This is a genomic window from Georgenia sp. Z1344, assembly GCF_057652375.1.
In genome coordinates, this window is the sequence record NZ_CM172728.1 from 57,672 (window position 1) to 172,748 (window position 115,077).

Consider the following 115,077-nt stretch of genomic DNA (forward strand, 5'->3'; position numbering starts at 1 on the left):
GGGCCAGCGGCTCGCGGGCTCTCCCGGTGTGTCCTGCGTGGTCATGAGGCGACGACCCTCCAGCCTCTCGTGTCGAGCTCGGTCTCCAGCTCAGCGGCGGCGGACGGCACCACCGACAGTCGGACGAGGCCCACGCTCTGGCCCGCCGAGTGCTCGATGGTGAGGTCCTCGATGCTCACGCCCGCGTCCCCCACCTCGGTGAACAGGCGCCCGAGCTGGCCGGGCGCGTCCGGGACGAGCACGGTGACCTCCGCGTAGCGGCGTGGCGCTCCCCCGTGCTTGCCCGGGATGCGGGCGGCGCCCTCGTTGCCGACCCGGATCGCGTCGGCGAGCGGGCGCACCGCCCCCGGGGCGAGCGGGTCGGCGACGCCCGCGTCGAGCGCGGCGACCACGTCGTCGAGCGTGTCACGGATCGCGCGCAGCTCGGGCGCGAGCGCGGCCGCGTTGCCGGTGAGGATGGCGCTCCACAGCCGAGGGTCGGCGGCGGCGATGCGCGTGGTGTCGCGCAGGCCCTGGCCCGCGAGGCCGAGCGCAGCCTCGTCGGCGTGGGTGAGCCGCCCGGCGACCAGCGAGGACAGGACCTGGGGCAGGTGGGAGACGACGGCGACGGCGCGGTCGTGCTCGTCCGCCGCCATGTCGACGACGAACGACCCGACGTCCTGGGCGAGCGTGCGCACCACCCGCACCGCGTCCGCCGAGGAGCGGCCGGTGGGGACGACGACCCACGGGCGACCGGCGAACAGGTCGGCGTCGGCGCCGGTCGCGCCCGAGCGCTCCCGGCCGGCCATCGGGTGCGAGCCGACGTAGCGCTCCGCGTCGGCGCCCGCCGAGGCGAGGATCTCCTGGGCGACGACGTCCTTGACGGACGCCACGTCCGTGACGACCGCGCCCGGGTGGTCGGCGAGCTCGCGCAGGGCGACCTCCGCCGCGACGTCGGGCGGGGTGGCGACGACGACGAGCGCTGGGGAACCCTGACCGGATACGTCACCGTCGCCCGTGGCGGACGCACGAACCGCCTCGTCGATGTCGCCCGCTCCGAGGTCGCGCGCGAGGGCCAGTGAGATCGGGGACGTGTCGGCGAGCCGGACGTCGACCCCGCGTGCCCGCAGGGCGAGGCCGAGGCTCGCGCCGAGCAGGCCGGTCCCGACGATCCGGACCGGTCCGGCGGTCGCCGAGGCGGGTCGGGGAAGGTCGGCGGTCACCGGGGAAGGCTAGCCCAGGCGGCGCGCCGTCCCGTGGTCACGCGCCGTCCCGAGGTCGGATGCCGTGCCCCACCGCGTCAGGAGGTGCCGTCGCCCCGGGCGGCCGCCCCCTCGGCGGCCACCGCCTCGCGCGCGAGCCGCTCCCCCAGCTCCGCCGCCGTCGCCAGGGCGGCGGCCCGCTCGGACTCGGCGCGCTCCTTGAGCGGTGCCATCGCCGGCACGAGGTCGGCGAGCGTGGCGTCCGCGCCGATGTAGGTGAGCTCCATGCCCATGGCTCCGCCGAGCACCGCGTCGAGGACCGGGCGGGCGTGGTCGGCGGGACCGGCGTCGTCGTCGTACGTCGCTCCGCGGGCGGAGACGACGATCGCGGGGCGGCCGGCGAGCGGCTGCGTGTCGAGCTCGAGGAACGGAGCCGTCATGCCGAGGACGTGCACGTGGTCGAGCCACGCCTTGAGGGTCGAGGGCAGGGTGTAGTTGTACAGCGGAGCGCCGACGAGCAGGACGTCGGCCCCGATCAGCTCGCCGACGAGCTCGAGCTGGAACTCCTCGACCCGGTGGCTGATCGTCGCCCCCGTCGGGCGCAGCGGCGGCGCGCAGTGCAGGTCGGCGTGCGGGAGGTGCGGAACCGAGTCGTTGTGCAGGTTGCGCCACGTGACGCTCGTCCCGGCGACGGACGACCAGGCGTCGGCGAACGCCCCGGTGATCGCGCGGGAGACGGAGCCGTCGGGGCGGGCGGAGGAGTCCAGTCGCAGGAGGTGAGCCATGCCACCGCAGGCTACCGGCGCGGCGGGCGGGTGTCCCTGTGTCACCGCCGAGGCGTGGCCCCGGACCGACGGACGCGGGCCACCACCGTGACGAGGGCGACCACCGCCGCGGCGGCGAGGGCGGCGGTCGCGGCCGGGACGGACTCGAGGTCACCGGTGAGCCGGGCGACGCCGACCCATGCCAGGCCCCAGCAGATCGCCACGCCCGGCGCGAGGCGTCCGCGGTCCCACAGGGCGAGGGCGCAGCCGACGAGGCCGACGAGGGCGAGCACACCGACCGACCACACGTCGGGGGTGCGCACGGACTCACGCAGGCCGGCCTCCGCGAGCACGGCCGCGACGTTCGCGACGGTGGCCACGACGATCCAGCCGAGGTAGAGGCCCATGGTGCCGTCCGTGACGATCGCGTCCACGGCTCCCGTGGGTGCCCGGCGCCCGAGGATCGCGGCGACGATCAGCAGGGTCCCGAGCAGGAGCGCCATGACGACGACGCTCACGGCGAGCCACCCGGCCTGGACGACGAGCAGCCACGCGGCGTTGAGCAGCATCGACCCGGCCACGAGGTAGCCGACGCGGCGGTGCCGCTCCGCGCTCGCCTGCCCGGGGAACCACTGCCACACGGCGTAGGCGACCAGCCCGAGGTAGATCACCGACCAGATCGAGAAGGCCGGGGAGGCGGGGGCCACGTGGGTGGCGTCCGCGGCGAACGCCCCACCGGCGGCCTCGGCCATCGGGTCGCCGCCGAGAGCGCCGGAGCCGACCATGGCGCCGAGGATCGCGAGCGGCGCGCTGACGGAGACGACGACCTGCCGGAGCCGGTCGGCCCTCGTCGGCGCCGGGGCCGTCCGGGCCGCGGGGTCAGGTGCCGGTGCGCTGTGCGACATGCGATGTCCTCTCGTGCCGGGTGGCCCCCCGTTCCCAGGCCGCCACGGGCCCGGGGACCTCGGTGAACGACGGGTGCGGGTCGGGACGGCTGACGTCGGCGAGCTGCCGACGCACGTCGGGGCTGCGGAGCTCGAGCTTGGCGAGCAGGTGGGCCCACTCGTGGGCGAGCTGCCCGCGCGTGACGGTCATGGTGCTCACGGTCGCTCGAGCGTCCGCCTGCGCGACGATCTTCGACCGGTCGAACCGATAGCCGCGGGCGTCCGCCTCGTCGGCGATCCCGTCGAGGTACCGGCCGAGGGACGCGAGCGGGTCGGCCTCGGCGCGGAAGCGGTCGACCTGGGGGTGGTTCGCGTAGCCGCCCGCGCCCCTGACCAGGACCGACTGGGCGAGCAGCGCCTCGCGCCACGCCGCGGTCAGTCCCTGGCGGTCGAGGTACTGAGGGTGGAGGGACCAGAGACGCACCTACGCACCCGCCCGTCCGCGGACGGCCGCGGTGGTGCCGGCACCCTCGCTCGCCGCCGCGTCGGAGTCTCGTTCCGCTCCGGCGCCGCCGTCCGCTCCCCCGGCGCGGCGCGGGTCCTCCTCGGCCGCCTCCGCGGCCGCGGTGATCCGCTCCGTCATCCCGCCGAAGATCACGGCGTGGAACGGGACGAGCACGAGCCAGTACAGGCGGCCGGAGAGTCCACGCGGGTGGTAGATCGCCCGCTGCCGGTAGACCGAGCCGGTCCCGTCGGGCTCGACGCCCAGCTCGAGCCACGCCCTGCCGGGCATCCTCATCTCCGCCCGGAGCCGGAGCAGGCGCTCCGGCTCGAGCGCCTCGACCCGCCAGAAGTCGAGCGCGTCGCCCACGTGCAGTCGCGCGGCGTCGCGCCGGCCGCGGCGCAGCCCCGCGCCGCCCGCGAGCTTGTCGATCGCGCCCCGCACGGCCCAGGCGAGCGGGAAGGAGTACCAGCCGTTCTCGCCACCGATCCCCTCGATGAAGGGCCACAGCGTCCGGGGTGAGGCGGTCGTCGTCCGCGTGCGGTCGTCGGTGAGCACGCGCTCGCCGGCCCAGTCCGGGTCCGACGGCAGCGGGTCGCTCGGCGCGCCGGCGGGGGTCGCGCCGCGCCAGCTCGTCGGCACGTCCCGGTCGGTGGTCCGGGCGAGAGCGAGCCGGACCGCCGTGCGGTACGGGAGCAGCCCCCCGTCCGGCGGGGGCACGACCGCGTCGATGTCCCGCTCCGTGACGACGCACGAGTGGCGCAGCGAGCCCACGACGGGCACCGCCAGGTCCCGCGGGATCGGCGTGACGAGGTTGATCCACTGCGAGGCCAGCCAGGGCGTGAGCACCGGCAGGGCGATGATCGTCCGCCGCGGCAGCCCGTGCTCGCGCGCGAACCCGTTGAGCATGTCGGCGTACGTCAGCGCGTCCGGTCCCCCGATGTCGAACGCGCGGTCGATGTCGCCCGGCACCGACGCGAGCTCGACCAGGTAGTGCAGCACGTCCCGGACGGCGATCGGCTGCACCGAGTTGCGCACCCACCTGGGCGCGGGCATGAGCGGCAGCACGTCGGCGAGGTGCCGCACCATCTCGAACGAGGCCGACCCGGACCCGATGATCGTCCCCGCCTGGAGGACGACGGACGGCACGGAGCTCGCCAGGAACACCTCCCCGACCGCCACGCGTGAGCGCAGGTGCGGCGAGAGGGGTTCGTCCCTGGGGTGCAGCCCGCCGAGATAGACGATGCGGCGTACCCCGGCGGCCTCGGCGGCCCGCGCGAACCTCCGTGCGGCGCGCAGCTCGTCCCCCTGGAAGTCGCCGCGGGCGGACATGCCGTGCACGAGGTAGTAGGCGACCTCCACGCCGTCCATCGCCTCGTCCGGGGGCGGCCCGTGCAGCAGGTCGCCCTGCCGGACGTCGATGTCCGCGGCCCACGGGACGTCGCGCAGCTTGTCCGGCGTGCGGACGAGGGCCCGGACGCGGTGGCCCGCCTCGAGCAGCTCGGGGACGAGGCGCCCGCCGACGTAGCCGGTGGCGCCGGTGACGAGGACCGTGCGCGGTCGGTCGGCCCTGCGCACGGTGCGGCGGGTGGTCGGGTCCATCGGTCATGCCCCTCTCGTGGCGGCGTGGATGAGGATCATCGTGACGGCGAAGCCGCACACGTAGTTGATGACGAGGAAGCGCCGCCAGCCCCGGTTCGTCCGCGGGGACCCGGAGTCGGGGACGCCGACGTACGGGAGCGCGGTGACGATGTAGGGCACCGCGACGAGCGCTCCCAGGGGGCCCGGCCACGGGACGGCGAGCATGAGCAGCCCGGCCGCGGTCCACAGGCCCACCGAGACCCGCACGGTCCAGCGGGCACCGAGCACGGTGGCGATCGACGACAGGCCCCCGGCGCGGTCGGGGACGACGTCCTGCACCGCCCCGAAGGCGTGGGCAGCTGCTCCCCAGAGGTAGAACGCGACGAGCACGAGGACCAGGGGCGGCGAGAACCCGTTCCCGGCCATGACCGCGCCGTAGACGGCGGGCCCGGTGAAGTGGGCGCTGGAGGTCGCCGAGTCGAGGAACGGGATCTCCTTGAACCGCAGCCCGGGCGCCGAGTAGGCGACGACGGCGAGGAGGACGAGACCGAGGACGAGCCACGACACCGGGTCCCCGAGGAGGACGAGGACGACGACGAACGGCACGACGGCGACGGCCACCGCGACCAGGACCGCGCGGTGCCGGGCAGGCACGAGCAGGGCGCCCTCGACTCCGCCCTTGCGCGGGTTGAGGAGGTCGGAGGCGTGGTCGAACACGTCGTTGATGCCGTACATCGCGAGGTTGTAGGGCACGAGGAAGAACAGGGACCCGACGACGAGGACGGCGTCGACCCGGCCGCCGCTCAGGAGGTAGGCGGCCGCGAACGGGTAGGCGGTGTTGATCCAGCTGACCGGACGGGACGTGACGAGGAGCGTCCGACCGAGCGAGCGGCGCCCACGCGTACCGTGCCCGGCACCGGTGGTCGACGGGGTCCCGGGGCGGGCCTGCGGCCGGCTCATCGGTCCTCCTCGGCGTCACGGCGAGCGTCGCGGCGTGGCGCGAGCAGCAGCCACACCCCCGGCAGCAGGACGAGGGCGCCGAGCGGGTAGGCGAGGTCCTCCACCGGGATGCGTCCCAGCCGCACGCCGGTCAGGCCGTCCCAGTCGTAGTCGAACAGCCCGGCGGCGACCATGAGGTTGTCGAACACGACCGTGAGGACCGCGAGGAGCGCCGCGGTGACGAGGGCCGGCAGCCACCACGCGCGGACGAGCGCCCGTGCCCGCCCCGAGCGCAGCAGGCCCGCGGCGAGGACGAGGGCCGAGAGCGGCAGGAAGATCGCGCAGAGGACGAGGTAGGTCACGACGGTCCCCCGTCCCCCGACCGCGGCGCGGGGCGTCGCGTCCGTCCGAGCGCGCGGCCCGCTGCCATGAGCAGGACCATCGTCAGGTAGCTGAGGAAGACGAGGAACACGATCTCCTCGATCGGCATGTGCGGGGCCAGGAGCAGACCCGTGGCGAACCGCGAGTCGAGGTGCCGGAACAGTCCGGTGGCGATGCCGGCGGCGTCCCAGGCCAGGAGGTAGGCGGTGCCGACGAGGACGACGACTGCGGCGCGACCCGGGGCGTGCCAGAGGAAGAGGCGGTGCCGCGCGTCGATCGTCGCCATGCCGGCCGTCGAGACCAGCAGCGCGGTCAGGTAGGCCCAGCTCATCGTGGACCTCCCGCGTGGACGTCCGGGCCCGGGGACGCCGTGACCGGCTCGCGGGCACCGGAACTGTCCCCGGCCCCAGGCATGACCGGCGCACCTCGGGCGGGCTCGGGCAGCGGGCCGGCCGTCCGGTCACCGCGCACGTGCTTGAGCACGAGCTCGGCGCTGATGAGGCACATGGGGACTCCGATCCCGGGCACCGACGTGGCGCCGGCGGTGACGAGGCCGGCGACGCGTCTCGAGGCGGTGCGTCCACGGAGGAACGCGCTCTGCCGGAGCGTGTGGGCAGGGCCCAGCGCACCTCCCCGGAAGGACGAGAAGTCCCGTTCGAAGTCGCGCGGCCCCACGGTGCGACGGACGACCACCCGCTCGGCGAGATCGGGGATGCCCGCCCACCGCGCGACCTGTTCGATGGCCGCGTCGGCGATCCGCTCGACGCGCTCGTCGCCGGAGCCGTCGATCCCGCCCGAACCGATGTCCGTCCGCGCCGGCACCGGGACGAGCACGAAGAGGTTCTCGTGCCCGTCCGGGGCGGCGGAGGGGTCGGTGGCGCTCGGCCGGCAGACGTAGAGGGACGGCGGCTCGGGCACCTGGGCGTCCGGGCCGAAGATCTGCTCGAACCCCGCGCGCCAGTCCTCGGCCAGCAGGAGGGTGTGGTGCTCGAGCCGCGGCAGGTCACCCGTGACACCGAGCATGACGAGCACGGCGCCCGGCCCCGGGTCGAGCCGCCGCCAGTGGCGCCGCGAGCGGTCCCGGCTGCCCGGCACGAGCAGCTCGGTCTCGGTGTGGTGCAGGTCCGCGGTGGAGACGACGAGGTCCGCGCCCTGGCGGTGCTCGCCGTCACCGGAGGCGTCCCGCCACCGCACGCCCGTCGCCCGGCCGTCGCGGGTCTCGATCCGCGTGACGTCCGCGCCCGTGATCAGGGTCGCCCCGTGCGCGCGGGCGAGCCGCTGGATCGAGTCGACGACGGCGGAGAACCCTCCGCGCGGATGGAACACCCCGTCGGCAAGGTCCATGTGGCTCATGAGGTGGTACATCGCCGGTGCCGTGAACGGCGACGCGCCGAGGAACACCGCCGGGTAGTCGAGGACGCGGTGCAGCCGGGAGTCGCTCACCGCGCGGCCCGCGTGGCGGTGCATCGAGGTGGTGAGCAGCCGCGCGAGGGTGGGCAGGCGTCGCAGGACCGGCCGGGACAGCAGCGTGCGCACGTCCCGGAACGGGTTGTAGAGGAACGCGTCGACGGCGGTGGCGTAGGTCTGCTCGGCCGACTCGAGGTACCGGGTGATGCGGGCGCCCGCGCCCGGCTCGACCCGCTCGAACGACGCGGCCGTCGCCTCCCGGTCCGAACGGACGACGAGCTCGTCGACGGGCTTCCCGGGCGGCGGCTCGAAGAGCACGCGGTAGGCCGGGTCGAGCCGGACGAGGTCGTACTGCTCCGCCGTCGTCGTGCCGAGCAGCCGGAAGAAGTGCTCGAACACCTCGGGCATGAGGTACCAGGACGGGCCGGTGTCGAACACGAACCCGGCGCTCTCCCACCGACCGGCCCGCCCGCCGAGCACGTCGTGCCGCTCGAGGAGGGTGACGTCGTGCCCCTCGTGGGCGAGTAGCGCGGCGGACGCGAGGCCGCTGATTCCCCCGCCCACCACCGCCACGCGCAGGGGGCGTGCGGGGCTCGCCGCCCGACCGGCGTCGGCCGCCGTCACGCCGTGCGCTCCGTGGCGCGCATCGCCCCGACGAGGATCCGCACCTTCGTCGGGCCCGGGACCCGGACCCGGCGCTCGACGACGAGCGCGGCCGGGGTCCGCTCGATCCGTCGGTTGAGCTCGGCGAACAGGCGCAGGGCGGCGGTCACGGCCGGCCGGGCGCCCGCGGGCAGCTCGGGCAGGGTGCTCCGCGCCGCCGACAGGTCGAGCCGGACGGCCGCGGTGATCTCGGCCTTGCGCTCGTCGTCGAGTCTGCCCCCGGGTAGGTCCGGGAAGTAGGTGCGGCCGAGCTCGCGCTGGTCCTCGGCCAGGTCCCGCAGGAAGTTGATCCGCTGGAACGCCGCGCCGAGCCGGCGTGCGCCGTGCTCGAGGCGGGCTCGGCGGTCCGGCGAGGTGTCCTCGCCGCCGAGGAAGATCCGCAGGCACATGAGCCCGATGACCTCCGCCGAGCCGTAGACGTACTCGTCGAGCATCTCCTGGGTGAAGGCGACGGGCGTGAGGTCGGCCCGCATGGAGGCGAAGAACGGCCCCGTGAGGTCCTGCCCGATGCCGAACCGGCCGGCGGTGGTGGCGAAGCTGTGCACGACCGGGTTGGCGCTGTAGCCCACGGCGCAGGCACGCCGGACGTCGTCCTCGAGCCGGTCGAGCACCTCGCCCCGGGCCGCGGCGTCGAGACCGGCGGCGTGGGCGGGTCCGTCGACGATCTCGTCGGCGACCCGCACGATCCCGTAGACGTTGGCGATGTGGGGACGCATCTCCCGGGCGAGCAGGAGGCTGGCCAGGCCGAACGAGGTCGAGTACTCGTGCAGCACGACCCGGGAGACCTTCGCCGAGGCGCGGTCGTACCGGTCGAGGGCGGCGGACGCGCTCATGCCGCACGCTCCGCGCACCGGGCGAGCACGTCGAGGAGCAGTCGTTCGAGGTCCGCGTCGAGCCCGGCCTCCTCGATGTGTCGGCGCACGGCGTCGCACTCGGCGCGCACCGTGCGTTCGACCTCGGCCAGCGCGCCGGAGTCCCGGATGACGGCGCGCAGCTCCTCGGCGCCGGCGTCGGTCAGGGTGGGCGACCCGAACAGGTGCGCGACCTGCGTCCACCCCGGCGAGGTCCGGGCGACCGAGACGAGCAGCGTCTGCTTGCCCTCGCGCAGGTCGCCATGGACCGACTTCCCGGTGAGCTCGGGGTCGCCGTACACACCCAGGACGTCGTCCCGCAGCTGGTAGACGACCCCCAGGCCCCGGCCGATCCGGTCGAGCGCGGCGGCGGTGTGGTGGTCGGTGCCGGCGAGGACCGCGGCGGCCACGAGCGGCGCCTGGAAGGAGTAGCGGGCGGTCTTCAGCTCGGTCGTGCGCAGCACGCGTCCGGCGTCGGACTCCTCGGAACCGAGGCCGAACCACGCGTCGGCGTGCTCGCCGGCCGCCGCGTCGACGATCGCCTCGTCGAGGAGCTCGACCAGCCTGCGCCGCGTGGTGGTGTCGACGTCGCAGGTGGCGACGAGGCGCTGGGCGGTGGCAAGCAGCAGGTCCCCTGCGATGATGCCGGAGGCGGCGCCGAAGGCGTCGGCGGCGCCCCGGGCGGTGCCGAGGCGTGCAGCTCGGGCAGCGGCGCGGCCGGAGACGTTCGGTTCGCCCCGGCGGACCGTGTCGTTGTCGATGACGTCGTCGTGGGCGAGGAGCGCGTTGTGCAGGAGCTCGAGCGCGCAGGCCACGTCGAGCGCGGCGTCGGCCTGCCGGTCCCCGCGGGACAGGCTGCGCCACACGGCCAGCAGGAGGCGGGAGCGCAGCCGCTTGCCGCCGAGCACGAGTCCGGCGAGGTGATCGACGAGGTCCCTGAACGCGTGGTGGTGCCGGGCGGCACGTGTGCGCAGCTCGTCGGTCACCTCCCGCAGACGTCCGTCGAGCTCGCTCTCGTCGGTGGCACGCGCGGAGAGCGTGGGGACACGCTGTGCGATCTGCGTCATCGGTCGATCCCGTCCGCATCAGGTCGGCCCCCGGTCGGCTCGTGCTGTCGGCCGTGGTCGGACTCGTCGGGTCGGCCCCCGGTCGGCTCGTCGTGCCCGGTACCGTCCGGCCCGTCCGCGGAGCGCTGTGCCAGGTCGGCGAGGAACCGCGTGACCACGCGTCGCTCGGCAGAGCTCAGGCGCGCGGCGGCCGCGAACCTGCCGGCGTGCTGGACGCCGACATGCCCCCGCGCGCTCTGCTGCGTGCTCGGGGTGACAGTGAGTGCGACACCCCGGCGGTCGCTGGGGTGCGCGGAACGGACGACGTGGCCGCCGGTCTGGAGCCGGTCGAGCATCTTCGTCACCGCCGCGCTGGTGAGCCCGAGGTACTCGGCCACCATCGCCGGGGTGACGACCGCGCCGATCCGGGCGCCGCCCATGACGAGTCGGAGCGCCTGCATGTCCCGCTCGGAGAGCTCCATGTAGTCGCTCGACGCCTTCGAAGCTCGCGCCTCCTCGGCCTTCCACGCCTGGAGCGCGCGCATGACGTCGGCGATCTCCGCCAGATCGTCGTCGCTCAGTCCGGCCCGATCGAGGAGCTCCCCGTCGGGATCCATCGACGCGTGGTCGTGGAAGGAGGTGACGATGCGCTGCACCGGGTCGGAGTACACACGAACATACTAACCAGGTTAGTTACTTACGCAAGACGCGACTTCCTGCTCGTGGCGCGTCGCGCACCGGCGGACCCCGCCGGGTCGACGGCTACATGCCCACCGACGCCATGAGCGCGCCGAGCTCGGGGCCGGCGATGACGCGGGTGCGCCCGGGGCGCAGGTCGCCGAGCACGATCGAGCCGATGCGCGTGCGCAGCAGGCGGGTGACCGGGTGGCCGACCTGCTCGAACATGCGGCGCACGATGTGGTTGCGGCCCTCGTGCAGGACGATCTCGACGAGGGTCGCGTCGGGCGCCGTGTCCTTGATCGTCACCTCGGACGGGCGGACGAACCCGTCCTCGAGCTCGAGGCCCTCGCGCAGCTGGGTGGAGACGGCCTTGGGGATCCGTCCCTCGACGGTCGCGAGGTAGGTCTTGGGCACCTCGTAGGACGGGTGCGTGAGCCGGTGGCCGAGCTCCCCGTCGTTCGTCAGCAGGAGCAGCCCCTCGGAGTCGGCGTCGAGCCGGCCCACGTGGAAGAGCCGCTCGGAACGGCCCTCGACGTACTGGGCGAGCGAGGGGCGGCCGTCCGGGTCGTCCATCGTCGAGACGACGCCGCGCGGCTTGTTGAGGGCGAGGGTGAGGGCGCTCTCGTCGAGCTGGACGCGGGATCCGTCGACGTGGATGACGGCGGTGGCCGGGTCGACGCGCGTGCCGAGCTCCCGCACGACCTGGCCGTCCACGCTCACCCGGCCGGCCACGATGAGCTCCTCGGAGGCGCGCCGCGAGGCGACGCCCGCCCCGGCGAGCACCTTCTGGAGTCGGACGCCCTCGGGCGTGTGCGGGTCGGTCATGACGCTCCCTCGGTCGGGTCGACGCCGTCGGCGCCGAGGTCGGGCAGGTAGGGCGCGAGCGGCGGCAGCTCGTCGAGCGAGCTCAGCCCCATCCGCTCGAGGAACGCGGTCGTGGTGCGGAACGTCATGGCGCCGCCCTCCTCGGCGGGGCCGGCCTCGGCCACGAGGCCGCGGGCGAGCAGGGTGCGGACGACGCCGTCGACGTTGACGCCGCGCACCGCCGCCACGCGGCCACGCGTGACCGGCTGGCGGTAGGCGATGACGGCGAGCGTCTCGAGGGAGGCCTGGGTGAGGCGCGCGGTCTGGCCGTCGACGACGAACCGCCCGACGACGTCGGCGACCGCGGGCGAGGAGTAGATCCGCCACCCGCCGCCGACCTCACGGAGCTCGAAGCCCCGGCGCCGCCCGCCGCGCTCGCCGCGGTACTCGGCCGCCAGCTCGCCGAGGGCCTCGGTGACGAGCTCGGTGGGCACCCCGAGCACACCGGCAAGGTCGAGCGCGGGCACCGGGTCGTCGACGATCATGAGGACGCCTTCGATCGCGGCGTGCAGCTCGTCCGTCCCGGGGCGCGCATGCACCTCGTCGAGGGTGTCCTGCGTGGGCTCGCCGCTCCCCGGCTCGTCGGTGGCGGGCACGCCGGGGCGGACCTCGTCGGGTTCCGCGGTCACGATGCGCTCCTCGGGTCGTCTCGTTCGTCGTCGTCGCCGTCCGGCGCCGTGTCGCCACCCCGGTCCACCGCGGGCTCCGGGGCCGGCCCCGGTTCCTCGTCCGCCGCGTCCGGTCCGGTCTCCGGCCCGCCCACCTCGGTGGGGTCCCCGACGACGACGTCGCCCTGCTCCGGGCCCGTCCATCGCACGGACAGCTCGGCCAGCGCCTCGGCCTGCTCGAACCCGACGGCACCCTGCCGGAACAGCTCGAGCAGGGCGAGGAAGCGGGAGACGACGTGGCCGGTCGTGGGCGCGTCGGCGACGAGCTGCCGGAAGGTGACGGTGCGCCCGCGCCGGAGCCGGTCGACGAGGATCGCGGCCTGGCCCGGGACCGGCACGAGCGGGTCGTGCAGGTGGTCGACCCCGACGCCGGGGGGCGCGGGCCGACCTGCCTCGGCCGCGGCGGCGAGCCGGACGAGGTCGTCCGGCCCCACCGACCAGACGAGCTCGGGCAGCAGGGCGGCGAGGTGCGGCTCGAGCGGGACGGACCGCGGCCAGGAACGGGCCCCGCGCTCCCACGCCTCGGCGAGGTCCTCCGAGACCGACTTGTAGGCGCGGTACTGCAGCAGCCGCGCGAACAGCAGGTCCCGGGCCTCGAGCAGCGCGAGGTCCTCGGCATCCTCGACCTCGCCGCGCGGCAGGAGCCGGGCCGCCTTGAGGTCGAGCAGCGTGGCCGCGACGACGACGAACTCGCTCGCCTCGTCGAGGTCCCAGACGTCGGCGGCCGCGAGGTAGGAGATGAACTCGTCGGTGACCGTCGCGAGCGCGACCTCGGTGACGTCGAGGCGGTGCTTGGCGATCAGTGAGAGCAGGAGGTCGAACGGGCCCGAGAAGTTGTCGAGGACGATCGAGAAGCCGCCCTCGGCCGCCAGCGCCGCCTCCTCGGCGCCGAGCGCGGGCACCTGCGCGGCCTCCTCAGGACTCGGCGCGGGTACCTGCGCCGCCTCCTCGGAGCTCAGCGCGGGCTCCGCGGGGTCGGCCCCCGTCGTCGGCGCCCCGTCCGCGGTGGGACGGGTGCCCGCTGCAGGGCCGGTCGGCGCGGTGTCAGGCCGCATCGCCGCGGGCGACGAGCTCGCGGGCGAGGCGCCGGTAGGCGTCCGCCCCCGGGTGCGTGGGTGCGTAGCTCGTGATCGGCTCCGCGGCCACGGAGGCGTCGGGGAACTTGACGGTGCGCGAGATGACGGTGCGGAACACGCGGTCGCCGAAGGCCTCCCGCACGCGGTCGAGGACCTCGCGCGAGTGGAGGGTGCGCAGGTCGACCATGGTGGCGAGGATGCCGTCGATGCGGAGCCGCGGGTTGAGCCGGTCGGTCACCTTCTCGATCGTCTCGACGAGCAGGGCCACGCCGCGCAGCGCGAAGAACTCCGCCTCGAGCGGGATGAGCACGCCGTGGGCGGCCGTCAGCGCGTTGACCGTGAGCAGGCCGAGGGAGGGCTGGCAGTCGATGATGATGACGTCGTAGTCGTCGAGCACCGGGGCGAGCACCCGGGCGAGGGCCTGCTCACGGGCCACCTCGCCGACGAGCTGCACCTCCGCCGCCGAGAGGTCGATGTTCGCGGGCAGGACGTCGAGGTTCGCCACGGGGCTCGTGAGGATGGCCGAGCGGACGTCGGGCCGACGCTCCATGATGAGCTGGTAGACGGTGCGGTCGAGCTCGTTGGCGTTGATGCCGAGCCCGGCGGACGCGGCGCCCTGCGGGTCGAAGTCGACGATGAGCACCTTGCGGCCGTACTCGGCCAGGGCGGCGCCGAGGTTGATCGTCGTCGTCGTCTTGCCGACCCCGCCCTTCTGGTTGCACATGGCGATGACCCGGGCCGGGCCGTGGCTCGGCAACGGGGCCGGTACCGGGTAGTCCTCGTCGCCCCAGGAGATCGGCGCGGCCGGTTCGGTCCCGGCGGCGTCGAGGGTCGGCTGCTCGCTGCTCATCGGCTCAAGGTTAGTCGAGGTCCCGGGCCCGCTGCGTCCCCGCCCTTCAGACGCCCGTCACCGACCGGTTGCGGACCGTCCGGTCACGAGCGGCGCGCCTCCCGGTAGCGACGGATGAGCTCGCTGGTGGAGGAGTCGTGCGCGTCGGCGGCGGGGCCCTCCTCGGCGGTGAGCTCCTCGCCGATCCGGGTGGCGAGCACCTTGCCGAGCTCCACGCCCCACTGGTCGAACGAGTTGATCCCCCACACCACGCCCTGGACGAACACCTCGTGCTCGTAGAGGGCCACGAGCTGGCCGAGGACCGACGGGGTGAGGCGCGGCGCGAGGATCGTCGTCGTCGGCCGGTTGCCGGGGAAAGTCTTGTGCGCAACGAGCTCCTCGGGCACGCCGTCGGCGCGCACCTCGTCGGCGGTCTTGCCGAACGCGAGGGCCTCGGACTGCGCGAACAGGTTCGCCGTCAGGAGGTCGTGGTGGAGCGCGACCTCCTCGTGCGCGGGCCGCACGAACCCGATCATGTCCGCGGGGACGAGCTCGGTGCCCTGGTGGATGAGCTGGTAGAAGGCGTGCTGGCCGTTGGTCCCGGGCTCGCCCCACACGATCGGCCCGGTCGCCACCTCCACCGGCTCCCCCTCGCGGGTCACGCGCTTGCCGTTGGACTCCATGTCGAGCTGCTGGAGGTAGGCCGCGAACCGGCCGAGGTCCTGCGCGTAGGGCAGCACGGCGGAGGTCGTGGCGCCGAGGAGGTTCCGGTTCCACACCTTGATCATCGCGAGCAGCGCGGGAACGTTCTCGGCGAACGGGGCGGTGCGGAAGTGCTCGTCGACCGTGTGGAACCCGTCGAGCATCTCGCGGTACGCCTCGGGGCCGATGGCGATCATGACGGAGAGCCCGACGGCGGACGTGAACGAGTACCGTCCGCCGACCCAGTCCCAGAAGCCGAACATGTTGTCCGTGTCGATGCCGAACTCGGCGACCCGCTCGGCGTTGGTCGACACCGCGACGAAGTGCTTGGCGACGGCGGCCTCGTCCCCGAGCACGTCGACGAGCCACGTCCGGGCCGACCGCGCGTTGGTCAGGGTCTCGATCGTGCCGAAGGTCTTCGACGCGACGACGACGAGGGTCTCCTCGGGGTCGATACCCGTGAGGGCGGCGGTCAGGTCGTCGCCGTCGACGTTGGAGACGTACCGGACGTCGATCCGAGGGTCCGCGTAGGCCGCGAGGGCGCGGTGGGCCATCGCCGGTCCGAGGTCCGAGCCGCCGATCCCGATGTTGATCACCGTCGTGATGGCCTTGCCCGTGTGCCCGGTCCATTCGCCCGAGCGCACCTTCTCGGCGAAGACGGCCATGCGGTCGAGCACCTCGTGGACGTCGGCCACGACATCCTGTCCGTCGACCACGAGCTCGGCGTCCCGCGGCAGGCGCAGCGCCGTGTGGAGCACGGCCCGGTCCTCGGCGGTGTTGATGTGCTCGCCGGCGTACATCGCGGCGGTGCGCCCCGCGAGGTCGACCTCCTCCGCGAGCGCGCCGAGCAGCTCGAGCGTGCGCGGGGTGACGCGATTCTTCGAGTAGTCCACGTAGAGGTCGCCGACCTCGGCCGTCAGGGTCCTGCCCCGTTCCGGCGCGTGGGCGAAGAGCTCGCGCAGGTGGGTCTGCCCGATCTCGCCGTGGTGCGCGGCGAGTGCCTGCCAGGCGGGCGTGTCCGGGACGTGCGCGGTCATGGTCTCCTCCGAGCGTCGACGACGATGCCCCCATCGTGGCCCACTTCACGGCCGACGTGCCAGCCGGTCCGCGGCGTGGGCGGACGCGGCCGCGGCAGCGCGGGCACGTGGGCGCCCACCCGTCCGGTCCACCCCACCGACGCGTGCGGCTCAGCCGCTGCGGGGTGCACGGGCGCGCGGGTGGCTCGTCGCGTAGACCTCCCGCAGGGCCTGGACGGTGACCTGCGTGTAGATCTGGGTGGTCGTCACGCTCGCGTGCCCGAGCAGCTCCTGCACCACGCGGACATCGGCGCCCCCGGCGAGCAGGTGCGTGGCGAACGAGTGCCGCAGCGTGTGCGGCGAGAGGTGGTCGACGGCCAGGCCCGCACGCTCCCCCGCGGCACGGAGCACGGCCCACGCGCTCTGGCGCGAGAGCGGGCGGCCGAGCGTGTTGAGGAACAGGTGCGCCGTCCCCCGGCCCTTCGAGGCGAGCGCGGGCCGGCCGCGGACGAGGTACGCGCCGACGGCGTCGGCCGCGGGGCCGCCGAGCGGCACGACCCGCTCCTTGCGGCCCTTGCCGAACAGGCGCACGGCGTGGTCGGCCAGGTCCACGTCGTCGACCGCGAGCCCGACCGCCTCCGAGATGCGGGCGCCCGTGCCGTAGAGGACCTCGACGAGCGCGGCGTCCCGCACGCCCAGGGGCTCCTCGGCGGCGCCGGCGGCGGCGATGATCGCCTCGACCTCGCTCACCCCGATGGCTTTCGGCAGGCGGCGGCCCTGGACGGGCGGCCGGACCCGGGCGGCGACGTCGTCGGCGACGAGACCCTCCGCGAGGGCGAACCGGTGCCAGCCCCGGGCGGCGGTGACCGCCCGGGCGGCGGAGGACGCGGCGAGCGGTCGCCCGCCGTCGGAGCCGTCCGCGAGCACCGCGGCGAAGGCCGCGACGTCGTCGACCGTGACGTCAGCGAGGCGGGCGCGCCCGAGGGCGCGCAGGTGGCCGGTGTAGCGGGTGAGGTCGCGCCGGTACGCGGCGACGGTGTGCGCGGACAGACCCCGCTCGACGGCGACGTGCGCGAGGTACTGCTCGAGCGCGTCGTCGAGCGCGTCGCGGGTCATGGGCGCGGAGCCGGGGACGGGGTCGGCGAGGCCGGCGGGAGCGCCGGGACCACGACCGGCCGGACCGGACCGGCGGCCCGGGACCGACCCGCGGTCGTCACGGGACGAACGGGTCGATCGCGACGGCGAGGAAGAGCACCGACAGGTAGGTGATCGAGCCGTGGAAGACGGTCATGGCCTGCTTCCGCCCCCGGCGCGGGTCGCCCGCCAGCCGGACGAGCTGCGCGCACTGGAGCAGGAACCAGCCGCCCGAGAGCACGGCGGCGACGGCGTAGAACCAGCCGGTCGACGCGACCGGGATCAGCGCGAGCGAGGTGGCCACGGTGAGTACCGCGTAGACAAGTCCGTGCGTGGCGACGGTCGGGGCGCCCTTGACGGCGCCGAGCATCGGCACCCCGGCGCGCTGGTAGTCCTTGGTGAACTTCATCGACAGCGGCCAGTAGTGCGGCGGCGTCCAGAAGAAGACGATGAGGAAGAGGACGAGCGCCGGCCAGTCGAGGGAGCCGGTGACGACCGACCAGCCGATGACGACCGGCATGCAGCCGGCCACCCCGCCCCACACGATGTTCTGGCTCGTACGGCGCTTGAGGATCATCGTGTAGAAGACGACGTAGAGCAGGATCGCCGCCAGCGTGAGCGCCGACGCGACGAGGTTGGCCAGCAGCGCGAACCACGCGACCGAGACCACGCCGAGGACGGACGCAAAGACCAGCGCGTCGCGCGGGCGGATCTCGCCGGTGACGAGCGGGCGCTCACGGGTCCTGTTCATCACCGCGTCGATGTCCCTGTCGAGGACCATGTTGAACGCGTTGGCGGAGCCCGCGGCGATCGCCCCGCCCACGAGCGCGACGATGACCTTCCACCACCCGGGCCAACCGTCGGCGGCGAGGACCATCGTGGGCAGCGTGGTGACGAGCAGCAGCTCGATGATCCGGGGCTTCGTCAGCGCGACGTAGGCGGCGAGCCGCGACCGGCGTCGGCCCGGGTGCAGCGGTCCGGGGTGCGACGCGGCGCCGTGGGCGCCCGCGGCTCCGGCCCGGCCGGCGGCGGTGCGGTCGGCGGCTCCGGTGGCCCGCGCGTCGTCGGGACGTGCGTCCGCTCCCTCGGGACGCTCGACCGCGCCGTCCGCCGCGGTCGCGGCCTCCGGGCTGCTCACCAGGTCGCGCTCGTGCACGCGCACCGCCTCTCTGCCTGTCCCGCTCCCCCCAGGAGCGCAGAGGATCGGCGCGTGGAGGACGGGTCCGGCCAGTCTACCGGTCGCACTCCCCCGGCCCCGGCGGCACCCGGGAGGCACGTGCCACTCCCCGGGCAGCGCACTAGGCTGGACGGAGATCCGCCGCGCCCATGTGCGCACCCCGACGAACTGGAGGACACGTGAACGACCACGCACCGGTGCTCGACGAGCTCGACCGCAAGGCGGTGGACACCGCCCGGCTGCTCGCCCTCGACGCCGTCCAGAAGACGGGCAACGGTCACCCCGGGACCGCGATGTCCCTCGCCCCGCTCGCCTACCTCCTCTACCAGAAGGTCATGCGGCACGACCCGAAGGACAGCCGCTGGATCGGCCGCGACCGGTTCGTGCTCTCCGCCGGTCACTCCTCGCTCACCCAGTACGTCCAGCTCTACCTCGGCGGGTGGGGCCTCGAGCTCGAGGACATCCAGTCGCTGCGCACGTGGGGCTCGAAGACCCCCGGGCACCCGGAGTACCACCACACCGACGGCGTCGAGGTGACCACGGGCCCGCTCGGTCAGGGCCTGGCGAACGCCGTGGGCATGGCGATGGCGAGCCGTCGTGAGCGCGGCCTGTTCGACCCGGACGCCGCCGCCGGCACCTCGCCGTTCGACCACCACGTCTACGTCATCGCCTCCGACGGCGACATGCAGGAGGGCGTGACCTCCGAGGCGAGCTCGCTCGCCGGCACGCAGAAGCTCGGCAACCTCGTCGTGTTCTGGGACGACAACGAGATCTCGATCGAGGACGACACGTCGATCGCGTTCTCCGAGGACACCGTCGCCCGCTACGAGGCCTACGGCTGGCACGTCCAGGTCGTCGACTTCACCAAGGGCGGCACGGGGTACGAGGAGGACGTCGACGCCCTGAACGCCGCGATCGAGGCGGCGAAGGCGGAGACCGAGCGCCCGTCGTTCATCGCGCTCAAGACCGTCATCGGCTGGCCGGCGCCGACCCTCCAGGGCACGGGCACCGCGCACGGCGCCGCGCTCGGCCAGGAGGAGGTCGCGGGCACCAAGAAGGTCCTCGGCTTCGACCCCGAGGAGCACTTCGCGGTGGCCGACGAGGTCATCGAGCGCACGCGCACGCAGGCCGCCGAGCGAGCGTCCGCGGCGCGCGCCACGTGGGAGAAGAGCTACGACGCGTGGCGGACCGCAGCCCCCGAGCGCGCCGCCCTGCTCGACCGCCTCGTGGCCAAGGAGCTCCCCGAGGGGTGGACCGACGCCCTGCCCGAGTTCGAGGCCGGCAAGGCCGTCTCGACCCGCAAGGCGTCGGGCCAGGTCCTCACCGCGCTCGCGCCCGTCCTGCCCGAGCTGTGGGGCGGCTCGGCCGACCTCGCGGGCTCGAACAACACGACGATGGAGGGCGAGCCGTCGTTCCTGCCCGCGGAGCGCGCGTCGAAGAAGTTCCCCGGCGACAAGTACGGCCGCACGCTGCACTTCGGCATCCGCGAGCACGCGATGGGGTCGATCCTCAACGGCATCTCCGCCTCGAGCGTCACCCGTCCCTACGGCGGCACGTTCCTCGTGTTCTCCGACTACATGCGTGCCGCGGTGCGCGTCGCCTCGATCATGGGCACGCCGTCGATCTACGTGTGGACGCACGACTCCGTCGGCGTCGGCGAGGACGGCCCGACCCACCAGCCGATCGAGCACCTGACGGCCCTGCGCGCGATCCCCGACCTGGACGTCGTCCGACCGGCCGACGCCGCCGAGACCGCCGCCGCGTGGCGGGGCATCCTCGAGCGGACCGACCGCCCGGTCGGCCTCGTCCTGTCCCGCCAGAACCTGCCCAACCCGGAGCGCGGCGGCGACACCGGCCTCACGTCCGCCGAGGGCGTGCTCCGCGGTGGCTACGTGCTCGCCGACAGCCCCACGGGCTCCGTCGACGTCCTGCTCGTCGCCACGGGCTCCGAGGTGCAGCTGGCCCTCGCCGCGCGCGAGACGCTGCAGGCCGAGGGCGTCGGGGCGCGCGTCGTGTCGATGCCGAGCGTCGAGTGGTTCGCCGACCAGGACGAGGCGTACCGCGAGGATGTGCTGCCCGCCGGCGTCCGCGCCCGCGTGAGCGTCGAGGCGGGCCTCGCCATGCCGTGGCGCGGCATCGTCGGCGACGCCGGCAGGTCCGTGTCGATCGAGGGCTACGGCGCCTCGGCGGCCGGCGACGTCGTCATGGAGAAGCTCGGTATAACGGCGGACGCCGTCGTGGCCGCCGCGAAGGAGTCGATCGAGGCCGCCTCGGCCTGACCACGCAGTGCACCCTGACGACGGGCCGTGGCCGGTACGCATCGGCCGCGGCCCGTCGTCGTCCCACCCACCGGAGGACGAGATGACCGACGCAACCACCCCCCTGGCCCAGCTCTCCGCCCACGGCGTGTCCGTGTGGCTCGACGACCTGTCCCGCGAGCGGCTGACGAACGGCTCGCTGGAGGCGCTCATCGACACCGACCACGTGGTCGGTGTGACGACGAACCCGACGATCTTCGCCGGTGCCCTGTCGAAGGGGTCCGCCTACGACGCCCAGGTGGCCGAGCTCGCCGCCGCGGACACCGACCTCGAGAAGGCCGTCACGACGATCACGACCGACGACGTGCGGGCCGCGTGCGACGTGATGGCCCCGGTGTTCGAGGCCTCCGCCGGCCAGGACGGTCGTGTGTCGATCGAGGTCGACCCGCGCCTGGCCCGCGACACCGCCGGCACGATCGCCCAGGCGCGCGAGCTGTGGCGGATCGTCGACCGCCCGAACGCCATGATCAAGATCCCCGCCACCGAGCAGGGTCTGCCGGCCATCGCCGACGCGATCGCCGACGGCATCAGCGTCAACGTCACGCTCATCTTCTCCCTCGACCGCTACCGCGCCGTCGCCGCCGCCTACCTCGACGGCCTCGAGTGCGCGCAGGAGAAGGGGATCGACCTGTCGACCATCCGCTCCGTCGCGTCGTTCTTCGTCTCGCGCGTGGACGGCGAGATCGACAAGCGGCTCGACGCCCTCGGCACCTCCGAGGCCACGGCGCTGCGGGGGCGCACCGCGATCGCCAACGCCCGGCTCGCCTACGCCGCGTTCGAGGAGATCTTCGACGCGCCCCGCTTCACGGAGCTCGCCGCCGCCGGGGCCCACCGTCAGCGTCCGCTGTGGGCCTCGACCGGCGTGAAGGACGAGGCGTACCGCGACACGATGTACGTCGAGGAGCTCGTCGCGGACGACACCGTCAACACGATGCCGGAGAAGACGCTCCGCGCGACAGCGGACCACGGGGAGGTCACCGGCGACACGGTCAGCGGCCGCGCCGAGGAGTCCCAGCGGGTCCTCGAGGAGCTCGCGGCGGTCGGGATCGACATCGACGAGGTCACCGACAAGCTCGAGCAGGAGGGCGTGCACAAGTTCGAGGTCTCCTGGGACGAGCTGCTGCAGACGGTGCGCTCGGCGCTGGACGCGGCGAAGGCGTGACCTCCACGGCGTGACCTCCACGGCGTGACGTCCGCGGGTGCGGGCCCGCTGGTCGGAGCGGCGCGCCCGTCCCGACGACGACGGCCCGGTGGCGGAGCTCAGGCTCCGGCCACCGGGCCGTCGTCGTTCGTCGTGCGGGAAGCTGTGGGAGGGCGGCGCGGGCGCAGCCGGCGACCGCCGGTCGGTCGGGTCAGGCCGTGCCGCGGCGGGCGCGCAGGGCGCTGAGCGCCTCGTCGAGGAGGGCCGCGCCGTCGTCGTCCGACCGGCGCTCCTTCACGTACGCGAGGTGGGTCTTGTAGGGCTCGTTGCGCGGGGCGTCCGGCGGGTTCTCCCGGTCCTGGCCGGCGGGCAGGCCGCAGCGGGGGCAGTCCCAGGTCTCGGGGGGCACGACCTCGGCGTCGACCGCGAAGCTCGGGCTCGCCTCGTGGCCCTGCGCGCACCAGTACGTGACCTTGACGCGGGGGGCGAGCTCGCCGCGCTCCATCTCCCCCATCGGGCCCGCTCCTACGCGCGAGCCCCGGATCGCGTTCCCCCCGGCCATGTCAGTCTCCGAACTTCATGATGAGGCCGAGCATGACCACGCACAGGCCCCACGCCACGGACACGCCCACGGTCAGCCGGTTGAGGTTGCGCTCGGCGACCCCGGAGGAGCCGACGGACGAGGTGAGCCCGCCGCCGAACATGTCCGACAGGCCGCCGCCGCGTCCCTTGTGCATGAGCACGAAGAGGACGAGCACGATGCTCAGCAGGACGAGCAGCACGCTCAGGACGACCTTGAGCCAGATCACGGACACAACTCCTCGGGAACGACGCGGGACGCCAGGAGGCGCCCCGACGATGATAAGCGATGCTGCGGGGGCCCGGACGCGGCCCGCGAGGCGGCGCGGCGCACGGGGCGTCCTCGCCCGGACGCTCCCGTCGGACCCCGGGCCCCGGACCCCGGAAGCCGGACGGCGGTCGGGCGAACGCCCGTACGTCCACGCACGACGACGGCGGGGGACGCGATCGATCCGACCGCCTCCCCCGCCGTGCGGGTCGTGCCTGGTGGCTCGGGTCAGCCGCCCACGTGCTGCTGGTAGCGCACGATCGCGGCGAACTCCTCGGCCTTGAGGCTGGCGCCCCCGACGAGCGCGCCGTCGACGTCCTCGCCCGCCATGATGGCGGCGATGTTCGCCGACTTCACCGAGCCGCCGTAGAGGACGCGGACCGAGTCCGCGAGCTCGGCGGTGTAGAGCTCGGCGAGGCGGGCGCGCACGGCGGCGCATACCTCCTGCGCGTCCTCGGGCGTGGCCACCTCGCCGGTGCCGATCGCCCAGACGGGCTCGTACGCCACGACGACCGTGGCGGCCTGGTCGGCGTCCAGCGCCTCGAACACGCCGGTGACCTGGGCGGTCACGTGCTCGACGTGCTGCCCGGCCTGGCGGACGTCGAGGCCCTCGCCGACGCAGATGATGGGAGTGATCCCCGCACCGAGCGCGGCGGCAGCCTTGCGGCCCACCAGCGCGTCGTCCTCGGCGTGGTACTCGCGACGCTCGGAGTGTCCGACGACGACGTGGGTGACGCCGAGCTTGGCGAGCATCGCCGCCGAGATCTCGCCGGTGTAGGCGCCCGAGGCGTGCTCGGAGACGTCCTGCGCGCCGTAGCGGATCTCCAGCTTGTCGCCGTCGACCAGGGTCTGCACGGACCGCAGGTCCGTGTACGGCGGGACGACGACGACCTCGACCTGCTCGTGGTCGTGCTTGGCGTCGGCCAGGGTCCACGCGAGCTTCTGCACGAGGTGCGTGGCCTCGTGGTGGTCGAGGTTCATCTTCCAGTTGCCCGCCATCAGCGGGGTGCGGGTGGTCACGCGTTGTCCTCCAGGACGCTGAGACCGGGGAGCACCTTGCCCTCGAGGAGCTCGAGGGAGGCACCGCCGCCGGTGGAGATGTGGGAGAAGGTCGACTCGTCGAAGCCGAGGAGCCGGACGGCGGCGGCGGAGTCGCCGCCGCCGACGATGGTGTAGCCGTCCGCGTCGGACAGCGCCTGGGCGACCGCCTTCGTGCCGGCGGCGAACGGGGCCATCTCGAAGACGCCCATGGGGCCGTTCCACACGACCGTGCGCGCGCCGGCGATCGCCTCCGCGTACGCCGCGGACGTCTCCGGGCCGATGTCGAGACCCATCTGGTCGGCGGGGATCGCATCGGCGGCGACCGTCGTGGCCGGTGCCTCGGCGTCGAACGCCGGCGCGACGACGACGTCGGAGGGCAGGAGGATCTGCACGCCGCGCTCGGCGGCCTGGTCGAGGTAGCCGCGGACCGTGTCGAGCTGGTCCTCCTCGAGGAGCGAGGTGCCGACCTCGTGGCCCTGGGCCCCCAGGAACGTGAACGCCATGCCGCCACCGACGAGCAGCGTGTCGGCCTTGCCGATGAGGTTGGCGATGACGCCGAGCTTGTCGGAGACCTTCGAGCCGCCGAGGGCCACCGCGTAGGGGCGCTCCGGGTCGGTGGTCGCGCGGGACAGCGCCTCGACCTCGGCGAGCACGAGCTCCCCGGCGGCCGCGGGCAGGACCTGGGCGATGTCGTAGACCGAGGCCTGCTTGCGGTGGACCACGCCGAAGCCGTCGGAGACGAACGCGTCGGCGAACCGCGCGAGGTCGGCGGCCATGGCCTGACGCTCGGCGTCGTCCTTCGAGCTCTCGCGCGGGTCGAAGCGGACGTTCTCGAGCAGGAGGACCTGGCCGTCGGCCAGGGCCTCGACGGCGGCGGCCGCGCCGTCGCCCACGACGTCGGGGGCGAGGGTGACCTCGCGCCCGAGCAGCTCACCGAGGCGGGCGGCGACCGGGGCCAGGCTGAACTCCGGCCGCACCTCACCCTTGGGGCGGCCGAGGTGCGCCATGACCACGACCTTCGCGCCGGCGTCGGCCAGACGCGTGAGGGTGGGCAGGGCGGCGCGGATGCGCCCGTCGTCGGTGATCGTGGTGCCGTCCAGCGGGACGTTGAAGTCCGAGCGGACGAGCACGCGGCGACCGGCGAGGTCACCGAGGGACTCGATGGTCTTCATGCGGTACTCCTTCTGCGTCGAGAGGGTCTCAGGGCCGGCCGGACAGGCCGCGACGCCCGCCCACGGCGCAGTGCGCTGTGTGCGGGCGTCGCGGTCGGCCGGTACGGGGCTGCGTCAGAGACGGTCGCCGATGTACTTCGCGAGGGTGACGAGCGAGGACGAGTAGCCGAACTCGTTGTCGTACCAGGAGACGACCTTGACCTGGTTGTCGATGACCTTGGTGAGGCCGGCGTCGAAGATCGACGTGTGGGAGTTGCCCACGATGTCCGAGGAGACGATCTCGTCCTCGGTGTACTGGAGGATGCCCTTGAGCTCCTCGCTCTCCGCGGCCTTCTTCATGGCGGCGTTGACGGACTCGACCGTGACGGGCTTGGTCGCCGTGAACGTGAGGTCCGTGGCGGAGCCGGTCGGGGTCGGCACGCGGAGCGCGTAGCCGTCGAGCTTGCCCTTGAGCTGCGGGAGCACGAGGGAGACGGCCTTCGCGGCACCGGTCGAGGTCGGGATGATCGACAGGGCGGCGGCGCGGGCGCGGCGCAGGTCCTTGTGCGGCCCGTCCTGGAGGTTCTGGTCCGCGGTGTACGCGTGGATGGTCGTCATGAGGCCGCGCTCGATGCCGAACTCGGCGTCGAGAACCTTGGCCATCGGCGCGAGGCAGTTCGTCGTGCACGAGGCGTTGGAGACGATGTGGTGGGCGGCCGGGTCGTAGTCGGTGTGGTTGACACCGACGACGAAGGTGGCGTCCTCGTTCTTGCCGGGCGCGGAGATGATGACCTTCTTGGCGCCGGCCTCGATGTGGGCCTTCGCCTTGGTCGCGTCGGTGAAGCGGCCGGTCGACTCGATGACGATGTCGGCGCCGAGCTCGCCCCAGGGGAGCTTGGTCGGGTCGGCCTCGGCGGAGGCGCGGAACGTCGTGTCGCCGACCGTGATCGAGTCGTCGTCGTAGGTGACCGTCTCGTCGAGGACGCCGAAGATCGAGTCGTACTTCAGCAGGTGGGCCAGGGTCTTGTTGTCGGTGAGGTCGTTGATGCCGACGATCTGGACGTCCGCGCCGGACCGCAGCAGGGCGCGCGTGAAGTTCCGTCCGATGCGGCCGAAGCCGTTGATGCCAACCTTGATGGTCACTGTGGTTCTCTCCTCCTCGGTGCACCGGTCCGGCGCACGCATGTCGGTCAGGCCGTCGGGAGGCGGGCACCTCGGCCCGTGGGCCGTCGCCGTCCTCCCTCACGAACGATCCTAGTGCGTCGCGGGGACCTGCACGGGGGACGATCGTCCGTCGTCCGCCGGCGGTGAACGTGCCTGCACGGATGGTCGCCGCCGGGCACCGGTGGTGGGAGGAGTGGCGGACGTCGACCACTCCCCCGACGGGGCCGGGCGGCGTCACCGGTGCGGTCGGGAGCGGGTGCGGACCGGTCAGTCGTCGTCGTCGTCGGGCGGGAGGACCGCCTGCGTGCTCGGCACGCCGAGCTCCTCCGCGCGGCGGTCGGCCATCGCGAGGAGGCGACGGATGCGGCCGGCCACGGCGTCCTTCGTCATCGGCGGGTCGGACATGGCGCCGAGCTCCTCGAGGGAGGCCTGCCGGTTCGCCATCCGCAGCCGGCCGGCCTCGAGGAGGTGGTCGGGCACGTCGTCCCCGAGGATCGCGAAGGCGCGCTCGACCCGGGCGCCGGCCGCGACCGCGGCACGGGCCGACCGGCGCAGGTTCGCGTCGTCGAAGTTCGCCAGGCGGTTCGCCGTGCCGCGCACCTCGCGCCGGGTGCGGCGCTCCTCCCACGTGAGGACGGCGTCGTGGGCACCCATGCGGGTGAGCAGCGCGGAGATGCCGTCGCCGTCACGGACGACGACCCGGTCGACGCCGCGGACCTCCCGGTTCTTCCCGGCCACGCCGAGCCTGCGGGCGCAACCCACGAGGGCGAGGGCGGCCTCGGGACCGGGGCAGGTGATCTCGAGCGACGAGGAGCGGCCCGGCTCCGTCAGCGAGCCGTGGACGAGGAACGCCCCGCGCCAGGCGGCGGTCGCCTCGGCGACGCCCGCGCCGACGACGGCGGTCGGCAGCCCGCGGACGGGCCGGCCGCGGTTGTCGAGGAGCCCGGTCTGGCGGGCGAGGGCCTCGCCGTCCTTGACGACCCGGACGATGTACCGGGTGGTGCGCCGCAGGCCGCCGGGTGAGACCACGAGGATGTCGCCGTGCAGGCCGAACAGCTCGTCGATCCCGGTGCGCAGGCGGCGGGCGACGATCGCGGTGTCGAGCTCGGCCTCGAGGACGATGCGTCCGCTGACGATGTGGAGCCCGCCGGCGAAGCGGAGGATCGTCGAGAGCTCGGCGCGCTTGGCCGAGGCCTTGGGGACGTCGACGCGGGCGAGCTCGTCCTTGACGGCCGCGGTGAGAGACATGACGCCCATCTTCACATCCCCGCCGCATCCGCGCGTCCGGTCGCGTCGACGTCTCCCTCGATGCGCTCCATCGCGTCGCGCAGGGCTGCGGCCAGCCGCAACGGGTCGTGGACGGCCACCTCGCCGGTCGCGCGCACCTGCCTGAGCAGCGTCCGCGCACCGATGGCGGCGGCGGCCCGCTCGAGCTCGTCGAGGTCGTCGACGGCGAGCGGGTCGGCGACGACGACGTCGAGCCGGAGGTCCGGTGCGTGGTCGTGGAGCGAGCGCAGGTGGTCGGAGACGGTCATGCCCTCGGACTCGGAGTCGTCGTTCGAGAGGTTGAGGATGAGCGCCCGGTGGGCGGTCGTCGTGCACAGGGCGTCGACGAGCTCGGGCACGAGCAGGTGGGGCACCACCGAGGTGTACCAGGACCCGGGACCGAGGATCACCCAGTCCGCCTCCCGCACCGCCGCGACGCCCTCCGGCCGAGCGGGCGGGTCGGCGGGCAGCAGCCGCACGGACCGCACCCGGCCGTCGACCTTGGCCACCCGGGACTGGCCGCGCACCACGCGCACCTCCCCCGTCCCCGGGACGACGACGTCGGCCTCGATGTCGAGCGGGACCGCGGACATGGGAACCACGCGGCCCCGCACGCCCAGCAGGCTCGCCACCCACTCGAGGCCCTGCACCTCGTCGCCGAGGATCCGCCACAGGGCGACGATGAGGATGTTGCCCACGCTGTGGTTGTCGAGCGGGCCCTCGGAGTGCAGGCGGTGCTGGAGGACGTCGCGCCAGGTCTGGCCCCACTCGCCGTCGTCGCACAGGGCCGAGAGCGCCATCCGCAGGTCGCCGGGGGGCAGCACGCCGAGCTCGCTCCGCAGGCGGCCCGAGGAGCCGCCGTCGTCGGCGACCGTGACGATCGCCGTGATCGCGGACGTGAGGTGCCGGACCGCGGACAGGGTGGCCGATAGCCCGTGACCGCCGCCGAGGGCGACGACCCTGGCCCCGCGGGCGCCGGTGCCGAGCGCGTCGGGCACGCCCGAGTAGCCGGGGTTGCCCGGCGACGGGACCGCCATCACTCGCGCCCCACGTCGCGGTGCAGGGTGCGGACGATCTGGCCGCGCTCGCGGAAGAGCTGCGCCATCCGCTCGGTGATGGCGACCGAGCGGTGCTTGCCGCCCGTGCAGCCGACGCCGATGGTGACGAACGGCTTGAGCTCGTCGAGGTACCGGTCGAGCACGGGCGCGATGGTGTCGACGTAGCTCTCGACGAACTGCCCGGCGTCGGGCTGCGAGAGGACGTACTCGGAGACCTTCTCGTCCTGGCCCGTGAGGTGGCGCAGCTCCGAGACCCAGTACGGGTTGGTGAGGAACCGGACGTCGACCACGTGGTCGGCGTCGAGGGGGAGCCCGTACTTGAACCCGAAGGACATGATCGACAGCCGCACCTGGCGGTCGACGCTCTGGCCCGCCTCCTCGCGCACCCGGCGCGCGAGGTCGTGCACGGACAGGTCCGTGGTCTCGATGATGACGTCGGCCCGGCTGCGCAGGTCCCGCAGCAGGGAGCGCTCCGCGGTGATCCCGTCGAGCAGCCGGCCGTCCCCCTGGAGCGGGTGCGGGCGCCGGACGGACTCGTACCGGCGCACGAGCTCGGCGTCGTCCGCGTCGAGGAACATGATCCGGTAGTCGGTGCCGCGCTCGCGCATCTCGGCGAGCACGGCGACGAGCTCGGAGAAGAACGCGCCCGAGCGCACGTCGACGACCGCGGCCAGCCGGCGCACCCCGGCGCCCGGCGTGAGCAGCCCGGCGAGCGCGCCGAGCAGCCGCGGCGGCAGGTTGTCGACGACGTACCACGACAGGTCCTCGAGGGCGGCCGCCGCGCGGGAGCGGCCGGCGCCCGACATGCCCGTGATGATGAGCAGCTCGGCGGGCTCCACCTCGGGGAGCTGCGAGGACTCGTCGAGCTCCGGGATGCCGTCGGGGACCGTCGGCGGGCGGGGGTCGGCACCGTCAGTCATGCGCACAGTGTGCCAGTGATCACGCACCGTCGGACCGCTCGCCCGTGCCTTCCGCGAGCTCCTCGGGCGGAACCGGCTCGTCCTTCGCGACCGGTGCGGTCGGTTCCGGGGCGAGGGCCTCGAGCACCGCCCGGGCGGTCGCCGGCCCGATCCCGCGGACCTCGGCGACCTCCTCGACTGTCGCCGCACGCAGGCGCTTGACCGAGCCGAACGCCTTGAGCAGCGCCTTCTGGCGGGTCGGGCCGAGCCCGGGGACGTCGTCGAGGACCGACCGGGTCTGCCGCTTCGACCGCCGGGATCGGTGGTGCGTGATGGCGAACCGGTGGGACTCGTCGCGCAGGTGCTGGAGCAGGTACAGGGCGGGCGAGGTCCGCGGCAGGATGACCGGGAATGGCTCGCCCGGCAGCCACACCTCCTCGAGGCGCTTTGCGAGCCCGACCACGGGGACGTCGTCGACGCCGAGATCGGTCATCGCCCGGTGCGCGGCGTTGACCTGGGGCTCGCCCCCGTCGACGACGACGAGCTGAGGCGGGTAGGCGAAGCGGCGCGCACGGCCGGTGGTGGGATCGACCGGACCGACGTCGAGAGGGATGCCGTCGTCGTCGAGCTCGACCGGGCCCGAGCCGCCGGCGGCCGCCTGCGCGACGGCGTCCACGGCGGTGCTCGCCGCCTCCCGCTGCTCCCGCTCGGCGAGGTAGCGGGCGAACCGGCGGCGCAGGACCTCGTCCATCGCGGCGGTGTCGTCCCGCGCGCCGCTGCCGTCCTCGCCGCGGACGACGAAGTGGCGGTAGTCGGCCTTCTTCGGCATCCCGTCCTCGAAGACGACCATCGAGCCGACCTGCTCGGTGCCCTGGGTGTGGGAGATGTCGTAGCACTCGATGCGCAGCGGGGTGGACCCGAGGTCGAGCGCCTCGGTCAGCTCGGCGAGCGCGAGAGAGCGGGTGGTGAGGTCGCCGGCCCGGCGGCTCTTGTGCAGCGTGAGCGCCTGCTCGGCGTTGGTCGTCACCGTGGCGAGCAGGGTGGCCTTGTCACCGCGCTGCGGGACCCGGACGCGCACGCGGGCGCCGCGCCGCTCGGCCAGCCAGTCGGAGATCTGGTCCGCGTCCGCCGGTTCGACCGGGACGAGCACCTCGGTGGGGACGGCGGTGGTGGGTGTGTGCTCGACGTCGTCGGGGCTCGTGGCTCCCCCGTCCGCGGGGCGCCGCCGCGCGGTGCCGACCGATGCCGGGTCGTGCGGTGCCCGCCCGCCCGGCGCGGCGGGCCCGTCCCCGTACACCTGACCGAGCAGCTGGGTGAGCAGCCCGGCGTCGTCGATGTCCTCGACCCGGTCGACGACCCAGCCGCGCTGGCCGCGGATGCGTCCGCCGCGCACGTGGAAGACCTGGACGGCGGCCTGCAGCTCGTCGCTCGCCAGGCCGAAGACGTCGGCGTCGGTCCCGTCCGGCAGCACCACCGCGTTCTGCTCGACCACCCGGCGCAGCGCGGCGACGTCGTCCCGCAGGCGGGCGGCGCGCTCGAAGTCGTGCTCGGCGGCGGCGTCCTTCATGTCCCGCTCGAGCTGGCGCAGGTAGGGGCCCGTGCGCCCGGCGAGGAACTCGCACATCTCCTCGGCGATCTCGCGGTGCTCGTCGGGGGTGACGCGGCCGACGCACGGGGCGGAGCACTTGTCGATGTAGCCGAGGAGGCACGGGCGGCCCGAGGACGCGGCCTGCCGGTAGACGCCCGGCGAGCACGTGCGCACGGGGAAGACGCGGAGCAGCTGGTCGAGGGTGTCCCGGATCGCCCAGGCGTGCGTGTAGGGACCGAAGTAGCGGGTGCCCTTCCGCTTCGTCCCGCGCAGCACCTGCGCCCGGGGGACCTCCTCCCCCATCGTCACCGCGAGGTAGGGGTAGGACTTGTCGTCGCGGTACTTGACGTTGAACCGCGGGTCGAACTCCTTGATCCACGCGTACTCGAGCGTGAGGGCCTCGACCTCGGTGCCCACCACCGTCCACTCGACCCGGGACGCCGTCGTCACCATCTGGCGGGTGCGCGGGTGGAGGACGGCGAGGTCCTGGAAGTAGTTCGTCAGGCGCTGACGGAGCGACTTCGCCTTGCCGACGTAGATGACGCGGTGGTCGTCGTCGAGGAAGCGGTAGACGCCCGGGTCGGTGGGGATGTCCCGCGTGGCCGGGCGGTAGACGGACGGGTCGGCCATGGGCCGAGCCTACGTCCGGCCGCCGACGTCCTCGGTCCGTGGTCGGCGTCCTCAGGCGCTGGGCGGTGTCGCCCGCACCTCGACCGGCTCGACCCGGACCGGGACGCCGAGCGAGCGCGCGAGGTGGTTGTGGTCCCGGGCGGCGGCGTGCAGGCGCGCGGCGGTCTCCTCGCCGACGTGCCCCGCGTAGGTGACCTTCGGCCGCAGGACGATCTCGGTGAACGGGCCGGAGCCGCCGCCCTCGATCCGCTGGGTCGCCGTGGCCTGGTCGACGTACCCGGTGACGACCACCCCGTCCTTGGCCGCCGTGCGCAGGAACCACAGCATCTGGGCCTGCGAGACGGCGCCGACGAACAGCTCCTCGGCCTTGTAGCGCGAGACGTCGGAGCGGACGCGCAGGTCGGAGCTCGCCAGCAGTGTCGGCTTGCCGTCGACCCGCACCTCGTGGTCGCGCGAGTAGGAGGTGTACCCGGCGGTGCCGTTCTCGTCGGCACCCGTCCAGTCCACGGTGACGTCGAAGGTCTGCAGTGCTCCCATGCGGGGAGCCTAGTCGGACGTGGCGCCGGTCATGAGGAGGCCCGACCGGCGACCGCGCCGCAGCGCACGATGTGGAAGAGTTCTCGAGGGGCTCGCGGTGGGGCCGACGACGAGGGAGACCTGAGGATGACGACGTTCGAGCAGTTCGACGCCGCGGCGCCGATCGCGCCCGGGACCATCGACCGGTGGCGCGACCGGGCGCCGGCCGGACTCGTCGAGGTGTGGGAGCGGCAAGGCAGCGGGCTCGTCGGCGACGGGTACCTGCGCGTGATCGACCCCGACCGCGCGGCGCAGATGCTCGACGGCGTGCTCGGTATGCCGCCGGCCGCCGTGCCGGTCCTGACGACCGCCCTCGCCGACCTCGTCCTCTACATCGCGCCCGTCTTCCACGTCGCGCGCTTCCGACGCGGCACGATCGACCAGCTCGCGTTCGCGACCGACCAGTTCTACGCGGACCTGACGAACGAGGAGTTCCTCGACGGCGTGCTCGAGCGGCAGCCCTACCCGGCCGCGGCCGAGCGCCTGGGCGTCCCCGGCATCGACGAGTGCCTGTTCTACGCGCCGCTGCTGACGATCGGCGGCTCCGAGGTCGAGGGCAACCTCCACCGCGGCGGACTGTGGGAGAACCTCTCGCTCACCGTGCAGATGTCGGGCCTCCCGCAGCCGCGCAACGCGCGGAACTGACCACAGCCGTCACCGGGCCGCGGCGTACTCCTCGAGGCGGCGGGCGAACCCGGCCCGGTGCACCTTCGCTCGCGCGTAGTCCAGCAGCGTCTGGTCCGACGACGTGGCGGGTTCGTCGAGGACGAGTCCGTCGAGGGCCAGGACCGCGTCGAGCACCGGCTCGAGCTCGACGTCCGATGCACTGCTCCGCACCAGCCGAGCGACCGGACGCCAGCCCGAGGAGTCGCGCAGATTGATGTCGGCGCCGGCGGCGACAAGCCTCGGGACGAGTGCGGCCACGGGCGTTCCGTCCACCGGCGGCCGGTCGAACAGCGCGTGCAGGACGTTTCGTCCTTCCGGCACGGTCGTCGCCGACGCGTCCGCACCGGCGTCCAAGAGCGCCGAGATCATCGCGCGTCCGGCCGAGCTCTTCGAGCTACTTGCAGCCGCCACGATCGCGGGCAGACCGGTCGCCGAGACCGTGTCGACCGGCTCGACCTTCAGGCGCTCGTAGAACTCCTCGACCATCCCGTACTTGGCGGTCAGTGCCAGATCTCGAACCACGTCCCCACCTCTCGACCGATCCGGCCGCTGACGGCCGGTTCCGGCGGTCAGCTCCGGTCTAACGACCAGTGACCGATGTGAACCCCGAGGTGACGAACGGCCGGAGGAGCACCTCGCGGTGCTCGGGGGCCAGGTCGTCACCACGGGCGATGGCGACCGCCGCGGTCTCGACACGGTCGTGCAGCTGGCGTCGCCGGCGCCCGGTGAGGTGCTCGTCCGTCAGCCCGACCTCGGAGATGGCGGCGAGGGCGGCGCTGCTCACAGCCCCACGAACAGCGGCGGGCAGGCCGCCGACGATCGCCTTGACCGCCGCGGGGCGCTCCTGGACGGTGGTGTCGCCGGCCATGAGCCCGACCCAGGTCTCGCTGGGCGTCGCCACGACCTCGTCGAGGAACGCCTGGACGTCGTCGTGGTGCTGTCCGTACTTCGGCGTCATGCCGCTCCTTCACCGTCGAGAGATTCACCGTGTGCGGCCGCCCGGCGGCAGACCGCGCTCACGGTACGTCGACCGTGTGGTTGACGGTGAAGTTCGGGTTGATGCGGACGTCGCCCAGCAGCTCGTCAGGGATCCCGCTCCGCTCGATGATGGCGTCCATCTGCGCACGAAGGTCGGACGCGAGGCCGTCCTGGCCGCCCCACTGGGAGCCGAACGAGGAGTTCACGCCCGCGTCGCCCATCCCGGTGAAGTTGTTCGGGTTGCCGCCGGCCACCTGGTCGGGTCCGTGGAGCACCGCCTGGTCGGACATCTCGTCCTCAGCCTGGGCGCGCGCCTGCTCGGGGCTCAGCCCCTGCTCCTCGAGTGCATCGGCACGCTGCTGAATCTGCTGGTCGCGGTACTGAGCCTGGTCGGCCTCTCCGGTCCGACCTCTCTCGCTGTACCCGGCCGTGTGCTCCTCCCAGTCGTTGGCGCTCTGCTGCGCGAGGCTCTGCTGCTGGAGCTCGGCCTGGCGATCGAACTCCGCGCCACTGTGGTCCGTGTTCGAGTGGGTGAACTCGATGTCGACCTGCTCGTTGAAGCGCAGCACGCCGTTGTCGTTGATGATCGATCCGTCGTCGATGAAAGGCTGCAGCTCGGGCGGCACGACATCGGGATCCTGCAGGCGGCCGCTGTCGGTCAGTCCGGACGGTGACTCGACATCCGGATCCACCGTCCCGACGTATCCGTCGTCGTTCGGCCTCGCGTCGTGGTGGGGGTGGCGCGGGTCCGCGGTGTCGTCGCCCCAGCGCTCGCTCGAGGGCGCGCGCGGTTCGTCGACGTCGGGTGCCGAACTGTCGGGAGTGTCCGGACGCGGCGCGCCGCCGGGGTTCTCGAGCACCCACGACTCGTTGTCCGGGTCCCACTTCATGTGGGTATTGCGTCGTCCGTCCGGACCGTCCGGCCGCAGCGGATCGCCGTTGCGGTGGTCGACCGGCTGTCCGTCCGAGTTGCGGGGCGCGTTGTCGAGCGCGTCCGCCACGTCCTGATCGGTGTAGCGACCGGGCGCCTCGCTCTGCGGCACGGTATTCCGCGGCGACGAGTCCGGGTCCCACTGGTTGTCCGGACCGTCCGTGTCGGTATCGGGACGACCGTTCGGGGTCTCGGCGTCGGGCGAGTCCGGGTCCGGGCTCGACCCGGGCGCGTCGGGGTCCGGGGCCTCGCTCTCCGGCCGCGGTGTCGGCGAGTCCCCCTCGGGGGAGTCGCCGTCCGGGCGCGGCGTCGGAGCGTCGGCATCCGGCGCCTCGGAATCGGGACGACCACCCGGGGTCTCGGGCGACTCCCCGTCCGGGCGCGGCGTCGGGGCATCGGCCGATGGCGTGTCCGGACGACCACCTGGAGTGTTGGACGAACCGGGAGTGTTCGAGGAACCCGGCGCGTTCGACGACGGCGAGCCCGGGGACGACGGAGCGTTGGGTGCCGCCGAGGCCGGCGGACGAGACGTACCGGGAGTGTTCGACGAGCTCGGGGTGTTCGACGAGCTCGGGGTGGTGGACGAACCGGGACTGCTGGGTGCTGCGGAGGAGCCCGGCGTCCCGGCACGGGGAGCCGCTGATCCACCGGAGCCGGAGCCAGATCCCGAGCTGCCCGACTGCCCGGAACCGCCGCCCGAGCTGCCAGAGGGGTTGTTGGAGACGACCGGCCCGTCCGCCTGCGGTGCCGGACGAGGCGTCGGGGCGGGCGCCGATGAGCCCGGTGCGTCCGGGGCCGCCGCTGTCGGGGTCGGTCGCGCGTCCGGCAGTGTCGGCGCGGTCGAGTCGACGCTGGGGGTGGCCGGCCTGGGCGGCGGAGTGCTCGAGCCCGTTCCGCCCGACGACGACGGAGCGGAGTCCGAGGATCCCGACGGCGCCTGGCTCGGGCCGGCTGTGTTCGCGGCGGGCGTGCTCTGGCCGGGTCCGTCGGCTCCAGGCGTGGCTGCCGCGGGCTCGGGCGACGTTCTCGGGGCCGGCTGGGACGGGGACGGCGAGCTGCTCGAGCCCGGTCCGTCCGCGTTCGATGCCGGGGCGTTCGGCGCGGCATCGGCGTCCGGCGCGCTGGTGGAGGGCGAGTTCGACCCCGGAGCGTTGGACCCGGGCGAGTTCGAGCCCGGCGAGTTCGCCCCCGGAGCGTTCGAGCCCGGAGCGTTGGACCCGGGCGAGTTCGAGCCCGGCGAGTTCGCCCCCGGAGCGTTCGAGCCCGGAGCGTTCGAGCCCGGGCTGTTCGGCCCCGGCGTGCTGTCCCCGGGCGAGTTCGACCCCGGCGAGTTCGAACCGGGCGTGTTCGAGCCCGGCGAGTTGGAGCCGGGGGCGTTCGAGCCCGGGCTGTTCGACCCCGGCGTGCTGTCCCCGGGCGAGTTCGACCCCGGCGAGTTCGAACCAGGGGTGTTCGAGCCGGGCGAGCTCGACCCCGGATTGTTCGACCCGGGCGAGTTGGAGCCAGGACCGTTCGACCCGGGCGAGCTGTCCCCGGGCGAGTTCGAGCCCGGGGTGTTCGACCCGGGCGAGCTGTCGCCGGGAGTGTTCGAGCCCGGCGTATTCGACCCCGGCGTATTCGACCCGGGCGAGTTCGACCCGGGCGAGTTCGCCCCCGGCATGTTGTTCGACGCCGGCACGGGGTCGGACGGCCCCCCGGGCGGACGCGGCATTCCCGGCGTCACCTCGGGCCAGCCGGGCCTGGCCGGGATGACCGCGCTCGGGTTGGTGAGGATGCGAGGAAGGCGGGCCATGATCTCGTCGAGCTTGTTGAGCAGGCCGCGCAGTGCGGTGACGGAGTCGATGACTCCGTCGATCTTGGCCGTCAGCCGCGCCGCGGCACTCGAGACCTTCGCGATGAGCCCCCGGATCGCCTCGGGGATGAGCGGCGGGACGAGTGCCTTGAGCCCCGCACTGACGATGGCGCCCACGATCTCGGCGATCGCGTCCCGCACGATGTCGTGCACGGCCTGGACGATCATCGCTGCGCCCTGGAGCGCCATCGCGGCGGAGCCCGCCCCCTCGGCGCACGAGCCGAGGGCGTCGATGTTGCGCTGCTGCACGCCCCGGTAGGTCGTGATGGCGCCCGCCGACATCCAGCCCATCTGGTTGTCGAGGTGCCCCTGGAGCGCGGTCTGCGACTCGGTGAGCTGGGTCTGGACGTTCGTCCAGGTGTTCGCGAACGCGGTCACCGCGTCGGCGTCGCCGGTGAGGTCGTCGAGCCAGCCCTTGAGAGGCTGGAAGTGCTCGAGCAACCAGCCGACACCCATCGAGATGATGGCGCCGAACGGGTCGACGAACGCGGTGAAGTCGAGGACGGCGGTGAGGCCGGAAACGGACGCGGCCACCCAGTCCTCGTTCTGCATGCCTGTGACCACGCCCTCGAGGCCCTCGAGCATGAAGGTGCCCTGGAGCGCGGTGGACGAGTCCTCGACGGGTGCGACGAGTGGGTTGGGTGCAGACACGTCAGACCTCCACGGTGGTGTCGACGCCCTCGAACTCGACCGACGCGTCGTCGTCCGTGGTGTCGAACGCGGTGGCCATGTCCCGCAGCGGGATCACGGTGCCGTCGATCTCGTCGGCGACCGACTGGATGGCCTGGGAGACCGACGTGGTCAGCGGGCTGATGATCGGCGGCAGGAACGGGGTGCACATGAGCCCGAAGGCGCCGTCGAAGAGGTTGACGCTCCCGGCCGCGTCGGCCGCCATCTGCACGCCCGAGTGGTCGGCGTCCACGCTCGAGGCGTGGCTCCGGATGTCGTCGCTGTTGATGTCGATGGTGTCGTTCATCGCAGCACTCCCCCGTCCCGGCGGCGGTTCGTGCCGTCGCCGTCGTCGCTGTCGTCGTCGTCGTCCTCGTCGAGCCGCGGGCGGTAGAGGGCGTCGAGCGACGCCGATGTCTCCGAGTCCACGCCGCCGACGTCCTCGGCCAGCTCGCGCACGAGCCGGGCGAGCTCGACCCGAGCCGCGTCGTTCGCCTCGAGGACGTCCTGCCGGATCTGCACGAGGGTCGCGTCGCTCACCTTGTCCGTCAGCGCGAGGTCCACCATCGCGCCGTGCACGTCGAGCGTGACCTCGGCACCGCCGTCCTTGCTCACGCCGACGGCCCGCAGGTCCTCGACCCGGCGGCCGAACTCCTCGTACGCCTCGGACTTCGCCTGGACCTGGCGGACCTGGTCCTCGATCCGCTGCTTCTGCTCGTCCCGCTGCCGGGCGACGTCGGGCGAGACGAAGGCGGATCCGTAGGGCAGCTGGCTCATCGGGTCTCCTCGGGCTGGAACGGGTAGGCGGGCGTCGGGCGCTGTGTCTCGGGGTCGAGGACCTGTCGGCCGTCCGGGCCGCGGCGGACGAGCAGCCGGGTGCCCACGGGCATCCCCCAGGCTCCCAGCACGTAGGGGTCGACCCCGGCGACCTCGTCGACCGGGACGGCGACGACGTGGCCGGTGTCCTCGCGGTAGCGGGGCACGTCCTCCTCGGACCAGAACCGCCAGCCGGAGTCGCCGTCCCACGCCGGCTCCTCGCGGATCATCCACTCGATCGGCGCCGCGCCCTCGACCACGTGGTGGGTGGCGAGGCAGGACTGGGTGATGCCGGAATCCACCGGAGGGCCGGCGACCTCTCCCGCCTCGGCCCGCAGCTCGTCCTGGCGCTCGGCGTGCGCCGCGCGGTACTCCTGCATGCGGCGCAGGAGGACCGGACGGGTGCCGAGGCGCCGCACGAGCTGGACCGGGTCGACACCGAAGGCGTTCGGCGTGGTGAGGTCGACCGAGTCACCGGCGAACCACAGGTCGTACAGGCCGCCGAGGCCGTCCTCGGGAAGGCGCAGGAGAGCGAGCAGGTGCGAGGGAGTCCGGCCGTCGTAGGTCCGCGCGTTCGGGTCGGCACCGGCCTCGAGGAGCCGACGCACCATGGCCGTGAGCGTCGCTGGGTCGGCCCAGAGGCGGGAGAGAGCAAGGTGCAGGGGGCCGAAGCCCTTGCCGTTCGACACCGGGCGGGCGCCCTGGTCCAGCAGGAAGCCCGCGATCCGGACGCGCGCGCCCTCGTCGGTGTGGCCGAGCGCCGCGAGCAGGAGCGGCTGCCCGAGGCGGGTGACGTCCTGCTCGCCGTCGTCGTAGTGCTCGAGGAGCTCGTCGATGGTGCCGCACTCGGCCGCCTCGAACAGCGCGAGGCGCCGCTCCGTCCGGGCGCGTGCCGTCGAGGCGTCCTCGCTCATGCTGTCCACCATCTCCTCGCTCGGCGTGCCCGGGTCCGCGACGACGGTAACGATCCGGTCACTGCGTCCCTCGACGGCGGGGTGGGGAGCACTCCCCACCCGGGTCGGTGGCACGTCGCTCTGCGCCCCTCGGTCCCGCATCCGGGTCGGCCGCCGGGGCCGGAGCTCGCCCGCCCGGTCAGGCCCGGGCGCGCTCCGTCAGGCCGGCACGCGGTCCGCGGCGCCGTCGAGCACCTCGGCGAGGAACTCTCCCGTGTACGAGCCGTCGACGCGGGCGACCTCCTCGGGGGTGCCCTCGGCGATGACGAGCCCGCCGCCCGAACCGCCCTCGGGGCCAAGGTCGATGATCCAGTCCGAGGACTTGATGACGTCGAGGTTGTGCTCGATGACGACGACGGAGTTGCCCTTGTCGACAAGGCCCTGCAGCACGAGCATGAGGCGTCGGATGTCCTCGAAGTGGAGTCCGGTGGTCGGCTCGTCGAGGACGTAGATCGTGCGACCGGTCGAGCGGCGCTGGAGCTCGGCGGCGAGCTTGACGCGCTGCGCCTCGCCGCCCGAGAGGGTGGTCGCCGACTGCCCGAGCCGGACGTACCCGAGCCCGACGTCGACGAGCGTCTGGAGGTACCGCGTGATGCGGGTGGACGCCGAGAAGAACTCGACCGCCTCCGCGATCGGCATGTCGAGGACCTCGGCGACGTTCTTGCCCTTGAACCGCACCTCGAGCGTCTCGCGGTTGTACCGCGCTCCCCCGCACGTCTCGCAGGGCACGTACACGTCGGGCAGGAAGTTCATCTCGATCCGGAGCGTGCCGTCGCCCTTGCAGTCCTCGCAGCGCCCGCCCTTGACGTTGAACGAGAACCTGCCCGGGCCGTAGCCGCGGACCTTCGACTCCGTGGTCTCCGCGAACAGCTTGCGGATGATGTCCCACAGGCCCGTGTACGTGGCGGGGTTCGACCGCGGCGTCCGCCCGATCGGCGACTGGTCGACGTGCACGACCTTGTCGAGGTGCTCGGTGCCGGTCACCCGCCGGTGCCGGCCGGGGATCTGCTTGGACCGGTTGAGGGCACGGGCGAGCGCGGTGTACAGGACCGAGTTGACGAGCGAGGACTTGCCCGAGCCGGACACTCCCGTGACGGAGACGAGGATGCCGAGCGGGACGGAGACCGTGACGTCGCGCAGGTTGTTCTCCGTCGCGCCGTGCACGGTGAGCATCCGCCCCTTGTCCACCGGTCGCCGTTCGGCGGGCACGAGGATCTCGCGGCGGCCGGCGATGTAGTCGCCCGTGATCGAGCGCTCGACGTCCGCGAGCCCGGCGTACGGCCCGGAGTAGACGACCTCGCCGCCCGTCTCACCCGCTCCCGGGCCGATGTCGACGACCCAGTCCGCGGTGCGCATCGTGTCCTCGTCGTGCTCGACGACGATGAGCGTGTTGCCGAGGTCCCGCAGCCGGGTCAGCGTGCCGATGAGCTTGCGGTTGTCCCTCTGGTGCAGGCCGATGCTCGGCTCGTCGAGCACGTAGAGCACCCCGACGAGGCCGGAGCCGATCTGGGTCGCGAGGCGGATGCGCTGGGCCTCGCCGCCGGACAGCGTGCCGGCGGGGCGCGAGAGCGTGAGGTACGTGAGCCCGACGTCGACGAGGAAGCCGAGCCGCGCGTGGATCTCCTTGAGGACCTGGGCCGCGATGGTCGCCTCCCGCCGGTCGAGCGGGAGGTCCGTGAGGAACTCCTTGGCGTCCGCGATCGACAGGTCGCACAGCTCGGCGATCGACTTCCCGCCGACGGTGACGGCGAGGACCTCGGGCCGCAGCCGCGCCCCGTCGCACGTGGGACACGGCACCTGCCGCATGTATCCCTCGTACTTCTCCTTCGACCACTCGGACTCGGTCTCCTCGTGGCGGCGCTTGACCTGGGCGAGCGCACCCTCGAACCCGGAGGTGTAGGTGCGCATGCGGCCGAAGCGGTTGCGGAACCGGACCGTCACCTCGTGGTCGTGACCGTGCAGGAGCGCGTCCCGCGCGTGCTCCGGCAGCGCGCGCCACGGCACGTCGAGGGAGAACGCGAGCTCCTCGGCGAGGGCCGCGATCTGGCGCGTGTAGTAGTCCCCCTGGCCCGACCAGGGCAGGATCGCGCCCTCGTTGAGGGACAGCTCGGGGTCCGGGACGATGAGCTCGGGGTCGACCTCGAGCCGCGTGCCGATGCCCGTGCAGTCGGGGCACGCGCCGTAGGGGGCGTTGAACGAGAAGGTGCGCGGCTCGACCTCCTCGAGCGTGAGCGGGTGGTCGTTCGGGCAGGAGCGCTTCTCCGAGAACCGCCGCTCGCGCTCGGGGTCCTTCGCGTCGAGGTCGACCATGTCGACGACGAGGAGGCCGTCCGCCAGCCGGAGGGCCGTCTCGACCGAGTCGGTCACCCGCTGCTGGACGCCGTCCCGCACGACGAGGCGGTCGACGACGACGTCGACGTCGTGCTTGCGACGCTTGTCCAGCGCGGGCACGTCGGTGAGCGCGACCACCTCCCCGTCCACGCGCACGCGGGCGTACCCCTGGGCCGTCAGCTCGCGGAACAGCTCGAGGTGCTCGCCCTTGCGGCCGCGCACCACCGGGGCGAGGACCTGGAAGCGCGACCCCTCGGGCATCGCCATCAGCTGGTCGACGATGTTCTGCGGGGTCTGCGAGCGGATGACCTCGCGACACACGGGGCAGTGCTGGGTGCCGGCGCGGGCGAACAGGAGCCGGAGGTAGTCGTACACCTCCGTGATCGTGCCGACCGTCGAGCGCGGGTTCCGGCTCGTCGACTTCTGGTCGATGGCGACCGCCGGGGACAGGCCCTCGATGAAGTCGACGTCCGGCTTGTCCATCTGCCCGAGGAAGAGCCGCGCGTACGACGAGAGCGACTCGACGTACCGCCGCTGCCCCTCGGCGAAGATCGTGTCGAACGCCAGGGAGGACTTGCCGGAGCCCGACATCCCGGTGAAGACGATAAGGGAGTCGCGCGGAAGATCGAGGTCGACGTTGCGCAGGTTGTGCTCGCGCGCGCCCTGGACGATGAGGCGATCAGTCACTCGGGCAACGATAGGTCACCCCACCGACATTCGCACAGCTGTTCGAGCGCCGGGTCGGTCACCTCGTGCACCCCGTGCGGGCCCGCCCGCACCCGCTCCCCGACCACCTCGCCAGGTCTCCGGACGCCCCGTCAGGCCTGGTCGTCGCGCCGGTTCCGCCGCCTCGGCACGCGCGGGAGCGCCAGCCGGGGCGCCTCCCCCGGCAGCTGCCAGCCACGCGACCGGGCGAGGAGGGCGAATCCGGCCGTGACGAGGATCGCCACGGCGAACGCGATCGCCTCCTGCTCGATCGTCGCGCCGACTACCATGACGATCGATCCGGTGACGGCGGGCACCGCGTAGAGGGTGTTGCCGCCGAAGACGGCGGGCACACGGCCGACGAGCACGTCGCGCACCATGCCCCCGCCGACCGCGGTGATGAGGCCGATGAGGACGGCGGGGATCGGGGCGAGGCCGAGGTGCACCGCCTTGAGAGTCCCGATGGCGGACCAGCAGCCGAGCGCGAGGGCGTCGGCCACGACGAGGACCCGGTTGCTCCACCGCCCGTCGAACGGCACGAGGTAGCCGATGAGCGCGCCGGCGAGCGCGGTGCCGAGGTAGGCCGGTTCGGCGAGGGCGACCGGCGGAACCTGCAGGAGGGTGTCCCGGATGAGGCCGCCGCCGAGGCCCGAGATGATGCCGAGGGTGACGAAGGCGACGAGGTCCATCCGCAGGGCGCGCGCCACGGCCGCGCCGAGCACCCCGTTGGCGAGGACGCCGAGGAGGTCGACCGCGTCGAAGAGGGCCTGGAAACGTCCCGCGTCGGCGGCGGCGCCCAGCACGCTCTCGGTCAGCACCACGACATCGTGCCAGCAGCTCGCGCCACGCCGGCACGAGGGCCCGTCACCTGCTCACGTGCCGCCGGCGCGGCACCCGTGGGGGTGCCGCGCCGGGGCAGCGAGCGTGGTGCGGACCCGACGACGAGGTCAGGACTCGTCGGAGTGGTGGCTGCCGTTCGCCAGCGGGTCCTCGGCCGTGCGGCCCTCGGCCTGCAGCTTCCGGCTCTTCGCCAGCGAGGCCACCACGGTGATGACGAGCGCGACGACGATGAAGCTGAGCGAGAACGCGATGCTCGGCTCCGGGATCGCCTCGAGCATCTCGTAGCCGTGGAAGGCGTGGATGAGCAGCTTGATGGCGATGAACCCGAGGATCGCGGCCAGGCCGTAGTGGAGGTAGACGAGGCGGTCGAGCAGCCCGTCGATGAGGAAGTAGAGCTGACGCAGTCCGAGCAGCGAGAAGGCGTTCGCCGCGAAGACGAGGTAGGCCTCCTGCGTGATGCCGAAGATCGCCGGGATCGAGTCGACGGCGAACATGACGTCCGCCGCGCCGAGGGCGATGATGCACAGGAGGAGCGGGGTGATGAAGGTCTTCCCGCCGTGGCGGGCGATCAGCTTGCCGCCCTCGAAGCCGTCGGTGACGGGGAGGATCCGGCGGGTGAAGCGGATGAACCAGTTCTCCTGGTACTCCTCGTCGTCGCCCGGCTTCTCGACGCCCTGACGGGCCTGGGAGATCGCGGTGTAGAGCAGGAACGCGCCGAAGATGAAGAAGATCCACACGAACCGCTCGACGAGCGCGGCACCGATGAGGATGAAGACCAGCCGCAGGACGAGCGCGATGATGATGCCGACGAGCAGGGCCTCCTGCTGGTACTTCCGCGGCACCCGGAACCCGGCGATGATGATGACGAACACGAAGAGGTTGTCGATCGACAACGACTTCTCGGTCACGTACCCGGCGAAGTACTCACCGGCGAAGCCGCTGCCCCAGAAGTACCAGACGACGAACCCGAAGGCGACGCCCATCGCGATGTAGGCGACCGACCACCAGGCGGCCTCCTTGAGGGTGGGTTCGTGCGGCGTGCGCACGTGCCCCACGATGTCGATGGTGATCATCGTGAGGATGACCGCGGCCAGTCCGATCCAGGCGATCGCGTGAACGTCCATGCATACCTCTCCGGTACGTCGAGTGAGCTGGTACCGGAGGTCTCTTCCGCCCACCGTGGTGGGCCGCGACGCCGAGCGGGAGGGGTCCCGCCGTGGTGACGACTGTCGCTGCGGGGGAATACTCCCCTCCGTCGGTGCGAGGCTACCCGACCTCCTCGGCACCCGTCCGGCCAGGCGGGAGAGAGATACCTCGCTCGACGACGAGGCCCCGGCGCCGGACCGTCGCGTGCGGCCGACCGCCGCCGTCGGCTCAGGCCTGGCCGGCCCTCATCTGACGGAGCTCCTTCTTCAGCTCGGCGATCTCGTCCCGCAGCCGGCCGGCCAGCTCGAACTGCAGCTCCTCGGCGGCCGCGTTCATCTGCCCGGTGAGCTCCGTGATGAGCTCGACGAGCTCCGACGCCGCCTTCGCGCCCGCGCCCTCCCCCGCACCGCCGGCCGCACCGCGCCCGGCCTGCCGGGACGCCTTCCCGCCGCCCTCCTGGCGGTAGCCGCCCTCGAGCAGCTCGGCGGTGTCGATCTGCTCGCGGGCGAGCATGTCCGTGACGTCGGCGATCCGCTTGCGCAGCGGGGTCGGGTCGATCCCGTGCTCCGCGTTGTAGGCGAGCTGCTTCTCGCGGCGGCGCTCGGTCTCCTCGATCGCGAACTGCATCGACTCCGTCACGGCGTCGGCGTACATGTGCACCTGGCCGGAGACGTTGCGGGCGGCGCGGCCGATCGTCTGGATGAGGGACTTCGAGGAGCGCAGGAAGCCCTGCTTGTCGGCGTCGAGGATGGCCACGAGCGAGACCTCCGGGAGGTCGAGGCCCTCGCGCAGGAGGTTGATGCCGACGAGCACGTCCGCCGACCCGGTGCGCAGCTCGCGGAGGAGCTCGACCCGGCGGAGGGTGTCGACGTCGGAGTGGAGGTACTGGACCTTGACGCCGCGCTCGAGGAAGTAGTCCGTGAGGTCCTCGGCCATCTTCTTCGTCAACGTGGTGACGAGGACGCGCTCGTCCTTGTCCACCCGTTCCCGGATCTCGCCGAGCAGGTCGTCGATCTGGCCCTCGGTGGGCTTGACGACGACCTCGGGGTCGATGAGGCCGGTGGGCCGGATGATCTGCTCGACCACCCCGTCCGACTGGCCGAGCTCGTAGTCCCCCGGCGTAGCCGAGAGGTAGACGGTCTGGCCGATGCGCTCGAGGAACTCCGTCCAGCGCAGCGGCCGGTTGTCCATCGCCGAGGGCAGGCGGAACCCGTGCTCGACCAGGGTGCGCTTGCGGGACATGTCGCCCTCGAACATCGCCCCGATCTGCGGGACGGTCACGTGCGACTCGTCGATGACGAGGAGGAAGTCCTCCGGGAAGTAGTCGAGGAGGGTGTGCGGGGCGGTGCCCGGACCGCGGCCGTCGATGTGCCGTGAGTAGTTCTCGATCCCCGAGCAGGTCCCGATCTGCTGCATCATCTCGAGGTCGTAGGTCGTGCGCATCCGCAGGCGCTGGGCCTCGAGCAGCTTGCCGGCGGACTCCATCTCGGCGAGGCGCTCCCGCAGCTCGTCCTCGATCGAGCGGATCGCACGCTCCATGCGCTCGGCGCCAGCCACGTAGTGCGAGGCCGGGAAGACGTGGACGGAGCCCGGCGTGCTGACGACGTCCCCGGTCAGGGGGTGAAGGTAGGAGAGCGCGTCGATCTCGTCGCCGAACATCTCGATCCGGATCGCGAGCTCCTCGTAGACCGGGATGATCTCGATCGTGTCGCCGCGGACCCGGAACGTGCCGCGGGTGAAGGCGAGGTCGTTGCGCGTGTACTGCATCTCCACGAACCGGCGCAGGAGCGCGTCCCGGTCGACCTGCTCGCCCCGCGTCAGGTGCATCATCCGGTCGACGTACTCGGTGGGCGTGCCCAGGCCGTAGATGCACGAGACCGACGAGACGACGACGGTGTCCCGCCGGGTGAGCAGCGAGTTGGTCGCGCTGTGGCGCAGGCGCTCGACCTCGTCGTTGATCGAGGAGTCCTTCTCGATGTACGTGTCCGTCTGGGGCACGTACGCCTCGGGCTGGTAGTAGTCGTAGTACGAGACGAAGTACTCGACCGCGTTGTTCGGGAGCAGCTCGCGGAACTCGGTGGCGAGCTGGGCGGCGAGGGTCTTGTTCGGCGCCATGACGAGCGTGGGGCGCTGGACCTGCTCGACGAGCCAGGCCGTGGTCGCCGACTTGCCGGTGCCGGTGGCGCCGAGCAGCACGATGTCCTTCTCGCCGGCCCGGAGCCGCTCGGTGAGCTCGGCGATCGCCTTGGGCTGGTCGCCCGCCGGGGTGTAGTCGGAGATGACCTCGAACGGTGCGTCGTCCCGCTGGATGTCGATGACCTCGCGCATGGTCCCAACCTACGACCCGCCGCCCACAACGGCGGCGGCCGGGACGCGGTGCGGTGACCCGCTCCACGTCCCGGCCGCTGCCGGACGTCGATGGTGATGTCGGACCGCTGCCGGTCCGCCCGGTCGGTCAGGTGACGACGAGGGTGACGAAGCCGCCCGCGCCGGAGTAGGACTCGACGATCGCGACCGCCGGGCCGACGAGGTTGCCGGACTCGATCGCGGCCGCCCGCCAGTTGGACAGGCCGATCTCGTTGTCGTCGTTGCTCCAGCTCGAGCCGTCCGAGCCGACGACGTGGAGGATGGGGTCGATGTCCGGGCTGTCGGCGGAGACGAGCGCCGGGCCCGAGTCGACGTCGACGATCGCGAGCGCGAAGGAGTCCTCCGGCAGGTCCACGCTCGTGGAGCCGAAGCGGTCCATCTGCGCCGTGCCGCTGAGCAGCTCGAACTCCATCGCCGTCGCGTCGCCGGAGTACTCGGAGAAGGTGAGGTCGTAGACGCCGGCGTCGAGGACCGTGACCGCGGCGGCGTCGAACACGTTGTCCGTCCCGCCGAAGAGGTCGAGGTGGTCGGAGCTGTCGTCGAAGCGCTGGTCGACGCCGTTGCCGGAGATCTCGATGACCATGTCCTCCTCCTCGGCGAAGGCGCCGAGCACGACCGCCGAGCGCTCGTCGACGACGAGGCGGCCGTTCCACTCGTCACCCTCGAGCATCTCCCCCGACCCCGAGACACCCACGAGGGTGCCGTCGAAGGCCTCGACGCGGACGGTGTCGTGGACGCCGTCGCCGTAAAGGGTGCTCTCGGGGGCGGCGGGGCCCGGGCCGGGGTCGACGGGGCCGGCGCCGGAGCCGCCGGGAACGTCGGGGCCGCCGACGGGCGGGATGTCGTCACCGGCGCAGGCGGACATGCCCGCTCCGACGACGAGGACAGCGGCGGCCGCACCGATGCGGCGAAGGACGGTGGTGTTCATGATCGCTCCAAGGGGGGTGTGGCTCTCGACCCGCGGGCGGTGCTGCTCGTCGGGCCGTCACCGGTGATCCGGGGACTGATCATCAAGTTAGGGAGGACGTCGACGCCGCTCCAGGGCCGGTGTGGGGCAGGGCACACCTCCCCGGCGCCGCGGCGGTCCGGCATCGTCGGGGCTCGGCCGCCTCCCGTCACCCGGCGGTGCTCTGACCTGCATCGATGCCGGACGGCGCCGGGTGCGTCGGACGCCGGCCCGGCGCGGACGAGCTGCCATGGGGACCGCTCCCCGAGGGGTTGCGCGTCGTCGTCGGGCCGTGCACGACGACGGCGGCGGCCGCTCCGTGCAGGAGCGGCCGCCGCCGTGGGCGCGGGCCGTGCGGGCCCGACGCGGGCGATGTCCCGTGCGGGTCAGACCTCGCGCATGTCCTCGGGGACGTGGGCGATGAGGACGTCGTAGACGCTCTCGTCGAGCTCGGCGTCGCCGGCGCTCCCTGCGATGGTCGTCCCGGTCGTCATGTCCCCGACCTGCCAGACGTACATCTCGACGTCGGTCTCGTCGGGCGGTCCGTCGATGTCGGAGCCCGCGGGCAGGCCGAGCTCGACGAGCTCCGCGCGGATCTCGTCCCCCGTGCCCGGGTCGAGCTCGATGGTCTCCTCGACCTCTGCCTGCTGCTCCGCGGTGTCGCCGTAGAGGTAGGCGATCGAGTCGCCCTGGAGGGTGACGACCTCGGCGTAGGTCGCGTCGCCCTCGGGGATCATGTGCGCCGTCATCACCATGTGCTCGGCCGTGATCTCGGTGAGGGGCTCGCCGACCGGCGGCGCCTCGGCCCCGGTGTCGGCACCCGTGTCACCGTCGGACCCGATCTCGGGCGTGCCCCCGGACTCGGTCTCCCCGGAGCCGCCCGCGGCGCCGTCGGAACCGGTCTCGGTGTCGCCGGCCGCGGCGGAGTCCGACTCGGAGCTCTGCGGCGCCTGGTCCGCGTCGTCGGAGCCGGACTCCGCGTCGTCCTGCGTGTCGGTCTCCGAGGTCGAGGGCTCGGTGGGCTCCTCGGACTCCTCCTCGCCGCCGCAGGCGGACAGGACGAGGCCGAGGGCGGCGACCGCCGCCGTCGTCGTCAGTGCGCGTCGTGCTCGGGTCGTTCGCATGGTGCTACCTCCGTGTGTTGGGGGTCGTGGGTCGGCGCCGTCGGCAGGAGCCGGGCGCGCCGCGGCGGCCGGCACCGAGGTGCCGGCCGCCGCGTGCGGTCAGGAGGGTCAGCTCAGGCCGACCGACGTGGTGCCACCAGAGCTGCCGTAGCTGTTGACGGCGATGACGATCGGCTCGACGCTCTCACCCGGGAGGGTGATGAGCGAGTTGAGGCTGTCGCCGCCGTCGTCGTCCTCGTAGGCGGTGTGCGTGGACGGGATGAACGCCCACAGGACCGAGTCCATGTCACCGTTGGTCGCGATGGACTCGTTACCGGTGGCCAGCTCGCCGATGGCGAGGGTCGCGGCGGAGCCCGAGACCTCGATGTTGGCGGTGCCGCCCGCCGGGATCACCGTGGTGCCCGAGAGCACCTCGACCTGGTACTGCGCGGCGTCGCCGCCGAACTCGGAGATGTCGATCGTGTAGCTGCCGGGCTCGAGGACCTGCGTGATCGCGGGGTCGAGGCTGCCCTGGTCGAAGCTGAAGATGTCGGCGTACCCGTAGGTGTCGTCGATCCCCGTGTCGATGCCGCCGCCGGTGATGCCCATCTGCAGGTCGCCGCCGTCGTTCGAGGTGGCGCCGATCGCGACGGCCGCGCGCTCGGTGACCTCGAGGGTGAGGGTGGCGGAGCCGCCGGCGGGGACCTGTCCGGTGAGCTCGCCCGAGACGTTGACTCCTTCGCCGCCGCCGCTCGCGGGCGGCGCCTCCGTGGTCGGCTCCTCGGTCGTCGGGGGCTCCTCCGTGGTCGGGGGCTCCTCCGTGGTCGGGGGCTCCTCCGTGGTCGGGGGCGCCTCGGTGGTGGGCGGGGTGTCGGTGGTCGGGGCCTCCGTCGACGGCGGGGCCGGCGGCTCCCCCGTGGGGGCGATCGGGCCGGAATCGCTGCAAGCGGCGATTCCGGAGGCGGCCAGGAGGACGATTCCGGCGGCCGCCGCACGGCGGCGGTTCATGGAGATGCTCATGTGCTTCTCTCTCTGTCTCGAGGCGGGTGCGCCTGCGTGGATGGTAGGGGCGTCCGGCTCCCGGGCGGCTCAACGTCCGTGATCCGTGTGGCGGCGGTCCGCACCCGCGAATCCTCGCGGGCCGAACCTTCCGTCTGCCACTGGTTGAAAGGTAGGGCGAAGCAGGCGCCCCGGACGGCACTTTCGACGGGGAGGGCACCCCACCCCATCCGGTCCGGTCCTGTGACCAGGCGCGACGCTATGACGCACAGCGAACACGCCGGTCACGCGGCGTCCGGGTCCCGCAGGTCGAGGTCGGGTTCCACGGGGTGGGTGGCGAGCCGCTCGGTGACGATCGCGGAGCCGTGGAGATCGAACCATGGCTCCTTCGCCTCCGCGTACCCGCCCGTGCGGGGGTCGTCCGCGTGGCTCCGAGCCATCGCCCGCTTCATCGTGGCGTAGTCCGACCGGACGTCGGGATCGTCGCGCAGGGCGTCCCGGAAGGCCAGCGCCCAGCGCCAGCCGGGCGATCCGGTCTCGCGCACGTGGAGGTTGACGGCCCGCCCGGGGTCGGCGTTCCGGTGGAACCGCTTGGGCCACGGTCGGTCGTCGGCCGGCGGGTGGGGGTGGTCCCAACCGTCCGCCTGGCGGGTGGGGAACCCGGCGCGGGCGAGCACGTCCGGCACACGGTCGTCCCCCAGGTCGTCGACGCCGACCTGGAGGTCGAGCACGTCCTTCGCCGCGAGGCCGGGCACGGCCGTCGACCCGATGTGCGAGACGTCCGCCGCCACCCCGGCCTGCTCGAGGGCCGCGCCGAGTCGCGCGACGAGTCGCGCACCCGTCGACGCCCAGAGCCGGCCGACGGTCGTGCCGCCGCCTGTGTCGAGCTCGGCGGGATCGCCGTGCTCGCGGTGATCACCGCGCTCCGTGGGAGATCCTGTCGAGGTGAGCTCGACGGGAGCGGCAGCACCCGCGAGGTCCGCGAGCTCCCCGGGCTCGCGCAGCACCGGGCCGCCGGAGCGCTCGGCGACCGTCCCCGTGCGGACGTTCTCCTCGTAGGGGCGCAGCCGCCCGTGCCAGGCCCGGCGCACATCCGCGACGAGCTCGTCCTCGGACCCCGTGTTGTCGAGCCACACGTCGGCGACGGCGCGCCGCTGCTCGTCCGTGGCCTGCGCGGCCACGCGGGCACGGGCCTGCTCGGCCGTCATCCCCCGGTGCTCGACCATCCGCCGGACCCGCAGTCCCTCGGGCGCGTGGACCACGAGGACGAGGTGGTACCGGTGCGCCACGTCGTTCTCGACGATGAGCGGGACGTCGTGCACGACGATCGCGCCGGGGTCCGCGTCGACCGCCTCGCGCTCGAGCCGCTCGTGCTCGGCGAGCACGAGCGGGTGGGTGATCTCGCCGAGGCGGCGCAGTGCGGCCGGGTCGGCGAACACGACGGCGCCGAGGGCCTCCCGGTCGAGGCTCCCGTCCGCGCGGAGCATCCCGCTCCCCCACTCCCGGGCGATCGCCGCGAGGCCGGGCGTGCCCGGCTCGACCACCTGGCGGGCGAGGACGTCGGCGTCGACGACGACGGCGCCGAGCCTGACGAGCTCGGCGGCCACGGTCGACTTCCCGGCGGCGATCCCCCCGGTGAGACCGACGCTCAGCACGCCCCGGCCCGTCCCGGCGTGTCCCGCCGACCGGGCGTCCAGCCGGGTCCGGGCCGATCGTTCCCCCGCGCGGCCGCGCGCGGACGTCCGAGGCTCACGGCGCGCCCGGGGTCAGCGCGGAGACGATCGCGCGCACGGCCCGCGTGGCGTCGCCGACCGGGAGGTGGCCGGCCGGCGGGAGGTGGACGAAGCCGGCGACCGTGTCGGCGCCCGCCTCCCGGGCGGCGTCGAGCGCGGTGTACAGGACCGCGTTGCAGACGAAGAGGCCCGCGCTCGCGGACGTGGTCGCCTCGACCCCTGCTCCGCGGGCCGCGGCGATCGCCGACCGCACGTCGATCGTCGCCAGGTGGGCGTCCGGACCGCCCGGGCGGACGGGGACGTCCACGGGTCTGTCGTCGTCGACGTCCGGGATCCGCGCGTCGACGAGGTTGACGCCGACCCGCTCGACGGTGAGGACGGTGCGGTCCTCGGCGAGCCCGAGCGCGAGCAGGACGACCGGCTCGTGCTCGGCCACGAGCTCGCGCACGCGGGCGGTGGCGCGGGCGAAGGAGGTGGGCAGGACCTCCGTGACGAGCCGGACGCCGGCGTCGACTCCCGGGTCGGCGCCGAGGGCGCGGACGACGTCGGCGCTCGGGTTCTCGGCGTGTGTCCCGAAGGGGCCGAAACCGGTGACGACGACGGTGCCGGAGGTCATCGGGCGGCCTCGCGGCAGGGACGGGCGAGGGCGGCGGTCACCCGGACAGGCTAGTGCTGCGGGAACGTCTCCCGTCAGCCCTCGTCGCTCGCGTTGTACTCCTCGATGGCGGACTCGCCCTCGGACCGGACCTCGGCCGGCACCTGGTCGAGCGCGATCTCGACGAGCTCGAAGATCGCGTCGTCGTCCCCGGTCACGGCCGAGTTGTAGCCGGTGCCGGACACGTGGGCGATGACGTACGAGCCGCCGACACCGCCGGACGAGTGGCTGTCGTCGTACCCGTCGCCGGTGTCCGCGGGGACCTCGAGCGCCTCCCAGGCCGCCATCACTTCCTCGAGGTCGCCCTCCTGCGCGTCGACGGTCTCGGTGAACCGGGGCTCGTCCTCGTAGCGGGAGCCGGCCGTGTACGTGATCCCGTCCGGGCCCACGGTCACCGTCTCCAGCGAGTCGTGCGGCGGCGGGACCGAGCCGGACAGGGACTCGACCTCGATCTCGAGGTCGGCCGGGTAGGCCGCGTCGACCTCGGGGTCGTCCGTCGGGTCGGTCACGGTGGGGTCCTCGGTGGGGCCGACCGGGTCGTCGCACGCCGCGAGGCCGGCGGCGAGCAGGACGACGGCGACGGCGGCGCGCGCGCGTCGTCCTCGGCCGGCAGTCGATCGCGTGGCGGACGGGACGGAGGTGGGGGCGTCGGTGTGCATGAGGGGTCCTCTCGGTGGCTGCTGCGGCGAGAGTAGTGCCTGGCCACGGCGCCGGGCGCCGCGGATGAGGGGTACCCCTGTCCGGTAGGCGCCGGGCCCGGGAACGCCGGACGCCCGGCCCCTCGTCAGGGAGCCGGGCGTCCGGTGACGGTCCGTCGGACCGCTGGTGCGTTCTCGGGTCAGTTGCCCGTGAGCTTCTCCCGCAGGGCGGCGAGAGCCTCGTCGGACGCGAGCGTGCCCGCGGCCTCGTCGGCCGGCGCGTCGGAGGAGTAGGACGCGGCGAGGTCGTCGCCACCGTCCACGACCTCGTCCGCGACGTCGTCGCCGGCCGCCTCGGCCTCGCGCGACGCCGCGATCTGCGCCTTGTGGGCCTCCCAGCGGGAGTGGGCGGCCGCGTAGTCGGCCTCCCAGGCCTCGCGCTGCGCCTCGAAGCCCTCGAGCCACTCGTTGGTCTCCGGGTCGAAGCCCTCGGGGTACTTGTAGTTTCCCTGCTCGTCGTAGTCGGTCGCCATGCCGTACAGCGAGGGGTCGAAGTCCTCGGAGTCCGGCTCGACACCCTCGTTGGCCTGCTTGAGCGAGAGCGAGATGCGGCGACGCTCGAGGTCGATGTCGATGACCTTGACGAAGAGCTCGTCACCGACCTTCGCGACCTGCTCCGGCACCTCGACGTGGCGCTGGGCCAGCTCGGAGATGTGGACGAGGCCCTCGATGCCGTCCTCGACGCGGACGAACGCACCGAACGGGACGAGCTTGGTGACCTTGCCGGGCACGACCTGGCCGATGGCGTGCGTGCGGGCGAAGGTCTGCCACGGGTCCTCCTGGGTCGCCTTGAGCGACAGGGAGACACGCTCGCGGTCCATGTCCACGTCGAGCACCTCGACGGTGACCTCCTGGCCGACCTCGACGACCTCGGACGGGTGGTCGATGTGCTTCCAGGACAGCTCGGAGACGTGCACGAGGCCGTCCACGCCGCCCAGGTCGACGAACGCACCGAAGTTGACGATCGAGGACACGACGCCGGGGCGGACCTGCCCCTTCTGCAGCGTGTTGAGGAAGTGCGAGCGGACCTCGGACTGGGTCTGCTCGAGCCAGGCACGGCGGGACAGGACCACGTTGTTGCGGTTCTTGTCCAGCTCGATGATCTTGGCCTCGATCTCCTTGTCCACGTAGGGCTGGAGGTCGCGGACGCGACGCATCTCGACGAGCGACGCCGGGAGGAAGCCGCGCAGGCCGATGTCGACGATCAGGCCGCCCTTGACCACCTCGATGACCTTGCCCGTGACGACGCCGTCCTCGTCCTTGATCTTCTCGATCGACGACCACGCGCGCTCGTACTGGGCCCGCTTCTTCGACAGCAGGAGGCGACCCTCCTTGTCCTCCTTCTGGAGGACGAGCGCCTCGATCTGGTCGCCCACGGCCACGACCTCGTCGGGGTCCACGTCGTGCTTGATGGACAGCTCGCGGGAGAGGATGACGCCCTCGGTCTTGTAACCGATGTCGAGCAGGACCTCGTCGCGGTCCACCTTGACGATGGTGCCCTCGACGATGTCCCCGTCGTTGAAGTACTTGATGGTCTTGTCGATCTCGGCGAGGAGCTCGTCCTCGGAGCCGATGTCGTTGATCGCGACCTGCGGGGTGGTCGGGGCGGGGGTGGTGGTGGTCATGTAGAGGGAAACTCCGATGCGGACAGGGATGATCGAGCGGACAGGGACTACGGCGGTTCTCGTGGGCCGCGCGTGCGCGCGGACAGACGGCGCCGACGTTGAATGGTACCCGCGCTCGCAAACCGGGACAAGCACGACGGCGCGGCGGCGTCACCTCGTGACGGGCCTCACGAGCGGTGGGTCGGCTCGACGGTACCTCCTCGACGGACGACGCACCGTGCGGCCGCCGGCTCACCAGTCGAGCCGGACGAGCTCCTCGCTCCCGTGCAGCACGACGGCGTCCCCGACCGGTTCGAGGTAGCCGGCGGACGGCGCACCCCACGTGTCGACGACCGCCGCCGTCCCGGGGTCGACGGCCACGAGGTCGCCGTCGTCGACCACGAGCGTGTCCCCGCGCTCGAGCACGCCCTCGGGGAACAGCTCCTCCCCGACGACGCCGACGACGTCGGAGCGGTCCGCGCTCAGCAGGTGCGTGTCCGGCTCCCCACGCACGAGGACGTGCTCGCCGGCGACCTCACCGCCCGGCTCGAGCGTGCCGGCGAACGTGTCGGTCACCCCGGGGTCGAGGAGGACGGAGTCGGCGCGGCCCGCCCCGAGGTCGTAGCGAAGGAGCCGCCGGTCGCCGTCGAGGACCAGCGGGACGACACGGGTGTCCGGGTCGAGAGCGGTGGTCGCCGCGAGCCGGTTGTGCGGGTCGCGCCACAGCTCGGTGCCGTCGACCTCCATGGCGACGATCCCGGCGCCCGGTTCGTTGCACCACATCGTCGACCCGTCGGTCGAGAAGCGGGTGCACGGCGGGGCGGTGACGAGCTCACCGGCACCGACGTCGACGATCGCCGTGCGCTGCCCCGCCCCGAGCGCGAGCACGGTCTCGGCGACGGGGCGCCAGCGGGGCCGGTCGATCAGCGCGTCACCGCGCTCCCCGGTGCCGCCGACGACGATCCGCTGGTCCCCGGCGAGCATGGCGTCGGAGACCTCGGGGCCGAGCTCGAGCGACCACGTCGGCTCGAGCGAGTCGGCGTCGTACCCGTGGAGGACGACGTCGGTGCCGCCGGCCGGCTGGTCGAGGACGACGAGCGTGTCGCCGAGGACGTAGAGGGAGGACAGGTAGCCCTCGATCTCGGCGGTGCCGGTCGACTCCCCCGTGGTCGGGTCGATGAGGTGCGCGGTCCACGCGGTGCCGAGCCCGTCGTCGTCGGTGCCCGTCGCCTCGAGGCACGCGAGGTCTCCGCCGGGTGCGGGGTTGCGCGCGCACAGCACGTGGCTGAGCGCGCGGGTCCAGGTGGGCTCCCCCGTGCCCGGGTCCACGCCGACGAGCTCCGCCTCGAGGGTCTCCGGGTCCTGGGCGACGACCGCCCACGCGCCGTCGGAGTCGAGCACCCCCTCGTCGTCGAAGGATCCGTCGACGTTGCCCCGCAGCTGCGCGTCCGCGAGATCGGACAGCGCCGCGACCTCCGCCTGCCACAGGACCGGGAAGTCCGTCGCCGCCGGGGAGGGCTCGTCCGCGGGGCCGCCGCCGGGCGGCGGGTCGGGGTCGGGCGACGTGCCGACGAGGGTGGAGAACGAGAGCGCGAGGCCGACGAGCAGAAGGACGACGACGAGCGCGAGCGTGACCGGCCCGTAGGTGCGGGTGCCGATCCGTACCCCGCGCATCGCGGGGTAGCGCGAGGCGTGCGGGGCGTCGGCGCGGAATCCCGACGGCCGGGTCGCGCGCTGCGGCCCGGAGGTGGTCGCCGGATCCGCGGGCCGGGCGGACGGATCATGGCCCGCGCCGGCGGGACTCGTCGGCCCGACCTCCGGCCGGTGTCGGCGCGTGAGCTGCTCGAAGCTGTCGAGCCGACCGGGCACGGGCGTCCGATCTCCTCCGTGCCCGGGCTCCTCGCGTTCGATCCCGTAGCCGCGCAGGTAGTGGTCCGAGGGCTCACGCCTCCGGTCGCGGCCCCCGGGCGGCGGCCGGAACCGCGCGTCACCCACGCCGGTCCTAGAGCGCGACCGCGACGCCGATGAGCGCGATCAGCACGGGCAGCCCGACGAAGAGCCCGACGTAGATGGCGATCGCCGCGACCGATGCCTTGTGCGCCCCACCGCGACCGGCGTCGGTGTCGGCCGGCGCGCGGCCGTAGTCGTTGCGCGGCCCGAGGTCGGGGCCGCCGAGGTTCTGGCCGCCGTAGGGCTGCTGCCCGCCGTAGGCCTGCCCGGCGTAGTTCTGGCCGCCGTAGTTCTGGCCGCCGTAGTTCTGGCCGGTGTAGCCCGGGTTGCCGTAGCTCTGCCCGCCGGACGGCTGCTGGGCCGCACCCGGGGAACCCGCGGAGGAGGGGTCGGCGCCGGAGAACTGCCCGCTGCGGCCGTGCTCGGGATACACCCCGCGCGCCTGGGGGTCCCCGTGCGCGTACGGGTCCTGCTCGTTCCATCCGTATCCGGTGCTCATGTCGCTCCCTGGTTCCGCGGGCGGGTGCCCTGCCAGGACGGTAGCGCCTCGCCGCACGGGTGATGCGTCGTCGGGACGTGGAGCGCTCCCCCGCCGTCGAGGGAGCGTGGGAGCATCGGCCGGTGAGCGGATCCGAGGGGCCCTGGTCGGGGTTTCGCGACGTCGACGGCGAGGCTGCGGCGCGGGCGAACGCGGCGGCCTGGTCCGCGGACGCGTCCGAGTACCTCGCCGAGCACGGCTCGACCCTCGGCGCGGCGGACCTCGTGTGGTGCCCGGAGGGCCTGCGGGAGGCCGACGCCCACCTGCTCGGGGACATCGAGGGGCTGCGTGGACGGCTCGTGGTCGAGGTCGGTGCCGGGGCGGCGCAGTGCTCGCGCTGGCTCACCGCGCAGGGGGTGCGGGCCCTCGCCACCGACGTCGCGGAGGGGATGCTGGCGGCGGCCCGCGACCTCGACCGGGCCACCGGGATCCGCACGCCGACCCTCCTGGCGGACGCCCGCGCCCTCCCTCTGCCCGACGCCTGCGCGGACGCCGTGTTCACCGCCTTCGGCGCGATCCCGTTCGTCCCCGACGCCCACCGCGTGCACGCCGAGGCGGCCCGCGTGCTGCGCCCGGGCGGCCGGTGGGTCGCCTCGGTCACCCACCCCGCGCGATGGATGTTCCCCGACGACCCGACGCTCGCGGGCACGACCGTCAGCCGCTCCTACTGGGACCGGCGGCCGTACGTCGAGACGGAGTCGGGGGCGGTGACCTACGCGGAGTTCCACCGCACGGTCGGCGACCACGTGCGCGACGTCGTCGCGGCGGGTCTGCGGGTGGTCGACATCGTCGAGCCCCGGTGGCCCGCGGGCCGGGACGTCGTGTGGGGCGGCTGGGGCCCCGAGCGCGGCGCGCTGGTGCCCGGCACCCTCGTCCTCGTGGCGGAGCGGCCCGCGTAGCCGGGTCAGTGGGCGGCGTCGCGCCAGCTTCGGCCCACGCCGACCGAGACGTCGAGCGGGACCGACAGCTCCGCCGCCTGACCCATGGTGTCGCGGACGACCTGCTCGACCTCCTCGCGCTCACCGGGGGCCACCTCGAGCACGAGCTCGTCGTGGACCTGGAGCAGCACGTCGGAGGCGAGGCCCCGCTGGGCGATCTCCGCGTCGAGCCGGATCATCGCCACCTTGATGATGTCGGCCGCCGAGCCCTGGATGGGCGCGTTGAGGGCGATGCGCTCGGCGAGCTCGCGGCGCTGCCGGTTGTCCGACGTGAGGTCGGGCAGGTAGCGACGCCGGCCGAGGATCGTCGCGGTGTACCCACGCGTCCGCGCCTCGTCCTGCACCCCGCGCAGGTAGTCACGGACCCCGCCGAACCGCTCGAAGTACCCCTCCATCAGGGAGCGCGCCTCCTCGACCTCGACGCCGAGCTGCTGGGAGAGCCCGAAGGCGCTGAGGCCGTAGGCCAGCCCGTAGCTCATCGCCTTGATGCGCCGGCGCTGCTCGGCCGTCACCGCGTCGACCTCGACGCCGAACACGCGCGAGGCGACGAACGCGTGCAGGTCCTCGCCCGAGCGGAACGCCTCGATGAGCGCCTCGTCCCCGGACAGGTGCGCCATGATCCGCATCTCGATCTGCGAGTAGTCGGCGGTCATGAGCGACTCCCCCGCGTCGCTGACGACGAACGCCTGCCGGATGCGCATCCCGTCCTCGCTGCGCACGGGCACGTTCTGCAGGTTGGGGTCCTTCGAGCTGAGCCGGCCCGTGGCGGCGACGGTCTGCTGGAAAGTGGTGCGGATCCGGCGGTCGTCCTGCACCTCCGCGCGCAGCCCGTCCACGGTCTGGCGCAGCTTGATCTGCTCGCGGTGCCGCAGGAGGGCCACGAGGAACGGGTGCTGCGTCTGCGCGAGGAGCCACTCGAGGGCGTCCGCGTTCGTCGTGTACCCGGTCTTCGTCTTCTTCGTCCGCGGCATGTCGAGCTGATCGAACAGGACCTCCTGGAGCTGCTTGGGACTCCCGAGGTTGACCTCCCGGTCGATCGCCTCGTAGGCGGCCGCGGCGGCGTCCTCGACCTGGGCGCCGAACTCCCCCGAGAGCCCGTCGAGGTAGTCGGTGTCCACCGCGATGCCCCGGTCCTCCATGCCCTGAAGCACGCGCTGCACCGGCAGCTCGAGGTCCGTGAGCAGCCCGGTGCCGCCGGCCTCCTCGAGCTCGCCCGTCAGTGACGGCACGAGGGCGAGGCTGGCATGGGCGCGCCGGGCGAGGGCCTCCTCGGCCGCCCCCTCCTCGAGGGAGAGGTCGAGCTCCCCCTGGGCGGCGCCCGACGCCGGGTCGAGGTCGAGGCCGAGGCGCTCCGTCGCCAGGTCGGCGAGCTCGAGGTGCCGGGCGTCCGGCCGGGCGATGTAGCCGGCCAGCGCCGGGTCGTAGGTCACGCCGGCGAGCTCGAGGCCGCCGCCCCGCAGCGCGTGCCAGGCCGCCTTGGCGTCGTGCACGGACTTGGGCGCGTCGGCGTCGGCGAGCCAGGCGCGCAGCGCGGCCTCGTCGTCGCCCGCGACCTCGGTGAGGTCGACGGTCACGGCGTGCGCGTCGGCGTCGGCGATCGCGAGGGACACCGCCTCGCCGCGGCCGGGCCGGCCCGATCCCTCGACGTACAGGCCGAGCCTGGCGCCCGCCCGGTCCGCGAGCCAGGCGCCGAGGCCGCCCTCCTCGGGACTGTCGACGACGAGGACGGGACCGTCGGGCTCGGGCGCCGTGCCGTCGTCCGGCAGGACGGCGAACAGCCGGGTGCGTAGCTCGGTGAACTCGAGCACGTCGAACAGGCGGGTGAGCTCGCCACGGTCCGGGTCCTCGGGCGGCAGGTCGGCGAGCGCGGCGCCGACGTCGGCGTCGGTGAGGAGGTGGTTGAGCTTCCGGTTCCGCAGGACGTCGGCGAGGTGCTCGCGGAGCGAGGCGCCCGCCTTGCCCGGCACCTCGTCGACCCGGGCGACGATGTTGTCGAGCCCGTCGAACTGGTTGATCCACTTGGCGGCGGTCTTGGGACCCACGCCGGGCACGCCCGGGAGGTTGTCGGCCGTCTCCCCGGTCAGGGCGGCGATCTCGGGGTAGCGGTGCGGCGGGACGCCGTACTTCTCCTCCACGGCGGCGGGCGTCATGCGGGCCACCGTCTTCACGCCCTTGATCGGGTAGAGCACGGTGACGCGGTCGTCGACCAGCTGGAACGCGTCGCGGTCGCCGGAGACGACGGACACGGTCATGCCGGCCGCCGACCCCTCGTGGGCGAGCGTGGCGAGAATGTCGTCCGCCTCGAGCCCGTCCTTCTCCAGGGTGGCGATGCCCGCGGCGCGCAGGACCTCGGCGATGAGCGGCACCTGGTCCTTGAACGCCTCCGGGGTGGCGTCGCGGCCGCCCTTGTAGTCGGCGTACTCCTCGTCCCGGAAGGTCGGCGCGTGCGTGTCGAAGGCAACGGCGACGTGCGTGGGCCGCTCGTCCGTCAGCAGGTTGATCATCATCGCGACGAAGCCGTAGATCGCGTTCGTGCTCTGCCCGGCGGAGTTGACGAACTTGTCAGCGGGCAGCGCGAAGAACGCGCGGAACGCCATCGAGTGCCCGTCGATGAGCAGGAGGCGCCCCTGCGTCGACTCGTGGGTCGTGCCGGCCTGGTCGGTGGTGTCGCTCACCCGGCCCAGCCTAGGTCCCCCCGCCGACGTCGACCTGCGCGGCGTGGACCTGGCCGCCGCACCTCGCGCCTCCTGGCAGGCTGGGCGGGTGCCCGAGCCCCGCGTCCCCGGTTCCCGCCGGCTCGCGTACGCGGCCGGCATGTTCGGGTCCTCGCTCCCGATCAACCTCGTGCGCGGCTCGATCCTCCTGTACTACGTCGACACCCTCGGCATGGACGCGGGCGCGTACGCGATCGTCATGGTCGTCTACGCGATCGTCGACGCGATCGACAACCCCGTCTTCGGCCACCTCTCGGACGGCACGCGCACGCGCCTCGGGCGCCGACGGCCCTGGCTCCTCGTCGCGGTGCCGACGCTCGTCGCGGTGTTCGTCGCCCTGTTCTCGGCCCCGGCCACCCTCGACGGCGCGGCGCTGGTCGCCTGGTTCGCCGTGTTCGTCATCCTCACCGAGGCCGCGGACTCCCTCTACAACGCGAACTACACCGCCCTCCTGCCCGAGCTGTTCCGCACCGAGTCCGAACGCTCCGTCGTCAACGCGATGCGCCAGGCCTTCCAGCTCGCCGCCATGGTGATCTCCGTGGCGCTCACACCCACCCTGACCACGCGGTGGCTCGGCAGCGAGCACGGCCCCGAGGGCTTCACGAGGACCGCGATCCTGCTCGGCGTCGTCGCCCTGCTCGTCATGGGGGCGATGGTGCTGACGGTCCGCGAGGACGACGCCGTCCAGGCCGAGCCACCCACCCCGTTCGTCTCGGCGATCGGCGGCGTCCTGCGCACCCCCGAGCTCTGGCTCGTCGGCCTGACCACCGCCGCCTACGGGGCGGCGCTCGGGCTCCTGCTCTCCGGCATCCAGCTGTGGATGCGCTACACGCTCGAGCAGCCGGTCGCCTCGACCACGCCGGTGCTCGCCGCCGCGATCCTCGTCGCCGCCGCCGTCCTGCCCGCCTGGGCGTCGCTCGTCCGCCGGACCGGCGCGCCGCGGGCATGGCGCTGGGCCCTCACCCTCCTCGCGCTCTCCTTCCTCCCGCTGTGGTTCGTCGGCACGGTGCCGGGCGCGGTGGCCGCGGCCGCCGTCGTCGGGGTCGGCTACGGCGGCGTGCTCGCCACGACCGACCTCGTCACCGCCCGCGTGCTCGACCGGGACGCCCGCCGCACCGGCCTCCACCGCGAGGGCGTCTTCCTCGGGACGTTCGGCGTCTTCGCCCGGCTCACCGGCGCGCTGGGCGGCCTCGCCCTCGCCTCGCTCGACCCCCTGTTCGGCTATTCCGGCGGGGACTCCCCCGGGGACTCCCCCGGGCTCGCGTTCCGCGTCTACACATGCCTCTACCCGGCGTTGCTCGTCGGCGTCGCGGCGGTCGCCGCCCGCTTCGTCCGGGTCGACGACGAGGTGGACGGGCGGCCGGGGGCCGACCCGGCCCGTGGGACCATCCAGGGGTGACGGAGCACAGCCGCACCGACCGGCAGCCCTCAGGACCAGGGTCCGACGACGACGCGCCCACCGCGGTCGACCTCGCCCAGGTGGCCGACCGCACCCGGGTCGGTCTCGCCGCCCGGATGGGCATCGAGGTGACCCGCGCCGAGCGCGGGCTCGTCGAGGCGACCATGCCGGTCGAGGGCAACACCCAGCCGATGGGGCTGCTCCACGGGGGCGCGAGCGCGGCGCTGGCCGAGACGGTGGGCAGCGTGGCGGCCATGATCGCTGCGCCCGAGGGCCACCTGCCCGTCGGGGTCGACCTCAACGCGACGCACCACCGGTCGGCGCGCGAGGGCAGCGTGACCGCGACCGCCCGCGCGCTGCACGAGGGCCGCCGGGCGTCGAGCTACGCGATCGAGGTGCGCGACGAGGCCGGACGCCTCCTGTGCTCGGCCCGGCTCACCTGCCAGTTCGTGGCTGCCCGCGCCTGAGCGTGGCCGGTCCCGCGAACGACGAACGCCCGGCCGCGCGGGCCGGGCGTCGTCGGACGGGTGTGTGTGGTCTCGGCGTCAGCCGCGTCCACCGACCTGCTCGATGACGGCGTCGGCCACCTCGCGCATGGTCAGGCGTCGGTCCATCGACGTCTTCTGGATCCAGCGGAAGGCCTCGGGCTCCGAGAGGCCCATCTTCGTCTGCAGGAGGCCCTTGGCACGGTCCACGCGCTTGCGGGTCTCGAACTGGTCGACCAGGGACGCGACCTCGGACTCGAGCGCGATGATCTCCTCGTGCCGGCTCACGGCGATCTCGACGGCGGGGACGAGGTCGGCCGGCGTGAACGGCTTAACGACGTAGGCCATCGCCCCGGCCTCGCGGGCGCGCTCGACCAGCTCCTTCTGGGAGAAGGCGGTGAGCATGACGACCGCGCACGTGCGGTCCGCCATGATCTTTTCGGCGGCGGTGATGCCGTCCATCACCGGCATCTTGACGTCCATGACGACGGCGTCGGGCTCGAGCTCGGCGGCGAGTCGGACGGCCTGCTCGCCGTCGGCCGCCTCCCCGACGACCTCGAAGCCGGCGTCGCGCAGCGTCTCCACGATGTCGAGCCTGATGAGGGTCTCGTCCTCCGCGACGACGACGCGGCGGCCCTCGCGCTCGGGCTCGTCCACCGCCTCGGGGGCGGACGTGAGGATGTCCGCCAGGTCGTCCGGCTCGGTGGTCTGGTTGTCCGTCCGGGCGTCGTCGCCCGCGGAGCTGTCGGTCGTGGTCACGACAACAGCCTAGGACACGGCGGGATCACGGCGCGATCCGCGCGCATGTGAGTCATGCCGCGCGTCGGGCGTGCACAGAGGTGCGCCCGGGACGCGCGGGGTCACGGGACGGTCAAGAACCTGCCCTGACCTGGTACGTCGGTGCTCCCGGCGGGACTCGAACCCGCACGCCTCTCAGCGCCGCATTTTGAGTGCGGTGTGTCTGCCGATTCCACCACGGGAGCGCGCGCCCCCGCGCCCAGGGGCGCGGGGGCGTCGCACATCATGCCCCGACCCGGGCCCGGCCCGTCGTGGGCGGGCCGAGCCGGTTCCGGACGTCACGCGTCGGTGGCGCGGTACCGCTCCCCGATCCGGTGGACGCGGATCGAGTTCGTGCTGCCGACCTTCTGCGGCGGCATGCCCGCGACGACGACGACGGGGTCGCCGTTGCTCGCGAGCCCATTGTCCCGCAGGAAGGTGTCGACCTGGTCGACCATCTCGTCCGTGTGCTTGACGCCCTCGACCTGGTAGGGCTGCACGCCCCAGGACAGCGCGAGCCGGTTGCGGGTCTCCGCGGACGGCGTGAAGGCCAGCAGCGGGATGGGCGAGCGCAGGCGGGACATCCGGCGGGCGGTGTCACCGGACTGCGTGAAGGTCGCGAGGTAGCTGACGTCGAGGGTGGCGGCGATCTCCGCGGCGGCACGGGTGAGCACGCCGGAGCGGGTGGCGGGGGTCGAGCCGAGCGGGGCGATGCGCTCGCCGCCGTGCTCCTCGGTGTGCTCGATGACCCGGGCCATCGTGCGGACGGCCTCGATCGCATACTTGCCCACCGAGGTCTCGCCCGAGAGCATGACCGCGTCGGCGCCGTCGAGCACCGCGTTCGCGCAGTCGGAGGCCTCCGCGCGGGTCGGCCGCGGGTTCTCGATCATCGACTCGAGGACCTGGGTGGCGACGATGACCGGCTTGGCGCGGCGGCGGGCGATCTCGACGGCCCGCTTCTGCACGAGCGGGACGTCCTCGAGCGGGAGCTCGACGCCGAGGTCGCCGCGGGCGACCATGATGCCGTCGAACGCGTCGACGATCTCCTCGAGGGCGTCGACCGCCTGCGGCTTCTCGATCTTCGCGACGACGGGGAGCCGGCGGCCCTCCTCGTCCATGATGTCGTGCACCATGCGGACGTCCTCGGCGTTGCGCACGAAGGACAGTGCGATGAAGTCGACCGGGAGGCCGAGCGCCCAGCGCAGGTCCTCGGTGTCCTTGTCCGACATGGCGGGGACCGACACGGCGACGCCGGGCAGGTTGAGGCCCTTGTGGTTGGACACCGGACCGCCGACCTCGACCCGGGTGACGACGCGCGGGCCGTCGACCTCGACGACGCGGACCGCGACCTTGCCGTCGTCGATGAGGATGCGGTCGCCGGGGCGGCAGTCGCCCGGGAGGCCCTTGTACGTGGTCGACGCGAGTTCGGCGGTGCCCTCGACGTCCTCCGTGGTGATGGTGAACGTGGCGCCGTCGGCGAGCTGGACCTCTCGGTCGACGAAGTTGCCGAGGCGGATCTTCGGGCCCTGCAGGTCGACAAGGACGGCGACCGGGCGTCCCGCGGCGTCGGCGGCGGCACGGACGCGGTGGATCACCTGCTCGTGCTCCTCGGCGATCCCGTGGCTGCGGTTGATACGGGCGACGTCCATGCCCGCGTCGACGAGCTCCTGGATCTTCTCGGGGCTGTCGGTGGCGGGTCCGAGGGTGCAGACGATCTTTGCTCTACGCATGGCTCCCAGCCTAGTGACCTCCCGGCCCCGGGCGCGCCGCGGGCCGTGTGAGGCGGACCGGTCGGGAGATGTCTCGCCCGGCGGTCCCGGGTGCGCGCGTCCGTGCGCACCCGGGACCGCCGGGCAGGGACCGTGGCGCCGGCCCGGCCGGGGGCTCGGACCCCGACTCAGACGGCGACCTGGACCGTGGTGGGCAGCACGGGCGCCGGCAGGTCCGTGGTGCCGCGCAGGTGCCGGTCGACGGCTGCCGCGACCGAGCGACCCTCGGCGATCGCCCACACGATGAGCGACTGCCCGCGCCCCGCGTCGCCGGCCGCGTACACGCCGGGGACGGAGGTGGCGAAGTCGGCGTCGCGCTCGATCCGGCCGCGCGGGTCGACCGCGACGCCCAGCTGCTCGACGATCCCGCCGGTCGGGACGCCGACGAACCCCATCGCCAGCAGCACGAGCCCGGCCGGGATCACCCGCTCGGTGCCCGGCGTGGGGACGGGGCGTCCGTCCTCGAACGTCACCTCGGACAGCCGGAGGTGGGAGACGGCGCCCTCGCCGGTCGAGCCGTCCGAGAGCAGCTCCACGGTCGAGCTGGAGTACACGCGCTCGCCGCCTTCCTCGTGCGCCGAGGAGACCCGGAACAGCATGGGATAGGTGGGCCAGGGCTGACCCTCGGGACGGTCCTCGTCCGGGCGCGGCATGATCTCGAGCTGGGTGACCGAGGCGGCGCCCTGGCGCAGCGCGGTCCCGAGGCAGTCGGCCCCGGTGTCTCCGCCGCCGATGATGACGACGTCCCGGCCCGTGGCGGTGATCTGGTCCGGCACGGTCTCGCCGTGCACCACCCGCGTGGCCTGCGGCAGGTACTCCATCGCCTGGTGGACGCCGGCGAGCTCACGACCGGGGACGGGCAGGTCGCGCGGGACGGTCGACCCGAGGGCGAGCACGACCGCGTCGTAGCGCTCGAGGAGGTCCTCGCCCGAGAGCGCGCCCTCCCCCGTTCCACCCACGTCCGTCGACGGCCGCATGATCGTCCCCTCGGCGCGCATCTGCTCGAGGCGCCGGTCGAGGTGGGCCTTCTCCATCTTGAACTCGGGGATCCCGTACCGCAGGAGGCCACCGATCGCGTCGGCCCGTTCGAGGACGGCCACCGTGTGGCCGGCCCGGGTCAGCTGCTGGGCGGCGGCCAGGCCCGCGGGGCCGGACCCGACGACGGCGACCGTGCGGCCGGTGAGCCGGTGCGGGACCTGCGGGGTGACGAGCCCCTCGTCGAACGCGTGGTCGATGATCGACTGCTCGACGTTCTTGATGGTGACCGCGGGCTCGGTGATCCCGAGCACGCACGCCGTCTCGCAGGGGGCGGGGCACAGCCGCCCGGTGAAGTCGGGGAAGTTGTTCGTCGCGTGCAGGCGCTCCGCGGCGCGCGCCATGTCGCCGCGACGGACGAGGTCGTTCCACTCGGGGATGAGGTTCCCCAGCGGGCACCCGTTGTGGCAGAACGGGACGCCGCAGTCCATGCAGCGGCCCGCCTGCCGGGTGAGGGCGGGCCGGAACGAGGGGTCCGCGCCCCGCTCGGCGTAGACCTCGCGGTAGTCGCGGATCCGGACGGGCACGGGTCGCCTCGCGGGCAGCTCGCGCTCGCGGTTGTCGAGGAATCCTCTGGGGTCAGCCACGGGTCGCCTCCATGATGGTGGACCACACCTGGGGCGCGGCCGGGTCGAGTCCGTCCTCGGCCGCCCGCTCGAGCGCGGCGGAGACCGCGGCGAACTGGCGGGGCAGGACGCGGGTGAGGCGCCGCGGCAGGGCGGCGCGGTCGTCGAGCAGGGCGGCCGCGACGGTGGATCCCGTCAGCCCGGCGTGCCGCTGCAGGAGGTCGACGACGACGGCGAGGTCGTCGGTGTCCGGCTCGGCGAGCAGGAGGTCGCCGGCGGCGACGGCGGCCGGATTGAGCAGGGACGTGTCGAGGTCGAGGACGTAGGCGACACCGCCGGACATGCCGGCACCGACGTTGCGCCCGGTGGGGCCGAGCACGAGCATCGTGCCGCCGGTCATGTACTCCGCCGCGTGGTCGCCGACGCCCTCGACCACGAGGGTCGCGCCGGAGAGTCGGACACCGAACCGCTCGCCCACGCGCCCGCGCAGGAAGATCTCGCCGGACGTGGCGCCGTAGCCGATGACGTTCCCGGCCACGACGTTGTCCTGCGCCACGAGCGCCGACCTCTCGTCCGGGGTGACGACGATGCGGCCGCCGGACAGGGACTTGCCGACGTAGTCGTTGGCGTCCCCGAGCAGGCGCAGGGTGACGCCGCGCGGCAGGAAGGCGCCGAAGGACTGGCCCGCCGAGCCCCGCAGGGTGAGGTCGATCGTGCCGTCCGGCAGCCCGGCCCCCCGGTAGCGGCGGGTGACCTCGTGACCGAGCATCGTGCCGACCGTGCGGTGGACGTTGCGGACCGCCAGCTCGGCACGCACCGGCTCGCCGCGCTCGAGCGCCGGTTCCGCGAGCCGGATCAGCTCGTTGTCGAGCGCCGCGTCCAGTCCGTGGTCCTGGGCCTGGGTGTGGTGGAGGGCCGAGCCGGCCGCGGGCTCGACGCGCTCGAGGAGCGGCGCGAGGTCGAGCCCCGAGGCCTTCCAGTGCGAGACGGCGCGGTCCGGGTCGAGCAGCTCGACCCGGCCGACCGCCTCCTCGAGCGAGCGCAGGCCGAGCTCGGCGAGCAGCTCGCGGACCTGCTGGGCGAGGAACTCGAAGAAGGTGACGACGAACTCGGGCCGCCCGGTGAACCGCGCGCGGAGCTCGGGGTTCTGGGTGGCCACGCCGACGGGGCAGGTGTCGAGGTGGCAGACCCGCATGAGCACGCAGCCGGAGACGACCAGGGGCGCCGTGGCGAACCCGAACTCCTCGGCCCCGAGCAGGGCCGCGATCACGACGTCCCGCCCGGTCTTCAGCTGGCCGTCGGTCTGGACGACGATCCGGTCCCGCAGGTCGTTGAGCACGAGCGTCTGCTGCGTCTCGGCGAGCCCGAGCTCCCACGGGCCGCCCGCGTGCTTGAGCGAGGTGAGCGGGCTGGCGCCCGTCCCGCCGTCGTGCCCGGAGACGAGGACGACGTCGGCGTGGGCCTTGGACACGCCCGCCGCGACCGTCCCGACGCCGACGGTCGACACGAGCTTGACGTGCACCCGGGCAGAGGGGTTGGCGTTCTTCAGGTCGTGGACGAGCTGGGCGAGGTCCTCGATCGAGTAGATGTCGTGGTGCGGGGGCGGCGAGATGAGGCCGACGCCGGGGGTCGAGTGCCGCGTCTTGGCCACCCACGGGTAGACCTTGGGGCCGGGCAGCTGTCCGCCCTCCCCCGGCTTCGCGCCCTGGGCCATCTTGATCTGGATGTCGTCGGCGGCGGTGAGGTACTCGGAGGTGACGCCGAACCGGCCGGAGGCGACCTGCTTGATCGCCGAGCGCCGCTCGGGGTCGTGGAGCCGTTCGACGTCCTCCCCGCCCTCCCCGGTGTTCGACTTCCCGCCGAGCCGGTTCATGGCGATCGCCAGGGTCTCGTGCGCCTCGGCGGAGATCGAGCCGTAGCTCATCGCGCCGGTCGAGAACCGCTTGACGATCGAGCTGACCGGCTCGACCTCGTCGATCGGGACCGGGTCGAGCTCGCCCGTGCGCAGGCGCAGGAGACCCCGGATCGTCATCAGCCGCTCGGCCTGCTGGTCGACCCGGTCGGTGTACTGCCGGAAGATGTCGGCCCGCCGGGTCCGCGTGGCGTGCTGGAGCCGGAAGACGGTCTCCGGGTCGAACAGGTGGGGCTCGCCGTCGCGGCGCCACTGGTACTCGCCGCCGGTCTCGAGCTCGCGGTACGCCGGCGAGAGCCCCGAGGGCGGGTAGGCCACGGCGTGCCGGGCCGCGACCTCGTCCGCGAGGACGTCGAGGCCCACTCCGCCGAGCGGCGAGGACGTGGCGGTGAAGTAGGTGGCGACCAGCTCCTCGGAGAGGCCGACGGCGGAGAACAGCTGCGCGCCCCGGTAGGACGGCACGGTCGAGACGCCCATCTTCGACATCACCTTGAGGACGCCCTTGCCGAGCGCCGTGATGACGTTCCGGACCGCCTGCGGCCCGGTCACCCCGACGACGTCGCCGTCGGCGACGAGGCGCTCGGCGGTCTCCATCGCGAGGTACGGGTTGACGGCAGCCGCCCCGTAGCCGACGAGCAGGGCCACGTGGTGCACCTCGCGGACGTCGCCGGCCTCGACGAGCAGGGAGATCTTCGTGCGTGTCCGACGCCTCAGGGTGTGGTGGTGGACCGCCGAGGTGAGCAGGAGGGAGGGGATCGGCGCGAGCGCCGCCGTTGCGTCGCGGTCGGAGAGGACGACGAAGCTCGCCCCGGCCTCGACGGCGGCGTCGACCTCGTCGAAGATCTCGGTCAGGCGCGCCTCGAGCGCCGCTCCCCCGCCGGCCACCGGGTAGAGGCCGGAGATCGTCACCGCCGTGAACCCGCGGCCCGTCCGCCGGGCGCGGTCGACGTGCCGGATCTTCGCGAGCTGGTCGTTGTCGATCGTCGGGAACGGCACGACGATCTTCCGGGCGTGCTCCGGCCCCTCGTCGAGCAGGTTGGGCTCGGGGCCGATGGCGCCGACCAGGGAGGTGACGAGCTCCTCGCGGATCGAGTCGAGCGGGGGGTTCGTCACCTGCGCGAAGCTCTGGGTGAAGTAGTCGAAGAGCAGGCGGGGGCGCGCCGAGAGCACGGCGAGCGGGGTGTCCGTGCCCATGGACCCGATGGCCTCGGCGCCCGTGGCGGCCATCGGCCGGACGAGGACGCGGACCTCCTCCTCGGTGTAGCCGAACATCTGCTGGCGGCGCACCACGGACTCCGCGGAGTGGCCGGTGTGCTCGCGCTCCGGGAGCGCCTCGAGCCTGACGAGTCCGTCGTCGAGCCACTCCTGGTACGGGTGGGCGCCGGCGAGGGAGGCCTTGATCTCGGCGTCGGGGACGATCCGCCCCTCCTCCGTGTCGACGAGGAACATCGCGCCGGGCTCGAGGCGGCCCTTGCGCACGACGTCGGCGGGGTCGAGGTCGAGGACACCGGACTCCGAGGCGAGGACGACGAGGCCGTCGGCGGTCTCCCACCAGCGCCCGGGGCGCAGCCCGTTGCGGTCCATGACGGCCCCGGCGACGGTGCCGTCGGTGAAGCAGATGGCCGCCGGTCCGTCCCAGGGCTCCATGATCGTGCCGGTGTACTCGTAGAACGCGCGCAGCGCGGGCGGCATCGACTCGTGGTTCTGCCATGCCTCGGGGACCATGGTGAGGACGGCGTGCGGCAGGGAGCGGCCACCGAGGTGGAGGAGCTCGAGCACCTCGTCGAAGGAGGCGGAGTCCGATGCGCCGGGGGTCGTGATCGGCAGAAGGGGCTCGAGGTCGCCGAGCAGGTCGGAGGCGAGCGTCCCCTCGCGGGCGGCCATCCAGTTGCGGTTGCCGCGCACCGTATTGATCTCGCCGTTGTGCGCGACGTACCGGAAGGGGTGCGCGAGCGGCCAGCTGGGGAACGTGTTGGTCGAGAACCGGGAGTGGACGAGCGCGACCGAGGACACGAGCCGCTCGTCGGACAGGTCCGGGAAGAACGGCCGCAGCTGGCCGGTGGTGAGCATCCCCTTGTAGGTGATCGTGCGCGGGGAGAGCGAGGCGAGGAAGATGCCGGCGTTGTCGGCCCGCTTGCGCAGGCGGAACACCTTGCGCTCGAGGTCGATCCCCGTCAGCCCGTCGGCCGCGACGAAGAGCTGCCGCATCGTCGGCATCGTCGCGCGGGCGGTCGGCCCGATCATCGAGTCGTCGACGGGGACGGAGCGCCAGCCGAGGACCTCGACGCCCTCCTCGGCCGCGATCTCCTCGACGCGGGCGACGGCCTCGGAGCGGGCGCCGACCTGCGGGAGGAAGACGATGCCGACGGCGTAGGCGCCCGCCGGGGGCAGGTCGAAGGGAACCACCGCGCGCAGGAACGCGTCGGGCACCTGGAGGAGGATGCCGGCGCCGTCCCCGGTGGCCTCCTCGGCGCCGACGGCGCCGCGGTGGTCGAGGTTGACGAGCGCCGTCAGCGCGGCGTCGACGATGTCCCGACCCGGCCGACCGCGGGTCGTGGCCACCATCGCCACGCCGCAGGCGTCGTGCTCGTTCGCCGGGTCGTACAGGCCGGTGGGTGCGGGGGTCCCGGGCAGGTCCATCGTCCGTCCTCCCTCTGGGCGCCACGGCGCCCGGGGTCGTGACCCGGCACGTCCACCGGGTGGGGCGGACACACAGTAGGCGGACTTGACCCTTCCGTGGCAATACTAAGGACGGACCATGGAACGGCGGAATTCCGCGGCAGAATCACGCGGGTCGACGCGGGCGTTTCACCGATGTTTCGAGCATGTTTCGGGACCTAGCCCCTCGGTCAGGTCACGCGCCGGTCAAGCCCGAGCAACTGTCGAGAGTGCGGCTCAGCACGGGGCCGACGGTCGGGCGTTCGCCCCGACGGATCAGACGGACCGGTCCCCCGACGAGGCCTGCTCGTCGGTCGGTGCATCGCCGTCGGGTGAGTCAGCGTCGGGTTCGTCGTCGGAGGTCTCGTCGTCGTCCGAGGCGACCTCGACGGACGTGCCCGACGACGACGAGCCCGCGTCCCCGGCGACCGCCGCGTCCGCCAGAGGCCCGCGGCCGGGCAGCCAGATCTCGTCGCGGTCCGGCTTCGCCCTCGCGCGGCGCGTGAGCCACACGATCATGGCGACGCCGATCACCCAGCCGGCGATGGCGATGATCTGGTGGATCCGCATGCCGCCGATGAGCACCGACGGGTCGGTGCGCAGCGACTCGGTGAGCGTGCGGCCGGTGAGGTAGATGATGACGTAGAGCCAGAAGACGCGTCCGCCGTCGAGCCGGAGTCGCCGCTGGGCGAGAACCACGACGATCGCGCCGGTGAGGTTCCACAGCCCCTCGTAGAGGAACGTGGGGTGGACGAGCTCGGGCAGCTCGCGGTCGATGCGCAGGCCCCACGGGAGGTCGGTCGCGGTCCCGTACAGCTCCTGGTTGAAGTAGTTGCCGAGCCGCCCCACACCCTGGGCCACGAGCATGCCGGGGGCGAGCGCGTCGGCGAACGGGCCGATCCGCAGGCCGCGCCGGGTGAGGCCGATGTACGCGCCGAGGGCACCGAACACGACGGCGCCCATGATGCCGAGGCCGCCCTCCCAGATCTTCAGGGCGTCGAGGAGGTTGCCGTCCGGCCCGAAGAAGTCCGAGGGGTGGGTGGCCACGTGGTAGATCCGGGCGCCGACGATGCCGAAGGGCACCATCCAGTACAGCGCGATGTCGAGCGCGGTCTCGGCCGGGCCGCCCTTGAACGTGTATCGGCGGTCGAGGATCCACCAGGCGAGGATCGCGCCCGCGATGATCGCCATCGCGTAGGCCCGCAGCGGCAGCGGGCCGAGGTTGAGGACGTTGTCCGGCGGGCTCGGGATCCCCCGCTCGGCGGCGAAGGTCGCGGCCCTCGCCGCGCCGTCCGCGAGCAGCGCGGCCGCGCCGGTCACGCCCGGCCCTCCCGCACGCCCTCGGCGAGCTCGGCGGTGAGGGCGCCGAGCGCGCTCAGTCCCTCCGCCGCCCCGCCGGACCCGAGCGCCTTGATGAGGGCGGAGCCGACGATCACCCCGTCGGCGTAGGCGGCGACCTCGGCGGCCTGCGCGCGGTCCGAGACGCCGATGCCGACGCAGGCGCGCTCGGCGCCGGCGGCCCGGGTGCGGGCGACGAGCTCGGCGCCGCCGCCGGCGAGGCTGTCCTGAACGCCCGTGACCCCCATGCGGCTGGCCACGTAGACGAACCCGCGCGAGGCGGCGGACACGGTCGCCAGGCGCGCGTCGGAGGAGGCGGGGGCCACGAGGAAGACCTTGTCGAGCCCGTGCTCGTCGGCCGCGGCCGTCCAGCGGCCGGCCTCCTCGGGGACGAGGTCGGGCGTGATGAGGCCGGCGCCGCCGGCGGAGGCGAGGTCGGCGGCGAACCGCTCGACCCCGTAGGCGAAGACCGGGTTGTAGTACGTCATGACGAGGACGGCCGCGCCGGTGGCGGCGACCTGCTCGACGGCGGAGAGCACCTCGCGCGTCCGGGTCCCCTTGCTCAGGGCGTCCTCGGTGGCGCGCTGGATGAGCGGACCGTCCATCGACGGGTCCGAGTAGGGCAGGCCGAGCTCGACGACGTCGGCGCCGTTGTCCACGGCGACGCGCGCGGCCTCGACCGACGTGGCGAGGTCCGGGTAGCCGGCGGGCAGATAGGCGACGAGCGCGGCGCGCCCCTGGTCGAGGGCGGCGTCGATCCGCTCCCCCGCGGTCACGTTGCTCACTTCTCGCCTCCGAGGTCGAAGTACTCGATCGCCGTCTCCATGTCCTTGTCCCCGCGCCCGGAGAGGCTGACGAGGATGACCGGCGGCTCGCCCTCGCCGCCGGCGTCCTTCCACTCGCGGCCGATGCGCAGGGCGCCGGCGAGCGCGTGGGCGGACTCGATCGCGGGGATGATCCCCTCGGTGCGCGAGAGGAGTGCGAACGCGTCCATCGCCTCGGCGTCGGTGACCTGCTGGTACTCGGCGCGGCCGAGATCGGCGAGCCAGGCGTGCTCGGGGCCCACCCCGGGGTAGTCGAGGCCGGCGGAGATCGAGTGGGAGTCGATCGTCTGCCCGTCGTCGTCGTGCAGGAGGTAAGACAGCGATCCCTGGAAGACGCCGGGTCGCCCGCCGCCGATCGCGGCGGCGTGCCGGCCGGACTCCACGCCGTCGCCCGCGGCCTCGAGCCCGACCAGGCGCACGCCCTCGTCGTCGAGGAAGGCGTTGAAGATGCCGATCGCGTTGGAGCCGCCGCCCACGCAGGCGGTCACGACGTCCGGCAGGCGCCCGGTGAGCGCGAGGACCTGCTCGCGGGCCTCCTCGCCGATGACCTTCTGCAGGTCGCGGACGAGCTCGGGGAACGGGTGCGGGCCTGCCGCGGTGCCGAAGACGTAGTTCGTGGTCTCGACGTTGGTCACCCAGTCGCGGAACGCCTCCGAGATCGCGTCCTTGAGCGTCTGCGACCCGTTGGTCACGGAGACCACCTCGGCGCCGAGGAGCTGCATGCGGGCCACGTTGAGCGCCTGGCGGCGCACGTCCTCCGCCCCCATGTAGATCGTGCACTCGAGGCCCATGAGGGCGGCGGCCGTGGCGGTGGCCACCCCGTGCTGGCCGGCGCCGGTCTCGGCGATGACGCGGGTCTTGCCGACCTTCTTCGTCAGGAGGCCCTGGCCCAGCACGTTGTTGATCTTGTGGGAACCGGTGTGGTTGAGGTCCTCGCGCTTGAGCAGGACCCGGGCCCCGCCGGCGTGCTCGGCGAACCGCGGCGCGTCCGTCAGCAGGGACGGCCGACCGATGTAGGAGGCGGCGAGCTCCCCCATCTCCCGGGCGAACTCGGGCGAGCCCTTCATCTCCTCCCAGGCGGCCGTCAGGTCGTCGAGGGCCACGATGAGTGCCTCCGAGACGAACCTGCCGCCGAACTGGCCGAAGTAGGGGCCGTGGGCCTCGGACAGCTTGCCCGGGTCGTCGGTGTACTGCACGCGTCGATCTCCTTCCGGGCGCGCGGCGCCCGATCGTGCGCGGCCGGGCGCGGCGGTCCGGCCGGTGGTGCGTGGGCCGTCCGGCGGGCGGCCCCTGTCCCCGACGGTCAGTTCGTGCCGTTGCTGAGGGAGGGGTGCGCGCCGGCGGACACGTAGTCGGACACGGCGCGGCGGGGGTCCGCCTGGGTGACGAGGGCCTCGCCGACGAGCACGGCGTCGGCGCCCTGGCGGGCGTAGTCGAGGACGTCGCGGACGGAGCGGACGCCGGACTCGGCGACCGTGACGATGCCGTCGGGGACGACGTCGACGACCTGGGCGAACACGGCCCGGTCGACCTCGAGGGTCTTGAGGTTGCGCGCGTTGATGCCGATGACGCGGGCGCCGGCGTCGCGGGCGCGCAGCGCCTCCTCGCGGTCGTGCGCCTCGACGAGCGCGGTCATCCCGAGCGAGTGGACCCGCTCGACCAGCGACTCGAGGACGGTCTGCTCGAGCGAGGCGACCATGAGCAGGACGATGTCCGCCCCGTGGGCGCGCGCCTCCCACACCTGGTAGGGCGTGACGACGAAGTCCTTGCGCAGCACGGGCACGTCGACCGCGGCGCGCACGGCGTCGAGGTCCGCGAGGGAGCCGCCGAACCGGCGCTCCTCGGTGAGGACGGAGATGGCGGCGGCCCCGCCCTCGGCGTAGGCGGCGGCGAGCACGGCCGGGTCCGGCACGTCCGCGAGCGAGCCCTTGGAGGGGCTGCGGCGCTTGCACTCGGCGATGATCGTCACCGAGCCGTCGCCGCGCAGGGCGGTAACGGCGTCGAGCGCGGCGGGCCGGCGGGCCGCGATCTCCTTGACGGCGTCGAGCGGCAGCTCCGCCTCCCGGCGGGCGAGGTCCTCGCGGACGCCGGCGACGATGTCGTCGAGGACGTTCATCGGGCGGCCCCGTCGGCCACGGAGTCGCGCTCGTGCGCGCCGCGGGCGTCCGCGTCGGTCGCGCGGGGCTGCTCCTCGACCTCGTACCAGTCGCGCGCCGGCTCGCTGCGGCGGGGCTGACCCTGGCCGGACAGGCGCAGGACGAGACCGACCACGAGGGCCGCGACGACGACGATCGGCCCTGCCACCCACGTGAGCACGGGGATGTCGAGGATGAGCCCGACGCAGGACACGAGGACGCCGAGGGTGACGATGAGCATGACCGACCAGGCGGCCACGGTCTTGCCCTCGTTGTGCGGGGGTGCGGCGACGGGCAGGCGGTAGCCGGTCCGGTGCTGCTCGAGGCTCGTGCCGCTCACGGCTGCTCCTTCACGTTCGGGTCGGGGACGTCGGGCCCGAGCCTACCGGTGGTCCGCGGTCGGGTCCTCGCCGCGTCCGAGCGCGTCCCAGTCGTCGACGAACCGGTCCCGCTCGGCGTCGGCCGCGGCGGAGGCCGAGCCCGTGTCCGCGCGGGTGGCGGCAGGCGACGAGGGGCGGCCGGTGGCGGTGCCGGCGGCGCTGGGGGCCGGGGTGTCGTCGTCGGAGGGGGTGCCGGCGTCGTCGACGGACGCCTCGCGCACCGCGTCGTCCGTCGTCGTGCCCGGGGTGGTGCCCGTCCCGCGCGTGGACCCCGGGGCGGTTCCGCGCTCGAACCGGCGGCCGGCCGCGCTCCAGCGGTGCGCCCGCGTGAGGATCAGGAGCCCGACGACGACGAGCAGGAGCCCGGTGACGACCGCGCCCCAGGGCCAGGGCTGCGCGGCGACCGACCCCACGTCGGGCGCGCTGGTGCCGGTGTGCAGGCGGGCCTCGGCGAGCAGGAGGGAGCCCGGGTCGCGCGCGGCGCCGACCGCCCCGATGCCGACGACGACCCCGCCGGCCACGGTGGCGAGCCCGGCGACGACCGTCCCGACCCGGCGCGCGAGCGAGGCGAACAGCGCCGCCGCCCCGGCCACGAGTGCGCCCGCCCACACCGCGGGCGCCCCGGACATGCCGGTCGCGGCGAGATCGACCTCACCGGTGGCCGTGCGGACCGTGCCGGTCGACCACGTGGGCAGGGCGACGAGGAGGGTCGCCCCGACGAGCAGGAGGACGAGCAGGACCGCCTGCCCGCGACCGAGGCCGCTGGGCGTGCCCGCGGTGGGCGGGGTGTCGGCCGCGGTGCGCGGGGCGTCGGCGGACGTCACCGTTCCCCTGCCGTGCCGCGAGGCGCGGGGCGCAGCTGCGCGGCGAGGCGGACCGCGCGCACGGCGGCGGCGGCCTTGTTGGTGGCCTCCTCGAGCTCGGTGGCGGGGACCGAGTCGGCCACGATGCCGGCCCCGGCCTGCACCGACGCGCGCCCGTCGTGGAGGACGGCGGTGCGGATGGCGATCGCGAGGTCGGCGTCGCCGGCGAGGTCGAGGTAGCCGACCACGCCGCCGTAGACACCGCGGCGGGAGGGCTCGAGCTCGTCGATGATCTCGGTGGCGCGGACCTTCGGGGCGCCCGAGAGCGTGCCCGCGGGGAAGGTCGCGCGCAGGCAGTCGAGAGCGGTCACGCCGTCGCGCCGTCGTCCGGTGACGGTCGAGCTGATGTGCATGATGTGGCTGAAGCGCTTGATCTCCATCAGCTCGGTGACCTCGACGGTCTCGGGCCGGCACACCTTGGACAGGTCGTTGCGCGCGAGGTCGACGAGCATGACGTGTTCGGAGAGCTCCTTGGGGTCGGCGAGCAGCTCCTCGGCGAGGGCGCGGTCCTCGGCGGGCTTCGCGCCGCGCGGGCGGGAGCCGGCGATGGGGAACGTGACGACCTCGTCACCGGTGACGCGCACGAGCGTCTCGGGCGAGGAGCCGACGACGTGGAGGACGCCGCCCGCGCCGTCGTCGAGGGCGAAGAGGTACATGTACGGGCTCGGGTTGACCGTCCGCAGCACCCGGTAGACGTCGAGCGGGTCGGCGTCGGTGGTGACGTCGAGGCGCTGGGAGAGGACGACCTGGAAGACCTCGCCGTCGACGATGCGCTGCTTGCCGACGCGGACCGCCTCCATGAACTCCTCGTCGGCGAACCGGGCCGTCACCTCGGGCATCGCCGCGGTGGGGTCGAGCACGGACGCGTGCGCCGGGGCGGGCGCGAGGAGGTCGGCCTGCATCGCGTCGAGCCGGGCGACGGCGTCGGCGTGCGCCTCGTCGACCCGCTCGTCCGAGCCGTCGGTGTTGACGGCGTCGGCCACGAGCCACAGAGTCCCGTCGGCGTGGTCGAGGGCGACGAGGTCGCTCGCGAGGCAGAGGGCCACCTCCGGCAGGTCGTCGTCGGCCGGGGCCCGGCGCGGGAGCGTGGGTTCCCAGGAGTGGACGACGTCCCAGCCGAGCGAGCCGACGAACCCGACGGTCAGGGGCGGGAGGCCGGGGATCGCGGGCGTGCCGAGCACCTCGAGCGCGGCCTCGAGGACCTCGAGCACCGGCCCCTCGGTGGGGATGCCGGCGGGGACGTCCCCGCGCCAGGCGGCCCGGCCGCCCCGCGAGGTGAGGGTGGCCCTCGAGCCGACGCCGACGAAGCTCCACCGCGACCAGCGGCCGGCCTCGGCGGACTCCATGAGGAACGTGCCCGGGCGGCCGGCGGCGAGGCGTCGGTACGCGCCGATCGGCGTGACGTCGTCGGCGAGGAGCCGGCGGACGACGGGGACGACGCGGCGGTGCGCGGCCAGCTCGCGGAAGCGGGGCAGGCTCGGCCACGTCTCGCCCCAGGTGAGCTCGACCGGGTCGACGGGGTCGACGGCGGTCATCGCGTGGCCCCGGACAGCGGCAGCAGGCCGCCCGCCTCGAAGCAGCTCGTGGCCCCGGTGTGGCAGGCCGGCCCGACCTGGTCGACGGTGACGAGCAGGGCGTCGGCGTCGCAGTCGAGCGCGACCGAGCGCACGTGCTGGACGTGCCCGGAGGTGTCGCCCTTGCGCCACAGCTCGCCCCGCGAGCGCGACCAGTACCAGGCGCGGCCGGTGGTGAGCGTGCGGTGCAGGGCGTCGTCGTTCATCCAGGCCACCATGAGCACGTCGCGGGTCGTGGCGTCCTGCACCACGGCGCACACGAGGCCGTGCGAGTCGCGCGTGAGGCGCTCGGCGATGGCCGGGTCGAGGACACCGCCGGCGGGTGCGGGGCCGGTGGTCGGGTCGTCTAGGTCGGGCACCCGGTCATGGTGCCACGGTGCGGGACGCGGCCCGGTGGAGGGTGCGCGCCGGCGTCCCCGTGTGGGACCGTCCTCACGTGACCGACGACGAACGACCGGTGGCCGTCGAGCGGGCCGCTCTCGCGTCCACCCTCGCCCAGGCCGACCCCCACGCCCCCACGCTGTGCGCCGGCTGGCGCGTGGTCGACCTCGCCGCGCACCTCGTGCTGCGTGAGCGGCGGCCGGACCTCATGGTGCGCGACGTCCTCTCGCGCGCGGAGCCCGGCCGCGAGCCGCACCTGCAGCGGATCGTCGCCGACGCCCTCGACCCGATCGGCTACCGCGCTCTCGCCGCGCGGGTGGCCACGGGCGGTCCGCGCTGGTCACCGGTGCGCTGGGCGGAGTCGGCGACCAACCTCGTCGAGCTCGTCGTCCACCACGAGGACGTGCGCCGGGGCCCGCGCGGGGCGGACGGCTCCTCCGGCCCGGCCGAGCCGCGCGACGACATCGGCCCCGACCTCCTGCGCGAGCTGTGGCAGCGGGTCTCGTCGACCGCGGGGCTCATGTACCGCACGGCGGGCACCGGGGTCGTCCTCGTGGTCCCCGGTGGGCCGCGCGCGACCGTGCGCCGCGGCGCGGACGCGGTCGCCGTGGTCGGGGACCCGGTCGAGCTGGCCCTGCACGCCAACGGTCGCCGCCGCGCCGCCCACGTCACGCTCGAGGGCCGCCCCGGGACGATCGACCGGTTCCTCGCCGGTCTCACGGGTGACCCCGCCGATACCGACGCCGCGGGCATGCCCGCGTAGCGACCAGGTGCCGGTCGACCCGCCGGAACCAGCCACTCCTCGGCCGGCTGACCAACGCCTCCTTGCCGGTCAGCGATTAGCCTCGACATGTGCTGACCGACCTGCGAACGACTCCGACGAACGCGCGGCCGGGCCTCCTGCACAGCGCCGACGGCACGGTCGCTCCCGTCCGTTCGACGTCGTTCGACGTGCGGGCGTTCACCCGGACGGCGTTCGGGGACCACCGCCCGCCGGACCCCCCACCCCTCGGCCCGACCGATCTCCACCCGTCGGTCCGGTTCGCCCTCACCTACCTGCGGGACGTCGAGCGCACCGCGACAAGCACGCTGCGCCGCGTCCTGGCGACCTCGACCTCCCGCGAGGCGCGCTACACCGCCTTCCTCACCACCTGGGCCCACGACCGCTACTGGTTCGCGGAGCGCCTCGACCGCGCCCTCGGCTCCCCGCCGCCCACGGCCGACGACGACGCAGCCGCGCCGTCGACCCGGTTCGACCGCCTCGCCCACGTCCAGGACCTGCTCGCCCAGCACGTCGAGCCGGTCTGGACGACGCTCGTGGGCGAGCCCACGACGGCCCTGCACGCGGTGCGCGGCCTGTCCGAGGAGAGCGCGGTGCTCGCCGCCCACTACCGGGTCGCCGGCCTCGCACGGGGCGCCCTCGACGAGCTCCTCGCCCCGCTGCGGGCACGGCGTCTCGAGCACGTGAGCTTCTACCGCGCGGAGGCCGCGATGCGGCTGGGCGGCGACGACCTCGCCGTCAGGCTCACCCGCGCACTCCTCACCCGCGGGTTCCACCCGCTGCGCCCGGGCGCGCTGCGCGCGCGGGCGAGCCACCGGTTCCTGCGCACGCTCTTCGCGGGCGGCGGCCGGGACGAGGTGGTCCGAGACGCCGACGCCCCGGTCCGCGCGCTGCCCGGTCTCGGTGGGCACGGTCCGCTCGCCACCGCGCTGCGCCGGGAGCGTCCGCTCGTCCCTCCCGTCCCGCCCGTTGCCTCCGGGCACCGGGCCCACGCACCACGCACACCGACCGACCGCGCCCCCGTCGGCGCCGGCATCAGCTGAGGAGCCCGCGATGGCCTTCGACATCGACACCTACGCCGCGGACAGCACGCCGGTCCGGTACGAGGACCTCGATGTGTCCGCGTTCCGCGACGACCCGCTCCCCGAGGACTCGCTGCGCTGCCTGCGCTACATGTGCGACGTCGAGTACCACACGGTCTGCTACCTGCGGGACCTGCTGGTGACGCCGTCGAGCCGCGAGCGCGAGGTGGCCGGCTTCATGACGATGTGGAACCGCGAGGAGTTCTGGCACGGCGAGGCGCTGGCCACCGTGCTGGCGGCGCACGACGTCACGGTCGACTACGACGAGCTCAAGGCGAAGCGGACGAAGCTCGGCTGGCGCGAGGCGCTGTCCTCCCTCAAGCAGTCGGTGCTCGCCAACCTCGTGGGTCAGGACTTCGTGGCCACCCACATGCTGTGGGGCGCGGCGAACGAGTGGTCCGCCGTCGCCGCGTACCGCCGGATGGCCGACCTCGAGCGGCACCCCGTCCTCGCCGTCCTCCTGCGAAGGATCGCGCAGCAGGAGACGCGGCACGTGGCGTTCTACGCGACCCAGGCCCGCGCCCGACTGGCCGAGAGCGAGCCGGCCCGGAGGGTCGCCCGCCTCACCCTGGAGAGGTTCTGGCGCCCGGTCGGCACGAGCATCATGGGGCAGACCGAGGTCCGACACGTCATGGGCCACCTGTTCAGCGGGCCCGACGGCCGCGCCGAGGTGCGCCGCATCGACCAGAACATCGCGCGGCTGCCGGGGATGGAGGGCGTCACCGTGTTCGACGACGCGCTCGACGCCGAGGGCGTGCCCGCGTAGGCCCCGACCGGAGCGTTCAGCCCGCCGGAGCGGCTGGACCGGGTCAGCGCACCTCGACGCCGGCGGTACGCATCGCGTCCTTGACGCCGCCGATCGTCAGGGTCCCGAAGTGGAAGACGCTGGCGGCGAGGACGGCGTCGGCCCCCGCGTGGGCGGCCTGCGCGAAGTGCTCGGCCGCGCCGGCCCCGCCCGAGGCGATGAGGGGCACCCGGACCTCGCGGCGGAACGTGGTGAGCATCTCGAGGTCGAAACCCGCCTCGGTGCCGTCCGCGTCGATCGAGTTGAGGAGGATCTCGCCGGCGCCGAGCTCGGCCGCGCGCACGCACCACTCGAGCGCGTCCGTTCCGGTCCCGCGGCGGCCGCCGTGCGTGGTCACCTCGAAGCCCGAGTCGGTCGACACGTCCCCGGTCACCCGGCGGACGTCGGCGGACAGGACGAGGACCTGGGAGCCGAACCGGTCGGCCACGTCGGAGATGAGCTCGGGGCGGGCGACGGCGGCGGTGTTGACGCTCACCTTGTCCGCGCCGTGGGTGAGGAGGCGGTGGACGTCGTCGACGGTGCGCACTCCCCCGCCGACCGTCAGGGGCACGAAGATCTCCTCGGCGGTGCGCGCCACGACGTCGTAGGTGGTCGACCGCTCCTCGACCGAGGCCGAGACGTCGAGGAAGGTGAGCTCGTCGGCCCCGTCCGCGTCGTACCGGCGGGCGAGCTCGACCGGGTCGCCGGCGTCCCGCAGCCCCTCGAACCGCACGCCCTTGACGACCCGCCCCCCGGCGACGTCAAGGCAGGGGATGACGCGAACCGCCAACGACATGGTGCTCCTCCCGGTGGCACCGACGGCGCCTCGTCCTCCACGGTACCGAGCGGCGGGACCGGAGACCCTGCATGTCCGGTGCACAGGTGCCTGCCGGGACGGGAGGCGGCGGCGTACCACCACGGACGCGGCTGCCCGGTAGGTTGGCTCGCCATGTCCTCGCCCGCCCACGCCGTCGCCGCGCTCGCCAGGGACCGCCTCGAGCACGACGACGAGGGGACCCCGCGGGTGGTCGTCGTCGGGATCGACGGGCGCTCCGGCGCCGGCAAGTCGACCCTCGCGAGCGACGTGGTGGCGCTGCTCGAGGGACGGGGCGACGGGGGCCAGGGCACGGGATCCGCGCGTCGGGTCGAGCTCGTGCGCCTCGATGACCACTACCCGGGCTGGTCCGGCCTGCTCGCCGGCGTCGTGGCCGTGCGGCCGATGCTCGATGCCCTTCGGCGCGGTTCGGCCGGCACAGCGCCGACCTGGGACTGGCTGCGATCCGCCCCCGGGGCCGACCGGGTCATCCCCGCGCCGGGCCACGCGCTCCCGGACGTCGTCGTGGTCGAGGGGTGCGGGACGACTCTTCTCCATCAGCTGCTCGACGCACTCGTGTGGCTCGACGAGCCGGCGGGCGTCCGCCGGGCACGCGCCGAGTCCCGCGAGGGCGACGTCTCCTCGTGGTGGGACACCTGGGCCCGCCAGGAGGACGCGGCGATCGCACAGACGGACCCGACCGAGCACGCGGACCTGAGGCTCACCGCAGCGCGTTGACCGGCGCGCATCTCGAGCATGTCACTCGGCGATTCCTGCCATTCATTCGTCGTTCACAGGTCGTCATTGATCGGGCATTTGTCGAGCATTCGCGCTGGCCGCGCCGAATACCCGTCGAGTAACCGTCCCCGACCCGCGAGACAATTGCCAGAATGTGCCGACTCGAGCGCTGAGCGACTGCGAGTTGTGGCAGTTCCACGCCCAGCGAGCGTCGAGACGGCGTCCAGATGCCGCTGAACAACAGGCCAGAAACGGTGGGACTACACCGGTTTCACGCCCTCGACGCAGCTCGACACGGCCACCGGAAGCTCCGGGAAACCGCAGGATCACGGGAGATCACGAGCTGGACACAGCGCAGTTCGGTGTCATTTCGGAGAATCCGGCATGCCTTGCGCAAATGAATTGCGCTGCTACCTTTCTGACCGCCGGCACATGAATGCGTCGGCATCCCCCCTCATCCCCCGTTTCACCCCTAACCCATGAATGGAGCACCATCGTGCGCAAGAAGACTGTCGGCGTCCTCGCCGGCGCCGCTGCCGCAGCTGTCGCCCTCGGCTCGGGCGGCACGTTCGCCCTCTGGTCGGACGACACGTCCGTCGATGCCGGCACGATCCAGGCCGGTAACCTCGAGGTCGAGGCCCAGGGCGACTTCCAGTGGTACGACGCCACGCTCAACCGCGTCCCGTTCATCGTCTGGGACATCCCCTTCCCCCGGCACGACTGGGGCCACACGATCGCCAACATGAACGGCGACTACCGCGTCGTCCCCGGCGACGTCGTCGTCGGTGCGCAGGACGTGCTCGTCGACCTGCACGGTGACAACCTCCGCGCCCACCTCACGGTCGGCCCCGCCGACGGCGCGACCGCCGAGTTCGAGGGCCTGTCCGTCGAGTACGGCGTCTACAACAACAGCACGAACAGCTGGATCGCGACCGGCCTCGAGCTGGGCGACGACCGGGAGTTCGGCTTCCAGGCCGACGGCGTCGGCCAGGAGGACGGCTCCGACGACCCGTTCTGGACCGTGCTGCCGCGCGAGTCCGAGCTGACCGTCGTCATCCTCGGCGTCTTCGACGAGGACACGGGCGACCGCGTGAGCGTCAACGACATCACCGAGCTCGGCTCGCTCGAGATCACCCTCGAGCAGAGCATGTACCCGCACCCGGCGATCTGACGATCACCTGAGACTCCCGGCCGGCCCGCGCGGGCCGGCCGGGAGTCTCACCCCCTCGCACTCCCCTTCCACGAGACCCGAGGAACGATGTCCCCCGAATCACCCACCGCCGCGCGACGCGCCCCCGGCGTCCTGCTGGCCGGAGCCGCCCTCGTCGCGGCCGCGCTCGGCGGCGCGGGCAGCTACGCGCTGTGGAGCGCCGGCGCTGCGGGGACCGCCGGCACGATCGCGTCCGGAGACCTCGACGCGGTAGCCCTCGGCTCCCTCACCTGGACCCCGCACCCCGACAACGCCGATCCCGACGTCCTCGGGTCGGGCGAGCGTGCGTGGGCCGTCCAGGCCTTCGACCTCGCGCTCGACGGCGACAACCTCACCGCCGACGCCACCGTCGACGTCACGGTGGACGCCGAGCTCGACTACCCGTACCAGTGGTTCGTCTCGACCGACCCCGCGATCGCCGACCCCCATGCCGCCGTCGCCGCTGGCAGCATCCCCGGACTCGTGCGCAGCCCGTCGGACGCACCCACCGGGAAGGTCTCGTCGCTCACGCAGTCCGACCTGCCCGACGGTCTCGACGGGAGCGCGGACTGGTTCGTCTACGTCCTCGTCGAGAACCCGCACCCCCTGCGGACGGGTGACCCCGACGACCTCGACCTCCTCACGGTGCGGGCCGAGCTCACGCTGGAGCAGACGTCATGACCGCCCCCCGACGCACCCGGGCACTTCTGGCCCTCGCGACGGCCGGTGCCCTCGGCGCCGCGGCGTCCGCCGGCACGCTCGCCCTGTGGACGGCGAGCGCGAGCGGGGAGGGGTCGATCGACGTCCTCCGCTACGACGACGACCCGACCCTGTCGATCACGGCCGAGGAATCCGCGAGCGACGGCGCCGATTCCCCCACCGATGGTGCCGGGACCTCGGGCGACGACCCCGGGTCCCGGAGTGACGCGGGCGAGTCGCCCAGTGCCGGCGCATCCGAGTCCGCGAGCGACGGGCCCGCCGAGTCGCCGAGCGACGCACCCCCCGAGTCCTCGAGCGACAGCACTCACCCAGCGGGCGACGCGGTGCCGAGCGAGTCCGCCGACGGCCCTGTGAGTTCCGGACAGCACGGAACCTCCGGTGAGGACGCCTCCCCCGAGCCCGATGCCGCCGCGCCCCCTGAGCCCGAGATCGAGATCGACCCTGTCGTCGTCCCGCTCCCCCAGGAGCTCGTCGACCAGATCAGGTTCGACGGTCGCGGGGCGGCCGTCGTCGCCAACGACCTCTCACCCCACGACCTCGCAGCGGTCGAGCTCACCCTCGAGTCCGCCGTTCCCGGGCTCGTGCTCCGGGTCCAGGCGCGCACTGTCGATGCGCCCGAGCGGTGCGCCGAGAGCGACGCCGTCCTCCCGGTCGACGACGGCACCCCGATCGAGCTGCCCGGCACCGCTGAGCTGTTCTGCCTCGAGATCGAAACCGTCACGACCGATCACACGGGCGACGTGACGGCGACCGGCACCTCGGACGGCGGGGACCTCGCCGTCAGCACGCCGTGGACCGTCACCGCCCACGAGACCCTCACCCGCGACGACGTCGACGTCGTCCTCACCCCCGTCATCGAGGTCACGCCATGAACACCACCCGTCCCAGCACCCGCGACGCCGTCGGCACCCGCTCGAGCAACCGAGAGCTGTGGTCCGGGATCGTGCGTGGGTTCGTCGCGGTCGTCGCCGTCCTCGCCGTCACGGTCGCGGCCGCCGCGTTCATCGTCCCGAGGTTTATGGGCTGGGTCCCGCTGACGATCCTCTCCGGCTCGATGGAGCCCACCTACTCCCCGGGCGACGTCGTGGTCGTCGACCCGGACTACACCGACCCGGTGGTCGGCGACGTCGTCACCATCCAGCCAGTGTCCGGCGACCCGACCCTCGTCACCCACCGCATCATCGGCGTGACCATCGGCCAGGACGGGACGATGGGCGTGACCACCCAGGGCGACGCCAACGGCTCGGTCGACGACCCGGTGACGATGGAGCAGATCCAAGGCCGCGTGATCTACGGGGTGCCGTGGGTCGGCCACCTCACGCAGCCCGAGGTCCGGCCGTGGCTCGGCGGGGCGGCCATTGCCGTCCTCGCCTGGATCGTGCTCTCGTCCGTCCTCGGCGGCCGGAAGAAGGGCGACGACGACGCCGAGCTCGGGACGCCCGCACCGGGACCGGCGGACGACGCCGGCACGGACGACCGAGGAGAGGACGACGCCCCCGCACCCTCCGCCGACGCGTCCGACGAGCCGGACGACGCCCCCGCGCCCGGCGCCGACACCTCGGACGACCTGACCGGCACCGCGACCCCCGCAGGAAACTCCCCCCTCCCGTCGACCTCGCGGCGGTCCCGCCGTCGCACCGAGGCAGTGACGACGTGAGCGCCCTCCGCACAGGGCTGCGTACCCGCGCCGCCGCGCTCGGCACGCTGGCACTCACCGTGGGTCTGGTCGTGAGCACACCGGCCGGCGCCGACGAGCCCAGCACCGGGACCGATCCGATCGTCATCGACGTCGGCACCGGGTTCGCGCCCGAGGTGACCGTGCGGATGTTCGACGAGGTGATCGTCCCGGGTGACGCGATCCAGCGCGCGTTCCGGGTCCGCAACGACGGTCCGACCGACGCGACGATGACGATCGACGTCGTCGACGTCAACCTCGACGGTGAGCTCGACCAGTTCTTCGACGACGTCACCGTCAACGAGATGCCGCTCGCCGTGCTCGCGGGCACCGACACCTCGCTGCTGGAGACGGAGATCGCCCGCGGCGAGATCGTCACGGTCCCCCTCGAGCTCGACTTCCCCGTCGAGGCCACGTCGGGAAACTACTCCGAGGTGGGCCGCCGCGCGGCGAACCTGGCGGTCCGCGTGACGATGCGGGGCGACACCGGCAGCACGGTCACCACCTGTCCCGACGCCGTCCCGACGGCGCACCGGGCCGCGACGACGACCGGTGCGGAGACCGAGGAACGTGCAGCGACCGACACGAACGCCGGCGAGGCGGCCACCGCCGCCGCGACGACGACCGGCGCGGAGACCCAGGACCGTGCAGCGACCGACACGGACGCCGGCGAGGCGGCGACCACCGCCGGGACGACATGCCCGGACGGAACCGTGCCGACGCCGACCGATACCTCCGCACCTCGTCCGACCGGCGGGGTCACCGGCGGCACGACACAGTCGCGCATGCCGGTCGCGGGCCCCCGCGCCGCCGGACCGGTCGCACTGCCTCAGACCGGCCCCGACCTCGGCACCGCCATCGCCCTCGCTGCCGGACTGGTCGGCGCCGGCGCGCTCGCCCGCGCCGCCCATCGCCGGGCCACCGCGGCTCACGCCGACACCGACGGGACGGGTGAGTGACCATGCGCTCCGCACGCACGCTGACCGCCGGCGGGTTCCTCGCCGCGGCCGCCCTGCTCGCGTGGGGCGTGGCCCCGCCCGCCGTCGCCGACACCGGCGACTCCCCCGGCGACGGCTCGGTCGTCGCCCCCGATCCGGCGCCGGCGCCCGTTCCCGGGGGTTCCGGCGCCGGTGCCGCTCCACCCGCACCGGTTCCGGAGCCGCGTCCCGAACCGGATCCGGCACCGGCACCGGCCACCGCACCCGCACCCGCACCGATCGACACCCCGGTCGACGACGCACCGGCCGAGGACCCGGGCACTCCCGAGCTGACGATCGAGGTCCACGACCCGCTCCCCGAGCTCGTCGCCGCCGGGGCCGAGGTGAGCTGGAGCTACCTCGTGACGAACTCGGGCGACGTCGAGGTCACCGACATCGCGCTCACGGACTCCGGCGGCGCCGCGATCGAGTGCCCGCTGGCCGCACTCGTCCCCACCGAGCAGATGGTCTGCACCGTCACCACGACGTTCACGACCGACTGACCGGCTCGTGCCCTCGGCCGGGCTCCATCCCCCCGGCCCGGTCGAGGGCACCGAGCCCACCGCGGACGCCGACCTCACCGCGGAGAGACTCAGTCCTGGCGGACGACGTCGTCCCCGCCCGAGGCGGCCAGCACGTCGACGACGACGACGAGCGTGTGCTCCCCGTCGCCGAGACCCGGCGGCACGACGGCGAGGATGCGCGAGCCCACGCGCCGGTCGAGCAGCGCGAGCCGGACCCCCTCGCCGAGGTCCTCGACCACCGCGGTCGACGGCGACCCGTCGGCCCAGCTCGACGAGAGCACCTCGCCGGTCTCCCAGTCCATCGTCAGCGTCTGCAGCACGAGGTCCTGCCCCGGCCGCACGGTCGTGCCGTCGCCCTCGACCACGACCCGGCTCTGCAGGTCGGCGGGCGGGTCGCCCGGGGGGATCCCGACGACCGGGGCGCCGTCGGCGGTGGTGCCGACCGTCGGACCGGGCGCGCCCCCGCCGTCGGTCGGCGACCCGCTCCCGTCCGTCGGGGACTCACCACCACCGGACGGCGACTCGCCCCCGGTCGGGGACTCCGCCCCGGCACCCTGCGACCCTGTCTCCCCCGACGCGCTCTCGGACGGCGACCCGCCGGCCACGGTCGGAAGGACGTCGACGACGACGACCTGCATCGTCAGCGCCCCCTCGACGTCGACGGGCTCGGCGACGACGACCCTGCCGCCCTCCCGCACGCCGGGCAGGATCTCGGCGAGCGTCGCGCCGACGTCTGCCTCGGACACGGTGGCGAGCCGCGGCGCGACGACCTCCTCGCGCGAGGAGCTCTGGCCGGTCGTCCCGTCCCACGCGGCGACGCTGAGCAGCGCCGGTCCGCCGGCGGTCAGCGCGCGGCCGTCGCCCGGGTCGACGACGGACGCCACCGGGTCGCCCACGGCGAGCGGGGTGTCGATGACGACGACGGGGTGGCCCGGCGCACCGGCCACCGAGACACCCTCGACCCCGGTCGCCGCGGCCTCGGACATCGAGTCCGACGTCGCCTCGCGGGCGCCGCCGCCCTCGTCCGGCCCGCAGGCGGCGAGCCCGAGCGCCGCGGCGCACGCGAGGACGGCGGCCCGTCGGGCCACCGGTCCCCTCGCGGCTCGGCTCACGCGAGCTCCGCGAGCAGCGCGTCCACCCGGTCGTCGACGGCGGCGAACGGGTCCTTGAGCGCGACCGACCGGGCGGCGCCGTCGACGAGCTTGAGGTGGACCCAGTCCACCGCGATGTCGCGGCGGGCGTCCTCGGCTGCGCCGACGAACCGGCCGCGCAGCGCGGCCCGGGTCGTCGACGGCGGGACCTCCTTCGCTGTCTCGACGTCCTCGTCCGTGCCCACGGCGGCGAGCAGCCCGCCCGCGAGCAGCCGCTGGCCCAGGCCATGGGCGGTGATGTCGTGGTACGCGAGCGAGAGGCGCGCGACCCGCGGGTCGTCGAGCGCGACCCGGTTGCGCGCGCAGTACCGGTCGATGAGCGCGCGCTTCGCGGCGACGTCGAGCTCGGTCGCGACCGGCGTGAGGTCGCCGGCCCTCAGGGCGGCGATGCCGCGCTCCCACAGGTCGAGCGCGCGGAGCCGACCCTCCGACAGCAGGGGCGCCCAGCCACGGCGGTCGACGTGGTCGCGAACCCGGGTCAGCATCTCGGACTGCAGGTCGACGGCGGTGCGCCGCCGCCCGGTGGCGAGCTCGACCTCCACGCGCGCATCGATGTCGTGGCTGATCTCCCGGATCGCCCGCATGGGCTCGGCGAGCTCGAGGTCGTCGAGCCGCAGGCCGTCCTCGACACAGGCGATGAGCAGCTCGGCGGAGCCGACCTTGAGCAGCGTGGTCGTGGGCGCCACGTTGGAGTCGCCGACGATGACGTGCATGCGGCGGTAGAGCTCGGCGTCGCCGTGCGGCTCGTCGCGCGTGTTGATGATGGGTCGGGACCGGGTCGTCGCCGCCGACACGGCGTCCCAGGTCTGGTCCGCGCGCTGGGAGAACGCCCAGCGCACGCTCCCGTCGGGGCGTCGGCGCAGGTGGCCGGCGCCCGTGAGCACCTGGCGCGTGACGAAGAAGGTGACGAGCGACTCGGCCGTGGCGCGGTAGTCGCGCCGGCGCCGCACGAGGTAGTTCTCGTGGCAGCCGTAGGACGCGCCCTGGGAGTCGAGGTTGTTCTTCATCAGGTGCAGCGTCCCGGGCGTGCCGGCGGCGGCCAGCGCCCCCTCGGCCCGCTCGGCCAGCGACGCGAGCATGGCCTCGCCGGCGCGGTCGTTGACGACGACGTCCGTGACGTCGTCGCACTCGGCGGTCGCGTACTCCGGGTGCGAGCCGACGTCGAGGTAGAGCCGCGCGCCGTTGCGGAGGAAGACGTTGGTCGAACGTCCCCGCTCGACGACCGGCCGGAACAGGTGCCGGGCCGTGTCGTCCGGGCCGAGGACGTGTGCCGGGTCCTCCGGGGAGAAGGCCAGGCCGTACTCGGTCTCGACCCCGAACAGGCGCCGCAGCGGGTGGTCGGCGGGCGGGGTCCCGCCGGGCGTCACTGCCCGCCCTTCTGGACGAATCCCTGGACGAAGGCCTCCGCGTTCGTCTCGAGGACGGAGTCGATCTCGTCGAGGATGTCGTCGACGCGGGCGACCTGCTCGGCGCGCTGGGCCGGCGCGGGCGCGGGGCCGTCGTCGCCCGCGGGCTCCGGGCGGCGCGGGCGGGTCTGGTCCTGCTCCGACATGTCGAGTTCCTTCCTGTCGTCCCCGGGCGTCGGGCGCGGCGGCCGGGGTGGTCGTGTGTCTCGCGGGTGGGGCGTCGGGGCGGTCAGCCGCCGGTGAGGCGGCCGAGGAGCACCCCGGCGTCCGGGCTGGCGTCGAGGAGGTCGCCGACGAGGCCGCGGGTCCCCCGGGCGGGCTCGGGCAGCGTGATGCGGGCGAGCCGCTCGCGGCCGGGCAGGTCGAGGACGATGCTCGCCCAGCCGATGCCGGTGACCTGGTCCGGGTACCGGCGCAGGACCTCGCCGCGCAGGTAGGCGCGCGTGTCCTCCGGCGGGGCGTGCTCGGCGCGCCGCACGTCCTCGGGGTCGGCGAGCCGCGTGACGCGGCCGGCCGCGTCGAGGCGGGCGACGATCGAGCGGTCGGGGCGCAGGTCGTGCCACTGGAGGTCGAGCGCGGCCAGGCGCGGGTCCTCCCAGCGGAGCTGGTCGCGCTCCCGCATCCGCTCGAGGAGCTGGCGCTTGGCCACCCACTCGACGTCGGGCGCCGCGGAGTCGATGTCCGTGGCCAGCCGGTCGAGCACTCGCGACCACAGCTCGAGGACCTGGGTCGTCTCGGCGTCGGGACCCCCGCACTCGTCGACCGCGCCCGCGAGGATGTCGCGGTAGATCCGCTGGATGTCGAGCGCCGTGCGGTCGGGTCCCTCGCGCATGGCGATCCTATGGCGCAGCGTCGGGTCGTGGCTGATCCGCTGGACCTCGGGGACCGGGGCGGCGATCGTCAGGGTGTCGAGGCCGATCGGCACGGAGCCGCGCTCGAGGAGCCACAGAAGCAGGGCGACGGTGCCCGTGCGCAGCACGAACGGGACGTCGAAGAGGTTGGCGTCGCCGCCGATGACGTGCAGGCGCCGGTACCGGCCGGCGTCGGCGTGCGGCTCGTCGCGCGTGTTGACGATCGGGCGGTTGAACGTCGTCTCGAGCCCGACGTCGTTCTCGACGTAGTCCGAGCGCTGGGCGATCTGGAAGCCGGGCCGCTCGCTGCGCTGCCCGAGGCCGACCCGGCCCGCGCCGGCCACGACCTGGCGGGTGACGAGCAGCGGCGTGAGGTACCGGACGAGGTCGCCGAGGTCGACGTCGCGGGCGAGCAGGTAGTTCTCGTGGGTGCCGTAGCTGGCGCCCTTGCCGTCGACGTTGTTCTTGTACAGCGTGAGGCCCTCGCGGCCGTCGGCGTGCATCGCGCGCACCGCCACGCGCTCGCCGGCGCGGTCGTGGACGAGCGCCTCGAGCGGGCCCACGGTCTCGGGGCCGGAGTACTCGGGGTGGGCGTGGTCGACGTAGAGGCGGGCGCCGTTCGTCAGCAGGGCGTTGCTCGCGACCGGGAGGTCGAGCTCCTCGGCGCTCGGCCGCTCGACCTGCTGGGCCGGGCCGGCCGGCGCGGGCCGGTCCGGGTCGTCCGTCAGCAGCGAGGGGTGGGCCGACGCGCGGCGCATCCGGTGCCCGCGCAGGTCGTTGAGCGGGTCCTCGGTGACGTAGTCCCACCGGGCGCTCGGGTGGGCCGCCGTGCCGTCCGCGCCGCGGTAGGCGAGGACCACGCGGGTGGACAGGGCGACGGCGTTCGCGCCGAGGTCGGTGTGGTCGAGGACGCCGAACTCGGTCTCGGTGCCGATGACGCGGCGGACGGTCATGACGCGCTCACAGGTAGCCGCCGGTGGTGGGCACGTCGTCGATCGGGCGTCCGCTCCCCCGCCGCGCCGTGGCCTCGGCCGCATCCGGGTACTCCGGACGGGCGACGGTCGGCGCGGGGCCGTTCGTCGTCGGGCCCTGGCTCGTGGCTCCGTCCGGGCCGACGACGACGGGAGCACCGCCCTCCACGGCACCGCCGCCCTCCGCGGCGGCGCCCCTGCGCCGCCCCGGGAGCTGGCGGATCGCGGTGACGGGCTCGGAGTCGGCGCCGGACACGCGCGCCCAGTCGGCGGGCTTGATGGCCGTGCGCAGGGCCTCGTTCTCGCCGATCTCGGTGCGCAGGCCGGCGAGCAGGTGCTCGGTGCGCAGCCCGCGGCCGCGACCGGCCACGAGGTCCTGGATCGCGTGCTTCTTCGCCCGGTCGACCACCGAGGCGAGCATGGCGCCCGAGGTGAGGTCGCCGACGTGCAGGACGCGCGTGCCCCCGGAGGCGTAGGTCAGCTCCATCACCGCGGTGGACTCGTCCCGCAGGTACATCGCGTCGACCATCGCGGACCCCATCGCCTCGACCGCGGCCTCGGGCGTGCCGTGCGCGGCGAGCTCGTCGTCGTGGATCGGCAGGTCCGGGGTCAGGTGCTTCGAGACGATCTCGCGGGCGCCGGCCGCGTCGGGGCGACCGATGCGGATCTTCACGTCGAGGCGGCCCGGGCGCAGGATCGCCGGGTCGATCATGTCCTCGCGGTTGGAGGCGCCGATGATGATGACGTTGCCGAGGGCCTCGACGCCGTCGATCTCGGCGAGCAGCTGGGGCACGATCGTCGTCTCGACGTCGGACGAGACGCCCGAGCCGCGCGTGCGGAACAGGGCCTCCATCTCGTCGAAGAAGACGATGACCGGCACGCCGGTGCGGGCCTTCTCCCGGGCGCGCGAGAAGATCACACGGATCTGCCGCTCGGTCTCGCCCACGTAGCGGGTGAGCAGCTCCGGCCCCTTGACGGACAGGAAGTAGGAGTGGGCGCGGCCGGCGCCGGAGTCCTCGGCCGCGGACCGCGCGAGCGAGGTGGCCACGGCGCGGGCGACGAGGGTCTTGCCGTTCCCGGGCGGGCCGTAGAGCAGCACGCCGCGCGGGGCGCGCAGCCCGTGCTCGGCGTAGAGCTCGGGGTGGTTGAACGGCATCTCGACGGCCTCGCGGATGCGCTCGATCTGCGGGCCGAGCCCGCCGATGTCCGCGTACTCGGTGTCCGGGTCCTCCTCGAGGAGCAGGTCCTCGACCTCGGCGCGCGGGACGAGCTCGAGGACGAAACCGGTGCGCAGGTCGGCGCGGACGAGGTCCCCGGGGCGCAGCCGCGTCTCGCGCAGCACGCCGCCGACGGACAGGACGCGCTCGTCCTCCCCCCGTCCGACGACGAGGACCCGGTGCTCCGGGAGGACCTCCTTGACCGACAGGACGTCGCCGTTGGGCTCGTAGCCGGCGGCGGCGACGATCGCGAGCTGGTCGTTGAGGACGACGCGCTGGCCCGGCAGGAGCGCCCCGACGGGCACGACCGTGGACACGGTGAGCCGCATGAGGCGGCCGCCCACGAGCACGTCGGCCAACCGGTCGACCGGCTGGACCTCGACGACCGTGCCGTAGGTGCTCGGCGGCGCCGTGAGCGAGTCCACCTGCTCCTGGAGCTCGATGAGGCGCTGGCGCGCCTTGCCGAGGGACTCCGAGAGCCGCTCGTTCTTGCCGGCGAGCGAGATCGCCTGCTGCTCGAGCTCGCGCGCCCGCGCCTCTGAGTACATCTCCTGCGTCATTCCGCTCCCGTCACGTGGCAGACATCCAGCGTATGCCGAACGGCCCAGGTCGCCAGGGTGCAGGTCACTCCTCGGTCGTCGCACCCTCGTCCGGGGCGTGGGTTGCAGCGTCGTCGGCGCCGGTCCCGGCCGTCGTGTTCTCCTCGGGTGCGGCGGGACGGGACGCGTAGCCGGACTCCTCGATCTCGGCACGACGCCGGACGTCCCTGCCGACCCGCCGGAGCTTCTTCACCGAGATCGTGCGCTCGCCCGCGGACAGCGCGGCGGCCCAGCCCTTGGCGTCGCCCTCGGGCGCCCCGGAGTCCACGCCCACGGGCGGGGCGTGGCGGGAGGTCCGGGCATGGGTCGACGTGCGGGGCGGGTCGACGGCCGGGGGTGCGGCGTCGTCGGGCGTGGTGTCGCGGGTCTCGTCGTCGGAGGCCGGGCGGGGACCGGCCCCCGAGGCAAGGTCGGCCGCGTGGCCGTGCGCGCCGGCGCCGAGCGGCCCGGCCCCCTTCGCCGGGCGACGCGTGCGCTGCGGCGGGGCGGACCCGTCGGCGAGCGCGCGGGCGGTGACGAGGAAGCCGGTGTGGGCGACCATGCGGTGGTCGGGGCGCACGGAGAGCCCCTCGACGTGCCATCCGCGCACCATCGCCTCCCACGGCCGCGGCTCGGTGAAGCGGCCGCTGCCCCGAAGGTCCTCGACCACCCGGCTGAGCTGGGTGGTGGTCGCGACGTAGGCGATGAGCAGGCCGCCGGGCGCGAGCGCGTGGGCGGCCGGACCGATGTTCTCCCAGGGGGCGAGCATGTCGAGGACGATCCGGTCGACGCTGCCGGGCTCGGCGTCGAGCAGCACGTCCGCGAGGTCGCCGACGGTCACGGTCCAGGCGGGGTGGCGGCCCCCGAACCAGGAGTCGACGTTGGCCTCGGCGATCTCGGCGAACTCCGGGCGCCGCTCGACCGAGTGGAGGGTGCCGGTCTCGCCGATCGCGGACAGCAGCGACATGCTGAGCGCGCCCGAGCCCACGCCGGCCTCGACCACGCGGGCGCCCGGGTAGATGTCGCCCATCTGGACGATCTGCCCGGCGTCCTTGGGGTAGACCACGGCGGCGCCGCGCGGCATCGACATGACGTAGTCGGACAGCAGGGGCCGCAGCGCGAGCAGGTCGTGGCCGGTGGGGGTGGCGAGGACGGTGCCCTCGTCGCGGCCGATGAGGTCGCGGTGGTGGAAGGAGCCGCGCTGGGACTGGAAGTAGCCGTCGTGCGTGAGGTGCACGGTGTGGTGGCGACCCTTGACGTCGGTGAGCTGGACCCGCTCCCCCGCCCGGAACGGGCCGCGGCGGTGCCCCGGTCCGGCGGGCCGGTCGGCGCTCTCGGGCGTGGTCTCGGGCTCGGTGGTCACGGCGGGGCAGTCTACGTGCGGTCCCCCGGGGGGAGGTCGTGGCCGGTGGTGTCACCGTGGGGGTCGTCGTGCTCGTGGGCGAGGTCGTGCTCGCCGGCGTCCCTGCGCTCGCGCCTCAGCCGGCCGGCGTCCCGCACCGCCCGCGCCCCGCCCGACCACAGGGTGGCCCCGGCCGAGGCGGCGGCCGCGACGACGACGAGCCCCGCCCAGCCGCCGAACCGGGCGAACATCAGCACCGCGACACCGACGACCGCGACGGCCAGCAGGCAGCCGAGCACGCCGAGCGCCCGCAGGCCGGCGAGCGGCCGCCCGGTCAGCCCCTCGCCGACCTCGAGCCAGAGCCGGCCGCCGTCGAGCGGGAGGGCCGGGACGAGGTTGAACACGGCGAGGACCACGTTCATCACGACGCCGACGTCGAGGGCGGCCTCCCACGGCGAGCTCCCCTCGGCCAGCGGCGCGAGGAGGTACCCCACGCCGGCGAGGAGCAGGTTCCCGGCCGGACCGGCGGCGGTGACGGCCGCGGACGCCCACGGCCCACGCCCGGTCCCGTCGAAGGACGTGTGGCCGCCGACGAAGGTGAGGACGAACTCGCGCGGCCGCATCCCCACCGCCGCGCCGGTCAGCCCGTGCCCGAGCTCGTGGACGAGGACCGCGATCGTGACGGCGAGGGCGGCGAGCAGCCCCATGACGAGCCCGGACTGCTCGGGGCGGGCGAGGATCCGTCCGTAGACGAGCGCGACGACGGCGACGAGCCCGAGCCAGCTCCACGTGAGGACGACCGGGGCGCCCGCGACCCGGGCGACGACGAGGCCGGGCGTGCGGCGGGGCTCGGGGTCCACAGCACCAGCCCACCACACCTTCTCCACAGGCGCGTCGCCCGGTCCACGGCGGTGTCGGCCCCGGTCGTTAGCCTGCGGACATGCCCACCTCCCCGGCCCCCCGCCGCACCCCCACCCGGGCCGCGCTGTCCCCGTCGCGGGCCAAGGACTTCGAGCAGTGCCCGCTCATGTTCCGCCTGCGCGTCGTCGACCGCCTGCCCGAGCCGCCCTCGCCGGCCGCGACCCGCGGCACGGTCGTCCACTCGGTCCTCGAGCGCCTCTACGACCAGCCGGCGCCCGAGCGCACCGAGCCGGTGGCGCTCTCGCTCGTCGACCCGGCGTGGCAGGACATCCGCACGGCGGACTCGCGGCTCGACTCGCTGTTCACATCGCCGGAGGACGCCGACGCGTGGATGGACCAGGTCCGCGCGCTCGTCTCCCAGTACTTCCGGATGGAGAACCCGCGCCGCCTCGAACCGGCGGGCCGCGAGATGCACGTCGAGGCCGAGCTCGGCTCCGGGGTGCTGCTGCGCGGCATCGTCGACCGGCTCGACCGCTCCCCGGCGGGCGCGACCCGGGTGGTGGACTACAAGACGGGCAAGTCGCCGTCGGCGCGGTTCGCGGGCGAGGCCACGTTCCAGCTGATGTTCTACGGGCTCGTGCTGTGGCGCTCGACCGGCGTGGCGCCGAGCCGCCTGCAGATCGTCTACCTCGCCGACGGCCGCACGCTGACCGTGGACCCCGAGGAGCGGGACCTGCTCGCCGCCGAGGAGCGGATCGAGCAGATCTGGGGGCGGATCGAGGAGGCCGCCGTCAGCGGCGTGTTCCCGCCCCGCCCGTCCAAGCTGTGCCCGTGGTGCTCGTTCCAGGACCGGTGCCCGCAGTTCGGGGGCGAGCCGCCCGAGCTCCCGGCCACCGGGATCGAGCGGCTGCTGACCGTCCGCCGCGCCTGAGTGCCCGCGGGCACGGACCTCGCACGTCCTCCCGAGGGCGCAGATCTCACACGTCCTCCCGCGGGTGCGGACCTCACGGTCCTGCCGCGGGTGCGGACCTCACGGTCCTGCCGCGGGAGCGGACCTCGCGGTCCTGCCGGCCCCGGCGGAGGTGCCGGCGCGTCAGGCGGCGAGCAGGTCGACCGCCCGGCCGAGCCCGATGTCCCGGATCGTCTCGAGGTCGACGTCCGCGAGGCTGGCGACGCGCGAGAGCCCGGCGGCGTGGGGGATCGTCGACATGTGCGGGACCCCGAGGCAGCGGGCGCCCGACGCGCGCGCGGCCCGCAGCCCGTTCGGCGAGTCCTCGATCGCGACGCAGCGCTCGATGTCCGCGCCCAGCAGTCGCGCGGCGAGGAGGTAGCCCTCCGGGTCCGGCTTGCCGCGCTCGACCCGGTCACCGGGCACGACGACGTCGAAGCCGCCCGCGAGCTCCGCGACGGTCTCGGCGAACGGCGCGTAGGAGGCGGTGACGAGCGCCTGCGGCACGCGCGCCTCGCGCAGCTGCGCGATGAGCTCGAACGCGCCGGGGCGCCGGTCGACGCCCTCGGCACGCACGTGCGCGACCACGCGCCCGACGAGCTCGTCGAGGAACGTGGCCGGCTCGGCGTCGATCCCGCCCTCGTCGATCATCACCCGCGCGGCGTCCTCGAGGTTGAGCCCGAGGAGCTCCTGCGACCGTTCGTCGCTCCACCGCCCGCCTAGCTCCTCGATGAGCGCCTTCTGATGGACGAACCACACGGGCTCGGAGTCGATGATGGTGCCGTCCATGTCCCACAGGACGGCCTCGGGAAGATCGGGGATCGTCACGGACCGACCCTACCCGGCGCTCCCGCGCGGGAGACCTACCCTGGGCCGTATGCAGGACGACACGACACGGCCCGACGACGCACTGCCGCCGGGCGACGGCCTCATCGCCCTCGCGGCGTTCGACGGCTGGAACGACGCGGGCTCCGCGGCCACGTCCGCGCTCTCCGTCATCGCCACGGAGTGGGAGACCGAGACCCTCACGGTCCTCGACCCGGAGGAGTTCCACGACCTCCAGGTCAACCGGCCGAGGATCGAGCGCGGCCCCGACGGCTTCCGGGCCCTCACCTTCCCCGTCACCGAGGTGGTGCTCGCCACCTCCCCGACGACCGGGGAGCAGCTCGTGCTCGTCCAGGGGGTCGAGCCGTCGATGCGGTGGTCGCGGTACTGCGCCGAGATCCTCGACGCCCTCGACGCGGCGGGCGTGCGCACGCTCGTCACCGTCGGCGCCCTGCTGGCCGACGTCCCGCACACCCGCCCGATCCCGGTCCAGTCGGCCACGGACGACCGCGAGCTGCAGGAGTCGCTCGGGCTGTCCGCCCCGGACTACGAGGGGCCCACGGGGATCGTCGGCGTGCTCGGCGCGCTCGGCCAGGCGCGCGGGCTGCGCTCGGTCGGGATGTGGGCGGCCGTCCCGCACTACGTCTCGCAGCCGCCCTCGCCGAAGGCCACCCTCGCGCTGCTCATGGCCCTCGACACCCTCGTCGGGATCTCGCTGCCCCTGCGCGACCTGGCCGAGGACGCCGTCGCGTGGCAGCGGGCGGTCGACGAGCTCGCGCAGGAGGACTCCGACGTCGCGGAGTACGTCGAGATGCTCGAGGAGTCCAAGGACACCGCCGAGCTGCCCGAGGCGAGCGGCGAGGCGATCGCGCGGGAGTTCGAGCGCTACCTGCGCCGGCGCGACGGCGGCAGCCCGGGCAAGGGCACGGGCACGACGCCGCCGACCGGCATGTGACCGGGGCGCTCCAGGGCACGACGGCGCTGCGCCGACCGGCACCGCACGTGGCAGAGCCGGCCGGGCGTCGGTCGTCCTCGGGTCAGCCCACGAGGCGCAGGCGGTTGCCCCACGGGTCGTCGACCTCGAGGGCTGCCCCGTCGTCGTCGACCTGGTGACCGGCCGCGCGCAGCCGCTCGGCCGCCGCACCGACGGCCTCGGGGTCGCCGAGCTCGAGGATCGAGCGGCCGAGACCGAGCGCGGGGGCGCGGAACCCGGCGCCGCGGCTCCCCCACACGTTCATCGCCATGTGGTGGTGGTAGCCGCCGGCGGAGACGAAGAGGGCCTGCCCGGGGAACTCGAAGGTCGCCTCGAACCCGAGGGTGTCGACGTAGAAGCGGCGGGCGGTGCCGGTGTCGCCGACCTGGAGGTGGACGTGGCCGACGGTCGCGCCGACGGGGACGCCCTCCTCGCGGTCGAGGTGGCGGGCGAGGTACTGGTTGGGGTCGAGGAAGATCGTCGCCATCTCCACCTGACCGTTCGTCCAGGTCCACTGGTCGCGCGGGCGGTCGACGTAGAGCTCGACCCCGTTGCCCTCCGGGTCGTCGAAGTAGAACGCCTCGGAGACGAGGTGGTCGGACGACCCGGTGAAGCGGGCGCCGGCGCGGGCGAGCCGCAGGACGGCCGCCGAGAGGTCCGCGGGCGAGGTGTAGAGGATCGCCGTGTGGAAGAGCCCGGCGGTACCGCTCGCGCGCATCGGCAGGTCGGGGGCGTGCGTGATCTCCATGAGGACCTCTGCGGGCGACGCCTCCGTTGCCGGCAGGCCGAGCTGGACACTGCCGGGCCCCTCGCCCACGCGGACGAGACCGGCGCCGTCCTCGTAGAAGCGCACGACGGCGTCGAGGTCGCGCACACGCAGGCGCACGGTCCCCATGGTCGTCGTGGCGGGCAGGAGCTCGAGCTCGGGGCGGGTCATCGTCATACCGGCAAAACTAGTTGAAGCATCAACTTATTCCAGCGCCGCACGCCACATCGCGGGTGGGGTCCCCCTCACACGCCGAGGTCGACCCCCAGCAGGGCGTCGACGACGTCCCTGACCAGCGTCCCCGGCGCCCCGTCCTCCCCGGCGCCGCTCAGCACCTCCTGGGCCCAGTCGTCGACCACGCCGAGCGCACGCGGGGAGTCGAGGTCGTCGCGGAGCGCCGCCCGGACACCGTCGAGCACGGCACGCTCCCGCGCGCCGTCGGCCGAAGCCGCAGCGATCGCGGCGCGCCACGTGGCGAGCCGCTCCTTCGCCCGCTCGAGCACCTGGTCGGAGTACTCGCGGTCCGCGGAGTAGTGCCCGGCAAGCAGCGCGAGCCGGACGGCCGCAGGCTCCTCCCCCGCCTCGACCAGGCGCGAGACGAGCACGAGGTTGCCGAGCGACTTGCTCATCTTCGTGCCCTCGTAGGCCACCATCCCGCCGTGGGCGTGCAGCCGCACCGCGCCGGGGCGGTCGGCGAGGACGCGCAGGTGCGACTCGGACATCTCGTGGTGGGGGAACAGCAGGTCGCTGCCGCCGCCCTGGACGTCGATCGGGAGACCGAGGTGGACGGCCGCGATGCACGCGCACTCGATGTGCCAGCCGGGGCGACCGCGGCCGAGCCCCGCGCCGTCCCACGCGGGCTCGCCCTCCCGCGCCACCCGCCACAGCAGCGGGTCGAGGGCGTCGCGCTTGCCGGGGCGCTCCGGGTCGCCGCCGCGCTCGCCGAACACCTCGAGCATCTCCGCACGGGACATGCCGGAGACGGTCCCGAAGCTCGGGTCGGCCGAGAGGTCGGCGTACACGTCGCCGGCCGCGTCGTCGTCGAGGGCGTCGGGCGTGGGCACGCGGTAGGCGGCACCCGAGGCGAGCATGCGGCTCACGGCCTCGACGACGAGGTCGATCGACTCCACCGCGCCGACGTACGCGCTCGGCGGGACCACCCGCAGAGCCGTCATGTCCGAGCGGAACAGGTCGGTCTGCTCCTCGGCGAGGGCGCGCCAGTCGACGCCCGTGGCGGTGGCGCGCTCGAGGAGCGGGTCGTCGACGTCGGTGACGTTCTGCACGTAGGCCACCTCGACGCCCGCGTCGAGCCACGCCCGCACGAGCAGGTCGTAACCGACGTAGGTGGCGGCGTGGCCGAGGTGCGTGGCGTCGTAGGGCGTGATGCCGCAGACGTAGAGGCGACGGGTGGACTCGTCCTGCGGCTCGGGCGAGCCGCCGGGCGGCAGTCCCACGGTGGGGGTCAGGCGCACCTCCCCGCCACGGTCGGGGAGCTCGGGGACGACGGGAGCGGACCAGGACCTCACCGTTCGACCCTAGTTCGGATCGGCCCGGCGGACGGTGCCCGTCCGCGCGGGCGCGTTCCCTCCGCGCTCAGGGGGTCGCGGAGATGACGCCGCCGAGGACGAGGGCGACGATCGCGACGGCGAGGAGGATCCGGTAGACGACGAAGGGCAGGTAGGTGCGCGTGGAGACGAGCTTGAGGAACCACACGATGACCCAGTAGCCGACGACGAAGGCGACGACCGTCGCGAGGAACGTGGCGAACAGGCTCGGCTCCCCCGGTGCCGGCGGGGCGTCGCTCAGCAGGACGTCGGAGACGAGCTTGTAGAAGCCGGAGGCGACGACCGCCGGGATGGCCAGCAGGAACGAGATCCGGGCCGCCGTCTCGCGCGTGAGGCCGAGGAACAGCCCCATCGTGATCGTCGCGCCGGAGCGGGAGACGCCCGGGACGAGGGCGAGGGACTGCGCGAGGCCGAGGAGGATCGCGTCGCGCCAGGACAGGTGGTCCAGCGTCTTGACCTGCTTCGCCGTGCGGTCCGCGACCAGCAGCAGCACGCCGAACAGCGCGAGCATCGCCGCGGTGATGAACAGGTGGCGGAAGGTGGTGTCGATCCATGACTCGAGCAGCAGGCCGAGGACCCCGATGGGGATCGAGCCGACGATGACGAACCAGCCCATCCGGGCGTCCGGGTCGCTCGCGGGCAGCTGCCGCTTCCACGGTCCGACCGGCAGCGACCGGAACCAGTGGGAGATGATCCGCGCGATGTCCTTGCGGAAGTAGACGACGACCGCGGCCTCGGTGCCGAGCTGGCTGATCGCGGTGAAGGCGGCCCCCGGGTCGACCCCGGACGGCAGGAGCTCGCCGAAGATCCGGATGTGCGCCGAGGACGAGACCGGCAGGAACTCCGTGAGTCCCTGCACGATCCCGAGGACGATCGTCTCCCACCATGTCACGGGTGGACACGGTATCCGCATCCGGGGACCGCCCGGGTCGGCGGCTACCGTGACGCCATGCGCACCTCCCGCCTCGGGGCCACGGGCCTCGCCGTGTCCGCCGTCGGCCTCGGGACCATGACCTGGGGACGGGACACCGACGAGCACGACGCCGCCGAGCACCTCGATGCGTTCCTCGAGGCGGGCGGGACCGTGATCGACACGGCGGCGTCCTACGCGGACGGCGTCGCCGAGGAGATCCTCGGCGACCAGCTGGCGCGCCGGCACGTGCGCGACGACGTGGTGGTCGTCTCCAAGGCCGGCACCCGGGTCCGCGGCGGGACCGGTATGGTCGACGCCTCACGGGCGGCCCTGCTCACCGAGCTCGACGCGTCGCTCGCCCGGCTCGGCACCGACCGGGTCGACCTGTGGCTCGTCCAGCGCCCCGACCCCGAGACCACCCTGGAGGAGACGCTCGGCGCGCTCGACCACGCCGTGCGCACGGGGCGGGCCCGGTACGTCGGCCTCGCCAACCACCCCGCGTGGACGACCGCGCACGCGGCCACGCTCGCCAGGCAGCTGCTCCCCGCGCCGCACCTGGCCGCCGTCGAGGTCGAGCACTCGCTGCTCCAGCGCGGCATCGAGCGCGAGCTGCTGCCCGCCGCGCAGGCGCTCGGCATCGGGGTCATCGCCTGGTCGTCGCTCGGCCGGGGCGTGCTCGCGGGCCGCTACCGCTCGAGCATCCCGCCGTCGTCCCGGGCGGCCTCCGCGCACCTGCGCGGCTTCGTCGAGCCGTACCTCGACACGCGCTCGGCCTCGATCGCGGAGGCGGTCGCGACGGCGGCCGACGGCCTCGGGGTCTCCGCCGCCGAGGTGGCCCTCGCGTGGTCGGTCCGCTCGGGGGTCGACGTCTCGCTCGTCGGGGCCTCGAGCATCGCCCAGCTGCGCCAGACGCTGGCCGGCGCCGCGCTCGACCTGCCGGACTCGATCCAGCGCGCGCTCGACGAGATCAGCGGGATCGAGGTCGGCTACCCCGAACGCCTCTGAGGCCCGGGGCCATGCCGCGGCGGCGGGGTGCTACCGACGGTCGTCGTCGTCCTGCTCGTCGTCGTCCTCGTCGATGTCCTCGAGGTCGTCGTCCTCGTCGTCGTCGTAGTAGTCGTCGTCGTCCTCGTCGTCATCGTCGTAGAGGTCGAACGGCAGGTCGACGCCGTACGCGGTGAACAGGGCGTCGTCGTACGTGACGAACACCTCCGCGATCGTCGAGGCGGCCGCGACCACGCGCGGGGAGTCGGGGTCCTGCGCCGCCGCGGCGGCGAGGTGGTGCTCCTCGAGCGCAGCGACGAGACGGTCCAGGGCTGCACGCGGGTCGGTTGCCATGAGACCGAGCCTAGCGGTGCGCGCGCGAAGTGCCAGCCTGGGCCAGGATGGTCGAACCGGTCGCACGGCCGGGCGGCACCGACGTACCGAGGAGGCGGCATGGCCCGAGCGGGCTCGACCTACGCGAGCGACACCTTCTACGAGTTCCGGACCGTGACGATCCCCCCGGACGTCGGGCGTTCGGACGCGCGTCGCCTGCTCACCGCGGAGGCCGAGTACGGCCGCTGGGAGCTCGCGCGCTCCGTTCTCTACGAGGGCGGCCTGCGCAAGGTGGTCCTGCGTCGGCGCGCCATGCGGGTGGCCTCGACGCTCGCCGAGGGCTGAGCCGCACTCTCGACGAGGACAAGGCGGGCGGAGAGCTCAGCTCGTGCGGATGACGCGCTCGAGCACGCGGGCGCCGAAGGTGAGGGCGTCGACGTTGACCCGCTCGTCCACGCCGTGGAACATGCCGGCGAAGTCGAGCTCGGGGTCGAGGCGGAGCGGGGCGAACCCGTAGCCGGTGATGCCGAGCCGGGACAGGGCCTTGTTGTCCGTCCCGCCGGAGAGCATGTACGGCAGGACCGTCGAGCCCGGGTCCTCGGCGTCGATCGCCGCGACCATCGAGTCGACGAGGCCGCCGGAGAAGGGCACCTCGAGTCCGACGTCGGTGTGGATATCCTCGATGCGCACCCGCTCCCCCGCGAGTTCCTCGAGCGTGGCCCGCACCTCCGCCTCGTGCCCGGGCAGCGGGCGCACGTCCATCGCGGCCGTCGCGGTGCCGGGGATGACGTTCGCCTTGTACCCGGCGTCGAGCTGGGTGGGGTGGGCCGACGTGCGGATCGTCGAGCCGACGAACCGGGAGACCGGACCGAACTGCTCGACCATCGCGTCGATGCTCGCGGGGTCCTCGGGGTCGTAGGTCGCCCCGGTGAGGTCGGCGACGCCGTCGAACAGCGCGCGCACCGTCTTCGTCAGGTGCAGCGGCCACTCGTGGCGGCCGATGCGGGAGATCGCGTCGGCGAGGTGCGCGACCGCGTTGTCCTCGTTGACCTGCGAGCCGTGACCGGCCCGCCCCTCGGCCACGAGCCTGAGCCAGGCGAGCCCCTTCTCCGCGGTCTGCAGGAGATAGACGCGCTGCCCGGCGATCTGCGCGGAGAAGCCGCCGACCTCGCTGATCGCCTCGGTCGCCCCCTCGAACACGTCCGGGCGGTTGTCGACCAGCCAGTGCGCGCCGAACTTCCCGCCGGCCTCCTCGTCCGCGAGGAGCCCGACGACGAGGTCCCGCGGCGGACGCCAGCCGTCCCGACCCATCGAGCGGACGACCGCCAGGATCATCGCGTCCATGTTCTTCATGTCGACCGCGCCGCGGCCCCAGACCATCCCGTCCTTCACCTCGGCGCCGAACGGGTCGACGCTCCAGTCGTCCTTCGCCGCCGGCACGACGTCGGTGTGGCCGTGGAGGACCAGCGCACCGCGGGTGGGGTCCTCGCCGGGGATGCGCAGGAGGACGCTGGCGCGCCGCGGGGCCGACTCGACCAGCTCGGGGGCGAACCCGACCTCCGTGAGCAGGGACATCACGTGCTCGGCGGCCGCGCGCTCGCCGGGGCCGGAGCCGTCGCCGTAGTTGGAGGTGTCGATGCGGATGAGGTCGCGGCAGATCTCGAGGACCTCGTCCTCGGGCGTGATGCGGTCGGTCATGCCGACGAACCTACCTCCGACGACACCGCGCGACGGCCGTGACCATTTCGCAACCTTCCCTGGTGATCTCGGAGACCGATTCGTGACACGACCTCCGGCGGACGGTGCATGATGTGATGCGCACCATGACGGTCGATGTCGATCGTCATCTCTATGTACCGGAGGTTCAACGCGTGTCCACCCTTCCAGCTTCCAGAGCACGACGGGGAGGTGGACGGATGTTGGGTGTGGCCGCGGCCTCCTCCGCGCTCCTCGTCGGGGCCCTCGCCGTCCCCGCCTCGGCCGACGTGACCGAGCTCGACCCGCCGGACCCGGACGCCTCGCGCTTCGCGATCTCGTCCGAGACCGCTGCGGCCGTCGCCGCCGGCTCCGAGACCGGCGCCTGGTTCGTCGGCCTCGACCGCACCGCCACCGCCCTCGGCGGCAGCAGCGCGAACGTCGCGGCCCAGCAGTCGAGCTTCCTCAGCTCGGCGGCGAGCGCGGGCGTCTCGATCGACGTCCGGCACGAGTACCAGACGGTCTGGAACGGTCTCTCGATCGACGTCGCCGACTCGGACATCGACGCGATCCTCGCGATGCCCGGGGTGACCGGCGTGTGGCCCGTCGAGATCGTCGACTCGCCGCAGACCCTGCCGAACAACTCCCCCGACCTCTACTCGGCGGTCACCATGACCGGCGCGGACGTCGCGGTCAGCGAGCTCGGCTTCGACGGCACCGGCGTCCACGTGGCCGTGATGGACACCGGCATCGACTACGACCACCAGGACTTCGGCGGCTCGGGCACCCCCGGCGGCACCTCCTTCCCGACCGAGCGCGTGACCACCGGCTACGACTTCGTCGGCGACTCCTACAACGCCGACCCCAGCTCCCCCGCCTACCAGCCGGTCCCCCAGCCGGACGGCGACCCGGACGACTGCCAGGGCCACGGCACGCACGTGGCCGGCATCGTCGGCGCGAACGGCGACACCACCACGGGTGGCGTCGTCGGCGTGGCCCCCGGCGTGACCTTCGGCGCCTACCGGGTCTTCGGCTGCGACGGCTCGACCGAGACCGACATCATGAACGCCGCGATGGAGCGCGCGTACGCGGACGGCGCGGACGTCCTCAACATGTCGATCGGCTCGGCCTTCGCCGGCTGGAGCGACTACCCCACCTCCGTGCTCGCCTCCCGACTGCACGACCTCGGCATGACCGTCACCGCGTCCATCGGCAACGAGGGCGACTACGGCCCCTGGGCCGCCGGCGCCCCCGGCAACGGCGACACCGTCATCGGCGTGGCCATGTACGACAACACCGAGGTCCTCACCGACGCCTTCCGGGTCGGCCCCGAGGACGAGCTGGTCGGCCACATGCCCGCCACGGGAGCCCCCGCGGGCGAGCCCGGTACCGAGTACACCGAGATCACCTCCGCCGGTGAGCCGGGGACGGCCGAGGCGCAGGGCTGCGAGCCCTACACCGAGGACCTCACCGGTCAGCTCGTGCTCGTCGAGCGCGGCAACTGCACCTTCCACATCAAGGCCGCCAACGCCGAGGCGGCGGGCGCCGCCGCGGTGATCATCTACAACAACGCGCCGGGACTGCTCAGCGCGACCGTCGAGGGCGACCCGGCGGTCACCGTGCCGACGACCTTCGTCGACCAGGCCACCGGCCAGGACCTCGTCTCGCGGATCGGCAGCGAGGGCTTCTCGATCACGTGGACCGACGAGCAGGTCCAGACGGTCAACCCGTCCGGCGGCCTCGTCAACCCGGGCTCGTCCTGGGGCGGCACCGCGGGGCTCGACCTCAAGCCGAACCTCGGCGCACCGGGCGGGTCGATCTACGCGACCTACCCGCTCGAGGAGGGCGGTTACGCCACCCTCACGGGCACCTCGATGGCCGCCCCGCACGCCGCGGGCGCCGTCGCGCTCTACCTCGAGGCGCACCCCGGCACCGACTCGGGCCTCATCCGGGACGTCCTGCAGAACTACGCCGAGCCCTCGATGTGGGCCGACAACCCGACCCTCGGGATCGTCGACGCCGTGCACCGTCAGGGCGCGGGCCTCATCCAGATCGACGAGTCCATCCAGGCCGGCGTCATCGCCAGCCCGGGTCAGCTCGTCCTCGGTGAGTCCGAGGGCGGCCCGACCTCCGGCGAGGTCACGCTGACCTCGACCTCCGACGCCGACGTCACGTACTCGATCTCGACCGTCGACGCGGTCGCGACCACCGGGTCGTGGAACTACGGCGTCTACGAGGGCACCTCGACGTACGCGGGACCGACCTCGGTCACCGTCCCCGCTGGCGGCACCGCGACCTTCTCGTACGCGATCACCCCGTCCGCGGGGCTCGAGGAGCTCGGCGCCCAGTACGGCGGCTACGTCGTCCTCACGCCGGGCGACGAGTCCGTCGAGCCGATCTCGCTGCCCTTCTACGGGTTCGCGGGTGACTACCAGTCGGTCAACCTGCTCGAGCCCGTGCTCGAGGACAGCGAGGAGGACGGCGCGCTCGGCGTGCTCGTCGAGTGCACCCGCTTCGTCGGCGAGCAGTGCGAGGCCGGCGCGTCCTTCGGGCTCCCCGAGCCGGGGGCGACCTACTCCCTCGAGCGGTTCGACCGCCCGGGTGCGGTGTGGACGCTCGAGCACAACGCCCAGGAGGTCACCCTCCGCGCGTTCCCGGCCGACGAGGCCGAGGCCCGCACGAACGGCCGCATCGTCCGCACCGAGGACACCGTCGGCCTCTCGGCCGGCATCGAGTTCTGGGAGTGGGACGGCACCGTGCTGACCGACGACCGCACCGAGCGGGTGGCGCTGCCGGACGGCGACTACGTCCTCGAGCTCACCGCGGTCGCCGCCCTGGGCTCCGAGGAGGCCGGCGAGTTCGAGCGCTGGACCTCCGAGCCGTTCACGGTCGACCGTGACGGCGACGTCCCGCCGCCGCCGTCCACCGGTCCCGCCTCGACGTTCTTCGCGTCGAACACCTGGGCCGACGGTCCCGCCGAGTACACCTACGAGTTCGGGCGACCGGGCGACGAGGTCCTCGTGGGCGACTGGGACGGCGACGGGGTCGACACGGTCTCCGTGCGACGCGGCAACCGCTACCTCGTCAACAACGAGCGTCTCGGCAACGCGGCGGTGGACGAGATCCACTACGGCCGCGCGAACGACGTCGTGCTCGTCGGCGACTGGGACGGCGACGGCTTCGACACCTTCACGGTCCGCCGTGGTGCCGAGTACTTCGTCAGCAACACGATGGAGTCCGGCTGGGCGGACGCCGAGGTGACCTACGGTCGCGCCGGCGACGAGGTCGTCGTGGGCGACTTCGACGGCGACCGGACGGACTCCCTCACGGTGCGCCGCGGGAACGAGTACTTCGTGGCCAACACCATCCGCGACGGCTGGGCGGACTCCGTGTTCGCCTACGGCCACGACGACGACGTGACCTACGTCGGCGACTGGGACGGCGACGAGGTCGACACGCTCCTCGTCCGCCGCGGGAACGAGTACTTCCTGCGCAACTCCCTGACCGGCGGCTGGGCGGAGCAGACGATCCGCTACGGCCGACCGGACGACGTCGTCCACGTCGGCGACTGGGACGGCAACGGGACCGACACCCTGACGGTCCAGCGCTGACCCGCTGAACGAGGAAGGGGCCCCCGCCGATGGCGGGGGCCCCTTCTGTCGTGTCACCGTCGAGATTGCGGTTCGTCGTCGTCGAGATTGCGGTTCGTCGTCGTCGAGATTGCGGTTGGGGCCCCAACCGCAATCTCGGTGAGCACCAACCGCTGTGAGTGTGGGGGTGGCTGGTCTGGGACTGGCTGGCAGGGTGGTGGTTGGTCGTTCCGCTCGTGGGTGTGACTCGGCGAACCGCAGACCCCTTGTTGGGGGTGTCTGGAGATTGATCTGTCCGCCCATGGGTGGGGTGGCCGGCACCGTCCTGGCCCATCTCGGAGACCTGATCAGAAGGTTGTCCGCCACTGGTGTGGCGTGACTCGTCACAGTGTTGTCCCGAGGTGACTCCTACCCAGAACGGCACCGGCCACCAGCGGCCGGACCATTCACTCATTGGTAGGAAGGACACCAGGCCGCTATGGCTATCGTCGCGCACTCCCATCCGTTCGTCATCGGGGTCGACACCCACGCCCAGACCCATTCGTTGGCGGTGCTGGCCGCCCGCGGCGAGCTGATCGATTCTGCCCAGTTCCCGACCACGCCTGCGGGCATGGCCCGCGCGATCGCCTGGGCCGCTCGCCGCACCGGGGCCGATATGGCCGCGTTGTGGGTCATCGAGGGCGCCGCGTCCTACGGCGCGACCCTGGCCGGCGTTGTCCAGGACGCCGGCTATCAGGTCGTGGAGGCCGCGCGGATGAACCCGCGCGGGAACCGGGGCGTGGGTAAGTCCGATGCCCTGGATGCCTACCGCATCGCGGCCGCGGTCCTCCCGCTTCAGGTCAGCCGGCTGCGGCACCTCCGCGCCGCTAGTGGGGTCCGGGCCGCGCTGCGGGTCCTGCTCACCGCCCGCGAGCAGATGAACAGTGAGCGTACCGCGGCCACGAACGCGTTGACCGCGCTGCTGCGCGTCAGCGACCTGGGTATCGATGCGCGCCGGGCCCCGGGCAAGAAGGTGATCGCCATGATCAGCCGGTGGCGCGAGCGCGATGAGGACATCGCCACCGCGACCGCCCGCAGCGAGGCCGTCCGCCTGGCCGCCCAGATCCTGGCGTTGGACGTCGAGCTCGCCACGAACAAGAAGCGCATCACCGTTCTGGTCAAGTCCAGCCTGGCCGCGCCGCTGCTCGAGATGCATGGTGTCGGGCCGATCACCGCGGCCGTGTCACTGACCGTGTTCTCCCACCCGGGCCGGTTGCGTTCCGAGGCCGCGTTCGCGGCCCTGGCCGGGGTCAGCCCGATCCCGGCCTCCTCGGGCAACACCGTGCGACACCGCCTCAACCGCGGGGGCGACCGGCAACTCAACCGCGTCCTGCATACCGCGGTCGTGACCCGGATGAGTCACGACCCCGAGACCCGCGCCTACGTCGAACGCCGCGCCGGCGAGCACCGCACCAAGGCCGAGATCCGCCGCTGCCTCAAGCGCTACCTCGCCCGCCGCATCTACCGCACCCTCAACAGCACCCCCGAACCCACCATGGCCGCTTGACGAAACATAGAAGGATCAATCTCGATGAGGCGGGGGCGGTCGACCGTCAGTCGGTGAGGCCCCGGCGGGCGAGGAGCGGCTCGATCGACGGCGTCCTGCCGAGGAGCGTTTCGACCGACACCAGCGGGTCGCGCGAGTTGCCGCGCGAGAGCAGCTCGGCGCGGAAGACCTCGCCGGCCTCCCGGGTGAGTCCGAGGTTGCCGCCGTCGTGCGCTCGGAACCAGTCGACGGTCTCGGCGTCGAGCACCTCGGACCAGATGTAGGCGTAGTAGCTCGCGTCGTACCCGCCGCCGAAGGAGTGGTTGAGGTACGTCGTCCGGTACCGCGGGGGGATCCGCGGGTCGACGAGCCCGGCGTCGGCGAGCGCGGCGGCCTCGAACGGGAGGACGCCCTCGTCGTCGGAGGGGACCTCGTCCGGGCCGATCCGGTGCCACGCCTGGTCGACGAGTGCGGCGCCGAGGTACTCGGAGGTCGCGAAGCCCTGGCCGTACGCCCCCATCGACCGCAGCCGCTCGGCGACCCCGGCGTCGAGCGGCTCGCCGGTGACGTGGTGACGTGCGAAGGACGCGAGCACCTCGGGGTGCTCCATCCACTGCTCGTTGACCTGCGAGGGGTACTCGACGAAGTCCCGCGGCAGGGCGGTCCCCGCGAAGCCCGGGTAGCGCGCGGACGTGAGCAGGGAGTGCAGCGTGTGCCCGAACTCGTGGAAGAGCGTGCGCACCTCGTCCCAGGTCAGCAGGGTCGGCTCGCCGGCCGGCGGGCGGGTGACGTTGGCGTTGTTGACGACGACCGGTGCCTTTCCCGTCAGCTCCGAGGCGGAGACGAGGTCGTGCATCCAGGCGCCGCCCCGCTTGTGCTCGCGCGCGTAGAAGTCGCCGACGAACAGTCCGAGCGCCGTGCCGTCCTCCTCGCGGACCTCCCACACGCGCACGCCGTCGGCGTAGCCGGGGATGTCGGGTCGCTCGGTGAAGGTGAGGCCGTAGAGCCGGCCGGCGGCGAGGAACACGCCGTCGGTGAGGACGGCGTCGAGCTCGAGGTAGGGCCGCAGCACGGCGTCGTCGACCTCGAACCGCTCGGTGCGCAGGCGCTCGGAGTAGTAGGACCAGTCCCCCGCGCCGAGCTCGCCGGCGTCGGCGGGCCGCTCCGGGTCGGCCGCGGCCAGGGCGGCGAGCTCCTCGGCCTCCGCCGCGGCGTTGCGCGCGGCCGGCGCCGCGAGGCGGGCGAGCATCGCGGCGATCGCGTCGGAGTCGGGCGCAGTGGCCCCGCGCGCGACGATCTCCGCGTGGTGCTCGGCCCCCAGCAGCTGGGCGCGCTCGGCGCGCGCCCGGGCGATGGCCCGCACGAGGGCGCGCGTGTCGGTGGCGGGGTCCGCGCCGGTGCCGCGGGCGACGGACCTCCCGAGCAGCTCGGCGCGGGTGGCCGGGTCGGTGAGCTCGGTCAGCAGCGGCTGCTGGGTCGGCAGGACGTAGGTGATGAGGTGGTCGGCCCCGTCCGCGGCCCCGGGGCGCGCCGCGGCGGACTCGGCCAGCGCCCGGCGCCGGCCCTCGTCGAGCCCGGCGAGCGCGGCCTCGTCGCGCACGGGCAGCGCCGCGGCGGCCATCCCGGCGGCCGCGCGGTTGCGGAAGTCGGTCGTCAGCTCGGCGATCTCGGCGTTGAGCGCCCGCAGGCGCGCCGTGCCGGCCTCGTCGAGCCCGACCCCGCGGCGCTCGAACCCGCGCACGTACTCGTCGACCGCCCAGGCATCCTGCTCGTCGAGACCCCCCGCGTCCTTGAGCGTGCGGAACCGGTCGTAGATGCGGGCGTCGAGCCAGAAGGCATCGCCGTGCGCGGAGGACTCGGGCGCGGTCTCGGCGGAGATGGCGTCGTACTCCGGCCCTCCGACGGAGCCGGCGAGCGTCGAGAGCACGACCGAGGCGCGCGTGAGCAGGTCGCCCGAGACCTCGAGCGCGGCGAGCGTGTTGGCCACGGTCGGGGCCGCCGGGTCGGTCGCGACGGCCTCCCACTCGGCGCGCTGCGCCGCCCGGCCGGCGCGCAGCGCGGGCAGCAGGTGCTCGGGCCGGATCGCCTCGAACTCCGGCATCCCGAACGGGAGCGGCGAGGGGCGGGAGAACGGGTTGGACTCGGGCAGGGTGACGACGTCGGGGCTGGTCATCCCCCCATCGTCGCACCACTGGCCGGACGTCCCGGAACACACCTCCGGGCGCCCCGCCGACTCAGCCGGTCAGGCGTCGAGCCGCTCCCTGCCGAGCACGGCGGGGATGTCCGGCGGGAAGAACCCCGGCCCCTTGAGCACCTTGCCGTCCTCCCGGTAGATCGGCCGGCCGTCCGCCCCGAGCTTGGACATGTTCGACGCCTGGATCTCCCCCAGCACGGCCGGCAGCGGGATCCCACACTCGAGCGCCATCCCGTACGCCACGTAGACGAGGTCGCCGAGCGCGTCCGCCACCTCGACCGTGTCCCGGGTGCCGTCGTCGGCCTCGACCGCGCGGGCGAACGCCTCGGTGAGGATCGCCTCCGCCCGCTCGCCGTAGACCGCCCCGACCAGCTCCGCCGCCTCCTCGACCACGAGCCCGGTCCGCATGTGCACCCGGTCGATGTCGGCGTCGGGTCCCGTGGTGACGACCGGCAGCCCGTACGTCGCGTGGAACTGGCGCACGAGCGCCTCGGGGTCGCGCGGGTCCGGCGTCGCCGTCCCCGTCCCGGGTGCGACCTCCTCGTCCGACACCCCGCCCACGCCCGACGCCGCAGCCTCGCCCTCCGGTCCGGCCTCGCCTCGCGTCACGTCCCCGCCCGACGACGATCCCGCACCGCCCGGCCCCGCCGCCCCCTCGCGGGCCGGACCGTCCCAGGGCGCCGCCGGCTCTCGGGGGTCGGTGGCGAGCAGGGTGGCCCGCAGGCCGTCGTGCAGCCGCCCCTTGTTCGTGAAGGCGGCACGGGAGAGTCCCTCGGAGCGGAACCCGTGCCGCCAGACGGCCCGCCAGGAGTCCCAGTTCGGGTCCCCGTCGTGGATCTCGGCGGCCCAGCCGACGGCGGCGACGCCCCGCGCGAACAGCTCGTCGAGGACGAGGTCGAGCGCCAGGGCGAGGAGCCCGCGCCCGCGGCCTCCCGGCGCCATCCAGTACCCGAGCTCGGTCCGGGCCCCCGGCCGCACCGGACCGCACGAGATCATCCCGACGAAGGTCGACCCGTCCGGTCCGATCTCCCGCACGGCCCAGTGCGGGGTGTCGAGCTCCCAGCCGCGCACCGCGACGTCGCGGACGTAGGTCTCGGCGTCGTTCCGGGTGTACGGCGAGGGGACGGTCGTCCACTCCTGGATCTCCGGGTCCTGGCAGGCCGCCAGGACCGCCTCGACGTCCGCCTCGGTGGGCGTGGAGAGCTCGACGACGCCGTCGGTCAGGGTGAAGGGCTGCATGCCGAGATCGTAGGCACGGCGGACGGAACGCCGAACGCGCCCGGACCGTCGCCCCGGCGCGTGACCGGCATCCACCCGGGTTACCGCTCAGCGTCCGGCCGCCCGATGACGACACCTCCGAATGCGACCTGCGCGGCGTCCAGAGAAATGCATCCATTTCCCGTCCGTTCGTGTCTCATATGCCCGAAATGCACCCCGCTTAATTTCGCCAACGATGCCTTTCCTAATTTAAAGGTGGTTATGCTCGGGAAAGTCAGTGAATGGCCGGGGAGGGTGGACGTGGACGCAGCGACAGGATCCGCAGTCACGGACACGGGCACGGGGCCGCGGACGCGCGCGCTCGTGCTCGCGACCGTCGGGTTCATGCTGAACTTCTGGGCCTGGGCGCTGCTGAGCCCGCTAGGCTCGACGTTCGTCGAGAAGGGCCTGACGGCGGACTCCGCGCTGCTCGTGGCGGTCCCCGTGCTCGTCGGCTCGCTCGGCCGGATCCCGGTCGGCGCGCTGACCGACCGGTACGGCGGGCGGGTGATGATGCCGCTCATCTCGCTCGTGAGCATCGTCCCGGTGCTGTTTCTCGGATTCTTCGGGCAGGACAGCTACGCGGCGCTTCTCGTCGGCGGTTTCTTCCTCGGCATCGCGGGAACGGTGTTCGCCGTCGGGGTCCCTTTCGTGGCTCTTGGGACATTCGGTAGGGGCGACGCGCGCGGGGTGAGGTCCGCCGGGTAGGGGTCGAGGTCCCCGAGGATCAGAAGCGCTAACTCTCTGATCGACCACGAGGACCTCGACGTGTCTCACGATACTTCCGCGCGCCCGAACACCCCCGAGAGCACCATTTCGTGTGGACGATGCGACCTGCTGCTCGGACTCGACGGCGTCCATGTCGAGCACGTCGCCCGCGCAGAGACGGTGATGACGATCACGGTGTCGACCAGCCTCGGTCCGGCGGGATGTCCGGACTGCGGCGTGATCGCGACAGGGCGCGGGCGTCGCGTCCGTGTGCTGCGCGACGTCCCCGGCGACGCCCGGGTCGACTTGCGGTGGCGGCAACGTGTGTGGCGATGCGACGAGCCCGGGTGCGCCCGGCGAGTGTTTGTCGAGGACGTGCCCGCACTCGTCGCCCGTCGCGGGTCGATCACTCGCCGCGCGGTCGCGTGGGCAATCGGACAGCTCCGCCGCGAACACGCGACCGTCCGTGGCCTCGCCCGCCAGATGGGAACATCGTGGAAGACGCTCTGGCGCGCCATCCGGCCCGTCCTCGAAGGCCTCGCAGGCTCCGAGGCCCGCTTCGCCGGCGTGCGGACACTCGGCGTCGACGAACACGTCTGGCATCACATCGACCCGCGTAAGCGCGGCCCGAAGGAACTGACGGGGATGGTCGACCTCACTCGCGACGAGGACGGCGTCACCCATGCGCGTCTGCTGGACCTCGTGCCCGGCCGGTCTGGGAAGGCCTACGCGGGCTGGCTGGCAGACCGCGGCCCGGCGTTCCGTGACGGCGTCGAGGTTGCAGCTCTCGACCCGTTCGCGGGATACAAGACCGCGATCGATGAGCAGCTCGATGACGCGACCGCGGTGCTCGACGCGTTCCACGTCGTCAAGCTCGGAACAGGCG

The 115,077-nt window shown here is 73.6% G+C and carries 101 protein-coding genes, 1 tRNA gene and 2 pseudogenes (2 of these 104 running past the window's edge); 25 read left to right on the top strand and 79 right to left on the bottom strand.

Translation table 11 applies throughout. The annotated features are described in order from the left end of the window. The 20 genes from cmk to AC24FB_RS00370 all read right to left on the bottom strand — a co-directional run. On the bottom strand, positions 1–45 hold the start of the coding sequence (cmk, locus tag AC24FB_RS00275) for a (d)CMP kinase (RefSeq protein ID WP_425714140.1). The gene continues 732 nt to the left of window position 1, outside the view; only the first 45 of its 777 coding nucleotides appear in the window; its start codon is at positions 43–45; its stop codon lies beyond the left edge, outside the window. Then, complete coding sequence (locus AC24FB_RS00280; RefSeq protein WP_425714141.1) at positions 42–1,202, bottom strand: prephenate dehydrogenase; 1,161 nt, start codon at positions 1,200–1,202, stop codon at positions 42–44. Before AC24FB_RS00280 ends, cmk begins: the two co-directional genes overlap by 4 nt. Before the next feature lie 77 nt (positions 1,203–1,279). Beyond that, positions 1,280–1,966 (bottom strand): FMN-dependent NADH-azoreductase, encoded by a 687-nt coding sequence (locus AC24FB_RS00285; RefSeq protein WP_425714142.1) that lies wholly within the window; start codon positions 1,964–1,966, stop codon positions 1,280–1,282. A 41-nt stretch (positions 1,967–2,007) separates the two neighbouring features. Further along, positions 2,008–2,850, bottom strand: coding sequence for a TspO/MBR family protein (locus AC24FB_RS00290; RefSeq protein WP_425714143.1), 843 nt, complete (start codon positions 2,848–2,850; stop codon positions 2,008–2,010). Continuing rightward, the gene (locus AC24FB_RS00295; RefSeq protein ID WP_425714144.1) at positions 2,825–3,313 is read right to left on the bottom strand and encodes a pyrimidine dimer DNA glycosylase/endonuclease V; all 489 of its coding nucleotides are present in this window, start codon (positions 3,311–3,313) and stop codon (positions 2,825–2,827) included. Before AC24FB_RS00295 ends, AC24FB_RS00290 begins: the two co-directional genes overlap by 26 nt. Next, a complete protein-coding gene (locus tag AC24FB_RS00300; protein ID WP_425714145.1) occupies positions 3,314–4,933 on the bottom strand; it encodes an SDR family oxidoreductase in 1,620 nt (539 codons plus the stop codon). It lies immediately after the preceding gene. Positions 4,934–4,936: 3 nt separating this feature from the next. After that, the gene (locus tag AC24FB_RS00305; protein WP_425714146.1) at positions 4,937–5,872 is read right to left on the bottom strand and encodes a prenyltransferase; all 936 of its coding nucleotides are present in this window, start codon (positions 5,870–5,872) and stop codon (positions 4,937–4,939) included. After that, entirely contained in the window at positions 5,869–6,213 is a 345-nt protein-coding gene (locus AC24FB_RS00310) for a lycopene cyclase domain-containing protein (protein WP_425714147.1), read from the bottom strand. The genes AC24FB_RS00305 and AC24FB_RS00310 overlap by 4 nt, the downstream gene beginning before the upstream one ends. Next, the gene (locus AC24FB_RS00315; RefSeq protein ID WP_425714148.1) at positions 6,210–6,563 is read right to left on the bottom strand and encodes a lycopene cyclase domain-containing protein; all 354 of its coding nucleotides are present in this window, start codon (positions 6,561–6,563) and stop codon (positions 6,210–6,212) included. Before AC24FB_RS00315 ends, AC24FB_RS00310 begins: the two co-directional genes overlap by 4 nt. Then, a complete protein-coding gene (crtI, locus tag AC24FB_RS00320) occupies positions 6,560–8,263 on the bottom strand; it encodes a phytoene desaturase family protein (RefSeq protein ID WP_425714149.1) in 1,704 nt (567 codons plus the stop codon). Before crtI ends, AC24FB_RS00315 begins: the two co-directional genes overlap by 4 nt. Then, positions 8,260–9,135: a phytoene/squalene synthase family protein gene (locus AC24FB_RS00325; RefSeq protein ID WP_425714150.1), complete on the bottom strand. Its 876-nt coding sequence runs from the start codon at positions 9,133–9,135 to the stop codon at positions 8,260–8,262. Before AC24FB_RS00325 ends, crtI begins: the two co-directional genes overlap by 4 nt. Continuing rightward, the gene (locus AC24FB_RS00330; protein WP_425714151.1) at positions 9,132–10,220 is read right to left on the bottom strand and encodes a polyprenyl synthetase family protein; all 1,089 of its coding nucleotides are present in this window, start codon (positions 10,218–10,220) and stop codon (positions 9,132–9,134) included. Before AC24FB_RS00330 ends, AC24FB_RS00325 begins: the two co-directional genes overlap by 4 nt. Beyond that, positions 10,217–10,870: a MarR family winged helix-turn-helix transcriptional regulator gene (locus tag AC24FB_RS00335; protein WP_425714152.1), complete on the bottom strand. Its 654-nt coding sequence runs from the start codon at positions 10,868–10,870 to the stop codon at positions 10,217–10,219. The genes AC24FB_RS00330 and AC24FB_RS00335 overlap by 4 nt, the downstream gene beginning before the upstream one ends. Before the next feature lie 91 nt (positions 10,871–10,961). After that, the gene (locus AC24FB_RS00340; RefSeq protein ID WP_425714153.1) at positions 10,962–11,705 is read right to left on the bottom strand and encodes a pseudouridine synthase; all 744 of its coding nucleotides are present in this window, start codon (positions 11,703–11,705) and stop codon (positions 10,962–10,964) included. Beyond that, complete coding sequence (scpB, locus tag AC24FB_RS00345; RefSeq protein ID WP_425714154.1) at positions 11,702–12,373, bottom strand: SMC-Scp complex subunit ScpB; 672 nt, start codon at positions 12,371–12,373, stop codon at positions 11,702–11,704. The genes AC24FB_RS00340 and scpB overlap by 4 nt, the downstream gene beginning before the upstream one ends. Beyond that, positions 12,370–13,467, bottom strand: coding sequence for a segregation and condensation protein A (locus AC24FB_RS00350; protein ID WP_425714155.1), 1,098 nt, complete (start codon positions 13,465–13,467; stop codon positions 12,370–12,372). Before AC24FB_RS00350 ends, scpB begins: the two co-directional genes overlap by 4 nt. Beyond that, positions 13,457–14,338 (bottom strand): ParA family protein, encoded by an 882-nt coding sequence (locus AC24FB_RS00355; RefSeq protein ID WP_425714156.1) that lies wholly within the window; start codon positions 14,336–14,338, stop codon positions 13,457–13,459. Before AC24FB_RS00355 ends, AC24FB_RS00350 begins: the two co-directional genes overlap by 11 nt. Positions 14,339–14,421: 83 nt before the next feature. Then, positions 14,422–16,056: a glucose-6-phosphate isomerase gene (pgi, locus tag AC24FB_RS00360; protein WP_425714157.1), complete on the bottom strand. Its 1,635-nt coding sequence runs from the start codon at positions 16,054–16,056 to the stop codon at positions 14,422–14,424. 150 nt (positions 16,057–16,206) lie between these two features. Continuing rightward, positions 16,207–17,151, bottom strand: a complete 945-nt coding sequence (locus AC24FB_RS00365) for a site-specific tyrosine recombinase XerD (RefSeq protein WP_425714158.1) — start codon at positions 17,149–17,151, stop codon at positions 16,207–16,209. Between the two features lie 97 nt (positions 17,152–17,248). Further along, positions 17,249–18,142 (bottom strand): heme o synthase, encoded by an 894-nt coding sequence (locus tag AC24FB_RS00370; RefSeq protein ID WP_425714239.1) that lies wholly within the window; start codon positions 18,140–18,142, stop codon positions 17,249–17,251. Between the two features lie 353 nt (positions 18,143–18,495). Here AC24FB_RS00370 and tkt point away from each other — a divergent pair, with 353 nt between their 5' ends. Continuing rightward, on the top strand, positions 18,496–20,625 hold the full coding sequence (gene tkt / locus AC24FB_RS00375; protein ID WP_487560529.1) for a transketolase: 2,130 nt from the start codon (positions 18,496–18,498) through the stop codon (positions 20,623–20,625). Positions 20,626–20,707: 82 nt separating this feature from the next. After that, positions 20,708–21,826, top strand: a complete 1,119-nt coding sequence (tal, locus tag AC24FB_RS00380) for a transaldolase (protein ID WP_425714160.1) — start codon at positions 20,708–20,710, stop codon at positions 21,824–21,826. 190 nt (positions 21,827–22,016) lie between these two features. Here tal and AC24FB_RS00385 read toward each other — a convergent pair whose 3' ends face one another. The 10 genes from AC24FB_RS00385 to AC24FB_RS00430 all read right to left on the bottom strand — a co-directional run bounded on the left by AC24FB_RS00385 (position 22,017) and on the right by AC24FB_RS00430 (position 31,986). Then, the gene (locus AC24FB_RS00385) at positions 22,017–22,367 is read right to left on the bottom strand and encodes an RNA polymerase-binding protein RbpA (protein WP_425714161.1); all 351 of its coding nucleotides are present in this window, start codon (positions 22,365–22,367) and stop codon (positions 22,017–22,019) included. Position 22,368: 1 nt separating this feature from the next. Continuing rightward, the gene (secG, locus tag AC24FB_RS00390) at positions 22,369–22,614 is read right to left on the bottom strand and encodes a preprotein translocase subunit SecG (protein WP_425714162.1); all 246 of its coding nucleotides are present in this window, start codon (positions 22,612–22,614) and stop codon (positions 22,369–22,371) included. Between the two features lie 266 nt (positions 22,615–22,880). Next, the gene (gene tpiA, locus AC24FB_RS00395; protein WP_425714163.1) at positions 22,881–23,672 is read right to left on the bottom strand and encodes a triose-phosphate isomerase; all 792 of its coding nucleotides are present in this window, start codon (positions 23,670–23,672) and stop codon (positions 22,881–22,883) included. Further along, a complete protein-coding gene (locus AC24FB_RS00400; RefSeq protein WP_425714164.1) occupies positions 23,669–24,865 on the bottom strand; it encodes a phosphoglycerate kinase in 1,197 nt (398 codons plus the stop codon). The genes tpiA and AC24FB_RS00400 overlap by 4 nt, the downstream gene beginning before the upstream one ends. A 114-nt stretch (positions 24,866–24,979) precedes the next feature. Further along, positions 24,980–25,987: a type I glyceraldehyde-3-phosphate dehydrogenase gene (gap, locus tag AC24FB_RS00405; protein WP_425714165.1), complete on the bottom strand. Its 1,008-nt coding sequence runs from the start codon at positions 25,985–25,987 to the stop codon at positions 24,980–24,982. Positions 25,988–26,275: 288 nt separating this feature from the next. Next, a complete protein-coding gene (whiA, locus tag AC24FB_RS00410; RefSeq protein WP_425714166.1) occupies positions 26,276–27,256 on the bottom strand; it encodes a DNA-binding protein WhiA in 981 nt (326 codons plus the stop codon). 11 nt (positions 27,257–27,267) lie between these two features. Beyond that, entirely contained in the window at positions 27,268–28,311 is a 1,044-nt protein-coding gene (locus AC24FB_RS00415) for a gluconeogenesis factor YvcK family protein (RefSeq protein WP_425714167.1), read from the bottom strand. Further along, on the bottom strand, positions 28,311–29,252 hold the full coding sequence (gene rapZ / locus AC24FB_RS00420; RefSeq protein WP_425714168.1) for an RNase adapter RapZ: 942 nt from the start codon (positions 29,250–29,252) through the stop codon (positions 28,311–28,313). The genes AC24FB_RS00415 and rapZ overlap by 1 nt, the downstream gene beginning before the upstream one ends. Before the next feature lie 19 nt (positions 29,253–29,271). Continuing rightward, a complete protein-coding gene (gene uvrC, locus AC24FB_RS00425) occupies positions 29,272–31,449 on the bottom strand; it encodes an excinuclease ABC subunit UvrC (RefSeq protein WP_425714169.1) in 2,178 nt (725 codons plus the stop codon). A gap of 51 nt (positions 31,450–31,500) precedes the next feature. Continuing rightward, a complete protein-coding gene (locus AC24FB_RS00430; protein WP_425714170.1) occupies positions 31,501–31,986 on the bottom strand; it encodes an OsmC family protein in 486 nt (161 codons plus the stop codon). A gap of 126 nt (positions 31,987–32,112) precedes the next feature. On the opposite strand from AC24FB_RS00430, the gene AC24FB_RS00435 reads away from it, so the two are divergent. Then, entirely contained in the window at positions 32,113–32,670 is a 558-nt protein-coding gene (locus AC24FB_RS00435) for a T6SS immunity protein Tdi1 domain-containing protein (RefSeq protein ID WP_425714171.1), read from the top strand. Between the two features lie 9 nt (positions 32,671–32,679). Here the strand turns inward: AC24FB_RS00435 and AC24FB_RS00440 are convergent, their stop codons facing one another. From AC24FB_RS00440 to AC24FB_RS00450, 3 genes are read right to left on the bottom strand one after another with little or no spacing between them, the layout of a single operon-like run. Further along, complete coding sequence (locus AC24FB_RS00440; protein WP_425714172.1) at positions 32,680–33,213, bottom strand: hypothetical protein; 534 nt, start codon at positions 33,211–33,213, stop codon at positions 32,680–32,682. A 58-nt stretch (positions 33,214–33,271) separates the two neighbouring features. Further along, positions 33,272–33,649: a hypothetical protein gene (locus AC24FB_RS00445; protein WP_425714173.1), complete on the bottom strand. Its 378-nt coding sequence runs from the start codon at positions 33,647–33,649 to the stop codon at positions 33,272–33,274. A gap of 58 nt (positions 33,650–33,707) precedes the next feature. Continuing rightward, entirely contained in the window at positions 33,708–34,712 is a 1,005-nt protein-coding gene (locus tag AC24FB_RS00450) for a polymorphic toxin type 15 domain-containing protein (protein WP_425714174.1), read from the bottom strand. A gap of 334 nt (positions 34,713–35,046) precedes the next feature. On the opposite strand from AC24FB_RS00450, the gene AC24FB_RS00455 reads away from it, so the two are divergent. Continuing rightward, positions 35,047–36,711, top strand: a complete 1,665-nt coding sequence (locus AC24FB_RS00455) for a hypothetical protein (RefSeq protein WP_425714175.1) — start codon at positions 35,047–35,049, stop codon at positions 36,709–36,711. A gap of 393 nt (positions 36,712–37,104) precedes the next feature. Here the strand turns inward: AC24FB_RS00455 and AC24FB_RS00460 are convergent, their stop codons facing one another. The 16 genes from AC24FB_RS00460 to AC24FB_RS00535 form a co-directional block, all read right to left on the bottom strand. Continuing rightward, a complete protein-coding gene (locus AC24FB_RS00460; RefSeq protein ID WP_425714176.1) occupies positions 37,105–37,428 on the bottom strand; it encodes a type VII secretion target in 324 nt (107 codons plus the stop codon). Continuing rightward, complete coding sequence (locus AC24FB_RS00465; protein WP_425714177.1) at positions 37,425–37,898, bottom strand: hypothetical protein; 474 nt, start codon at positions 37,896–37,898, stop codon at positions 37,425–37,427. The genes AC24FB_RS00460 and AC24FB_RS00465 overlap by 4 nt, the downstream gene beginning before the upstream one ends. Next, positions 37,895–38,851 (bottom strand): immunity protein Imm33 domain-containing protein, encoded by a 957-nt coding sequence (locus tag AC24FB_RS00470; protein ID WP_425714178.1) that lies wholly within the window; start codon positions 38,849–38,851, stop codon positions 37,895–37,897. The genes AC24FB_RS00465 and AC24FB_RS00470 overlap by 4 nt, the downstream gene beginning before the upstream one ends. Positions 38,852–39,049: 198 nt before the next feature. After that, positions 39,050–41,908: an excinuclease ABC subunit UvrA gene (uvrA, locus tag AC24FB_RS00475; RefSeq protein WP_425714179.1), complete on the bottom strand. Its 2,859-nt coding sequence runs from the start codon at positions 41,906–41,908 to the stop codon at positions 39,050–39,052. Between the two features lie 131 nt (positions 41,909–42,039). Beyond that, positions 42,040–42,744: a trimeric intracellular cation channel family protein gene (locus AC24FB_RS00480; protein ID WP_425714180.1), complete on the bottom strand. Its 705-nt coding sequence runs from the start codon at positions 42,742–42,744 to the stop codon at positions 42,040–42,042. A gap of 129 nt (positions 42,745–42,873) precedes the next feature. Beyond that, a complete protein-coding gene (locus AC24FB_RS00485; RefSeq protein ID WP_425714181.1) occupies positions 42,874–43,890 on the bottom strand; it encodes a TerC family protein in 1,017 nt (338 codons plus the stop codon). Between the two features lie 250 nt (positions 43,891–44,140). After that, positions 44,141–46,240, bottom strand: a complete 2,100-nt coding sequence (gene uvrB / locus AC24FB_RS00490) for an excinuclease ABC subunit UvrB (protein WP_425714182.1) — start codon at positions 46,238–46,240, stop codon at positions 44,141–44,143. Between the two features lie 127 nt (positions 46,241–46,367). Further along, positions 46,368–47,207, bottom strand: coding sequence for a hypothetical protein (locus AC24FB_RS00495; protein ID WP_425714183.1), 840 nt, complete (start codon positions 47,205–47,207; stop codon positions 46,368–46,370). 404 nt (positions 47,208–47,611) lie between these two features. Continuing rightward, on the bottom strand, positions 47,612–48,349 hold the full coding sequence (locus tag AC24FB_RS00500) for a hypothetical protein (protein ID WP_425714184.1): 738 nt from the start codon (positions 48,347–48,349) through the stop codon (positions 47,612–47,614). A 108-nt stretch (positions 48,350–48,457) separates the two neighbouring features. After that, positions 48,458–49,348 carry a hypothetical protein gene (locus AC24FB_RS00505; protein WP_425714185.1) on the bottom strand — a complete coding sequence of 297 codons (891 nt, stop codon included), beginning with the start codon at positions 49,346–49,348 and terminating at the stop codon, positions 48,458–48,460. 263 nt (positions 49,349–49,611) lie between these two features. Further along, positions 49,612–50,982, bottom strand: coding sequence for a dephospho-CoA kinase (coaE, locus tag AC24FB_RS00510; protein WP_425714186.1), 1,371 nt, complete (start codon positions 50,980–50,982; stop codon positions 49,612–49,614). Between the two features lie 94 nt (positions 50,983–51,076). Beyond that, the gene (locus AC24FB_RS00515; protein ID WP_425714187.1) at positions 51,077–51,676 is read right to left on the bottom strand and encodes a pyroglutamyl-peptidase I; all 600 of its coding nucleotides are present in this window, start codon (positions 51,674–51,676) and stop codon (positions 51,077–51,079) included. Between the two features lie 74 nt (positions 51,677–51,750). Then, entirely contained in the window at positions 51,751–52,374 is a 624-nt protein-coding gene (locus AC24FB_RS00520) for a hypothetical protein (RefSeq protein WP_425714188.1), read from the bottom strand. A gap of 179 nt (positions 52,375–52,553) precedes the next feature. Continuing rightward, on the bottom strand, positions 52,554–54,038 hold the full coding sequence (gene rpsA, locus AC24FB_RS00525; protein WP_425714189.1) for a 30S ribosomal protein S1: 1,485 nt from the start codon (positions 54,036–54,038) through the stop codon (positions 52,554–52,556). A 231-nt stretch (positions 54,039–54,269) separates the two neighbouring features. Then, positions 54,270–56,012, bottom strand: coding sequence for a hypothetical protein (locus tag AC24FB_RS00530; protein ID WP_425714190.1), 1,743 nt, complete (start codon positions 56,010–56,012; stop codon positions 54,270–54,272). A gap of 7 nt (positions 56,013–56,019) precedes the next feature. Further along, a complete protein-coding gene (locus AC24FB_RS00535) occupies positions 56,020–56,466 on the bottom strand; it encodes a hypothetical protein (RefSeq protein ID WP_425714191.1) in 447 nt (148 codons plus the stop codon). A gap of 122 nt (positions 56,467–56,588) precedes the next feature. On the opposite strand from AC24FB_RS00535, the gene AC24FB_RS00540 reads away from it, so the two are divergent. Continuing rightward, positions 56,589–57,404: a class I SAM-dependent methyltransferase gene (locus AC24FB_RS00540; protein WP_425714192.1), complete on the top strand. Its 816-nt coding sequence runs from the start codon at positions 56,589–56,591 to the stop codon at positions 57,402–57,404. A 5-nt stretch (positions 57,405–57,409) separates the two neighbouring features. On the opposite strand, the gene polA is transcribed toward AC24FB_RS00540, so the two are convergent. Continuing rightward, positions 57,410–60,118 carry a DNA polymerase I gene (polA, locus tag AC24FB_RS00545; RefSeq protein WP_425714193.1) on the bottom strand — a complete coding sequence of 903 codons (2,709 nt, stop codon included), beginning with the start codon at positions 60,116–60,118 and terminating at the stop codon, positions 57,410–57,412. An 88-nt stretch (positions 60,119–60,206) separates the two neighbouring features. Between polA and AC24FB_RS00550 the strand changes: the two genes are divergently transcribed. Together AC24FB_RS00550 and AC24FB_RS00555 are read left to right on the top strand one after the other, a co-directional pair. Then, entirely contained in the window at positions 60,207–61,556 is a 1,350-nt protein-coding gene (locus AC24FB_RS00550; protein WP_425714194.1) for an MFS transporter, read from the top strand. Next, the gene (locus AC24FB_RS00555) at positions 61,553–62,023 is read left to right on the top strand and encodes a hotdog fold thioesterase (protein ID WP_425714195.1); all 471 of its coding nucleotides are present in this window, start codon (positions 61,553–61,555) and stop codon (positions 62,021–62,023) included. Before AC24FB_RS00550 ends, AC24FB_RS00555 begins: the two co-directional genes overlap by 4 nt. Before the next feature lie 78 nt (positions 62,024–62,101). On the opposite strand, the gene AC24FB_RS00560 is transcribed toward AC24FB_RS00555, so the two are convergent. From AC24FB_RS00560 to hisI, 13 genes are all read right to left on the bottom strand, one after another. Continuing rightward, positions 62,102–62,731, bottom strand: coding sequence for an ANTAR domain-containing response regulator (locus AC24FB_RS00560; RefSeq protein ID WP_463653894.1), 630 nt, complete (start codon positions 62,729–62,731; stop codon positions 62,102–62,104). A 211-nt stretch (positions 62,732–62,942) separates the two neighbouring features. Further along, positions 62,943–63,024, bottom strand: a tRNA-Leu gene (locus AC24FB_RS00565). Between the two features lie 93 nt (positions 63,025–63,117). After that, a complete protein-coding gene (gene pyk / locus AC24FB_RS00570) occupies positions 63,118–64,548 on the bottom strand; it encodes a pyruvate kinase (protein ID WP_425714197.1) in 1,431 nt (476 codons plus the stop codon). A gap of 167 nt (positions 64,549–64,715) precedes the next feature. Further along, a complete protein-coding gene (locus AC24FB_RS00575; RefSeq protein ID WP_425714198.1) occupies positions 64,716–66,209 on the bottom strand; it encodes a glutamate synthase subunit beta in 1,494 nt (497 codons plus the stop codon). Then, positions 66,202–70,740: a glutamate synthase large subunit gene (gene gltB / locus AC24FB_RS00580; RefSeq protein ID WP_425714199.1), complete on the bottom strand. Its 4,539-nt coding sequence runs from the start codon at positions 70,738–70,740 to the stop codon at positions 66,202–66,204. Before gltB ends, AC24FB_RS00575 begins: the two co-directional genes overlap by 8 nt. Before the next feature lie 294 nt (positions 70,741–71,034). Further along, entirely contained in the window at positions 71,035–72,078 is a 1,044-nt protein-coding gene (lgt, locus tag AC24FB_RS00585; protein ID WP_425714200.1) for a prolipoprotein diacylglyceryl transferase, read from the bottom strand. Beyond that, the gene (gene trpA / locus AC24FB_RS00590) at positions 72,075–72,881 is read right to left on the bottom strand and encodes a tryptophan synthase subunit alpha (RefSeq protein WP_425714201.1); all 807 of its coding nucleotides are present in this window, start codon (positions 72,879–72,881) and stop codon (positions 72,075–72,077) included. The genes lgt and trpA overlap by 4 nt, the downstream gene beginning before the upstream one ends. Next, entirely contained in the window at positions 72,878–74,116 is a 1,239-nt protein-coding gene (gene trpB, locus AC24FB_RS00595) for a tryptophan synthase subunit beta (RefSeq protein WP_425714202.1), read from the bottom strand. The genes trpA and trpB overlap by 4 nt, the downstream gene beginning before the upstream one ends. A 107-nt stretch (positions 74,117–74,223) precedes the next feature. Next, on the bottom strand, positions 74,224–75,036 hold the full coding sequence (trpC, locus tag AC24FB_RS00600; protein ID WP_425714203.1) for an indole-3-glycerol phosphate synthase TrpC: 813 nt from the start codon (positions 75,034–75,036) through the stop codon (positions 74,224–74,226). After that, on the bottom strand, positions 75,033–75,395 hold the full coding sequence (locus tag AC24FB_RS00605; protein ID WP_425714204.1) for an HGxxPAAW family protein: 363 nt from the start codon (positions 75,393–75,395) through the stop codon (positions 75,033–75,035). The genes trpC and AC24FB_RS00605 overlap by 4 nt, the downstream gene beginning before the upstream one ends. Positions 75,396–75,437: 42 nt before the next feature. Continuing rightward, positions 75,438–76,259: a Trp biosynthesis-associated membrane protein gene (locus tag AC24FB_RS00610; RefSeq protein ID WP_425714205.1), complete on the bottom strand. Its 822-nt coding sequence runs from the start codon at positions 76,257–76,259 to the stop codon at positions 75,438–75,440. Beyond that, positions 76,256–77,833, bottom strand: a complete 1,578-nt coding sequence (locus AC24FB_RS00615) for an anthranilate synthase component I (protein ID WP_425714206.1) — start codon at positions 77,831–77,833, stop codon at positions 76,256–76,258. The genes AC24FB_RS00610 and AC24FB_RS00615 overlap by 4 nt, the downstream gene beginning before the upstream one ends. Further along, complete coding sequence (hisI, locus tag AC24FB_RS00620) at positions 77,830–78,231, bottom strand: phosphoribosyl-AMP cyclohydrolase (protein ID WP_425714207.1); 402 nt, start codon at positions 78,229–78,231, stop codon at positions 77,830–77,832. Before hisI ends, AC24FB_RS00615 begins: the two co-directional genes overlap by 4 nt. Positions 78,232–78,308: 77 nt before the next feature. Here hisI and AC24FB_RS00625 point away from each other — a divergent pair, with 77 nt between their 5' ends. The 3 genes from AC24FB_RS00625 (at position 78,309) to AC24FB_RS00635 (ending at position 80,882) form a co-directional block, all read left to right on the top strand. Then, positions 78,309–79,016, top strand: coding sequence for a TIGR03085 family metal-binding protein (locus AC24FB_RS00625; RefSeq protein ID WP_425714208.1), 708 nt, complete (start codon positions 78,309–78,311; stop codon positions 79,014–79,016). A gap of 89 nt (positions 79,017–79,105) precedes the next feature. After that, complete coding sequence (locus AC24FB_RS00630) at positions 79,106–80,077, top strand: hypothetical protein (protein WP_425714209.1); 972 nt, start codon at positions 79,106–79,108, stop codon at positions 80,075–80,077. 10 nt (positions 80,078–80,087) lie between these two features. Then, a complete protein-coding gene (locus AC24FB_RS00635) occupies positions 80,088–80,882 on the top strand; it encodes a ferritin-like domain-containing protein (protein ID WP_425714210.1) in 795 nt (264 codons plus the stop codon). 43 nt (positions 80,883–80,925) lie between these two features. Here the strand turns inward: AC24FB_RS00635 and hisF are convergent, their stop codons facing one another. Further along, entirely contained in the window at positions 80,926–81,696 is a 771-nt protein-coding gene (hisF, locus tag AC24FB_RS00640; RefSeq protein WP_425714211.1) for an imidazole glycerol phosphate synthase subunit HisF, read from the bottom strand. Positions 81,697–81,849: 153 nt separating this feature from the next. Here hisF and AC24FB_RS00645 point away from each other — a divergent pair, with 153 nt between their 5' ends. The 7 genes from AC24FB_RS00645 (at position 81,850) to AC24FB_RS00675 (ending at position 87,516) form a co-directional block, all read left to right on the top strand. Next, positions 81,850–82,452: a nucleoside/nucleotide kinase family protein gene (locus tag AC24FB_RS00645; protein ID WP_425714212.1), complete on the top strand. Its 603-nt coding sequence runs from the start codon at positions 81,850–81,852 to the stop codon at positions 82,450–82,452. A gap of 496 nt (positions 82,453–82,948) precedes the next feature. Continuing rightward, positions 82,949–83,623, top strand: a complete 675-nt coding sequence (locus AC24FB_RS00650; protein WP_425714213.1) for an alternate-type signal peptide domain-containing protein — start codon at positions 82,949–82,951, stop codon at positions 83,621–83,623. Between the two features lie 87 nt (positions 83,624–83,710). Further along, the gene (locus tag AC24FB_RS00655; protein ID WP_425714214.1) at positions 83,711–84,322 is read left to right on the top strand and encodes a hypothetical protein; all 612 of its coding nucleotides are present in this window, start codon (positions 83,711–83,713) and stop codon (positions 84,320–84,322) included. Further along, entirely contained in the window at positions 84,319–85,233 is a 915-nt protein-coding gene (locus AC24FB_RS00660) for a hypothetical protein (RefSeq protein ID WP_425714215.1), read from the top strand. Before AC24FB_RS00655 ends, AC24FB_RS00660 begins: the two co-directional genes overlap by 4 nt. Further along, positions 85,230–86,018, top strand: coding sequence for a signal peptidase I (locus tag AC24FB_RS00665; RefSeq protein ID WP_425714216.1), 789 nt, complete (start codon positions 85,230–85,232; stop codon positions 86,016–86,018). The genes AC24FB_RS00660 and AC24FB_RS00665 overlap by 4 nt, the downstream gene beginning before the upstream one ends. After that, complete coding sequence (locus AC24FB_RS00670; RefSeq protein WP_425714217.1) at positions 86,015–86,995, top strand: hypothetical protein; 981 nt, start codon at positions 86,015–86,017, stop codon at positions 86,993–86,995. Before AC24FB_RS00665 ends, AC24FB_RS00670 begins: the two co-directional genes overlap by 4 nt. Positions 86,996–86,997: 2 nt before the next feature. Continuing rightward, positions 86,998–87,516 (top strand): DUF7507 domain-containing protein, encoded by a 519-nt coding sequence (locus AC24FB_RS00675; protein ID WP_425714218.1) that lies wholly within the window; start codon positions 86,998–87,000, stop codon positions 87,514–87,516. Between the two features lie 89 nt (positions 87,517–87,605). Here the strand turns inward: AC24FB_RS00675 and AC24FB_RS00680 are convergent, their stop codons facing one another. The 7 genes and pseudogenes from AC24FB_RS00680 to AC24FB_RS00710 all read right to left on the bottom strand — a co-directional run bounded on the left by AC24FB_RS00680 (position 87,606) and on the right by AC24FB_RS00710 (position 95,913). Continuing rightward, a complete protein-coding gene (locus tag AC24FB_RS00680; RefSeq protein ID WP_425714219.1) occupies positions 87,606–88,649 on the bottom strand; it encodes an FKBP-type peptidyl-prolyl cis-trans isomerase in 1,044 nt (347 codons plus the stop codon). Further along, entirely contained in the window at positions 88,646–90,055 is a 1,410-nt protein-coding gene (gene pafA / locus AC24FB_RS00685) for a Pup--protein ligase (RefSeq protein ID WP_425714220.1), read from the bottom strand. Before pafA ends, AC24FB_RS00680 begins: the two co-directional genes overlap by 4 nt. Next, entirely contained in the window at positions 90,052–90,240 is a 189-nt protein-coding gene (locus AC24FB_RS00690; protein ID WP_425714221.1) for a ubiquitin-like protein Pup, read from the bottom strand. Before AC24FB_RS00690 ends, pafA begins: the two co-directional genes overlap by 4 nt. A gap of 83 nt (positions 90,241–90,323) precedes the next feature. Continuing rightward, positions 90,324–91,898: a depupylase/deamidase Dop gene (dop, locus tag AC24FB_RS00695; protein WP_425714222.1), complete on the bottom strand. Its 1,575-nt coding sequence runs from the start codon at positions 91,896–91,898 to the stop codon at positions 90,324–90,326. Between the two features lie 7 nt (positions 91,899–91,905). Then, positions 91,906–93,693 (bottom strand): proteasome ATPase, encoded by a 1,788-nt coding sequence (gene arc, locus AC24FB_RS00700; protein WP_425714223.1) that lies wholly within the window; start codon positions 93,691–93,693, stop codon positions 91,906–91,908. Positions 93,694–94,180: 487 nt separating this feature from the next. Then, positions 94,181–95,074: pseudogene (locus AC24FB_RS00705) on the bottom strand (tRNA (adenine-N1)-methyltransferase); the annotation flags it as partial. Positions 95,075–95,085: 11 nt separating this feature from the next. Next, entirely contained in the window at positions 95,086–95,913 is an 828-nt protein-coding gene (locus AC24FB_RS00710) for a site-2 protease family protein (RefSeq protein ID WP_425714225.1), read from the bottom strand. Positions 95,914–95,993: 80 nt separating this feature from the next. Here AC24FB_RS00710 and AC24FB_RS00715 point away from each other — a divergent pair, with 80 nt between their 5' ends. Continuing rightward, positions 95,994–96,845: a RecB family exonuclease gene (locus tag AC24FB_RS00715; RefSeq protein ID WP_425714226.1), complete on the top strand. Its 852-nt coding sequence runs from the start codon at positions 95,994–95,996 to the stop codon at positions 96,843–96,845. Between the two features lie 162 nt (positions 96,846–97,007). Here AC24FB_RS00715 and AC24FB_RS00720 read toward each other — a convergent pair whose 3' ends face one another. Beyond that, positions 97,008–97,691 carry an HAD family hydrolase gene (locus AC24FB_RS00720; protein ID WP_425714227.1) on the bottom strand — a complete coding sequence of 228 codons (684 nt, stop codon included), beginning with the start codon at positions 97,689–97,691 and terminating at the stop codon, positions 97,008–97,010. A 49-nt stretch (positions 97,692–97,740) separates the two neighbouring features. Between AC24FB_RS00720 and AC24FB_RS00725 the strand changes: the two genes are divergently transcribed. Then, positions 97,741–98,643, top strand: a complete 903-nt coding sequence (locus AC24FB_RS00725; RefSeq protein ID WP_425714228.1) for a PAC2 family protein — start codon at positions 97,741–97,743, stop codon at positions 98,641–98,643. A gap of 82 nt (positions 98,644–98,725) precedes the next feature. Here the strand turns inward: AC24FB_RS00725 and AC24FB_RS00730 are convergent, their stop codons facing one another. From AC24FB_RS00730 to AC24FB_RS00740, 3 genes are all read right to left on the bottom strand, one after another. After that, positions 98,726–99,598: a VOC family protein gene (locus AC24FB_RS00730; RefSeq protein ID WP_425714240.1), complete on the bottom strand. Its 873-nt coding sequence runs from the start codon at positions 99,596–99,598 to the stop codon at positions 98,726–98,728. 74 nt (positions 99,599–99,672) lie between these two features. After that, entirely contained in the window at positions 99,673–100,953 is a 1,281-nt protein-coding gene (gene mshC / locus AC24FB_RS00735; RefSeq protein ID WP_425714229.1) for a cysteine--1-D-myo-inosityl 2-amino-2-deoxy-alpha-D-glucopyranoside ligase, read from the bottom strand. 67 nt (positions 100,954–101,020) lie between these two features. Next, the gene (locus tag AC24FB_RS00740) at positions 101,021–101,884 is read right to left on the bottom strand and encodes an undecaprenyl-diphosphate phosphatase (protein ID WP_425714230.1); all 864 of its coding nucleotides are present in this window, start codon (positions 101,882–101,884) and stop codon (positions 101,021–101,023) included. 57 nt (positions 101,885–101,941) lie between these two features. Here AC24FB_RS00740 and AC24FB_RS00745 point away from each other — a divergent pair, with 57 nt between their 5' ends. Continuing rightward, the gene (locus AC24FB_RS00745; RefSeq protein ID WP_425714231.1) at positions 101,942–102,910 is read left to right on the top strand and encodes an aldo/keto reductase; all 969 of its coding nucleotides are present in this window, start codon (positions 101,942–101,944) and stop codon (positions 102,908–102,910) included. Positions 102,911–102,940: 30 nt separating this feature from the next. Here AC24FB_RS00745 and AC24FB_RS00750 read toward each other — a convergent pair whose 3' ends face one another. Beyond that, positions 102,941–103,243, bottom strand: coding sequence for a DNA primase (locus tag AC24FB_RS00750; protein WP_425714232.1), 303 nt, complete (start codon positions 103,241–103,243; stop codon positions 102,941–102,943). Positions 103,244–103,342: 99 nt separating this feature from the next. On the opposite strand from AC24FB_RS00750, the gene AC24FB_RS00755 reads away from it, so the two are divergent. Then, positions 103,343–103,567: a DUF5703 family protein gene (locus AC24FB_RS00755; RefSeq protein WP_425714233.1), complete on the top strand. Its 225-nt coding sequence runs from the start codon at positions 103,343–103,345 to the stop codon at positions 103,565–103,567. Between the two features lie 36 nt (positions 103,568–103,603). On the opposite strand, the gene AC24FB_RS00760 is transcribed toward AC24FB_RS00755, so the two are convergent. Continuing rightward, positions 103,604–104,920, bottom strand: coding sequence for a M20/M25/M40 family metallo-hydrolase (locus tag AC24FB_RS00760; RefSeq protein WP_425714234.1), 1,317 nt, complete (start codon positions 104,918–104,920; stop codon positions 103,604–103,606). 218 nt (positions 104,921–105,138) lie between these two features. On the opposite strand from AC24FB_RS00760, the gene AC24FB_RS00765 reads away from it, so the two are divergent. Together AC24FB_RS00765 and AC24FB_RS00770 are read left to right on the top strand one after the other, a co-directional pair. Further along, positions 105,139–108,528, top strand: a complete 3,390-nt coding sequence (locus AC24FB_RS00765; protein WP_425714235.1) for a S8 family serine peptidase — start codon at positions 105,139–105,141, stop codon at positions 108,526–108,528. 457 nt (positions 108,529–108,985) lie between these two features. Next, positions 108,986–110,053, top strand: a complete 1,068-nt coding sequence (locus AC24FB_RS00770) for an IS110 family RNA-guided transposase (protein ID WP_425715765.1) — start codon at positions 108,986–108,988, stop codon at positions 110,051–110,053. Positions 110,054–110,099: 46 nt separating this feature from the next. Here the strand turns inward: AC24FB_RS00770 and AC24FB_RS00775 are convergent, their stop codons facing one another. Both AC24FB_RS00775 and AC24FB_RS00780 read right to left on the bottom strand, forming a co-directional pair. After that, entirely contained in the window at positions 110,100–112,205 is a 2,106-nt protein-coding gene (locus tag AC24FB_RS00775) for a M3 family metallopeptidase (RefSeq protein ID WP_425715869.1), read from the bottom strand. 69 nt (positions 112,206–112,274) lie between these two features. Next, entirely contained in the window at positions 112,275–113,465 is a 1,191-nt protein-coding gene (locus AC24FB_RS00780) for a GNAT family N-acetyltransferase (protein WP_425715870.1), read from the bottom strand. Between the two features lie 363 nt (positions 113,466–113,828). Between AC24FB_RS00780 and AC24FB_RS00785 the strand changes: the two are divergent. Then, positions 113,829–114,161, top strand: a pseudogene (locus AC24FB_RS00785) (MFS transporter); the annotation flags it as partial. Between the two features lie 90 nt (positions 114,162–114,251). Beyond that, positions 114,252–115,077: the 5' portion of an ISL3 family transposase gene (locus AC24FB_RS00790; protein WP_425715872.1), read on the top strand. It continues 494 nt past the right edge of the window; the window shows 826 of its 1,320 coding nt (coding positions 1–826); it begins with the start codon at positions 114,252–114,254; the stop codon falls past the right edge of the window.

What these genes read in the sequence shown, in the direction of transcription:
- AC24FB_RS00665 (WP_425714216.1), top strand. Translation starts at nt 85,230, where the DNA reads ATGAACACCACCCGTCCCAGCACCCGCGACGCCGTCGGCACCCGCTCG.
- AC24FB_RS00745 (WP_425714231.1), top strand. Translation starts at nt 101,942, where the DNA reads ATGCGCACCTCCCGCCTCGGGGCCACGGGCCTCGCCGTGTCCGCCGTC.
- AC24FB_RS00645 (WP_425714212.1), top strand. Translation starts at nt 81,850, where the DNA reads ATGTCCTCGCCCGCCCACGCCGTCGCCGCGCTCGCCAGGGACCGCCTC.
- uvrB (WP_425714182.1), bottom strand. Translation starts at nt 46,240, where the DNA reads ATGCGCGAGGTCATCGACATCCAGCGGGACGACGCACCGTTCGAGGTC.
- AC24FB_RS00520 (WP_425714188.1), bottom strand. Translation starts at nt 52,374, where the DNA reads ATGCACACCGACGCCCCCACCTCCGTCCCGTCCGCCACGCGATCGACT.
- AC24FB_RS00750 (WP_425714232.1), bottom strand. Translation starts at nt 103,243, where the DNA reads ATGGCAACCGACCCGCGTGCAGCCCTGGACCGTCTCGTCGCTGCGCTC.
- AC24FB_RS00305 (WP_425714146.1), bottom strand. Translation starts at nt 5,872, where the DNA reads ATGAGCCGGCCGCAGGCCCGCCCCGGGACCCCGTCGACCACCGGTGCC.
- dop (WP_425714222.1), bottom strand. Translation starts at nt 91,898, where the DNA reads ATGACCGTCCGCCGCGTCATCGGCACCGAGACCGAGTTCGGCGTCCTC.
- AC24FB_RS00770 (WP_425715765.1), top strand. Translation starts at nt 108,986, where the DNA reads ATGGCTATCGTCGCGCACTCCCATCCGTTCGTCATCGGGGTCGACACC.
- hisF (WP_425714211.1), bottom strand. Translation starts at nt 81,696, where the DNA reads ATGTCGTTGGCGGTTCGCGTCATCCCCTGCCTTGACGTCGCCGGGGGG.
- AC24FB_RS00325 (WP_425714150.1), bottom strand. Translation starts at nt 9,135, where the DNA reads ATGAGCGCGTCCGCCGCCCTCGACCGGTACGACCGCGCCTCGGCGAAG.
- AC24FB_RS00515 (WP_425714187.1), bottom strand. Translation starts at nt 51,676, where the DNA reads ATGACCTCCGGCACCGTCGTCGTCACCGGTTTCGGCCCCTTCGGGACA.
- AC24FB_RS00655 (WP_425714214.1), top strand. Translation starts at nt 83,711, where the DNA reads ATGTCCCCCGAATCACCCACCGCCGCGCGACGCGCCCCCGGCGTCCTG.
- rpsA (WP_425714189.1), bottom strand. Translation starts at nt 54,038, where the DNA reads ATGACCACCACCACCCCCGCCCCGACCACCCCGCAGGTCGCGATCAAC.
- AC24FB_RS00715 (WP_425714226.1), top strand. Translation starts at nt 95,994, where the DNA reads ATGCCCACCTCCCCGGCCCCCCGCCGCACCCCCACCCGGGCCGCGCTG.
- AC24FB_RS00300 (WP_425714145.1), bottom strand. Translation starts at nt 4,933, where the DNA reads ATGGACCCGACCACCCGCCGCACCGTGCGCAGGGCCGACCGACCGCGC.
- AC24FB_RS00615 (WP_425714206.1), bottom strand. Translation starts at nt 77,833, where the DNA reads ATGACCGCCGTCGACCCCGTCGACCCGGTCGAGCTCACCTGGGGCGAG.
- AC24FB_RS00635 (WP_425714210.1), top strand. Translation starts at nt 80,088, where the DNA reads ATGGCCTTCGACATCGACACCTACGCCGCGGACAGCACGCCGGTCCGG.
- tkt (WP_487560529.1), top strand. Translation starts at nt 18,496, where the DNA reads ATGTGCGCACCCCGACGAACTGGAGGACACGTGAACGACCACGCACCG.
- AC24FB_RS00775 (WP_425715869.1), bottom strand. Translation starts at nt 112,205, where the DNA reads ATGACCAGCCCCGACGTCGTCACCCTGCCCGAGTCCAACCCGTTCTCC.
- arc (WP_425714223.1), bottom strand. Translation starts at nt 93,693, where the DNA reads ATGACGCAGGAGATGTACTCAGAGGCGCGGGCGCGCGAGCTCGAGCAG.
- AC24FB_RS00470 (WP_425714178.1), bottom strand. Translation starts at nt 38,851, where the DNA reads ATGAGCGAGGACGCCTCGACGGCACGCGCCCGGACGGAGCGGCGCCTC.
- AC24FB_RS00355 (WP_425714156.1), bottom strand. Translation starts at nt 14,338, where the DNA reads ATGAGCAGCGAGCAGCCGACCCTCGACGCCGCCGGGACCGAACCGGCC.
- AC24FB_RS00340 (WP_425714153.1), bottom strand. Translation starts at nt 11,705, where the DNA reads ATGACCGACCCGCACACGCCCGAGGGCGTCCGACTCCAGAAGGTGCTC.
- whiA (WP_425714166.1), bottom strand. Translation starts at nt 27,256, where the DNA reads ATGTCTCTCACCGCGGCCGTCAAGGACGAGCTCGCCCGCGTCGACGTC.
- AC24FB_RS00435 (WP_425714171.1), top strand. Translation starts at nt 32,113, where the DNA reads ATGACGACGTTCGAGCAGTTCGACGCCGCGGCGCCGATCGCGCCCGGG.
- gltB (WP_425714199.1), bottom strand. Translation starts at nt 70,740, where the DNA reads ATGGACCTGCCCGGGACCCCCGCACCCACCGGCCTGTACGACCCGGCG.
- AC24FB_RS00725 (WP_425714228.1), top strand. Translation starts at nt 97,741, where the DNA reads ATGCAGGACGACACGACACGGCCCGACGACGCACTGCCGCCGGGCGAC.
- AC24FB_RS00755 (WP_425714233.1), top strand. Translation starts at nt 103,343, where the DNA reads ATGGCCCGAGCGGGCTCGACCTACGCGAGCGACACCTTCTACGAGTTC.
- AC24FB_RS00780 (WP_425715870.1), bottom strand. Translation starts at nt 113,465, where the DNA reads ATGCAGCCCTTCACCCTGACCGACGGCGTCGTCGAGCTCTCCACGCCC.
- AC24FB_RS00460 (WP_425714176.1), bottom strand. Translation starts at nt 37,428, where the DNA reads ATGAACGACACCATCGACATCAACAGCGACGACATCCGGAGCCACGCC.
- AC24FB_RS00445 (WP_425714173.1), bottom strand. Translation starts at nt 33,649, where the DNA reads ATGACGCCGAAGTACGGACAGCACCACGACGACGTCCAGGCGTTCCTC.
- AC24FB_RS00330 (WP_425714151.1), bottom strand. Translation starts at nt 10,220, where the DNA reads ATGACGCAGATCGCACAGCGTGTCCCCACGCTCTCCGCGCGTGCCACC.
- AC24FB_RS00465 (WP_425714177.1), bottom strand. Translation starts at nt 37,898, where the DNA reads ATGAGCCAGCTGCCCTACGGATCCGCCTTCGTCTCGCCCGACGTCGCC.
- trpC (WP_425714203.1), bottom strand. Translation starts at nt 75,036, where the DNA reads ATGAACGTCCTCGACGACATCGTCGCCGGCGTCCGCGAGGACCTCGCC.
- AC24FB_RS00765 (WP_425714235.1), top strand. Translation starts at nt 105,139, where the DNA reads ATGTTGGGTGTGGCCGCGGCCTCCTCCGCGCTCCTCGTCGGGGCCCTC.
- AC24FB_RS00730 (WP_425714240.1), bottom strand. Translation starts at nt 99,598, where the DNA reads ATGACCCGCCCCGAGCTCGAGCTCCTGCCCGCCACGACGACCATGGGG.
- AC24FB_RS00495 (WP_425714183.1), bottom strand. Translation starts at nt 47,207, where the DNA reads ATGAACACCACCGTCCTTCGCCGCATCGGTGCGGCCGCCGCTGTCCTC.
- AC24FB_RS00505 (WP_425714185.1), bottom strand. Translation starts at nt 49,348, where the DNA reads ATGAGCATCTCCATGAACCGCCGCCGTGCGGCGGCCGCCGGAATCGTC.
- pgi (WP_425714157.1), bottom strand. Translation starts at nt 16,056, where the DNA reads ATGACCGCGCACGTCCCGGACACGCCCGCCTGGCAGGCACTCGCCGCG.
- tal (WP_425714160.1), top strand. Translation starts at nt 20,708, where the DNA reads ATGACCGACGCAACCACCCCCCTGGCCCAGCTCTCCGCCCACGGCGTG.
- AC24FB_RS00290 (WP_425714143.1), bottom strand. Translation starts at nt 2,850, where the DNA reads ATGTCGCACAGCGCACCGGCACCTGACCCCGCGGCCCGGACGGCCCCG.
- AC24FB_RS00760 (WP_425714234.1), bottom strand. Translation starts at nt 104,920, where the DNA reads ATGACCGACCGCATCACGCCCGAGGACGAGGTCCTCGAGATCTGCCGC.
- AC24FB_RS00675 (WP_425714218.1), top strand. Translation starts at nt 86,998, where the DNA reads ATGCGCTCCGCACGCACGCTGACCGCCGGCGGGTTCCTCGCCGCGGCC.
- AC24FB_RS00315 (WP_425714148.1), bottom strand. Translation starts at nt 6,563, where the DNA reads ATGAGCTGGGCCTACCTGACCGCGCTGCTGGTCTCGACGGCCGGCATG.
- AC24FB_RS00285 (WP_425714142.1), bottom strand. Translation starts at nt 1,966, where the DNA reads ATGGCTCACCTCCTGCGACTGGACTCCTCCGCCCGCCCCGACGGCTCC.
- AC24FB_RS00350 (WP_425714155.1), bottom strand. Translation starts at nt 13,467, where the DNA reads ATGCGGCCTGACACCGCGCCGACCGGCCCTGCAGCGGGCACCCGTCCC.
- AC24FB_RS00535 (WP_425714191.1), bottom strand. Translation starts at nt 56,466, where the DNA reads ATGAGCACCGGATACGGATGGAACGAGCAGGACCCGTACGCGCACGGG.
- AC24FB_RS00365 (WP_425714158.1), bottom strand. Translation starts at nt 17,151, where the DNA reads ATGACCCGCGACGCGCTCGACGACGCGCTCGAGCAGTACCTCGCGCAC.
- AC24FB_RS00400 (WP_425714164.1), bottom strand. Translation starts at nt 24,865, where the DNA reads ATGAAGACCATCGAGTCCCTCGGTGACCTCGCCGGTCGCCGCGTGCTC.
- AC24FB_RS00385 (WP_425714161.1), bottom strand. Translation starts at nt 22,367, where the DNA reads ATGGCCGGGGGGAACGCGATCCGGGGCTCGCGCGTAGGAGCGGGCCCG.
- pyk (WP_425714197.1), bottom strand. Translation starts at nt 64,548, where the DNA reads ATGCGTAGAGCAAAGATCGTCTGCACCCTCGGACCCGCCACCGACAGC.
- uvrC (WP_425714169.1), bottom strand. Translation starts at nt 31,449, where the DNA reads ATGGCCGACCCGTCCGTCTACCGCCCGGCCACGCGGGACATCCCCACC.
- AC24FB_RS00485 (WP_425714181.1), bottom strand. Translation starts at nt 43,890, where the DNA reads ATGGACGTTCACGCGATCGCCTGGATCGGACTGGCCGCGGTCATCCTC.
- AC24FB_RS00415 (WP_425714167.1), bottom strand. Translation starts at nt 28,311, where the DNA reads ATGGCGGTCCCGTCGCCGGGCAACCCCGGCTACTCGGGCGTGCCCGAC.
- rapZ (WP_425714168.1), bottom strand. Translation starts at nt 29,252, where the DNA reads ATGACTGACGGTGCCGACCCCCGCCCGCCGACGGTCCCCGACGGCATC.
- AC24FB_RS00660 (WP_425714215.1), top strand. Translation starts at nt 84,319, where the DNA reads ATGACCGCCCCCCGACGCACCCGGGCACTTCTGGCCCTCGCGACGGCC.
- AC24FB_RS00690 (WP_425714221.1), bottom strand. Translation starts at nt 90,240, where the DNA reads ATGTCGGAGCAGGACCAGACCCGCCCGCGCCGCCCGGAGCCCGCGGGC.
- AC24FB_RS00500 (WP_425714184.1), bottom strand. Translation starts at nt 48,349, where the DNA reads ATGCGAACGACCCGAGCACGACGCGCACTGACGACGACGGCGGCGGTC.
- AC24FB_RS00430 (WP_425714170.1), bottom strand. Translation starts at nt 31,986, where the DNA reads ATGGGAGCACTGCAGACCTTCGACGTCACCGTGGACTGGACGGGTGCC.